Raw genomic sequence first — 115,343 nt, 5'->3', positions numbered from 1 at the left:
TAGGAAATCCCCGACAGTGGGGGTAGCGGCCCTCGATAAAGCTTCGGGATTGATAAATCCTGAAGCGCCTGATAGATAATTGCATTAGAAAAAGTGACCACCTGTAGGGACAGGTCGCGACCTGTCCGAATCATGCACCGGCAATCGTGCACCCGTATACCTGTCTGAATCGTGCACCAGTATACCTATCCGAGTCCTAGAGTAGCATACCTTTTTAAATCGGGCGCCGAATCCCCTTCTCGGGAGGTGATATTTAATCGTGCACCCAACCATTCAACCATCAACAATTTAACCATTTAACCAAATGACAATCAACCATCAGGTTAGTCTATGAAAAGGCCCGATTGGTCGAGATTGCTGTTTATTGGGGTTTGGTATTGAACTTTAAGCGCTATTTTTGTTTATTGTATGCAGGGACCAGTATTTACTGATACCTTTAAAACAGAACCTTAACCCTAAGCAAAACCTATGTTGAATTTTCTCAGATATGTGCTGGCAACCATCCTTGGCCTGTTCATATTTTTCTTTCTGGGCATCCTGATCATGGTCGGAATTATCGCGGCATCAGCCTCTAAAGGCGATGTAACGGTAGCCGAAAACTCGGTACTGGAGCTCAAACTTGACAAATCCATCGTGGAGCGCGAGCAGGAGAATCCTTTCGGGGACCTTTCCCTCGGCTTCTTCTCGATGAACAGCAGCGATGGCCTCGATCAGATCAAAGCCTCTATTCGCCGCGCCAAAACAGACGACAATGTAAAAGGCATCTTCCTGAACATGCGCTTCGTGAATGCAGGCATGGGCAAGCTGGAGGAGATTCGCGACGAACTGATCGACTTTAAGGAGTCCGGTAAGTTCATCGTGTCTTATGGCGACATGACGAACGAAAAAGCGTATTACCTGTCTTCCGTAGCTGACAAAATTTACCTGAACCCAATGGGTACGCTGGAATTCAATGGCATTAGCTCTGAGGTGTTCTTCTTCAAAGGCACGTTTGAGAAACTCGATATCGAGCCGACCATCTTCAAGGTAGGAGAGTTCAAAAGTGCGGTAGAGCCTTTCTTCCTTGACAAAATGAGCGAGGCCAACCGCGAGCAGATGACCTCTTTCCTGAACTCGATCAACGACTACCAACTGCGCAAAATCGCAGAGGCCCGTGGCAAGACGTATGAAGAGCTGAAAAAGGTATCGGACGAGGTGTTGGTGCGTGAAGCCGAAGATGCCAAAAAGCACGGTCTGGCAACCGACGTTGGTTACTTTGACGAAGCCATTGATTACATGAAAGAGCAGGTAGGTGTTGAAAGCGACAAAAAGCTGCAACTGATTAGCCTGGATAAGTATAAAAAAGTAAAGGACGCTGAAAAGAGTGGTTCCGCTAAAAACCGCATTGCTGTGATTTATGCCGAAGGCGACATTGTGGACGGCGAAGGCGACGACGATCAGATCGGCAGTACGCGCTATGCAGAAGCGATTCGCAATGCCCGTATGGATAAGAATGTGAAGGCTGTGGTGTTGCGCATCAACTCACCAGGTGGTAGCGCACTGGCATCGGACGTGATGTGGCGCGAGATTCAGGAAACCCGCAAGGTGAAGCCTGTAATCGCCTCTATGTCTGATATGGCCGCCTCTGGCGGTTACTACATGGCCATGGGTTGCGATACGATTGTGGCCCATCCTAACACCATCACAGGAAGCATCGGCGTGTTTGGTATCGTTCCGAACTTCGAAGGTTTCTTCAAAAACAAGCTGGGCATCACCGTGGACCGCGTGAGCACCGGCAATCACTCTGATCTGCCAACTGTTACCCGTGCCATGACGCCGTTTGAAAAAGACATTGTGCAGCGCGAGATCAACAAGATTTACGAAGTGTTCACACGGAAAGCAGCTGACGGCCGTGGCATGTCGCAGGACGAGCTGAAGAAATTCGCCTCTGGTCGTGTGTGGTCAGGTATAGAAGCTAAAGAGCGTAACCTGGTAGATGTGCATGGTGGCCTGGAAAAAGCCATTGAGATCGCTGCTGCCCGTGTAGGTATAGAGGACGATTACCGCATCAAAGAGCTGCCACGCCGCAAGTCTTTCTTCGAAGAGATGTTCGGTGAGGCTGGTTCGCAGGTGAGAGAGCGTGCTGTGAAGGCAGAGCTTGGTCAGTTATACCCGGTGTACAACATGTACAAGAAAGTGGAGAACATGCAGGGCATCCAGACCCGCATGCCGTACGAGTTGATCATACAGTAACAAAGCTGGCAGGTATAGTCTGCTGCTAAGGCAATATTCGAAAGCCCGCTGGTGCAAACCAGCGGGCTTTTTGTTTCAGGTCCGGGCCATTTTTTGCAAATTGCAGTGCAGCGCGAAATGAGAACCGAATGAGAACACATGATTTAAATCATTTCTTCTCTCAGAATAAATGCCCTATTTCGCACACCTAAAAACAGCATAAAAAACGATGAACGATATGATGCAGCAACTACGAGAGTCCGCTTCTTTTATACAGGACCAGACAGGCAATTTTCAACCTGAGTTCGGAATTATACTGGGCACGGGTCTGGGCGCTTTGATCAAGGAAATTGAGATAGCGTACAGCCTCAACTACGCCGATATTCCACACTTCCCCGTTTCGACGGTAGAGAGCCACACAGGCCGACTGGCTTTTGGTACGCTGGCCGGGCGTCGCGTGATTGTGATGCAGGGCCGCTTCCATTACTACGAAGGCTATACCATGAACCAGGTGGTGCACCCGGTGCGCGTTATGAAATTGCTGGGCGTTCAGAAGCTCTTCATTTCCAATGCCTGCGGCGGCCTTAACCCTGCTTTCAATACCTCCGACCTGATGGTGATCACCGACCACATCAACCTGCAGCCATCCAACCCCTTGATCGGTCCGAACTTGGACGAACTGGGACCTCGCTTCCCGGATATGAGCGAAGTGTATGACGAACAGATGGTGCGCCAGGCGATGGTCATCGCTGAGGATGCCGGCTTTACGTTGCAGGAGGGTGTTTACGCCAGTGTGCCCGGTCCCATGCTGGAGACCCTGGCCGAGTATACCTACATTGCCCGCATTGGGGCCGATGTGGTAGGTATGTCGACCGTACCGGAAGCTATCGCCGCCCGCCACATGGGCATGAAGATCTTCGGCATCTCTGTCATCACCGACATGGGTACGCCAGACCGTATCAAGAAGGTGAATCTGGCTGATATTTTGGACGCCGCCGCCATAGCCGAACCACGCATGACCCTGCTTATAAAAGAACTGGTTCGTCAGCAGTAGTTTTTTGCGCTAGAGCGAATTGCCATAAAGCAAGCAGGGGCAGCCAATCTGGCTGCCCCTGCTTGCTTTAAAAATATTTTAGATTGTTGGCTAGAGCGAACAGTGGTGCATCAGAGATGCGATGAAGCACAATTGTCAAGATCAGACTAAATCATAGCTGTTCAGGAAGCGAGGGTGCTACCACTTGAAATGCTTACTTCTCAATCACCACCGTTTTGCGGTTGTAGGAAAGGTTCGTGAAGATGCCGATACCCCCTTTCACTGAAGACACAATGCGCGAGGGTTGGGCAAAGGGATTGCCGTTAGCGCTGCGGGCATCGGAAATGGAGCTCAGGAAGTCATAGTACTGCTGCTCAATGTGGAACAGCGAAACGACCAGTGTGTCGCCCTGCTCATAGTCGTAGCCCGACCCATAGGATACACGCTGGCCATTCGTCAGCCGGTCGCTGGATACAAAGTCACGCTGAGAGGAGTTGGAGAGGCTGTCGCGGTGCACCATGTACCGGTAGAAGTTCTCGGCATCCGGATCGTCCTGGTATGAGGTGAGCAGATAGGCTTTGTTTTTTTCATTGAACTTCCATTCCACTGCCTCGATCGGAACCTGGTTCATGATCGTAGTGGTGCCTGTCACGTGCCGGCCTTTTTTGTCTTTTACTTCCAGCGTCACCACATCGCCTGGCTTCAGGTTAAGTTTCTCGTTTTTGCGGTGCGTGTAATACTTGCCGGTTTCCTTATTTTGAATAGGACTGAAAGGAAGTTTGATCGTTTTGCCATTGTGCGTTATAAACACTTCCGCATCAGGCACTAGTGGTAGCTCCGGATCGTTAAAATAGCTTACGCTCTCCAGTACCACGGCCCTGAGGGATTTGTCAGGTTCCAGGTAGCATTCTACGACCAACTGCGATTTATAAGGCGGTAGTTTCACTTCCACTTCCTGCTCCAGGTCGCAGGACGTCAGCAGAAAAAGCAGGGGCAACAGCAAGGTATAGATCGTAAAGCTCGTCTTCATCAGAACTTGAAATTATAGGTAACAGAAGGTATAACCGGGAAGAGGGACACCTGCTTGGCCCGGAAGCCGAGCGTTTCGTTGTCGTCTTCGTCCTTCACCTGTTCAAAATACACAAAGTACGGATTGCGGCGGTTGTAGGCATTGTAGGCGTTGAAGGTCAGGTCGGCCTCGCCGCGTTTTGGCTTAAGCTTGAGCACCAGGCCCAGGTCCAGGCGGTGGAAAGCAGCCAGCCGGAAGCTGTTTCGGTCGCTGTACACGGGTACCACCGTGGCGCCCTTGCCATGCACATCCTGAAAAGCAAAGCGGGCCACCGGCAGTGAGTAGGCGTTGCCGGTGCCATACACAAAAGCACCGGTCAGGTTGATGCGCTTGCTCAACTCGTGCAGCACCACCAAACTTACGTCGTGGCGGCGGTCGTAGCGGGTCGGGAAGCGGCGGCCGTCGTTGATGTCGTCGAACTGGCGGTAGCTCCACGATAAGGTATAGCCCAACCAGCCCGTCGTGCGTCCTTTTATCTTTTCGAGGTATACCTCCTTGCCGTAGCTCTCGCCTTTGCCGAACAGAAACTCTTCTTCCAGGTTGTCATTCACAAACAGATTAGCCCCGTCGCGGAAGTCAATCTGGCGGTGCATCCACTTGTAATACAGCTCGTTCGTGATCAGGTAGCGCCCCCCACCGAGGAGATGGCTAATACCTGCGGCCACCTGCTGCGAGCGCTGCGGCTTCACATAGTCGTTGGAAGGATACCAGATGTCGGTTGGCAGTGAGGCACCGGAATTGGCGACCAGGTGGATGTACTGCATCATGCTCGCATAGCTGGCTTTCAGGGAGGTTCTCTCGCTCAGGCTATACCTGGCGGAGGCCCGCGGCTCGAGAGCGCTATACGTTTTGCCACCGCTGTTAAAGGCCGATAGCCGCACACCGTAGTTAAGCGAAAGCTGGCTGCTCACCTGGAAGTCGTCGGCTACATAAGCCGCAGCCTCCATGGCTTTGTAATCATTGCCTGCCCCGAAGCTGATCCGGTCGTCGTCTGAGTCAAAGTTGAGGCGGCCGATGGTGAAATCGTGCCTGGTGGCCATGGCACCGAATTGCAAGGTATGGCCCTTGTCCAAGATCAGACTGAAGTCGGTTTTCAGGGCCAGGTCGCGGATGTCGGAACTCAGATTGAAGCTGAAGACATCGATTTTGTTGCTGACATTGTATTTGTAGCTGCTGCCCGAAAGTGTTGTGTTCACCTGAAAGCGGGGGTTGAACTTGTGCTGCCAGCGCAGGGCGCCTACCTTGTTGCCCCAGTCGAACCTGAACTGGAAGTCAGCGTCGTTGAAACCAAAGAAATCGCGCCCAAAGTATCCGCTCAGAAACAGTTCGTCCTTCTCACCCAGCTTGTAATTTGCCTTGCCATTGAGGTCGTAAAAGTAGTAGTCAGGTATACGGTTGAAGTCTTCCTTGCCCTCCTGTATGCGGTTTATCTGGCGGGTGAATACATCAAAGTAAGTGCGTCGGCCGGAGAGAACAAACGAGGACTTGTCTTTTACGATAGGGCCGTCCACGGTGAGTCGCGAGGCAATCAGGCCGATGCCACCGGTTACGCCAATGCGCTCCTTGTTGCCTTCACGCATCTTCACATCCACCACAGATGAGAGTCTGCCGCCAAACTGCGCCGGAAAGCCCCCTTTGTAAAGCTCCACACTTTCCACGGCATCCGGGTTGAACACCGAGAAGAAGCCAAACAGGTGAGAGGCGTTGTAGACCACGGCATCGTCGAGCAGCACCAAATTCTGGTCCGGTCCGCCGCCGCGCACATACAGACCCGATGCGCCCTCACCGCCCGACTGCACCCCCGGCTTGAGCTGAAGCGTTTTGATCAGGTCTACCTCGCCGAAAAGGGCCGGCAGGAGTTTTGCCTCCCGCGTGGTCAGCGTCTCGACGCTCATCTGGCTGGCATTGAGCTTCTGCTGCAGGGAATTGGCCTCAATCACGACTTCACGCAACTGGCTGTTGGCGGGTAGCAAGGCGAAGTTGATGGTCAGGTTCTGATCCGTGACCTCAATGGTGCGGGTGGCACTTTCGTAACCAATGTAAGTGGCTTGTAAGGTATGGCTGCCCTCGGGCAACTGTAGGGTGTAGAAACCGCGCGCATCCGTTACAGCACCAGTACTCAGCTCCGGAACCGATACGGTAGCCCCAATGAGTGCGTCTTCGCCACCGGTGCCCCGCACATAGCCACTGATGGTGTAGGTGCTCTGAGCAAACACATCGGAGGCAACGAGACTGAATAGGCAGAGAAAGTATACAGCAAAAGCTGGTAAGCGCATCTAACTAAATTTAAAAACTGGGGGCTTTGAAAATCAGGTACAAAGGTACACAAATAACCCGATCTGCCCCGGTAAAACGATCATTGTCAGATCATTTAAGGCGATTTTGCTTTAATGTAACAGCGGGAAAGTTAAAATGTTCCTCTAAGGTATGAGATTCTTAGGGCAGGGTCTCGTTCAGCCAGGAGGCACGCAGTTGAAGCTGCCTTTCGGTCGGGGAGGCTACCGGCTCGAGTAAGTGCAGCACCTCCCGCTTAACGGCAGTGACTTTACCAGTCAGGTTTTTGGGTTTTACAACCCCTTTAGCGTCCTTGCGCCCCACTGTGATCTCAATTTTGCTGCCCGGTTTGGCCTGCTGCAGCTCTTCGCCTATGATGTCGCGGATGTTCATCGGGGTGACTTCTTTGCCGTTGAAGGCCAGTAGCTGGTCGCCTTCCTTAAAGCCCATCTGCTTTCCGAACTCGTCCATGTCATCTGCCTCAGCCACGGTAATCTTATCGGCTTCGCGGTCGTAGCCTGGCACAAAGCCCCCGTAGGAGTTCACCAACTGCACGGACACCGGCTCATACTGCACACCCACTTTTTTGAACAGCTCATTTAGGGGTAGTCGCTCACTGCCCTCCACGTAGCGGGCAAAGAAGGTCCGCACCTCGGGGTAGGTGAGTTCGGTTATTTTGTCGAAGAGCTCGTCGTCTTTAAAGGGTTTGCCTTTGCCATAGGTTTTGGCTAAGTCCTGCATCAGGTCCACCAGCCCGTATTTGCCATCCGACAGATCGCGCAACTGTATGTCCAGCGCCATCCCGATCAGGGCACCTTTCTGGTACACGTTGCCATACTCTTTTTCATGCTCGTCCAGCACCTTGGCACTCATCTCTGTGAAAGGCAGGGTGTCGTTAAAGGCCATCGAGCTAAAAATATACTCCCGGATCTTCATCATGAACTCGTCCACAGAGATCAGGTTCTCGTGTACCTGCACATGCGAGGCAAAATATTCCGTGACGCCCTCATACAGCCACAGGTGCTTCGACATGCGGGGGTTGATGAAGTCAAAATCGTGAATCTCTTCGGACTGGATGGAAAGCGGCGTTACGATATGGAAGAACTCGTGGGCCGCTACGTCGCGCATGGTACTGTTAAAGCGCTCTTCGGGCATTTCAGGCAGATAGTAAACCGAGGAGTTGGAATGCTCGAGCGCTCCATAAGAACCTGACTTGCCCGGTCGCTGCGGCACGTAGATCAGGAACGCGTACTTGTCGACTGGCAGGGTGCCACCGAGGTAGCTGCGCTGGGCTTCGAGTATGTCGCGGATGTTATCGGCAATAGGCTTGGAGGTGACACGACCGGTAGGGGAGTAGACCGATACTAACACTTCGGTTTCGCCCAGATTGAGCACGGTCGTGTCAGGTTTGTTGTACATCAGCGGCGAGTCGGCCAGTTCCACGTAATTGGGCACGTTGTAGGTATCGGTCGTGGCGGTGCTCGAAGTGGCCTGCAGCGCCGTGGAGCCATAAAAGCCCTCAGGTTTGGTAACGGTTAACTCGTAAGGCACCTGCTTGAGGCCGTCGAAATAACCCACGAAACCGAACGCGTTGAGCAGGAAATTCTGGCCTTCTTCGATGTTGGTGCCGCCAGGTTCAAACACCACGTCCTGCCGTCGGGCTGCATCAAACGTGTCGTCCACCCAATACGTGATTTTGTCCAGGTTCTGGGCCTGGGAGATGCGCCAGCGATTGGTGTCAATGCGTTCTACAGGCAACGGCTTGCCCTGCTTGTCCAGTGCCTGAAACTCCGATACAAACTTGCCGAAGTCGGATACAGAGTAAGTGCCCGGCACGATCTTGGGCATGTTGTAAATAACCTCGCCCTGCTTGATGGCAGGTGGGCGCAGGCTAACCGGCACTTTGTCTCCTTTAACCTGCGTCAGGTCGATGGTAACAGCGTAGTGAGTTTCTGAACTCGACTGTGTGGCAACGGAAGAACAACCGAAATGCAGGCTGAGTAGCAGGAACAGGATCGTTTTGGCTAATTTCATGTATGTGCGGACGTGAGTTAACAACTAGTTAACGGTCACGGGCTGCTTTTGGATTTGTACTTGCTTTTTCTCGAGCAAAGAATCGACCGAGAGGGGGCCGGCACCGTTGAACAGGAAAAAGAAACCTGCGAAAATAAGCTCAGCAGCCGGATAGTATTGCGGAAATGACTGCCCGATGTGCACGATCACAATGGCTGCCGTGAAATTGATGATGAGCAGCAGACCGGCTATCCGGACACCCCAACCCAGCAGGAGCATCAGGCCGATCAGAAACTGGGTATAGACCGAGAGGTGGGCGGCCACCAGCGGGTAGGGCACTCCATGCGCCTGCAGAAAATCCCGGAACTCGAGCATACGCTCCCAACTGAACACATTGTCCTGCACGCCATAGATCAAAAAAATGCCCATGGCAAAACGCAGGAACACCACACCATATGCCCGGTGGCGCTTAAAGAATGTAAACGGCCCCCTGCTCATAAGCTGCATCGGCGCAAGGCAAGTCCTGTGATCTGTTTGTGTCTGAACTCAGGTATAAGCGCTGCTCTTCAGATTTTTCAACGGTGGCGCAGTCTTCTGATTTCTCTGATTCCTGCTGGGTTTGCTCAGTTATCTGCACACCGGTGAGTATCTGCACCAGGTCTGACAAAGTGGGACGAAAGTCGGCGAAGCTGAGGGCACCCGAAACAAGCGAAGCGAAGAAAACGGCGATGGCACTTTTCATTTTTTTCTTTGTGAAGCTATTTCAGTTCTATAGATGCCTTCCGGGGCGAAAGGGTTGCTTCGGCGCCCAGATATTTTTTCAAAAGCGAACAGCGGGGCTGCTATACCTGACCGGCTTCCGGAAGAAGTGCCTGCCATACCATGTACCCAAAGAGCCCGTATCTCTGTGTTTTGTCTAGCCACACCAGGCTATACCTGATCAACTGGTGTGCTGCTGAATGATCTGATTGAGCTGGTGACCAGGAACGGCTCCGGCCTGTTTCCAGACGACCTGCCCGTTTTTGAAAAGCATGAAAGTAGGCACGCCCTGTACGCGGTACTGCTGAGCGGCCGCCTGGTTTTTGTCCACGTTTATTTTGATGACCTTCAGCTTTCCTGAAAATTCTTTGGCCAACTGCTCTACCACGGGGTTCATCATTTTGCAAGGGCCGCACCAGTCAGCGTAAAAGTCTACAAGCACCGGCATGCCAGGGCTTTTTATCAGTTCAGCGAATGATTTCTTTGCCATAGTTCTCTTGTTTAACCTGTTTTTACGAAACGCAAAACTAAAGGATAAACTGCTTAAGCTGGTAAAAGGCTGCCCCCTAGAAATCTCTCAGGGCACAGCAGGTTGTTTCCCGCCACACAGGTTAGTGCTTAGCTACAACCGGCATTGGTGTCATACCTTTATCTACCAATTGGGAACTATAGACGGCATGGGAAGATTAATGTAAGTACAAGATTCTCCCGAGCAACATGACGAACCTAAAATATAAGCTGAGGCACTGGATCAGCACCCTGGCGATTGCCGCCCTTATCTTACCAGCCACCTTACCACTCGGTTCCTGCAGCAAAAGCGATGCGGCTATACCTGAAGATGTGGCGGAGCGCGAGCTGCTCGTATCGTCCGAGAAAGTGGGCACCCTGTCCGCTGCCACGCTCAAACAATTGGCCGTAGCTTATGCCGGCAGCTTCCAAAGCCAGATTAAGTACGATGTGGCGATTTACAAAGTGAGTTACCGCACCACTTTCCAGGGCCGTGAAACCGAGGCTTCCGGCTTAGTCGCGCTGCCGATGAATTTGACTGCGGCGGCTCCGGTGCTGAGCGTGCAGCATGGCACCATCTTCAAGCACGACGAAGCGCCCTCTGCCATGAGCGGCGGCCTGACGGGCTTTGAGGTGTTTGCCTCCGGAGGCTATATCACCCTTATACCTGACTACCTGGGTTTCGGAGCTTCTAAAAATCTGTTGCACCCTTATTACCATCAGCAGTCGTCAGGTATAGCCGTGGTAGATATGATCAAGGCAGCCAAGTCGCTGTATGCACAGGAAGGTATAGCCGACAATGGCCAATTGTTTCTGGCGGGCTACTCCGAAGGCGGCTACGTAACACTGGCTGCACAGAAGGAAATAGAAACGAACCCGGAACATGGCCTGAAAATCACCGCCTCCGGTGCAGGGGCCGGTGGCTACGACCTGACCAGCATGCTGGCTGATGTGGCGGCGGGTAAGCCCTATACCTACCCAGCCTACCTGGCGTATGTGCTGATGAGCTACAACAAAACCTACGAGTGGAATCGCCCGCTCACCGATTTTTACCAGGAGCCATATGCTACCCGACTGGCTACCATGTTTAACGGGCAATACAGCGGCAGCGCCATCAACCAGCAGCTAACCACCCAAACTGAACAGTTATTTGCAGCATCGTTTCTGGAAGAGCTCCGTGGCAGTGGCGAGCAGGCGCTCAAAAAAGCCCTGCAGGACAATAGCTTCAACAACTGGGTGCCGCAAAGCCCGACGCGCCTCTACCATGGCACTGCCGATGTGATTGTACCCTATGACAACTCTAGGCAAACCTATGAGCGCATGAAAGCAGCGGGTGCGCCAAGTCTGGAGCTTATACCTGTTAAGAATGGCACGCACAGCAGTAGCTTGATTCCGATGCTCACGGATTTGATTCCCTGGATGCAGTCGTTTGAGACGAATCCGTAAAGGTGGTTTCATTATAGTTTTTTTCGTCTGACCGACGGGGTATTGTTTATGGCGCGAGCGTCCACGCTCGTGTATACTATGGTGGAGCTTCTAGCCTAGTCTAAGGCATAGCAGGCATTATACCTATACCTGGCTTAGCAGTGGTCTAACTATACCTAAAGCTGCCTTATTTCATCGCTTCGCCTGTGAGGCGGGCACCTACTTTTTTCCTTGATGAAAAAAGAGAAGGCCCCTCCCCCCAGTAGGCAAAAAAATCAAGACGCTCCAAATCGAGGGCCCCCACCCCCACTCGCTGAACGCTCGAACAGTGGAGCGCCGAAAAGTGCACTTGGCTGAAGTGATCTGTTTCATTGCTCAAGGGGCAAGTTAGTCTTGCTATACCTGCCAGTGGACTGTAGCAATAACGATAAAGCTTATACATGGAATAGGTGATGGCTGAAAGTCCCCCTTTGAAGGGTAGGGGGATGACAATCGTGCACATGAAACTGCAGCCACGCCCCCTATCCCTTCGAATCGGCAGTTACGGACTCCCCGCCTTGGATAAGGAGGGGTTAGGGATGGTTGGACCCGGTACAGCAAAGCATGACCTACATCCACGAAAGTTAAACCTGGCAATTGGTAGTGGCGGAGATTCCCCTCTCGGGGTAGGAGCCCTCTATAAAGAGAGGGGCAGGGGTGTGTTATAGCGAGAGCCTGATCTCCCTTCAATCAAGATCCTTCCAGGATGACAGGTGGGGAAGCAGTAGTTGATAGTCCCCCTTGGGATCAGGGGAATAACAACCCGACAAACCCTACACCTTCGTACACTTCAGGGAATATACCATCGGGATCAGGTTTTGCAGATGCTGGATGCGCCAGTAGCCGTCGGGTCCCTGCACGGTATGGCTGAAGCAGTTGTAAGGGGAGTAGGGGAATTCGTGGAAAAGCTCCAGTTCCAGTCCCTGGTTCAGCAGTGCCGTGATCACTTCGCTCAGGCTGTGGTCCCAAGAGTATTCCTTATACCTGATAGGAGAATTGGGGTCGGCGTAGGTTCCCGTCTGCTCTTCTACAATTGGCTCTGGGGTATTGTGGTAGGGGTACTGTACTTGTGTGAAGTCATTGTCAAACATCCAAACCACCGGGTGGAATTCGGCCATGTAGAAAGTGCCGCCTGGTTTCAGGAAATGCGCGATCACCTCAGCCCAGCGGTTCAGGTCGGGTAGCCAGCCGATCACGCCGTAGGAAGTGAACACAATGTCGAACTGCCCCTGCAGGTTCTCTTTCAAATCATACACATTGGAGCACACGAAGCGGGCATTCAGACCAAGCTCCCGGTTCAACTTCTCCGCTTCCTTAATCGCTTCGTCCGACAGGTCTATACCGGTGGCTTCGGCACCTAGTCTGGCCCAGGAGAGGGTGTCCTGTCCGAAGTGGCATTGCAGATGCAGCAGGCTCTTTCCGGCAACAGGCCCCAGCTCCTCCAGTTCTATGGCGTTGAGGCTGGATTTCCCTGCCTTAAACCCAGCCACGTCATAAAAGGCAGAATCCTTGTGCACGGCTGTGCGCAGGTTCCAGGCATCTCTGTTCGCTTCAAAATATTCCTGTTCCATCCGTTCTATTTGTGAAATGTAAGATTATTTTAAAGATAAAAATACTATAAATTGCTTTATCTAAAATTTTCTATATTTACATTTAATCTTACCTATGAACAAATCAAGTTTACATGGAAATAACAGGAACCGAGGGCGGGCCTATTGACCTTGCTCAAGCAAAAGAGTGGACAGCCAACTACAGAACCAGCGGCAGAGGCAAAACCAATTCGCACCTGTTCGGGGGCGAAACTGTAAAGAAGTTACTTGAACAGGAAGGTTGTATGGCGATGCGCATCTATTATGCCCTGGACGATAACGGAGAACAGCAGTTGTTGCTGGTTGGAACAGACGCTGAAGGAAATGATATGACCGAAGGGCTGATTCTGGACTTATCCAGTCCGTGTCCGCCTGATTGTTCCGTTAACAGTAGCGAGTTGGCCGGTTAATGGAGTTCTTTATAGGACATATCTACCCCTACTTGAAGTGGGCAGCAGTATTGAGTCCTGTTCTGCCTTTTGTCATTGGTCTGTGGTTGATCAGAAAACACAAGAGCGCGAAATTCAATTTGCTCTTTCTGTTTATAACCATAGGCGTGCTGACAGAAGCGATATCGTGGATTACGGTGGTAATGGGTACTAGAAATAATCTCTGGCTAAGTCATCTCTATACTTTGTTCGGATTCAGTGTATTAGCTGGTGTTTTTTATTACAGCTTTAACAAACTCCTGCTGAAGAGAGCCATTGTTGGCGGGATGGTCGTGCTATGTTTGTTAATTTTTTATGATGCATTTACTGCGGACGGCATAATGAAAATGAACTCAGTATCAAGAATAGCAGCCAATGCGATGCTGATCATGATGGCCATCACCTACTTTTATAAGGTCGCAAACAACGCTAAAGTTGTATACCTGGACCGTGACCCCATGTTTTTGTTGAGTTGCGCCATCCTGATCTATTACGCGGGGACAAGCATGTCATATGCCATTTTTAATGAGGCACTGGCCATTTCAGACGACACAGCACGCATCTGTTTAGCCATCATCATGGTGCTGAATGTTCTTTTTTATATTAGCCATGCATTTATCTTAAGGAGAATGGCCGCATGATAGAAACATTAACCCCTCTGCTGATCATTACGCCTGTTCTGTTGGTGCTCGCCATTGGCATTATCGTGTTTGTGTTTGCCTACCAGCGGCGCATGTTGCAGCACCAGGAGCACCTGCGCGAACTGCAGGAACTGCGCCAGCGGCAGATGCTGGAGGCAGCCCTGGAAGCGCAGGAAGAAGAGCGCCGCCGTGTAGCCCGCGACCTGCACGACGAAGTAGGAGGTATGCTGGCCCTGATCCGGCTCAACATTGGCCAGGTAGAGCGCAAGTGCGCCGAAAACGAAGCGGCTGCCGAAACTGCACATCGTTCCAAAGAACTGCTCGATGAGGCCATCCAAAGCGTGCGCCGCATCTCCCACGACCTTTTGCCCGTAGTACTCGACAAAATGGGACTCGTGCAGGCAATCAACAGCCTGGCGCATTCGGTGCCTCCTGATAGTGGCCTTGAAGTGAAGTTTACCCACAACCTCGAGAATTTCCGTTTGCAGGCCAGGCAGGAGTTGCTGTTGTTCCGCATTTTGCAAGAGCTTGTGAACAACACCCTCAAGTATGCAGAAGCGAGTCTGATTACGATTAACCTGCATCGGGAAGGTGATAAACTGACCTTGAGTTACACCGACAATGGGAAGGGTTTTAACTACGACACCACGCTGGATACAGGCAGTGGAAGTAGCGGACTGGGCCTGAAAAACCTGCAGAACCGCGTAGATCTGCTCAACGGTGCCATCAATTTCTTTTCGAAGCTGGGAGCAGGCATCAAAGCCGAAATAGTTATACCTGTTGCTTATATTATCGTTATTATTTATAACTTTGGTTTGCTAACCTAAGCTTTACTACATGGAGCTGCAGCCACTTACACTTGCGATCGCGGATGATCACACCCTTTTCAGGAAGGGAGTAATCGAGATTCTGAAGAATTTCGAGGAGATTACTGTGATAAGTGACGCGGCTAATGGCGCAGAGCTACTCGAGAAAATAGAGGGCAACCTGCCTGACATCATCATGCTGGACCTCGAAATGCCTGATATGGATGGCATTGCCGTGGCCCGTTACGTGCTTAGCAAATACCGCAAAGTAAAGATCCTGATAGTGTCCATGTATGGGGAAGAAGAACTAGTGAAGAAGCTCCTCGAAGAAGGCGTGCACGGGTACCTGCTCAAGAGCGCCGACCCTGAGGAATTGCGGGAAGTGCTACAACTGCTCCGGAACGGCAAAACGCACTACCCGGTCTTCACTCCGAACTTTTTCGCGCAACGGACGCTCCGATAAAAATAAAAAAGCCGCCCTTACGAGCGGCTTTTTCTATACCTGTCAGCCTACTGCCCGGATGCGGCTCACGGTCCACACAGCCACCAGCGTTACCACACTCGCCATAATGCCCACCCAATTGAAGTGAGTGAGCGAGCCACTGGCTGTTTCCTGCACAATAAGGCCGCTTACGAAAGCTGCTATACCTGCCCCCAGCTGTTGAACTGATGAGTTGATGCTCATGAAGCTGCCACGCAACTCCGGCTCCACGCTGGACGTGACCAGCGACATGGCGGGCACAAAGCGAGCCCCAAATAAGATAAAGAAAAACGTAGACACAGTAAGTGCCAGCACCATGTCCACAGGCGGCAGATTGGTGATGAGCACAATCGGGATAATGGAGAGAATGGCAGCCCACCGGAAGATGAAGTGCTTGCCATACCTGTCGGCCAGGCGCCCCGCCCATTGGGAGGTGAAGACAGTAGCAAGTCCACCGAACAGGTAGATGTAGCTGAGGTCGCGCTCCGTAAAGCCCACATTAGCCACCATATACGGACTGATGAACGGCACCACCAGGAAGCCCGCCATAGTGAGGGTGACGGTGAGCGCCATGGCCCATTGCAGGTTGGGCTGCACCACCATCGCCTTAAGCGCACGAAACGGATTGCCGGGTTTGGCATTAGTCAGGTGTCCGCGCATGGCCGGCAGGAAACGCACGGCCACCAGCAGTATAACCACGCTCAAACCTACAAGGAGGTAAAAGGGAGCGTGCCAGCTCATCTCACTGGCCAGGTAAAGCCCGATGGGTATACCGGCTATAGAGGCCACCGAAAATGCCGCCATCACGCGACCAGTAGCCGCGCCACGGCGCTGCTCGGGTATGGCATCGCCAATAATGGCTAGTACCAGCGCCCCCAACACGCCACCAAATCCACCGGCCACCACCCTGGCCAGCAGCAGCAATCCATAGTTAGGGGCAATGGCACAACCCAGCGTGCCCACAATAAACCCTACGTAAAGTGCCAGCAGAGCATGCTTGCGGTCGAAGCGATCGATGAAGAGGGCGCTCACAAAACCGGCAATGGCTGCACTGAAGGTATAGGCAGAGACCAGCAGGCCAAACTCGCGGGGAGAGATGTTGAAAACTCGCATTAGCTGAGGCCCCAGCGGCATCATGATCACAAAGTCCATCATGTGCGTGAACTGGATCGCTGCCAGCAGAAAGATCAGCAGGCCCTCCCGAATCTGATCTTTCGGCACCAGAGCCTCTTGTGCAGGAGCGGTTATCGAAGCAGGATTATCATCCCGGAATCTATTCATAGTTTAAACATTGAAATCAAGACAGGGCGCCAATGTACAAATAATTCCATCAGCTTGGATGTGAATTTTACTGCTGCCTGCATTCTGCGTCCGCTTTAATAGTGGTGGATATGGCGTCAGCTTAAAATTCATACCATTGACTAACCAAAGAACCTTGTGTATACGTGATTCAACTAGCAATTGCTATACCTGGGCAGCGGATCTTTCAGTTTGTATCATAACCTGCACAGAGTTGCTCTCAGCGAGTAATTGCAGTAGATCGCAAGGCATGTAAACCTTGAGAGCAGTATAAATGTTTTAGGCAGGAAAGGCTGGCTGTTGTTAGGAATAGTGTATGCAGGAGGTTGATTTTCACTATCGATCGGATAGAGACAATTTGTAGAAAGCACAGGGAGACCTTGCATTACGATTTTACTACAACTCTGAAACGCAAACCGTAACAGAGAGCCAGCGCACAAAGTAGAAACCTTATGGCAAAGAAAGAGGAGGAACTGGTTTGTGAACTATGCGGCCGGGAGGTGCAATACCTCTCGCGGCACCACCTCGTACCCCGGGAGGAGGGAGGTCGCTATGGCGCCACAGCCGAACTTTGCCAGCCCTGCCACAGCACCCTGCACCTGACCTACAGCAACCGGGAACTGGCCGTGCAGTACAACTCTATACCTGCGCTGCAACAGGCCGAAGACCTACAAAAATACCTTAAGTGGGTGCGCGGCAAACGCATCGAGCGCATCTCCAACAGGCGCGGCCGCAAACGCTAAAGTATAGCAAAAGCTCATTTGCCTACCGCGCTTTCAAAGCAGCCTCGCCTTTCTCGCGAATGGCCAGCAACAGGCCGGTTTTGAACTGATGATAGCTTTATTTCAGGCCTGTTTGCAATAAGGGCTTAGCGAGTAGCAAATACTTTATAAGTGCTTTTTTCTTTATGATTCTCTGCTTCAATCTTAATAATGTTAATGCCAGTTTCACGTAATACCCAGCTTGTGACTACTTGCGGACAAGAATCTAATATTAGAATAATAAACCACAGATTTAATGGGACAATTTTTACATTAAATAGTAACATATTATATTGTAATGAAGTATAAGAGTATAGGATGCTGTTAATATATTCCTTATGCTATCTGCATTTCTTTAGTGGTATAAATGCTTTGGTTTGTTGTCTTTATATGCATGCTGTGACCGGTAAGAAATAACCATTTATTCACTCCCAATCTTTAACTCTATTATGATTATGTTCAACGTAGATAATATAGCTCCAACAGCGTCACAGTGCATGGCGCATATGAATATACAGCGCGGTAACGGTTTACTTGTAGTGTCAGGCATGTTTGAGAACAAAAGCCCACAAACCGTTTACCTCTCCTACAAATTTAAATGCATCCGTGTGTCTGCTACAGGCAGATCTGCCAACAGTCAGTCGGGCAGTTTTGTAGCTGCTCCAGACCAAATTGTGTCCTTCTCAAAAACGTCTTTGTGCATTAGACCCTCCGATAGTTACGACTTATTACTGGAGATCTATGATGGGAAACTGCTACTTGCAAGTCAGGCGCTAGCGGTTCCCCAATTATAGGGGCTAGTAGCTACCAAACTCTTAGATTAATGCTATACTAAAAATACCTATACAGCCTAGTGTTTTAGCTCTACTGGATTTAACAATATTAGAACAAGTAAATACTTTATAACGCTTGCCCCAAAGGAGAAAGTTCGACAATGAATCGTGGCCTCAAGCGCTCAGGTATAGCAGATACCCGTTTGCCTACCGTGCTTTCAAGGCAGCCTCGCCTTTCTCGCGGATGGCCAGCACCAGGTCGGTTTTGAACTGATGGAAGTTTGCCTCCAGACCGGCCGGGTAACTGTGCGGGTTTAGCAGGCGTCGGATGCTTTCGTGCAGCTTGCCGATCTCTTCTTCGCGGTGCTTCCGGATGGCTTTCAGGTCAGGCAGTTCCTGCACAAGTTCACCCTTGGCGAGTACCGGTTGTAGCAGGTCTTTGTATGGAGTGCCTTCAGGCACAGACTTGCGGCGCGTGCTGTCGAGCGGGCTGACGATAAGTACTTTCTCGGGCAGAGGTTCCGCTTCGTTGTAGATCATGTCTGCCACAAACCCGTTCTCATCGTAAAAACGACGTACTTGCTGTATACCTGGGTTGGAGGTTTTTTCAAGTTGCTCCGAGAGTTTCAAGGTATAGTTCCAATCCCCGTTCTCCTGTTTAAAAGCCGCCAACTTGTACACCCCGCCCAGGGCAGGCTGGTCGTATGCTGTCACCAACTGTGTACCGACTCCCCAAACGTTAATCCTGGCGCCCTGTTGTTTCAGGCTGTTCACAATGTTTTCGTCGAGGTCGTTGCTAGCCACAATGTTGGTATCGGTCATACCTGCTTCGTCGAGCAGCTTTCGGGCCTCAATACTGAGGTAGGTCAGGTCGCCGGAGTCCAGGCGGATGCCCTTTAGTTTAAAGCCACTCGGATACAGCTTTTTGGCTACTTCAATGGCCTGACGCACGCCTTCTAAAGTATTGTAAGTGTCCACGAGAAACACTGAGTCGTGCGGGAAGGCTTTGCCGTAGGCTTCAAAGGCGTGTGTTTCGCTCTCAAAGGCCTGCACCCAGCTGTGCGCATGCGTGCCGCTCACCGGCATGTCGAAGAGCTTGCCAGCGAGTAAATTAGAAGTGGCATCCACGCCTCCCACATATGCGGCTCTGGCAGCAGCCAGCGATCCGTCTATGCCCTGGGCACGGCGCATCCCGAATTCAATCACCTTGTCATCTTTAGCTGCCTCTTTGATGCGGGCCGCTTTAGTTGCTATGAGCGTCTGAAAGTTGACGATGGTAAGCAGGGGCGTTTCCACGAGCTGTGCCTGCAGCAAAGGTCCACGAACCCGAATCAAAGGCTCGCTTGGAAATACGACACTTCCCTCCGGTATAGCATCCACATCACAGGTAAAGCGCAGGTCACGCAGGTAGTCCAGGAAAGCCTGCTCAAACAGGGGCTCGTTTTGGCCTCCGCGCAGACTGCCCAGGTATGCCAGATCCTCTTCTGTGAATTGAAGCTGCTGCAAATACTCCACCACGTGCGCCAAACCGGCAGCTATCGTGTACCCTCCCTTAAAAGGCGGTTTGCGGAAATAGAGGTGAAAAACAGCCTCACGCTCTGCTATCCCTTCTTTCCAGTAGCCATAGGCCATGGTGAGTTGGTACAAGTCTGTCAGGAGGGAGAGGGAACTGCGGTATAGCTGCTGGAGGGTTGACATGTTGCTGTGTGTTGAAGATTTTGAAAACTACGAACGCTCAGGCAATTGGATATTCCGGATACGGTTTCTACCGACCAGTTGCGAAGAACGCCCGAATTTAAGGGATGACATTAGATTTAGCTATATTTAGCCCATGATAAAGCGACAGTTTATACCTTTTGGCGATGTAAAAGAGAAAAAAGCCATCATTGTAGACAGCATGCACCCCAACGGACTGGTGCTTTCGCACTGGCGTGGCGCCCCCACGCCGGCTGAAGTGCGCGACGACACCAGCGCTGCCATGGTGCTGCACGCCCTCCGGCTCAACCTGCCCGGTTTGGATCTGCCTTACGTCACGGCCAATCACTTCGACATCGATGGGTTTGTGGGTGTGTGGAGCCTACTCAATCCGGAGCTGGCACTGGAGAACGAAGAACTGCTGCGCCTGATGGCCCACATCGGCGACTTTCGGGAACTGGACCTGAATCACCCGCTGGCAGGAGAGGCGCTGAAGCTGGTCTGCTGGCTCAATACCCGCGAGCGCGACATGTTCTATGCCCCCTTTGCGGCCGATGAGTCTGAAGAAAAAGAAGCGAAACGCTGCGTCGACAAATTCAGGTATTTTCTGCGGGAGTTTGGCCGCGTGCTGCAGGATCCTGATTGGGAGAAGCCGGTCTGGGAAGAGGAAGTGGCAGACGTCTTGCTCGGCTACCGCGATATGTACAAGCCCGACACCAAACTGCAGCGCTATCCCGAATTAGGCCTGATCGTGATCAACACCCAGAAACCGGTACATTACTATGCCTTGTTCAGCCGCACCATCGGCTTCGATATTGTCTTGAGTTGCTACGAAGGCAACCGCTACGAGCTGGAGTACAAGTATACCACCTGGGTCGATATTGCCTCCAGACCCACGCTGCCCCGCATCAGCCTGAAACCCCTGGCAGAGCAGCTCAATGCTCTGGAAGCCTCCGGCTATACCTGGACGGCTGACAATCTTACTGAAACCGGCCCGCTGCTGCGCCTCGAAGGGAAAGACTTGTCGCGCATGGAGCGCTACGACCACCCGACCACCCGGGAAATTCATACCTCTTCTATACCTGCCGATCAACTGAAACAGCTGGTAGCAGACTACTTCCGGGAGAAGTATAAAGGTATAGCACCGAAGCGCTACTGGTCCTGGGATGAGGTGAAGGGGCTAAACAAAGAGATCGGCAAATAGCAAGATAACAGAGATTGAAAGTATAGTCCGGGCGCTAAAGCAAACAACCGGAGGATAATCTCAGATAGGTATGAGTTTCTTAATGTTCTAATGCCACCATTAGGATGAAGGGCATCTTTTGAGTAGGTATAAGCAAGCGCACGTAATTAGCATGAGGTGATGCAGGTCATTTTTATCTTCAGGATTAAGGCGCATTTTTGCTTCGTTACGTATACATAGTAAATCTTTGATATAATGCTTTTCGCAACCACCTGACAACATGAAAAAAATCCTTTGCCCAACCGACTTTTCTAAAACAGCTGCCAAAGCGCTGGAATATGCTGTGCTGATCGCCCGTCAGTCCGGAGGCCACCTCACCTTGCTCCATGTGGTACACCTGCCTATTGTCGATACCTCCGAAACTGCCTTGGTGGCCAGTGAACTGCTTGGTGAGCAAATGCGGGATGCCGAAGAGCGACTAGTGAACCTCTGCCGCGAAATAGAGGAGCGCCATGGGGCAAACCGAAGTGGTGAATTTACCTGCGACTACATACTCAAGGAAGCCCTGCTAACGGATATAACCGAGCACCTGACCAAGACTGTTGGTTATGACCTGATTGTGATGGGAACTACAGGCGGCGGTAATGCCCTCGAAGAACTGCTGATCGGAAGCAATGCCGAAGCAGTAATGGAACAAGTGAAATGTCCGGTGCTTTCTGTGCCTTCCACAGCCGCCTATCCGCGCATAGGTAAGATTGTATATGCATCAGATTATGCCGCTGACGATATAGCCACCCTGCGTGAAGTGCTAAACTTTGCAAGCTCGTTTGGAGCCAGCGTAGATGTGGTGCATGTACACAAGGAAGGCCGTTCGAACGGTGACCGAAAAAGTCGCTTTTTGCAGGAGATGGAGCAGGCGTTCCCAGGCGCTCCCATCCATTTTGAGGAAGTGGTAAGCAAGCACCGCACCGATGGGATAAAAGAATACTACGACGCATCAGGCGCCGATATGGTAGCCATCCTTCGTCGTGAAAAAGGCTTCCTGCGCGAGCTTTTCTCACAGAGTCTGGCCGAAAAAATGACCTACCAGGCCGAAGTGCCTCTGCTGGTGATTAAGGGAAAGAAATAAGCACCCGGATATCATTTAAAGCACAAGCGGCTGTTCTGTATTTCAGAGCAGCCGCTTTTTGTTGCCGTATACCTGTGCGCCACGGCAGCGCAATTTTACAAGACCAGTTTCTGGGCTTCTGGCAACGCATTGCTATACTGTAAAGCCTGGCTCTAGTATGGCGCGTAAGTTTCATCAAAAATGTAGCCCAGGTCGGCACTGCAGGTTTCGCAGTTGTAGCGGTCGAAGTTTTCAATAGCGCGGGCCAGAATCAGGTTGCGGAACTGGCCTTTGCAGGTGACGAGTACAGGGCAGTCGTGTTGCTGATGGAACGTGTCCTCTGTAGCATCCATGCAAATGTACACGCGCTTTCTCTCTACTCCTTTAAAATTATAATACTCAGGCTTTGGACGGGGCTCCCGCTTTACTGTGTCAGCAACTGCGGATGTTTCTTGTGCGCCATGCTGTTCTGCTTGTGCGCTGTCGGGTGACTGGCAGGCTGCCAGTGAGATGAGCAGGCCACACATACCTGCCAGGGTCTTTTTAAACATATGCGTGTTACGTTGAGTACAATGCTGAACCTAAAATAGGCGGAATTATTTAGGGCTGCAAGTTTTGTCGGCCCGTCTGTTGTGTTTGCGGATCGCCTCAGCCTCTGAGACAGTGATCACCTGTTCTTTGCAACGCTTCAATACGGAGCAGTCTGTGCTGAAGTGATACACTGCTGAGCCGGAGCTATCGCATAGGTATACCTGTCGCTTGGTAGCGCCGGCAGGTACAGGGGCTTTGCTGTTGTCCACGGGAGCAGGCTTTTGTTTGCGGAAATCCCAGGGCGCTATTGGGTTTGGGTCCTGCCAGAGGCCCCGCTTAAACCGACGCGCATCCGCTTCCAGGTTGGCCAGGGTTTTGTCTTTGGAGTAGGCAGTGTAGTGCCAGGCAAATCCCTCGCGCACCAGTTCCTCGTTCAGGCTGCGGCCATCAGGTAGTATGATTGTGCCCACGGTGCGGCCGTAGCGGTCTTTGTTGTGCTCGATCAGGCGCACATTTTTGCCAAAGGCCAGGTCAGAGGCAAATTGCTTGGCCCGCTGCCCGAACGCCTGGTTCTTCTCGGGCGTATCGACGCCAAGAAGCCGTACCGTGATGGTTTGCCCATTGCGCAGCAGCTCAAAGGTGTCGCCGTCTTTTACACCCACTACCCGGTCGCCAGGAACAGCGGGTGTCTCAGCTTCGGGTGAAGTTTGTGTGTTATCGCCAGGAACAGCGACTGGCTCGCCTGGGTCTTCAGATGGAGTAGCGGTGGGCTGTACGGGGTGTTCAACTGCACCGCGGCGCTGGCGGAATTCCTCCCGTGCTTTTTCATTATCCTGCTTGCAAGCAGGCGCTGCCAGCAGGCTGGCGATTACGAGGAGGTATAAGATGTACTTGTTCATGAGGCAAAGGTGCTGCTATTCTACTTTTACCACAAACAGAAGTATTTGTTTTTAGATAACAGTCACCTTTCGATTCTGCAGGGAAATGGCTAAGCTAATTGTAACTGCTCTGCTGGTTTTTCTATTGCAACCTGCTCTTGAGGTGTATCGCCGTTATGATCCTCCTGCTCCACAAAGCAGGGGAGTGTGAACATAAACGTGCTGCCTACACCTGGTGCACTTTCAACCCAAATCGCACCGCCATTGTGCTCTACAAAGTCTTTGCAGAGCGCCAGCCCCAAACCGCTGCCTTTTTCATTGGCAGTACCCCGGCTAGAGTAATTGTTGCCTCCAAAAAGCTTCTGCTGCACTTCCGGCGTCATGCCTATACCTGTGTCTCTAATAGAGATCAGCACATGGTTGTCCCGTAGTCTGGCCGAAAGCGTGACCGTGTCGCCGGCCTTGCAGAACTTGATGCCGTTAGAGATCAGGTTACGAAGCACGAGGCGGATCATTTCCTTGTCGGCACGGCCTGTCAGGCTTGGGTCGATCTTGTTTTCCAGCGCCACTTCCTTGCTGCTGGCCACTGGCAGAAGCAGGCGGATGTTCTCATCAGCCAATTCGCGCAGCGGCAGTGGCTTGGGGTCAGCCTCGAAGCCATCCATCTGCGCTCTGGCCCAGTCGAAGAGGTTGTCGAGCATCCAAAGCACGTTCTGCTGTCCTTTCACGAGGCTGTTAAAAAGTCCTTCCTGTTTATCGGCCGGTACTTTGCCCATGGCCATGACATGCAGCAGGCCTTTGAGGGCAACCAATGGGCCCCGCAAGTCGTGCGCTATTACGGAGAAGAGCTTGTCTTTGATGGTATTGAGCTGGGTGAGTTTTTCTTTCTGAATGTTGAGCTGCTCGGCCTGTTCCGTCAGGGCTTTCTGGTGCCGGTTCAGGGCCTCGTTCTTGTGCATGATCAGCTCGTTCTTCTGGGTGAGCAGCTTGTTAATGCGACTCTGGTGCTGTCGTCCTCTGAAGAACACGTAGGCAATGGCGCAAACCAACAACAGCAGTGCGATAGTGAAGTACTGCACAATGCTGCGTTGCTCCAGCTTGCGCAGATTCAATTCCTGCTCTGCACGGAGTAACAGGTTTTCCTTGTCTTTCTGGGCTGTTTCGTACTTCACGCGTTCCTGCGCTATGCGATCTGCCGCCCGTTCGTTGTGCAGGCTATCGTTATAGGCCATGTGCAGCGTCAGGTAGTGGTGGGCCATTTCATAGTTGCCCATAGCGGCATAGATGCGGTCCAGGATGGCGGCATTTTCCCTGAGCACATACTTGCCTTCATACGCTTTGGCTAGTTCCATGCTGGCCAGGGCGTTGTCGAGCGCTTTCTCGAATTTGCCGGCTTTCAGGTACGACTCGGCTTTGCCACGCAGTACATACACCTCATCATGCGGACTACCCAGATCATTGGCAATCTGGTGGGCCCTGTTAAAATGTGAAAGAGCCGTCTGGAAATCGTTTTTGCCATTATAGGCGTCCCCGATATTGATGAGCGAAATCAGGATTCCCTGTTTATCATTCAGCTTTTCCTGAATAGGGAGGGCCTCCCGGTAGTAAACGAGCGCCAGGTCATACTTTCCCTGGTCCAGGTATACACCGCCAATGTTGCTCAGGGCACTGCTCATGCGCAGGGTATCCTGCGCTGTGGTGGAAAGGGAAAGTGATTTTTTGTAGAGTGGGAGGGCCTCTTTGTGGTTGCGCTGATCGGCGTACACATTGCCGATGTTGTTGTAGCTGGCACTCAGGTCAGACGGATCGCCTAGTTTCTCACGAATGCGGAGCGCCATGTAGTAGAACTGAACGGCCTTGTCGATGTCGCCAAGCAGGTAGTGACCAGAGCCGGTTTCGTTGTAAGCCAGTGCCAGTAGTTTGTCATCGCCCGCCTGTCGTGCCATTTCAATTGCTTTGTTGCCATAGGAAATGGTGGTTTTCGGATTGATGCTGTTGTGCGCCTTGCTCAGTTCACAGTACAATTCCGCCTTTCGCGTTATGTCTTCCGTACGGTCCAATTCAGTCTTCAAGTCCTGGATGAGGACTTTTTGCTGCGGTTGCGTAAGGTTTATAAGTAGGATGAAGCGAGTCAGGAATAGTAGAAGCATAGGTACCTCTCTACAGTTTGAATTACCGTAATTGATTCATTAGCAGGGAGCAATATAAGAATTTAATGTTTAATAATACTAATCCGAAATCATGAATAAAAAGCCTCTTTGGAAAAATGCAATTTGTATGTAAGCGAAGTGCTGCTACTCTGCTCAAAAGGGTGTAAATGGACAAATTGGGTAAATGTAGTCCTATGTTATGAAAGCAAGTTTAGAGGCAAAATCAAGCCACAACACGAACAGAACTTATCCCGCCCGGCTTTTTGGTTACCACAATCTGTGTGCTGATGCGCTCCTTCAGTGCCTCCACATGTGAGATGATACCGATCGTTTTTCCAGCTGCATGCAGGTTGTCCAGCGTCGAGATGGCAGCCTCGAGTGTGTCCGGATCGAGGGTGCCAAAGCCCTCGTCGATAAAGAGCGAGTTGATCTGGGTGCGGCGACCGGCCAGATCCGAAAGTCCCAAGGCCAGGGCCAGACTCACCAGAAAACTCTCGCCTCCGGAAAGGGTGTTCATCGGGCGCACCGCTTCTGCCTGGTAGGTGTCGACGATCTGCAAAGCCAAATCCTCATCCGATGACTTCAGGATGCGGTAACGATCGTTTAGCTTGAGCAAGTGGCGGTTGGCCAGTTCCACAAGTCGGGCCAGGGTGAGCCCCTGCGCAAAGCGACTGAACTTAGACCCATCAGATGACCCGATCAGGTCGGCCAGTTGGCTCCAGCGGTGGCATACCTGCTGCTGCGTTTTCAGCTGTTCGGCCAGTGCTTTGTTCTTTTCACGCTGCAGAGCATCCTGCTCCAATAATTGATGGTGGCGCGCACGCTGCGAGATCAACTCCCGCTGCAGTGCTGTTTTCTGTTGCTGCTGTTCCTGTAGTGCTGCTATACCTTCGTCGGTCAGCTGATTCTGCTGCAGCTGCGCTAACTCCTGCTGCACGTCGCTTAAGCTTTTGCGAAGCTCAGTCAGGTACTTTTCAGTTTGTGCCTTCTGGTTGGCCAGGCGGTCGGCTTCGTCGCGGTGGAGCAGCATATGGCTCAGGGCTTCGATGGTTGCGATGCCTTTCTGCTGTAGTACGTTCAGCAGACCTTGTCGCAGCTCTTCCAGTACCGACGTGTTTTGCTGGTGCTTCTGCTGGCATTCTGACTGGCGGGCGCGGGCTTCGTGTAGCTCCTGTTGCTTCTGCAGCTGACTGCGGCGGGCCTCTTCGGCATGCCTTGCTCTTGCGCTCAGTTCCTCATTGGCCAGTCTGCGCTCTTTATCCGGGTCTTTGTCGCCAAACAAGGTATAGCGCTCGTGCTTGAGTTTCGTCAGCTGATTGTGCTCTTCTGTTAATGCCTGTTTGCGCACTTCCAGTTCTTTTAGCTTCTGGGCTTCGTTTGTATTCAGGTTCTTAACCAACTGCTGCAGTTCAATATATATTTCACGCATACCCTCCAGCGCCTGCTGTTTTTGGGTATAGGTGGCGGCTTGCTGCTCTAATGTCTGCAGGAGGCTTTGCCGCTCCCCGGCCTTGTAGCGTAAGCCGAAAGTGGCAGCAAAAGATTCGGCCGTTTCGGTATGCGCCTGCTGTTGCTCTAGCTCGTCGGCCAGACTTGCCTGCAGTTTCTGAAGCTGGCCGTGCAGCATTTTGTCAGAGGCCTGCAACTGGTTAAAGGTTGACTGGGCCTGCACCAGCGCTTCGCGGAACTGCTGCAGCTGCTGGTTTATACCTTCCAGTTCACGGCTCAGCAACCGGGCCTGAGCCAGTTGGTGTTGCAATGCCGTGGCTGCTTCTTGTTGCTGCTGCAACAGTTGCGCTAACAGATCTACGTTGTCTATACCTAGCTCTTGCGGTAATCCGGAGGCCAGCTGCTCAAAGGTATGGCGAAGTCGCTCCAGTCCCGTTTCTGTTTCCTTTTGGGCTACATGTTCCACCTGCTGCTTTTGTTCCAGGGAACTGAGCTGTACCTGTAGCTGCTGCAGGCCCTGCTCCAGTTCTTTCACCAGAGTTTGTTGCTTGTCCCGCTTCTGTACCTCTTCAGGCAAGTCGAAGGTATAGCCATCCTCAGCGAAGGGGTGGTGGGTGGAGCCGCAAAGCGGGCACGGTTCGTCCTGTGACAGGGTGTGTCGGGCCTCCTCATACTGCTGGATCTGCTGCTGCAGTTGCACCAGTTTCTGGAGGGCCAGCAAGTGTTCGGTAGCCTGGCTATACCTGCTTCTATTTTCCTGAAGTGCGGCACTGGCTTCTTCCAGTTGCTGCTTCAGCTGTGCCAGGTGGTTGTTGGATATTTGTAGCTTTTGCTGTTGCAGGGCATGCTGCTGGGCTACTTCGTGCAGACGCTCATAGCGGGCCAGCAGGGCAGGCTGCGCTTGTGCCGCCTGTTCCAGTTCCTCCATGCTTCTGTCAGAGAGTATGCCTTGCAGGGCACGGAGCTTTTCGCTTTTCTGCTGCTGCAATTGCTCATGTAGCGTCTGCTGCTTTGCCTGCTGTTCCTGCAGCGCATTTAGCTGACTGGCTTCCTGGGCCCGCTGCTGTGTCAGTTCCTGCTGCTCCTGCTGATGGCGCCGGATGCGCTGCTCCACTTCCTGCAGGTCGCGCAACGTGGCTCTGAACTCAGGCAAATGTTCTTTCAGGTCCTGTAACCTGGCGTTTTGCTCCAACCAGTTTTTTATACCTGTTGCCTCTTGCGTGAGTTCTTTCAGTTCGGTCTGTCTGGTCTGGAGTTGCGCCTGCTCCTGTTGCAATTGCTGCTCAAAGACTTTGTAGGAGTCTTTGTTTTTGGTGTAAGCATCACGTATGCTGTTAAGCTGGTGGTCCAGCCGGACGGTCTGCGTCAGGATGGGGTCCAGTTGCTGGATGGCAGCCTCTTGCTGCTGAAACGCTTTGGTGGCCTCCATAGCAATTCTTCCGGCCGCCTCGAGCTCGGTTTCAAGCGTGGGCACCCGTTTCTGCAAGGTTTGGAGCTGCTCCTGTGCTTCGATTACTTTGCTGTTGGCGCTTCGGATTTCGGCCAGTTCGCCGACAAACTGATGGGCTTGCTGGTGCTGCTCGAGTTTCACAAAGTCAGGCTGCAGCTGCTGTAGTTTCTGCTCCTGCACAGCAAGGGACTGCTGGTGCTGCTGCTGACGTGTTTGCAGTTGCGCTACCTGCTGCAGCCACTGCACCTTCGCTTGCAGTGTGGTCAGGTCTTGCTGCAAAGTGGCCTCCTGAGTTGTCAATTCCTGTATGCTTGCTTCGTAGGCCGCACGCTGCTCTTCGGGCAATAGCTGCGTGTTCTGAAGCAGTTGCTCCAGGCTTTCGTATTTCAGTCGTTCCTGCTTGGCCTTCTCAAACGCGAACTTCGAGATGTCTGAGTAGATGCCCGTGTCGGTGATCTTTTCCAGTAAACTGCTGCGCTCGGTCGGACTTGCCTTGAGAAAACGGGCAAAGTCGCCCTGCGATAGCATAACGGAACGCAGGAACTGGCTGTAGTCAAGTCCGCAAATTTCGGCTACCATGCCGGGTACTTCGCTTGGTTTCAGGTCCAGCAGTTCGTCCTTTTCGAAATCATACAGCTCCATGTGCACGGGCTGGATCTTGCCCTCTGCCTTGCCCCGGCTGCGGCGGAGGTGCCACTTCGAGCGGTATACCTTGCCACCTGCCTCAAACTCCACCTCCGCAAAGCATTCTGCCGTATGGCGGGTCATCAGCTCGAGGGGGCGCTCGTTGTTATGCCGGTGCGCCATGCCGTAAAGCCCCACCGTAATCGCATCCAGAATAGTGGTTTTGCCCGCTCCGGTCGGACCTGTAATGGCAAACAGCCCTGCATCCGCCAGTGGGCTCTGGTCGAAACGGATCTCGTGCTCACCTTTCAGCGAGTTGAGGTTCAGGAAGCGGACGGCGAGGATTTTCATGGTGCTAAAACGTGAGAATGATTACTAGTTATTTCTATTGCCTGCTACTAGCATTCTAAAAGTAGCCTGATCTTCTTGAGACATGAACACTTTTTTGGGAATGTAGATGAATTGCGACTTAGCAATATAAAGCAGCCAGTAGCTTTCTCTTTCAACAGTTTTTATGATAAGCTTTAGTGGTATCTCACTATGGAAGTTACCCTCACTCGTAGAGGTCATCATAGTTTCGTTCACAGTGAAATAGTGAGGTATAAATAAATTCTGGTTCTTTTGAGATGTCGCCCAGAAATAGAGGTAAATAATCAGAGTAGGCAGGTATACTGCGGATACGATGATGTAAGTAGTAATCAAGCTGTCTTCGCCAAATCTGTCAAGTGATGATAGGCAGAAAATAATCATAAGTATGTATAGCCACCAGAACCGACGTAATCTGTTTTCGACTATAATTCTGAAATACGCTCTAGGAGACAAATTATAGGTAGAAGTTTGAATCATAATGCAAAGTTTTCTAAATCCTGGATGACCCTTTATTAGGTATAGGAAGATAAAATTTAAACAGGGAATGCCCTTGCACGTCTAATTTTCGACCTCCTGCCGCATCAACTCCAGCAGCTCCGCGAAGGTATGGCGCAGCTCGGTGTGGTCGCTTTCCGGGAAGGCGCTTTCGCAGCGCTTCAGGAACACGTCTTTCTCGCTCAGGGTATGCAGGTCCACCTCTTCGCGCACTTCCTGCTCCAGGGTTCTTCGGGTTGTTTTGATAATGGGCGGACGGTGGATCAGCAATTGCAGTTCGTTGCTTTTCAGGTTCAGTACCTCATCCAGTTGCTGGTTCAAGTCAGGTATAGGAGTATCGAGTTCTACCTGTAGCTCGGCCCAGGCCGGCAAGGTATAGCTGCTGTTATCGTACACGGCTATCTTCTGTTTCACCTCTTCCAACCCGCCCTTAAAGCGCACCAGTTTGCGGCAGACAGGTATAGCGATCTCCTTCAAGTCAGTGAGTTTTCCAGCCTCGAAATCCAGCACATAGACTACTTTTTTATCCGCCACCTCACTGAAGCTGAGTGGAATAGGGGAGCCGGAGTAACGGATGTGGTGCGCCTTGTTGACTTGCTGCGGACGGTGCAGGTGACCGAGGGCCACATAGTCGAATTCTTTGGGGAACTGATCGGCCCCGATCTGGCCGAGGTTGCCTACATGAATTTCCTTTTCGCTGTCGGTAGCGGAACCGCCGGCAGCAAACAAATGGCCCATCGCTACGACAGGTATACCCTGCGCTTTGTATAGCTGCACGTGCGGCACAAAGGCAGCATAGTGCGCGGCTATACCTTGCTTGATGCGCTGCTCGCGTTCCTCATGACTTTCGCCGGCCACTGACAGCCGCACATCGCGGTCGCGGAGGAAAGGTACGGCGCAAACGACCAGTTCCAGTTCGCCGTTCTCGTTTCGCAATTCGATAAGTTCATCCAGCAGGTCAGCGGTGGCGCCACCTATCACTTTTATGTTGAAGCAATCGAGAAGTTCTTTGGGTGCGTTGAGCGTGGAAACCGAGTCGTGGTTACCGCCTGTGATGATAATGTGGCGACAGCAAGTGGCGCATACCCTGGTCAGGAAGGTATAGTATTGCTTGAGAGCAGTGTTTGATGGAGCACCGGTGTCGAACACGTCGCCGGCCATTAGCAGCGCGTCAATCTTTTCGGCTTCGATGGTTTGCAGGAGCCAGTCCAGGAAATGCTGATGCTCTTCTGTTCGTTCGAGGTTAACGAGTCGCTGGCCGAGGTGCCAGTCTGAAGTGTGTAGTATGCGCATGTCCCTGTTCCTTTCTCCTTTGCACCACAAGTTACATTAAGGTATACCTATACTGCAAGTTTGTGATATAATTTTTTCTGGATAAGGTATAGCAGTTTTGCTATATAAATGAAAGAAACAGAAGAGGTAGTACCTTACTCGTTGATCCAGGTCAGGGCGTCTTTCTGATTGGAGAAGTTCTTGAACAAGAAGCGGTTGATGTTCTGGGCCTCCGCGCGGGTGGCGACTGCCTCCAGGGCAAGCTTGGAGAAGAGGCTGCTTGGTAGTACTCTGGCCAGTTTCTGAAGTCGGGTCTGGGAAAGCAATTCGTAAAAACTAGTGGACATCCATTCTTTAGTCGCTGCATCCAGCGTTGTCAAGCGTTCTGCATTGGCTACTGCCCGGGTAATGCCCGTATCGCGGAGCGCTTCGTACAGTTGGGTGCCGCCCTTGATCATTTCCTCTTTGTTCACGCTTCGCAACCATTCGGCCAGTAACAAATCATTTTCCTGATCAATCTCTATCCTGTAGAAATCAGAGGAAAAAATAGTTTGGAAAGTGGGTTGTTTTAGCAGCATGACATCAGATAAATCATGTAAAGGTACGTGTAAATACTAGTTAATGATTATACTGCTTCCCCAATAACAGTTATTATTCTTTTACCGGAAGACCTGCCGACTTAAGATCCTGGTATCCACCAATGTTGTAGACATTCTTAAAACCAGTTTCTTCCATCAGTTTAGCGGCTTTTCCGCTGCGGTTTCCGCTGGCGCAGTACAGGTAGTAGGTCTTGCCCTTGTCCCAGTTCTGCATTTCTTTTTCAAACTCCCCGCTCAGGAAGTCGGCGTGCTGCGTTTTTTCGAGGTGTCCTGCTTCAAACTCAGCAGGAGTGCGCACATCAACCAGCATAACTTCTTGGTTGTCGATTTTTTCATGGTGGGCTTTGTATTCGGTGGCAGAAATGGTTTTGACGGTAGCACCACCCTGTTGTGGGCTACTGCAGCTCATCAGGCTGGCTGCCATAAGGGTCATTAAGAATAATTTCATGGGCGCAATGGGTTAACCGATGTTATTTATAACGTTAGAAAGCCGCTTTAGGTACACGGCCTATGTAAACGATTCAGATCAAAAAGTAATTATATGAAAATAATTTCATTTTACTATACAGCCTTATTGCACGGGCTTGCAGCCTTTAATGCAATCGATGATGTTGGAAATGCTGGCGTCCGTCAAAAAATAAAATACATTTTTGCCCTGCCGGCGTGTTTCCACCAGCCCTTTGTCGCGCATGTTGGTGAGGTGGTGGGAGAGTAGTGACTGTTCAATTTTCAGCACCTCCTGCAACTGGCTCACAGTGAGTTGGTCTTGTTGCTCCAGCAGGTCGATGATGCTAATGCGTACCGGGTGGGCCACACATTTGAGCACATAGGCCGTCCGTTCCAGCTTTTTCTTATCTACCCTTACTTTTAGGTCGGTCATTCAAATTCAAATAATAGGTAATTGCAATACATGATCATTTATTCATGTGTTAATTTCAATACAATCCTGAGCGCCTTTAGGTTCCGGTAGCAAAACAGAAAAGCCGGCACAGGGCCGGCTTTTCCATAGCACAAAATACAGTGTCAACTTAGTGCGCCTGCACGCCGCCCGTGTGGGCGCTTACGTCAACGCCCAGGCCTTGTGCAACACCCAGTCCGAGACCAATGTCGGCGCGGAAGAAGTGACACAGCTGACGGTTTATAATCTCTGCCCGCTTCGGTCCGTCTATACCTTGCATGGCTCCCACGATGTTGCTAATGGTGTTTTTCTTCTCTTCCGGCGTCATCAAACGGAACAGATCACCCGGTTGGGTATAGTGGTCGTTCTCGCCTTCGGCGTTGCGGTCGTACCAGTCGGCCACCACGTTGGTTCCCAAATGCTGGGCCGGCTCTTTGTAGGTCTCGTCCGCCTTTATGTTGTCAAAAGAGTTTGGGAAGTAGTTCGGCGCACTGCCGCCGTTGCCATCCACCCGCATGGCGCCGTCGCGCTGGTAGTTGTTTACAGCAAACGGACAGCGGTTCACCGGTATCTGCTCATAATTAGCCCCAATGCGGTAGCGCTGCGAATCCGGGTAGGACAGGATACGGCCCTGTAGCATGCGGTCAGGTGAGAACCCAATGCCATCCACCAGGTGTGCTGGTGCAAAAGCGGCCTGCTCTACGTGCGCAAAGTAGTTGTCCGGAATTTCGTTCAGCTCCAGTACGCCCACATCGATCAGCGGATAGTCTTTCTGCGACCATACCTTGGTCAGGTCAAACGGATTCCACTTGTAGTTTGCAGCCTCAGCTTCCGTCATGATCTGCACTTTCAGAGCCCAGCGTGGGAAATCGCCTCGGTCAATGGCCTGCACCAGGTCTCGCTGCGCCTGGTCTGGGTCCATACCTTTCATCAGAGTGGCTTCAGAGTCGGTAAAGTTCTGGATGCCCTGCAGCGTCTTGAAGTGGAATTTCACGAAGAAGCGCTCGTTGGCCTTGTTGATGAACGAGAACGTATGGCTGCCGAAACCGTGCATGTGGCGGTATGAGAGCGGCGTGCCGCGGTCGCTCATCAGGATCACCACCTGGTGCAGGCTCTCCGGGTTCAGCGACCAGAAATCCCACATCATCGTGGCGCTCTTGGTATTGGTGCGTGGGTCGCGCTTCTGGGTATGGATAAAGTCCGGGAATTTCTTCGGGTCTTTGATGAAGAAGACCGGCGTATTGTTGCCTACCAGGTCCCAGTTACCTTCTTCGGTATAAAACTTAACAGCAAAACCACGTGGGTCGCGCTCCGAATCAGCGCTGCCCTTTTCGCCACCTACTGTGGAGAATCGCAGGAACACACGGGTTTCTTTGCCGATCTCGCTGAACAGTTTGGCTTTGGTATATTTAGTGATGTCGTGTGTAACAGTAAAAGTGCCGTAAGCGCCGGTGCCTTTGGCGTGCACCACACGCTCCGGGGTACGCTCGCGGTTAAAGTGCGCCAGTTTTTCGTGCAAAATAAAGTCTTCGAGCAGGATCGGCCCGCGTGGACCAGCCGTCATGCTGTTTTCGTGCTCGTAGTAAGGCTTGCCGGAAGCTGTAGTTAGTTTGGCGGGTTGATTTTCGCTGTTCATATCCAAGGGTTTTTGAGATTGCTGTATTTGAATGCCTCAAAAGTATAGCCCCTAGCTATATAGTTCAAATCAATAAAATTTATACGATGATAGTATATGTCTATAATATGCAAGTGTTAGCCTAATCCATAGATTACGGCCAATGATGTTACCGAAATAAAGAACCACAGGAGAACGCCCTGCCAGAATGGTTTTGGACTGATGGCTTTCAATGCGCTCAGGCTAATATTGGCACCGATCAGAAAGAGGCTGAGCAGGAGTCCTTTTTTGGCCAGCATCACGATGGTGGGAGAAACTGTTTCCACGGCAGGTATAAAGGTGCTGATAACGGATGCCAGCACGAAAAGCAGAATAAAGGTCGGGATACTTAACTTCTTCTGCCCATCTTTGAACATAAGGCTGGAGACCAGTACCAGCGGCACGATCCAAAGAGCCCGGGTCAGTTTGAGCGTAGTGGCGATCTGCAGGGCTTCGTCGCCGTAGCGGCTGGCAGCGCCTACCACCGAGCTGGTATCGTGGATGGCAATGGCTGCCCAGGTGCCGAACTGTTCTTGTGACAGGTCTAGTGCATTTCCGATGGGCGGGAAAATGAAGAGCGCCACTGCATTGAGCACGAATACGATACCTAGTGCAATGGAAATCTCCTGATCATTGGCTTTGATGGCCGGTGCCACCGCCGCAATGGCGCTTCCTCCGCATATGGCCGTGCCCGACGAAACAAGGTGTGTGAGGCGGGGAGGGGTATAGAAAAGCCTGCCAAGCAAGAGGCCAACCAGCATCGTGGCGGCCAGTGACACTAAGGTATAGACTACCCCAATCAGCCCGGTTTCAGCCACCTGGTACAGGTCGATTCCGAAACCCAAGCCTACCACCGCAGCCTGCAGCAGATACTTTGAGATCTTACCTGTGTGCTCATTAAACGGATTGCCTAGCAGCAGACCAACGACCAGACCAGCCAGCAGCGCCATTGCCGAATTAAGCAGCGAGGTGAACAGAATCAGGATAACAAAGGCAATGAAGATCGTTTTCTGGAATAGGGTAGAAGAGAGCGGAAAAAGTTTGGACATGCTTCGGGTAGCGTTTGGCTGATCGCAGACAAATTTACGCGTCTTTCTACTTTAGGTATGTGACTTTTGTCGCAATTCGCCAGAATCTCTTTTTGTAAAGCGCAGAGGTGTCCCGGTCAGGCTAAAACGCTTCCCCAATCATCACATAGAAATTCACACCCTCACGTCCATACCCAATATCTGCCCGGATGTTGAGCCTTTGCTCCGGATTTAGAGCATAGCGTAAACCTGAGCCGATGGAGTACTTCAGAGTAGAGAAGCTGACGTCTTTCGGTTTGTCAAATACATCACCTATACCTGCAAAAGCTGCCATGCCGAAGCGCCAGAATAGCGGGAAGCGGTACTCCAACTGCGTGCCGGCAAAGTTATCTTCCAGAAAGCGGTTCTTGGCGTAGCCTCTCAAAATGCGGTCACCCCCGGCCATGGCCATGCGCATGACGGGTACGTTGCCGTTGTTGAGGTTGAAGCTTGTATTGTGCGCCAAAATGTGGTTGGGCTTTAGCTGGAAGTATTTCCGGAAGTCGAGGTTGAAGTTGTTGTAGCCAAAATCCCCGCCGAACGGGCTGCCAAAGCGGTAGCCAGACATTTCCAGATAAGTGCCGCTACTGGCAAAAGCCACATTGTCGCGACTGTCGAGCAGGAAAACAAGCCCCAGTCCGCTGTTCAGGCCACCCTCATAGCCCGGGATTTGTTGCGAAAGCAGCTGGCTCTCCCGATCTTCATTGATGGGGTTCAGTTGCAGGTCGTAGTAGTTCGCAATCTGGAAGTCCGGCCCCAGGAAGGTGCGGGCGCTTACTTTTTTCAAAGCAGCCAGGCGGGCACTCACATAGTCGTACTCATAGATCTCCTCGTCAGCGAGCGGTGTGTTGTTGCCAATGCCATAAAAGCGGTCGGTGTATACCCGGTGGCGCAATTCGCCGCGCAGCAGGAATTTTTCATCGCGCGTGAAAATGGCCCAGTCGAGGAGTTGGTCCGTTTGCTTGCGCAAGGTATAATCGACGATCAGGCGCATGGTGGAGAGGCGGGTGTATCCCTCGTCTTCACTATTCTTCAGTTTAAAGAACCCAAGCAAAGCCGCTCCAAATCCCAGCTTCGTATCGGGGGTATAATAGAGCACAGGTATAGGTATGAGTCCGCGCGTCTTCTCCGCTTTTGGTGGAGTAGTGGCAGGTATAGCGTCGGCCTGTTGATCCTGGGACAGCACAGGGTTGGTTGTGCCCAGCAGCAAACAGAGTCCCAGCAAGCAGCTGGCAAGTGCATGTCGTTTCATAAAACCGGAGAGGTATAAGGTGAGGGCAGGTTCTGTGTTGTAACAGGTATAAAGCAGGACTTTGCCAGTAGAAATGTAGTGAAGTTTAGGGTAATTCTGCTAGTGATGAGATGGTTTTTTTCGCCTGACTAACGGGGTGTTTTACTATGGCGCGAGCGTCCTCGCTTGTGACTGGTTTGGAGGGGCCTCTGGCCTGGGTATAGGGAGGTATAGATTCTTTGTAGCGACTGCTGTTGCAGGTATAGCTGCACCTATGCTTCATACCGCAAGTTTAGCGATAGCGCAACCTGTGGTGATACATGGGGCCCGTTTGCAAATGGCGTAGGGGCTTTTAGAGGTATAGCAATTAGTCTTTTTTCATAGCCTGCCCTGGCCGGGCGGGCCCTACTTTTTGTCTTGACACAAAAAGTAGGCAAAAAAGTCAAGACGATTTTAAACTCGCTGACCGCTCAGACACAAAATCGTCGGTTGTGCACCTGGCTCAGGTGATGTGTTTCATAGCTCAAGTGCAAGTTACTCTTGCTATGCCTGCCAATGAACTGTGAGGTGTGTAACAGAGGAAACTACAGCGCTTATACCTGTGAATTGGCAGCTGCAGGCTCCCCTCCTTAGACAAGGAGGGGTAGGGGTGGTTGGACCCGGTTTAGCAAAAGAACTACTGAAACGACAGCGCTTATACCTTGAATAGGCAGTAGCCGAATTACCCTCTGGGGGTAGGGGCCCTCTTTGAAGAGAGGGGCGGGGGGGTATAGCAACCGCTTAACCTCCCTTCAATCAGGATCCTTTCAGGATGACAGACAGAAAAGAAGGGGGCAGGGGGATGACAATCGTGCACCGCTCCTTCCCCTGTTCTTAGGGGGGCCGGGATGGGGTAATTAACTTCAACGCTAATACCTAAGAAATAGCAACGGCAGCAATTCCCCTCTCGGGAGGGGCAGGGGTGGGTTAATCGTTCTGAGAATCCTAATCCTAAAACGCCTCCCCGATCATCAGATAGATATTGAACCCTTCCTTTCCATATCCTACATCCAGCCTGGAGTTGAGTTTCTGGTCGGGGCGGATGGCATAGCGCAGGCCGGTGCCGACGGAGTATTTAAGTGTGGAGAAATTCACGTCTTTCGGTTTATCGAACACATCGCCCACGCCTGCGAAAGCAGCCGCTCCCAGGCGCCAGAACAGCGGGAAGCGGTACTCTACCTGTGAGCCGACAAAGTGGTCGTCGTGGAAGCGGTTGCGGGCGTAGCCGCGTAGCAGTTTGTCGCCGCCGGCAGTGGCCAGGCGCTGTACGGGTACGTTTCCTTCGTTAAGCCGGAGCATGGTGTTGGTGGCCAGCACGCGGTCATTGCCTAGTCCGTAGTAGCGGTTAAACTCAAAGTTGAGGTTGTTGTACCGGAAGTCGCTGCCAAACGTCTTGCCGAAGTGGTAGCCGGAGAGCTCCAGGTAAAAACCCTTGCTCGGGTAAGAGGTGCTGTTGCGGTGGTCGATCAGGAAGATGGCGCCAAGGCCCACATTGCGGCCTTTTTTGTAGCCGGGTATCTGTTGGGAGAGCAACTGACTACCCTCTTCCAGCTCTACATCATAATACTCCGTGAACTGCAGGTCAGGCCCCAGGAAGCTTCGGAATCCCACGTTTTTGAGCACCGCAATTTTAGCGCTGATCATGTCATAGTCATACAGTTCGCGGTCGTCTTTTCGGGTGTCGTTGCCAATGCCATAAAAACGGTCGGTATAGATACGGTGCCGTAACTCGCCGCGCAGCATCAGGCGTTCCTCCCGCGTAAAGATGTTCCAGCTCAGCCATTGGTCCGTTTGCTTGTTCAGGGTGTAGTCCACCACCAGGCGGGCGAGCGAGAGGCGGGTATAGGTCGTATCGGTGTAGCTGCGAAGGCGAAAGTAGCCCAACAGCGAGGCACCAAAGCCAATTCTGGTATCGGGTGTATAGTAGAGGACAGGAGCAGGTATAAGCCCCTTGACGCTGCGCATTTCCGGCTTGGGCGGGTCAATGGTTTTGTTCTCCACGGTCTGCTCCTGAGCCATCACAGGCAAAGGGTTCAAAACTGAAAGTGCTAATAGGAGGGCGGACAGGTATAGGTATAGGCGCATGCAAATTGTTGTTCTACAAAGGTTCTCAAAATATCAGGAATACATACGTAACGCAACAGTTCTCGTCTATACCAGCCAACGTCGGGCTGTCCTAAGGATGTCTATACATCGATAAAAGCCCCTTTAGGGTATGTTTGAATATTTTAACGGGTTTTTGCATGGATTTTTACTCAGAAGATGGCTATATTGTGTGTTTAAATCTAAACTAACCTATACTACACCTTCACAAATCAATGAGAAAAATCTTAACCATTGCAGCCTGCCTCGCATTGGGAGCAGCAGGCAGTGCGATGGCGCAGGAGACCTTTCCGCGCAATGGCGTGTACGACGAGCGCACCGGACTGGTCGCTCTCACCAACGCCACCATCCACACCGATTACAAAACCAAAATTGAGAACGCCACCCTCCTGATCCGCAATGGCAAGGTAGAGGCCGTGGGCACCAAAGTACAGGTACCTGCCGGCGCCGTGGTAGTTGATGCCAAGGGCAAGCACATTTACCCAGGTCTGGTGGACATGTACACCAGCTATGGCCTGCCAGAAGTAAAAGTGGAGCGCCGCAGCTGGACCTCACCGCCACAGGAGGAGTCCACCAAGCAGGGCGCCTATAACTGGAACCAGGCCATCCGCCCGGAGACCAATGCTGTGGAGCTTTTTAAAGTAGACAAAAAGCAGGCTGAGGAAATGCGCAAGCTGGGCTTCGGCACCGTGCTGGCAGTGCACCGCGACGGCATTGCCCGTGGTACGGCCACGCTGGTAACACTGGCTGACAAGCGCGAAAACGAAGTGATCCTGCTCGACAAAGCAGCTGCTGCGCTATCGTTCGAGAAGGGCTCTTCGCCACAGGATTACCCGAACTCGCTGATGGGATCTATTGCCCTGCTGCGTCAGACCTACCTGGATGCGCAGTGGAACAACATGAACCCCGGCCGTGAGCAGAACATCTCGCTGGCCGCTTTCACCGGTGCCAACAGCTATCCGCAGATCTTTGAGGCCAACAACAAACTGAATACGCTGCGTGCCGACAAAGTGGGCGACGAGTTCAAAAAGCAGTACATCATCAAAGGTGGCGGCGACGAGTACCAGATGATCAAGGAGATCAAGGCGACCAATGCCCCGATCATCGTTCCGCTCAACTTCCCGGAGGCATACAATGTAGAAGATCCGTATGATGCCCGCCGTGTGCCGCTTGACGCTATGAAGCACTGGGAAATGGCCCCGGCTAACCCGGCTGCACTGCAAAAGGCAGGTATACCGTTCGCCTTTACCACAGCCGATCTTAAAGACAAAAAAGACTTTTTGCCAAACCTGCGCAAAGCCATCGAATACGGCCTGTCAGAGGAAGAGGCCCTGAAGGCGCTAACCGCTACGCCGGCTCAGCTTTTGAAAGCCGACAAGCACGTGGGTAGCCTCGACAAGGGCAAACTGGCCAACTTCATCATCACGAGCGGCAACCTGTTTGCCGAGGACAATGTGATCCTAGAGAACTGGGTGCAGGGCAACCAATACAAAATCACCGAAGTGCCAGCCGACTACCGTGGCGTGTATACCTTGAAGATCGGACAGCAGCCAGAGAAAAAACTGCAGATTGCCGGTACGCCTGAGAAGCCGGAGCTGAAAGTAATTGGTCAGGACACCGTAACAGGCAAGATATCTGTTAGTGGCAACCTGGTAACACTCTCGTTCAACAAAGACAAGAAAAGCAAAGAAGCCATTCGTTTGAGCGGCTGGTATGCGGATAAGAATCTGCAGGGCGAAGGCCAGTTGCCGGACGCCTCGCTGGTGAAATGGTCAGCGAAGTTCTCTGAAGCCATGACTGAAAAGGCCAAAAAAGACGCGGCCAAAGAGAAAAAGGCGATTGAACTGGGCAACATGATCTATCCATTCCAGGCTTTTGGACAGACTCAACTGCCAAAGCAGGAGACGGTACTGATCAAAAACGCTACGGTATGGACAAATGAGAAAGAAGGTGTCCTGCAGAACGCGGACGTGGTGCTGAAAAATGGCAAGATCGCAAAAGTTGGCAAGAACCTGAGTGAGTCGGGCGCCCGCGTGATTGACGGAACAGGCAAGCACGTAACAGCCGGCATCATCGACGAACACTCGCACATTGCGCTGCAGGGCGTAAACGAAGGTACGCAAGCCGTAACAGCCGAAGTGCGCATGATGGACGTGGTGAACCACGAAGATCCGAACATCTACCGTCAGCTGGCCGGTGGTGTTACAACTTCGCAACTGCTGCACGGTTCTGCCAACCCGATCGGTGGTCAATCCGCTATCATCAAGCTGCGCTGGGGTAAGAGCCCGGATGAACTGTTTGTAGAGAATGCTGACGGCTTTATCAAATTCGCGCTGGGTGAGAACGTGAAGCACTCTAACCGTGCTCCGTCGCATAACGTGCGCTTCCCGCAGACCCGCATGGGCGTAGAGCAGGTATACGTAGACGCTTTCCAGCGTGCGAAGGAGTATCAGCAGACTTGGGCCAACTACAACAAAATGTCGAAGAAGCAGAAAGCCGCTGCCGGTGAGCCGCGCCGCGATATCGAACTCGAGACATTGGTAGAGATCTTGAACGGCAAGCGCCACATCACCTGCCACTCTTACGTGCAGTCTGAGATCAATATGATGATCAAAGTGGCCGACCAGATGGGCTTTAAAGTAAATACGTTTACGCACATCCTGGAAGGATACAAAGTAGCCGATAAAATGCGCGACCACGGTGCCGGCGGATCAACTTTCGCTGACTGGTGGGCTTACAAGATGGAAGTGAAAGATGCCATCCCGCAGAACGCCGGTATCATGCACCAACTGGGCGTGACCACAGCCATCAACTCCGACGACGCCGAGATGGCCCGCCGTTTGAACCAGGAAGCTGCCAAAAGTGTGAAGTACGCTGGTGTGAGCGAAGAGGACGCCCTGAAAATGGTAACCCTGAACCCAGCCAAACTGATGCACCTGGACGACCGCATGGGCAGCATCAAAGTAGGCAAAGACGCTGATGTGGTGTTGTGGAACAACCACCCGCTGTCGATCTACGCCCGCGCTGAGAAGACCTTCGTGGACGGTATCGCCTATTACGACCTGGAGCGCGACACGCAACTGCGCACTGAACTGGAGAAAGAGCGCATGCGCCTCGTGCAGAAGATGCTACAGGCCAAAACCTCTGGCGCCAGAACGCAGGCTCCTCCAAGAAGCAGAGCTTCTGTGGTACACTGCGAGGACGTAGAGCACCACGCAGAAGAGGATTACCTGGCTTACTAAATTGTTAAATTGTTAAATGGCTAAATTGCTGTTTGGGGATTGTGAAAATCGCACTGCGAACCAACAATTTAACAAGGCAGCAATCTAACAATGTAAAAGATGAAAATTCACAAAAGATATATTTCGGCCTTCGTGGCGCTTATGCTGAGTGTGCCTGCGGTTGCGCAGGTGCCGGTGCCGGCCGCGAAGCAAAGTAAGCCTGTGTTGCTCACAGGCGCTACCCTGCACGTGGGCAACGGCAAGGTGGTAGAGAATGCCGCCGTTGGTTTCGATAATGGCAAGATCACATATGCCGGTCCGCTAAGCGGCGCAAACCGCAACGGACATGAGGTGATCGACGTGGCCGGGCAGCACATTTACCCGGGTCTGATCCAGCCAAACTCACAACTGGGCTTAAGCGAGATCGAGAGCGTACGCGCTACACTAGACGCACGTGAAGTGGGACAGTTTAACCCGAATGTGCGTGCCGTGGTGGCCTATAACACCGATTCTGACATTGTGCCAACCATTCGGGCTAATGGCGTTTTGATGACGCAGGTAACACCGGTGGGCGGTACTATCTCCGGTTCGTCTTCAGTTGTGCACTTAGACGCATGGAACTGGGAGGATGCGATTGTGAAAGCGGACGGAGGTATACACCTTTCCTGGCCGAACATGATCATCAACACAGGTATGGCGCCTAACCCGCGTATGGCCAACATGGGCGAGCAGCGGGAGCAGGCCATTTCTGAAATGGGGCAGCTGCTGCGCGACGCTTCGGTGTACAAGCAGGCCAAAAACGAAAGAGAGAACCTGAAACTCTCCTCTCTGACAGGTCTGTTTGATGGCTCCAAGAAGTTATTCCTACATGCAGACTATGGCAAGGAGATCATCGAAGGCGTGAACTTTGCCAGGCAGCACGGGGTGAAGGACATCGTGGTGGTAGGTGCCCGCGACGCGGTTGCTGTTGCCGATTTCCTGAAAGCGAATAACATCGCTGTGATCTATTCTGGCGTGCATGCCCTGCCTTCCCGTTCAGATGAAGACGTGGACATGCCGTACAAGACGCCATATCTTTTGCAGCAGGCTGGTATCCCTTTCGCGCTGGACTATGACCTGAGCACACACGGCATCCGCAACCTACCTTTCATAGCCGGTACAGCCGTAGCCCATGGCCTGGACAAGGAGCAGGCACTGTCAGCCATCACTTTAAACACCGCTAAGATCTTAGGCATCGACCAGCAGGTAGGTTCTGTTGAAGTGGGTAAAGACGCGACCATCGTGGTTTCGGCCGGCGACATCCTGGACATGCGAACCAACAATGTGACGCACGCTTTCATCCAGGGTCGCAAGATCGATTTGAACGACAAGCAGAAATATCTGTACGAGAAGTTCAACGGAAAATATGAAGCTGAAAAGCCGAAGAAAACGGATGGGCCCAAAGCCCAAAACTAAGCTATTCACCTATCTCACCTTAAGCAGAAAAGCGCTGTCCTACTGGGGCAGCGCTTTTTTTGTCAGGTATAGCGGAGACTGATGGCGCGAGCGACCTCGCTCGTGACTGACTATGGTGGTGCCTCTGGCCCAGGTTAGTCTTACTATACCTGCCAGTGGTCTGTGAGAGTAACGGAACTATATCTGTGAGAGTAACGGAACTATAGAGGTTATACATACCAAACGGCAGAGGCGGAAACTCCCCTCCCTGGACTACTGAGAACGAGAGTTCGAAAGTAGCGAGCGTAGCTCTGAGGGGCAGGGGTGGTTGGGCCCGGTAGAGCAAAAAGTGAACAGAGCTACAGTGCTTTTACCAGCGAAACGGTAGTAGCGGAAATTCCCCTCTCGAGAGGGGCAGGGGTGTGTTATAGCAACTGCCTGCCTCTCTTCCACCAAGATCCTTCCAAGATGACAAGTGGGAGAGCAGTAGCCGATAGTCCCGCTTTGAAGGGGGCAAGGGGATGACAATTGAGCACCGAAAACTGAGGCGGCTACGCCTATACCTGCAAGCTGTCAGCAGCTAGTTCCTCGCCTGTGGGGGGAGGTCCACTACCAGCGCTCCTTGCTCCGCTACATCATAATACGCAATCCCCGCTTCGGTTAATTGCGGCTTCAGGCGTTGGAGGTACCAGGGAGCATTCGACGCATCGAGCACCAGTTGTTTAAACCGAAAGGGCTGTAGCGCTTCGGGCTTTATGCGGACGTTCTGTGTGAGCAGCAGGTAATCAACCTCAAAATCGGGTAGGGGCTGTACTTTAAGTGGTTTCGACACGACGAGCAGGCGCTTGCCCTGCCAAACATACAGGCTGTTGCTGTCAGGAAGCAGAGTGTGGCCAATGGCTGTGGCTGGGGCGTCTGTGAAGGTATAGGTGTCAGCCTGCTGTACGCCCTTGTGCCACAGATAGGGCTGTATATTAAAGGTATAGTTTTGTGGCGCCAATGCTTGGCTGCTGACGAGCGTCGCCTGCTGCCCTTGCAGGAAACTGAAAGCAGTAGCGTTGCGCATGTTGTAAACTACCAGGCTGCGCTGGTTTTGCTGTGCGTTAATTTCAAGAATTTCCTGTGTTGCTAACACCGCTACCACTCCAGTAGCTAAGGCAAAGTAGCGCAGTTCTTTGTAAGCGAAGAACAGAATAAATAACATGAGTAAGGTATAGAGCAGCCAGGTTTGAGTGGGGCTTATGTCGATGCCGTTGATAACAGCCTGCGGCAACTGGTTCACCAGCAGGTTAAACTCGTTCATGCACCAGGTGATGGCAAAGTGAATTTTAAATAGCACCGTGCTGAGCAAGGGCACCCAGGAGAAAAATAAGGCGGCTACACCCGAATAAAGCACAAGCGTAGCAGCAGGCACTACGAGCAGGTTCGCCAGCCAGAAGTATACCGGGAACTGGTGGAAGTAGTAAAGCCCCAGCGGGAAAGTGGCAACTTGCGCAGCCAAAGAAGCCGTGAAGAGTGCCCAGCCTTTGTCCACTAGCTTGTTGTCGAATTCCAACAGTTTGTAGAATCTGGGTTGCAGGTATACGATGCCGAGCAGCGCCAGAAAAGAGAGCTGAAATCCTACCTCTAGCAGGAAATACGGATTATACCACAGCAATGCAAAAGCAGCGATGGCAAGGGTGTTGTAAATGTTGTGCTGCCTTTTGGAAACCATTGCCACCGTGATCAAACTGAACATGAAGGCAGCTCTAAGCACAGAAGGCGAGAGGCCTGTGATGAAAGCATATAGCCAGAGTACACCCAAGATCACAGCAGCATACACTGTTCGTTGCTTGGCGGTTCGCTTTAAGCCAGCCAGCAGAAAAGCCAGTATCCCGTAGATCAACCCGACGTGCAGACCCGAGACGGCCAACACGTGCATGGTGCCGGTCTGGGCGTAGGCATCGCGTATCGAATTGTCGAGCTCGTCTTTCACTCCCAAAATCAAAGCAGAAGAGATGCCGTATTCCCGGCGCTCGTCGATTGACCCTTTCAGCAAAGCATCGAGTTGGCGACGCAGGTAGATACTGAAGGACAGCACGGGGTTAGAGGGATCGGAGTCGATTTTCTGGAACTGGTGTGCCTGCAGAAAGTGGCGGTGGTGAATCTGTTTGTTAGCCAGAAAGGCGCGGTAATCGAACTGGTTCGGATTGGAGGGAGGCGCCACAGGCAAGGGTGTACCTTTTATCAACAGCCGGTCGCCGTAGCCTAGCTCGTATTCCCTGTTGGAGTCATGCGGTATAGAGAGCTGTACCTTACCCGCTGCAGCTTGCCACTGACCGTTTACCTGTACCTGTTCTACCTGCAACACCGTGTTTTGATGACCGGGTTTCTGCACCACGTAATCATCCACCACCCCGACATAGTAAGCCGGTATACCTGACAGCTTGCCCAGGTGATTTGGATAGTGGGAATCGGTGTGTAGGTGCGTCACCCACATGCCGCCAGCTACAAAGCAAAGCAGTCCGGCTATACCTGCGAGCGTGTTACCTTCTACTGACTTTAAGCGGCGCGAAACGAGGTACAGCACCAGGTATACGGACACAAAAAAGGCAAAGAGCTCAAGGCTATACCTGAACGCTTTGCCTGTGTGCAGGTACACGAGTATACCTGCTATAAAGCTAAGGGCAATGCGGACAAAAGGGTAGGGAGCCCACCGTTTCATCAGCCCTTATACACCATTTTGTAGTGCTGTATGTCGCACTCGGTAAACATATCGCCTTCGGGTACAAAGCCGTGGCGCTTGTAGAAGTTAACGGCCGGCAACTGTGCGTTCAGGTATACCTTGCTGTCCGCATGGTCGGTCTGCACATCCTGCAGCACGGCCTGCAACAGCGCGGCACCCACCTGTCGGTTGCGGTAACTAGCTAGCACGGCAAAGCGCTCCAGCTTTATACCTTGCTCCGTCTGTCGCCAACGGGCGGCACCGCAAGGTATACCGTCGCAGGTAGCCAAATAGTGGCGGGCCGTCGACTCAAACTGGTCACGTTCCGCTTCGCGGGGAACCTGCTGCTCTTCTACAAAAACCTGTTCACGTATGCTGAACGCGGCAGACCTATCCTGCTCGCGTTCAACACGTATTACCTCAATCATCTTGTGTTATCCGATCAGCTGCTATACCTTCTTTCTGCGGCCGTTCACCGTCACAGGTGTGCCTTCCTCAGCGGCTTCGGCTTCCAAGCGGGCGGCCAGGCGCTCGTCGTCGGCTTTGGTGTAGGCATCCACGATGTCGCGTACCAGGCGGTGACGCATCACGTCCTCCGGCTGCATCTCGATGAATCCGATCCCCTTGATATCACGCAAGGTATGGAGGGCATCCATCAGGCCGGAGCGCTGGTGGCGCGGCAAGTCAATCTGCGAACGGTCACCGTTGATCATTACCTTAGAGGTAGGGCCCATACGGGTCAGGAACATCTTGATCTGCGCTGGCGTGGTGTTCTGTGCCTCATCCAGCAACACAAAGGCGTTGCTCAGGGTGCGGCCACGCATGTAAGCCAGCGGAGCGATTTCGATAATCTTGTTTTCCTGATAGTATTTGAGCTTTTCCATCGGGATCATGTCCTCGAGGGCATCATAGATCGGGCGCAGATACGGATCCACCTTCTCTTTCATGTCGCCTGGCAAAAAACCCAGGTTTTCGCCAGCTTCCACCACAGGGCGGGAGATGATGATCTTGCGCACCTCCTTGTTCTTGAGCGCGCGCACCGCCATGGCCACCGAGATATAGGTCTTACCGGTACCGGCGGGCCCCAGCGCAAACACCAGGTCATGAGTCTCCACCAGGTCCACCAGTTTTTTCTGGTTAGGCGTCTTGGCTTTGATAATGCCGCCCTTGCTGCCGTACACGATTACATCCGGCGAAGTAACGATCACTTCCTCGTCCGTAAAAGGATCAGAAGAAAGGTATCTATTTACGCTGTTATGCGTAATCTTCCCGAACTTGTGATAGTGATCGATCAGCGAAGAAAGGATTTCGTGAATTTTGGTTATCTCTGGCGTTTGCCCCTGAATTTTGATTTCGTTGCCTCTGGATATGATCTTGCTGCTCGGAAATGCGGCTGCAAGCTGTTTGATATTCTGATTCTCTGTCCCCAGAAAATCGATAAGAGAGATATTCTCTAATGTTATTACTTTCTCTACCAAATGTTTAAGCTTATATAGTACGTTGGTAATATATTCTGTAAATTAGCTAAAATTGTTACACAATGATGACAAATCTACACAAATTATAGTTCGCTCTATGGCTGTAATTACATTCACCTCCGACTTTGGTTATACCGACCATTACGTGGCTGCCGTTAAGGCCGCGATGCTGTCGCTGCAGCCACAGGCCCAGATAGTGGACATTTCACATGGCATTGAGCCGTTCAACATCCCGCAGGCGGAGTATGTGATCGGGTCCGTTTTCCGGGAATTTCCGGAAGGCACGGTGCACCTGATCGCCGTAGACACGCACGGTTGTAAACAGGGCAAATATCATGCTGCAAAATACCAGGGGCACTACTTTTTGCTGGCTGACAACGGGCTGCTTTCCCTCATCACCGAGGGGCAGGCCGAGATTGTGGTCGAACTGCAGACAGATGAAGACGTGCTGCCTTTCCCGGCCAAAGAGCTGTTGGCACCTGCCGCGCTCTTCCTGGCAAAGGGCGGTGACATTGACGTGCTGGGCGAGCGCACTACAAGCTACAAGCAGCTACTGAACCGCCAGTTGCGCCTCAACGACCACTCCGTAACAGGGCACGTCATCCACGTGGACCGCTACGGCAACCTGATCACCAACATCACCAAAGATAGCGTGGATACTATCGCCCATGGCCGTACATACACTGTGCACTTTGGTCGCGAAACGGTGGGCCGCATCCACCAGAACTATACCCAGGTAGAAGACGGCGACTGCTGCTGCCTCTACAACCACCTCGGCCAGCTCTGCATCGGCATCAACAAAGGCAACGCCTCCGAACTGCTCGGCCTCGGCTTCGACTCGCAGGTTGACGTGCGGTTTTACCCGGGAGCTTAGGTTGGGATTGAGTGAATGAGTGATTAAGTGGATGAGTGATTGGGTGAGTTAGTGATTGAATGAATGGTTTAGTGAATGAGGGATTTATTAATTGCTTAATTTTGATGGAGAGATTAAGAAGTTAATCCTGATTGAAAATCTATTTAATTATCAATCATTCAAGACTCACTAAATCACTAACTCACTCAATATGTTGATTCGCATCGTCCGCATGACCTTTCAGCCAGAAAAGACAGATGATTTTCTGGAGATTTTCCGCAATTCGAAAGACAAGATCAAGGCTTTTGAGGGCTGCAACCATGTAGAGTTGTTGCAGGACCTCAACCACCCGAATATCTACAGCACCTACAGCCTTTGGGACTCCGAGGAGCACCTCAACAACTACCGCGACTCCGAACTATTCGGTCAGGTATGGAAAGCCACCAAAGCCCTTTTTGCCGACAAGCCGCAGGCTTGGTCGCACCGGTCGGTGCAGGTATAGGCAGGTACCGGCATAGAATTAAAGGTTTGCAATCAGCAATTCCTTTACCTTTGCTACGTATACTGTTTACTTTATACCTGCTAACCGAACACTGCGAACTATGAATTACTTCGAGTTATACCATATACCTGAGAGTTTTTTGCCGGACGAGAAAGCGATCAAGCGTCGCTATTACGAGCTGAGCCGCGAGTACCACCCGGACTTCTATGCCAACGAGGACCTGGGTACCCAACAGAAGATCCTGGAGCTATCCACGCTTAACACCAACGCCTACCGCACCCTCAGTGATTCTGACCTGCGCATGCAGTATATTCTGAAGGAACACGGCCTATTGGATGAAGGTGGCAAAAATGAGATTCCCGGCGATTTTCTGATGGAGATGATGGAGATCAACGAGGAACTGATGGAGCTGGAGTTCGACTTTGATGCAGCCAAGCTGCACGAAATAGGAGAGAAGAGCACGGGCACGATGGCGCAGCTGGAAAACGACATATTGCCGGTGCTGCAGCGATACCCTGAGCTTCATGGAGTTACCAAAGAAGAGGCCCTGGAGGAGGTTAAAACCTACTATCTGAAGAAAAAATATTTGTTGCGTATTCAGGAAACTTTATCTAAGTTTGCAACCCGTTCCTGATAGTCGATCAGGTAGGATTAATGCCTTGGTGGCGGAATTGGTAGACGCGTTGGTCTCAAACACCAATGAGGTTACACTCGTGCCGGTTCGACTCCGGCCCAAGGTACAATTAAATGAAAAGGCCCTGTAGATGATGAATCTGCAGGGCCTTTTTTGTTTTCGGGGATGGTGTAGGGGACGGAATATTTTATTTTAGAACTCCATCTTTAGCGCCTATAAAAAATAAAAGATATATTTATTCTTCCTATTGATTATTGATATGCTGAAGATAATTCTCTTGACCTCAAACATTATAGCTTTAATGGCTAGTATACTTTGGATGATCTTTGATTTTGGGTATGAGCCCGTAATATCTACTCTAGTATTAATTGCTGGTCTGGTCGGATTTATCAAAACCGAGACACCAAAAGAAGAGAGAGCAAAGACAGCTCAAAATCAAAGAGGGGGGAATAATTCAAAGAATTATCAAGCAGGCAGAGATATTAAACTTTAGAGATATGTTTGAAAAACAGGGACAAAACTCTGGTGATAATTCACAGAACCTCCAAGCTGGTAGGGATATCATTTACCAAGGCCTTTCCTATTCTGAAACCAAAGAGGTTGTAAGAGAAGAAGCACAAAAAGTTTTCAAAAGTAATAGCTTGGTATTAGCGGAAGAGGCTTATAAAATAGTTATCTCTAGATCCGAAGAGCTACTCGAAAGTTTCTTAAAAAAACTAGAAGATAGAGAACCTGAGTCTATCAATTCAATGAAAGATCCAGGTATGCAGTATTCTCTTTTTAATGCACAGAAAGAGTATGCTAAGACTGGAGATAAAAGCTTAGCTGAACTTCTGGAAGATATTCTTGTCGAAAGAGCCCAAATCCCTAATAGAAACTTGCAGCAAATAGTTTTAGATGAATGCATAAGCGTTGCGCCCAAGTTAACAGCTGATCAGTTTGATGCTCTTTCTTTGATATTTATTACCAAGTATTCATTTTATAGCAATATATCTAGCCTTAAAGATTTAGTAACATACATCGAATCTAACCTAATGCCATTTATATCCGGGTTAGTCGATAACAGCTCCCGATATCAACACTTAGAATTTACAGGATGTGGATCAATAACTTTAAATACATTACCAATCGAAAATGTGTTTCTAAATAGTTATTTCGGTTTGTTCTCTAAGGGTTTCACTATTGAAGAGATCGAAAAACATAATTTGCTTACCGACGCTACTAGAGGATTGATAGTTCCTTGCATTAATTATCCCGATAAGTTTCAAGTCTATCCTGCTACTGATAAGTACTTAGAAATTATTCTTTCTATGGCAAAGGTTCCTGAGCAAGAAATAGTCAATTTGATTAGATTTAGCAGAAGCAATTTAATGAGTGGAAGCGAAGTCAAGCAGTTATTAATCAACGCCTATCCTCCATTTGAAGAGTTTATTAGTAGGTGGAATAAATCTTCTGTTAAAAACATGTCACTAACTAGCGTTGGTATTGCTATTGCTCATGCTAACATTTCTCGTAAAACAAAACTTAAGTATAATCTTGATAATTGGATAAATTAGTAGCTAAATCTCTATAGCAAAAAGAGGAAGCATAATAGCCTCCCTATTTTGTTATTAATGATCTACCTCTAAAATCGCGGAGTTCTCCTCGCAACTCGGACAATAGACAATAAAATCTATTGATTCTTGAACTCCAGATTCATCCCAATGCTGTTGTTCCTCTTTCGGTAGCTCATCATACTCAAACTTATCTCTAGGCCTTCCGCATTTCCTGCAATTATTAAACTGCATTTCAAATAGCTCATGTACGCACATTGGACGTGCTATTCTAGGCTGATAATTGTTATTCTGGTTGTTCTGCTTTTTTCTATTTCTTGATACTGGCATATTCTTATTGATTTAAGTTCTTTAGTGTTTGTCTATTCTTATTCTCAAGTCTGTCATAAAACCTTATTGTCGTCTTGTCTAGGGGGATAAGGTAAAGCGTACAGAACTCTAGGGGTACTTCTTTTATCTCATCTTGCTTTAGCCTCTGTAAACCTTCTAAAAAGTCGTAATCAGTATAGAAGTCGGTATAGAGAGCAGAGATTGATTTAGAGCAATTCCATACCCAGCATCTCAACTCAGCTTTATTCTTAGTGACGTACTTGGTGAGATAAATACCTACTTTCAATAACCTGCCCAAGTGCAACAAAGTATGAAAAGACTCCAGCAGGTATAGAGTACTTAAGCAGCAACTATAAATTCAGGGACCAAGGCAAGCACACATGCTACAGAACCCGCTAGATGTAGATCCAACCGTAGATGTCATTCTGAAAGTATGCAGCGGTATCTTCTGGTCACTGACGTACCTGCTCATCCTGCGGCGGGGCTTTGTCGACAAAACCTATGGCATGCCGGTGGTTGCGCTTTGTGCGAACCTCTCCTGGGAGTTCATCTTCTCTTTCGTGCACCCGCACAGCAAGCCGCAGCTTTACATTGATTACGCCTGGCTCGCCCTGGATGTGGGAATTCTGATCCAGTACCTGAGGTATGGAAGAAAGGAATTTCCGGAGCATCTGCCCGGCCGGCTTTTTTACCCCGCCTTTCTGCTCACCCTGCTCTTGTCCTTTCTATTTATTTTGCTGATGTCGCGGGAGTTTGACGACCTGAACGGGGTGTACGCGGCCTTCAGCCAGAACCTACTGATGTCCGTTCTCTTCATCCACCTGCTCCTGAGGCGAAACAGTCACGCCGGGCAGTCGCTCTACATTGCGCTGTGCAAGATGGTCGGCACCGTTTTTCCTTCTGTGCTGCTCTACCTCTACTTTCCCGGATCCAACTTCCTGATCCTGTTGTATGTGAGCATCTTTGTTTTCGACATGGTCTACCTGTTGCTGCTATACTTCAAGATCAGGGCGGCAGGCATCAGTCCCTGGGCCAGGGTATAAAGCATCAATTAGCCTTTGGCATAAGCGGATGTCTGTGCTATAGTAAGCAGTTGTAAGCAATTACAGTTGGGTTACCTGCAGAACTTAATGACCTCCGGCGAAGCAAAGTGAGCCTGGATTTCTGTAAAGAGCATAAGCAGGAAGTATAAATTCTTTTCTGAATCAGATTTATACCTTAAAAATGCCTTTACCTGTAATAGACAAGCTTTACGCGTTGAAAACTTCAGCTTACCTGTTCCAAAAAGCCAAAGCTCCAATATCTGATTTTTTATATATATAAAATTTATGTATTTTGTAGTACTTTTTAGGTTGCCAATAGATCTGCGGTAAAGTTTGTATGCAGATTTCCTGTCTGCCTGCATTCAAACTTAACCTGTTCTCTATGAAATACATGCTGCTCTCAGTCCTGTTCCTGTTCTTGTTTTTTATTCCGGAAATGAAGGCTCAAAGCCAGAAAGGGGAATTAAAAGGCCTTCTCCTTGATGAAGCAACCAAAGGAGCTCTCCCTTACGCCACAGTCGCCGTTTATACAGCTGCAGACACAGTCATGGTAACATACAGAATGAGTGACGAGAAAGGCAGCTTCCGTGTACCTGGTCTCCCGCTGGACCAGCAGCTCCGGGTAGTGATCACCATGATGGGCTTTAAGGTATACAGAAAAGAATTCAAGCTTACACCGGAACAGGCATCCCTCGACCTTGGTGTCATCAACATGGAGCAGTCGTCTAACCTGCTTAATGAAGTGCTGATTGTCGCCGAAATTCCCCCGGTTCTGGTCAGGAACGACACACTTGAATTTAATGCCTCCTCCTTCAAAACTCTACCCACCGCGTTAGTGGAAGACCTGTTGCGCAAATTGCCAGGTGTTACGGTCGATCAGGAGGGCAACATCATGGTGAATGGCAAGTCGGTACAGAAGATACTCGTAGATGGGAAAGAGTTCTTTGGCAGCGACCCTAAAATAGCCACACGCAACCTGCCGGCAAATGTGATCGACAAAGTACAGGTAATGAACGACCCGGAAGCACTACGCCGCGACCCGGATATGCCTTATATGGAAATTCCGCAGGTAATTAACCTGACCTTTAAAAAGGGAATTAAGAAAGGGCTTTTCGGCAAAGTTTATGGCGGTGCAGGCACAAAAGAAAGATATGAAGTGGGGGGTATTGTCAATATGTTCCGCGACACGTCGCAGGTGAGTATAATTGGGTTTTCGAATAACCTGAACAGGGCCGGCTTTGACTTTGCCGACATCAGGAGGATAGGAGGTTTTGCCCGTAGCGGCTTTAACAGTATTGGCATGAATACGAATGGAGGAATCTCGGTTAACGGGATTTCTTTTGGAGGTATGGGCCAGGGTATACAACAGTCTTCGGGTGGGGGCGCCAACTTTAATACGGTAACAAAACGGGGCACTAAAATAAACCTGCAGTACTTTTTTGGCGACAGCAGAGAAGATCTGAACCAGGTGGTTAATTCAGAGCAGTTTCTGAAAAGCGACACCCTCAACAGCCGTAGAAACAGACAGCAAATCAGCAGAAGCGAAAGCCACCGCATCGGCGGTAAGATAGAGTGGAAACTCGGCCCCCTTACTACCTTAAGTATAAATCCAAGTGTTCAATTCTCTTACCAGAACGCCAACCAAAACGTTTATACGAATACCTTCCGGAACAATGGAAACCGACTGAATGAAAGTACCAACGAAGAAAATATAAGCGGAGAGGGCATGGGCTTTGGGAACATCCTTAGTTTCGAACGCAACTTCGAAAAGAAAGGAAGGCGACTGTCACTATTCAGCAGAATGAACCAGTATGCTTTGTTACAGGACCAGATTAACGAAGCGGAAAACATTTTTTACCAGCCCGACCCAACCGCAACGCTGCTTGATCAGTTGCGAGATACCGATCAGAACGACTTCGAGGTATACAATACGCTCTCGTACACGGAGCCTCTTAACAAGGCCGTAAGCGCTACCTTCACGCTAAATTCAGAGTATTTCAACAATGACAATGTGTTAGCCACGTACCTGGCAGATCCTGAAACCGGAGAGTATGATACGATTGTGCCGGGGCTGTCGAACGGGCTCGATAGAAGCGGATGGCGAAACTACCTTACCTCAGGTCTTAGATGGAAGATTAAGGATGTAACGCTTCAGCCTGGTCTGCGCTTCACTGCATTAAACATCAACAACAGGTTTCAGATTATCCCAGACATTAAGCAGAACTACTTTTATGTATTTCCTAACCTCAATGTAGACTGGAAGCAATTTAATTTAAGCTATAATGTAAATCTGCAGGAGCCCATGGCGACCCAACTGCAACCCGTAGTGGATAATACAAACCCGCTGTTTATTTCTTATGGGAACCCATCGCTGAAGCCCACGGTAGCCAATACGCTTAGCATGAACTACAGAAAATTCGACAACAAGAAATCTATCAACTATAATGCTAACGTGTACGGCACTGTTCGTAACAATTTCATAACCAGAGCCCGAACAATTGATGAAAACGGTGTACAGACTAGTAGACCTGTTAACACAGACGGTAACTGGATGCTGAATGGAAGCGGAGGTTTGATGAAAGACTTTAAGTATGACAAGAATAAGTTTTCGATCGGAGCCAACATGCTGGTTAGCTATGATAGATCACTTGTATTGTTAAACGGTTCTCAAAGCTTCAGCCAGAGCTGGAGTTTCAGACCTAGAATGGAAGGCAGGGTGAACCTGGATGATAAGCTGGAATTGAGCCAATCCTTTGATGTGAGCCACAGACGTAGTACTTACGAAAATAATGCCTTTAATGACTTGAGCATCAGCACCCGAACCTCCAGATCGGAGATCGTGGTGCGAATGCCGAAAAGAATTGTTTGGGAAGCTACTTTCGACTACTGGTATAACTCCAACGTGGCGCCTGGCCTGCAGAACAGTTATGGCAGGCTGAACGCAGGAGTTATCTTCCTGTTCATGAAAGACGACCGTGCCCAACTTAAACTATCGGTTTATGATCTGTTAGACCAGAATATTTCAGCTAACAGGCTTATAAGAGAAAACCTGATCGAGGATTATCAGACCGAAATGTTAACGCGGCACGGCATGCTTACTTTTACCTACAACATCCGCAACTTTGGCGGCAAAGTTGGCGGTAGACAAAACTCCCTTTTCCGGTTTTAAGGTAAATAGCAATCTCCAGCTAAAACATCAAATTAAAAATCCTGCAAAATTATCTTTTGCAGGATTTTTAATTTGATGTTATAAAGGAATGAACGTGCTGCAGCTTAAACTTCCAAAAGCCTCGAGTTCTACACCCAAACCATCCCATTTAAAATTTTGAACGTACTAAGTACCTTTGATTGCAATCCGATTTCTTTATATTTAAACCCTGTTTTCACTTTGTCTGAAAAAGAGAAGTGGGACAAACAAAATCTAAACTAACACAAAACGAATGGCGACAGGACTACTCGCACTTTTGGATGATGTGGCGGCGCTGGTGAAAGTCAGTGCGGCGACCCTGGATGATGTGCCCACGCAGGTGGCAAAAACAACCGGCAAGGTGTCCGGCATCGTGATCGACGACACGGCCGTGACGCCCAAGTATGTGGTGGGCCTCGACCCGAAACGCGAACTCTCCATCATCTACCAGATCGCCAAAAAGTCACTGATCAACAAAGCAATCTTTCTGGGGCCGGCCGCGCTGGTGCTTGGTTATTTTGCGCCAGCGGTTATACCTTATCTCCTTATGCTGGGAGGCGCCTACCTGTGCTTCGAGGGCTATGAAAAAGTGCACTCCATGTTCAGCAAAAGCCACGAGCCGACCGATGAACCCACCGAGGAAATGGCAGTGATCACCCCGGAGGAGCTGGAGAAAGAGCGGGTGGGCAGTGCCGTGCGAACAGACTTTATACTTTCGGCCGAGATCATGGCCATTGCCTACGCCACGGTGGCCGGCAGCCCACTGGTGAACCAGATCGTGGTGCTGATGACGGTAGCAGTTTTCATTACCATAGCCGTGTACGGCTTTGTGGCCCTGATCGTGAAAGCCGATGACATTGGCGTGCACATGGCGCAGGACAAATTTCATCCGACCACTCAAAAGATCGGGCGCGGCATTGTGAAGTCCATGCCTACGTTCCTAGTGATACTGGGGTATGTGGGCACAGCGGCCATGCTGTGGGTGGGAGCCGAGATCATCGCACACGGCCTGCACCTTCCGCTGGAGGTGATTGAAGGTCCTTTTGCTGATATACCTGCCCTGGCCTGGTTTGTAAAAGTGCTGGTGCTGGCCCTGGGTGGTTTGCTGCTCGGCGCTATCATCGCGCAGGTGATCAACCTAGGGAAAAGGATGTTTAGCAAACCAGCTGAAAAGGTGGCCCACTAATATACCTGATGCATCAGAAACAGAAAAGGTCGCCTCGTTTCAGGCGACCTTTTCTGTTTATAGGATGTACCGTAATTCTGCTTAAGCTTTGGCAGTTTTGATGAACCCTTTCTTCTGTTGACCCTCAACTAAAATGTTCTTCTTCTTCGGCTTTTTCTTTTTATTCCACCACACCATAAAACCGGTGATCGGGAGGCTGGCGCAGATCAGGCTGATGAAGAAGGCCAGGATCTTACCCGGCATACCCCACACAATGCCCACGTGCATGTCGTAGTTCAGCATTACCAGTTGGTCTGCCAGACTGGCCTCTGAGTACCTGTCGCCCTGCACGCGGTATAGCTCCAACGTATGCTGGTCGTAGTAATATTCGTTGCGATTGTACCACGAGCCGAAATCCTGGTAAGCGGTGAGCTCTATCGCATCTTCTTCGTCTTCCAGAATCGGTGTCATGTACCAACCCTGTGCGTCCGGCTCCAGGGCCAGCGTCTTGTACCAGGCTTTGTCGAGCATCGAAACGGTATCATCGGCAAACATACCTGCCTTGGTAACATCGGAGTGCGGGTGGTGGTGTCCGGGTTTCTCTTCACCGCCTGAGGTGAGGTAGTACAAACCGTTTCCAAACCACTCAAAGCTCCAGACCAAGCCGGTTACGGCCAGCACGAAAGCCAGGACCAGACTATAAAATCCCACCACATTATGCAGATCGTAGTTCACCCGCTTAAACTTGCCGTTCCATTTGATCTTGAAGCTCTTGTCGATTCCGGACTTGTTCCACTTCTTAGGCCACCACATCACCAGCCCTGAAAACAGCAGCAGCACAAAAATCAGCGTGGCTATACCTACTACCGGGCGACCGATTTCGTAAGGCAGCCACAAGGCCCGGTGTCCGTCTATGATAAAGTGAAAGAAGTCAAATTCGCCTTTCCCCTCCGTTTGCTTCTGTAAAAACTCCCCGGTGTAGGGGTTAATGAAGATAGCTGTAAAGTCTTCCTCCCCATTGCTACCCATGTAGCCGACAGCCGCTGCGCCTTCTTTGTTGCTGTAGGTAAGGCCGGTTGGCTTTTGGCCGGGCATGTAGGCCTGGGCCGTGTCCAGCAACTGGCTGGGCGGTACAAAGGGTTTGTTTTGGGCCTCCACAAAGCGCCAGGGCTCCAGAGCGTCTTTTATATCCTGCTGAAAAACATAGATACACCCCGTGATGCTTACAATGAACACCACAATGCCAGAAGCAAGGCCCATCCAAAGATGTAGCCAGTCATTAATTCGTCTGAATGTGCTTTTGCTGCTGTTTTTACTGCTTTTCATCTTAATCGGGGTACTTAAAGAGAATTGCCCGCTCCAACAGAGGCTGTTGGAGCGGGCAGGATAATCAGGTATAAATTAAAGCTTGGAGATGCCTGCCACAAAGTTGGCCTCTACTTCAGCTCCTTTGGTTGCGGTGTTGGTTTCGGTGTCTATTCTGTATACAAAGATGCCGTCGCCTTCCGGTATGGCCATGTACACATATTTGCCGTCCTGCACGGCTGCCAGGCGGCGTCCGTTACCTGCGTGCTCAGGCAGTCCGTTGATGTACGTTACCGTTTTGCTGTTCAGGTCGATGATCGCTGTCCTCAGAGGGCCGTCCGACCATCTGGCCTGCTGGCTGTTGTCAGCTGAGTTTACTTCTGCCAGCGCTTTTCCATTGCCCAGGTATTTCAGGTGCGCAATGTTTTTGCCGCCGGTTACCTGCTCTACATCAAAGAAATAACTCTGATCGAAGATCGTCTCGCCGCTCTTGATGCGCAGAATGCCTCCTTTGTTGGTAGTTTGGCTGTAGCCGTTCGCCGGGTTGGAGTGCGACAGGGCGTACACATCGCCGCGCTCGTCTTTGATCAGGCCTGACTTGGTGTTGAAACCGCCGATCGGGCCGGTGCGGTTATCCTCGATCACTTTCTGGAATTCCAGTCCCGGGTAAGAATATACTGCTATCTGGGCCTTGTCCGTGTGCGGTGTTGCAAACGTGTTTGGGTCGCTGATGTAGTAGCTCAGGTATAGGTGGTTGCCGCTGATGGTCATGCCGGAATAAGACGGAGCCGACAGGTTGGTGATATCAGACACGCGGTGCTGTTTGGTGCTGCTCACCGATACGGTTCCACTGTTGATGGTATGGAACTTCACCATGTCAGAAGTTGAGGCCATTTCGAGGGCCACCAGCTTGCTGTCATCAGCCTTCACGATGTCAGAAAGGCTGTTTGGGAAAGAAACGTTGCCAACCTGCTTCAGCTCGCCCGTCTCGGTTTTAGAGATGCCTACCACGTTCACGTCATCCAGACCACCGATGCTGTATATGGTATTGTCGATCTGTGTGAAGTCAAAGTAACCGGGCTGCTCTATTCCTTTTCCTTTGGCTGACAGGCTACCGCTCATCACATCGCGGAATGGAACGGTGTAGTACGTAAAGCCGCCATCGCTCCCCTGAATGGCGAGTGACACCACAAAAGAGCTGTCAGCGTCTGGTGTCGGGTTGTCTTCTTTGCTGTCACAGGAGGTAAACAGTAGGGCTGAGCAGAGGCTCAGGACAGGTAATGCCAGCTTGCTGGTGTGTTTCATTGAGAACATATGAGTTGCTTGAATTTAATTTATAGTTAAAGAACGTATCGAAATTTCAGGTAAAAGGCGCGGCCGGGCTTCTGCAGATAGTATTTATCGTAAAGCATGGCGTCAGTCAGGTTTCTGCACTCTATCGCGAAGTTGTACTTGCCCTCGCGGAAACCGGCGGAAAGCTCCAGGTTATGCGAAGACTGTGTGGGGATCACTTTCTTAGTATCCCGGGAGCCCAGCTCTGCCCAACTCAGGAAGTACTGCTCCACATAGTTGTAATAGTAGTTGAGGTTCCAGACAGACTCCGGCAGAACTACATTGCGGAAGGTAAGGCCGGCATTCGCGTTACCGAACATGTAAGGGATGTTGGGCAGTCGGAAGCCTTTCTGGAAGTTGCGCTGATAGCCGGAGTTGGTGTAGGACTCATTGTAAATGACATCAGCCTGATCGGTAATATCCTGGAAGGTGAAGTTCCCGCCCAGCCGCAGCATGTCGCGCCATTGGTACTTCAGGCTGCCTTCCACGCCCAGCGTTCGCGTTTGGCTCAGGTTGTCGTAGTAGGTCTCCGGAGTGGCAACCCTTACCACCTGGTAAATAAGGTCTTCTGCATCCCGGTAAATGAAACTGCTCTCCAGGTTAAACTGGTGGTCGTTGCCTAGCTTGAAACCATAAGCTGCCCCGGCATTGAAGTTGTTGCTCTGTTCCGGTCCCAGGTCGGGGTTTGGCAAGATAAAGAGGCCGTCTCCAAAGACTTCGGTGGCCCAGGGCATGCGGTTAGTGCGCTCGTAGGAGGCCTTCAGCTGCAGGTCCGGGAGCAGGAAATAGGTAGTCGCCAGGCCGTAGCCAAAATTATTCTTACTGGTCTCCAGCGCTTCAATGCGTTGTGTTTCGAGTGCAAAGTCGTACTCTTTGCTTGTTTTAGCGTGCAGGAGATAGAACTTGCTGAAAAGCGTGGTGCTCCATCTTTCAGTAGGGTCAAACTTATAGGCAAGTCCCAGCACCTGCTTGTTGAGTGACCTCGGAAACTGATTCTCGATCCGGTCCGGGTTCTCGGCATCGAAGGTCTCACGGCGAAAAAACGACAGGGCATAGTTAAACGCCAACGAGTGCATCGGACTAAGGACGTAGCCAGCATTCAGCTGGCTGTTGAAATCGTTGTCGTCGAAGGTGGTATAGGTGCGCCTCAGTTCCCCGTTATTGGAGCCCGGCGTGTAAGTGGCCTCGCCCAGCCAGTTGTATGTCACGCCACGCAGGGTATCGATTACCTCGCTTTTGGTGATGTTGTAGGCGCTGTACAGGCTGACGTTCAGGCCTTCGAGTAAGAAGTTGTCTTTGCTATACCTGAGGGTAGGCACCACGGACTGGCTGTTTCGGATAATGCCGCCATACACACTGTTCATGGTCGCGCCCGTCTGCACCTGCTTGTCGTTGCCAGAGGCGATTACCCCAAAAAGCAGATTGTCAGCATACTTTTTATTTACCCAGCCTGTTTCCAGCTTTACTGTAGCGGAGCGGTAGCGGTCATGGAAGCGCTCCACCTCAGTTGTGTCGATGATGTTGCTGCCTTCTTTAATCGGAACCAGTACCCGGTAGTTGTTATCAGAGTAGTTGTAGTTTACATTGCCCCGGAAGGTATAGCCGTTAGCCGGATTAGTATAGGCACCGTTCAGCGACAGGCGGTGCGTGTTAAAAGAACCGATGGAGTAGGAGGCGTCCAGGAAATTGGCTTTGCGGTTGGTGATGATGTTCACGGCGCCACCCAGTGCATCGGTGCCCAGCCATACCGGTACCACACCTTTGTATACCTCAATCCGGTCGATGGTGTTGACAGGTATGTCGCTCATCTGAAGCGAAGAACCGAAGTTGTCCATCGGGATGCCGTCGAGGAAGAATTTTACCTGATCGCCCGAAAAACCGTTGAGGGTGAAGCTCAGGTTAGAGCCCAGGCCGCCTTCTTCCATTACCCGCACCCCCGACACCCTGTTCAGCACTTCTTTGGCGTCAGACGTGCTGTTTTGCAATTCTCTGGTAGAGATGGCGGTCACTGCATAAGGCTGCTCGTTTACCTCACGGGTAGCTGACTTGCCTATGATCTCGACGCCCTTCATCTCAAAAGACTTTTCGCGCAGGCTTACGTTTACCTCCAGCTTTTGGGAAGCCTTGAGGCTGATGCTCCTTTGCTCCGTTTCGAAGCCGATAAAGCTGAGCAGCAAGGTATAGTCGCCCGGGGTAAGGCCCGTCAACTCGAAATGCCCTGCAGCATCGGTCACGGTGCCGCGCTTTGCCTCCTGCAACACCACGCTTACACCAGTCAGGGCCTCGCCTGAAGCTGTCTGCACTTTCCCTACCACACTGGCTCTATCTGCCTCCTGGGCCCAGGCCGTATAATCCAGGCACATGAGTGCCAGCATGCTTACAAACGACCCGATGACTTTGATGAACTGCTGCAATGCCTGATGCTATTTAGAATCATTTTAAATTAAGGCAAAGCTATGACAGAAATCTTAACAGTCAAAATTATTTAGACCAATTCTAAATGAACGGCCTGAAAGCATAACTAAATTTTAGGTAAGCAAAGCTTCGGCATTTAGCTTCGTTCTATTGTGTAGTGGTTGGCGACTTCCGTTACTAGCTTCAGGATGTTCTTGAGCACGGGGCTGTTATCGCTTCTCCGCCAGGTTACATAGAGGTTCGTTCTGTAGGGCAGCGTAATGAAGCGCACGTTGGGCAAGGCGCTGAACGAGTAAGAGTAGGGCAGAATCGTAACGCCCAGTCCTTTGGACACCAGGCCCAGCACCATGCCTCCGAAGTCGGTTTCGATGCGCACGTCCGGCGTGATGCGGTAATCCTCGAAGATCTGGCGAAGGCCTGCGGTATAATAGGTTGTTTGCGCCAAGTTCGATAAGATGAACTTGTCATTTTCCAGGTCATGCATACCTGTGAAGTTCGCTTCGGTGAGGCGGTGGCTTTGCGGCACGACAAGCGCATAAGGCTCCGAGTAAAGGAACTCCGACTGCAGGGCGGGATTTTCGGCAGGGTCGCGCCGGAAGGCCATGTCCATCTGGTAGTTGAGCAGCAGCTGCTCAAAGCTAATGTCGGTCGGCTCCACCAGGTCCACTTTGAGTTCGGGCAGGGCTTTGGAAATGCTGGTAATCAGGTCGGGCATGAAGCCATAGGCGATAGAACCCGGATAGCCGATCCGGACGGTGCCGAATGCTCCCTCATGTATTTTGCGCGCCTGCAGGTGCACCCGGTTTATCTCATCGAGCAGCGGCGTCCACTGGTCCCGCAGAAAGGCACCCGCTTCAGTCAGCTTCACACTCCGCTTGTTTCGCTCGAAAAGCAGCACGCCCAGTTCATTTTCCAGCGCTTTGATCTGCCGGCTAAGGGCAGACTGTGTGATGAACATACGCTCGGCCGTGTTCCAGAAGTGCAGCTCCCGGGCCAGTGCCAGGAAATACTTGATCTGCTGTAGCTCCATCGCTGTGATTCGTTTTTTGCATTAGTCAAGCGAATAAAAGCATTTCCAAGCCCATTTACACCTGTTTACTTTGCAATTATCAATTAATGTGAATTAAACTATGGCTATACTACGCAAATACATGGGAGAGGCTGTCGGTTGGGGAGGTGCCTTTTTTTCGCTTGCGGCCTTTAGCCTGAACTGCATGGGGCTCACGCATGGGCAGTCGGTGGAGTACCTGGGTATGAACATCGTCGGGTGTTTGCTCCTGATCTTTTACGGCCTGACCAAGAAAGCGCATGCCAGCTATGTGCTGAACACGATATTTCTGCTTGTCGCCGTCATCGCGCTGGTCAGAGCTTACTTTCTGCAGGTATAGACTGGCTTCTTTAAAGCCAGAACTACCCATGCTCCCCGGAGCACACGATCCCTGCAGCTGAAAAGCTGCAGGGATTTTTTATGCCGATAGAATAACGTCTGGTAGCCCGCCCGCCCTGCCTTCTGCCTCTGATGAACTCCTTTGGTTATTAGTGTTGTGTATTGATTAACAATGGTTTATAAGCGTAAAATAAAGGTATGGTAACCTGATTTTTTTTCAATCCTGAGGCAACCCTTTTAAGAGTTAGTCCGTGATGGGAGCGCAAATTCTGGAACAGTGAGCAAAACAGAAGGCAAAGTATTGGACGTGCTGCTCGGCCAGTGTCTGAAACAGGACCGCGGGGCGCAGAGAGAGCTGTACCGGCTCTTCTTCGGCTACGCTATGAGTGTTTGTATCCGCTACTCTCAGAACGCAGAAGAAGCGAAAGATGTGCTGAACGACGGGTTTATGAAAGTGTTTACCAGGCTAAAGCAGTATCATCCGCCCAAGCCATTCAAAGGCTGGGTACGGCGGATCATGATCAACACGGCGCTGGACAATTACCGACACAACCTGAAGAACTATCACCTGCAGGACATTGACAAAGCAGAGCCGGCGACTGATCCTTTTGATGTGGAACAGCAGCTTAATTACGAATACCTGATCTCACTGGTGCAACAGCTGTCGCCCGCCTACCGGGCTGTATTCAACCTGTATGCGATAGACGGCTATACCCACGAAGAGATAGCAGAGATGCTGGGTATAGCAGTTGGCACGTCGAAATCGAACCTGGCCAAAGCGAGGGCAAATTTGCGGGAGGCATTACAAAGTAGCAAAATCGATGAGCACAAACAATATGTCTGACGAGGAGCTGGACCGCCTGTTCAGGAAATCAGCCGAGCAGTACGACCCTCCCTTTGATGAAGGGGCGTGGAAGGCGATGGAGCGAAAACTGGACGGGCCGCAGAGCGGATGGGCAGGTGTAAAACGTTTGCTGCCTGTCGTGCTACTGGCCTTGTTGGTGACGGTGGGCACCGTTTGGAAGTTCATAGACCGTGATACTCCATTTATGGAAACCGCTGATATACCTGCAGAACAAGCATCGGAGCGGGAGCCAGGGAGCCCTGCTATACCTGATCAAGGCAAGAATATGGAGTCTACTGCCTTACCGGGATCTGATTCACCTGTTGCGCCTTACGCGGCTGTGCAGTCAGGTTCTGGTGCAGTAGCCCACCTCGCAGATAAACCTATGCAGCACCACAGTGCTATACCTGAGCGCATGGCTGGTCCTATACCTGCCAGCAGGGGTGCAGCTATAGAAGAGCCACTGCAAACAGTCGCGACCCTGATGCCACTGACTCAACCGGAGCCACCCCGGTCTGCTGTCGGTATAAGCCTGCAGGAAGTTGAAAAGCCTATACCTGTTGCGACCCCTGTGCCGGTTGATAGTGACCAGTCTAGGGAGGGGAAGGAGCGAATTTTTCTGCGGCGTGTCAGGGTGTCGCTCGTTGTAGCCCCAGATATCACCACCGTGCGCTTCAGGGATCCGGATGCGGTGAGCGCCAATGCGGGTGTGCTGTTCAGTGTGCCCATCACCAGGAGGCTAAGTCTGGTGTCGGGTGCGGTGTGGGCAAACAAACTGTACAAGGCCACGCCCGCAGACTACCAGCCCTCCCCGGACTACTGGGACGGCAAGCGCCACCCGGATGTGATCTCGGCGCAATGCAGGGTGCTCGATATACCCGTGAACGTGCAGTACCAGGTACTGGGCTGGGGCCGGAACGCGCTCACCGTGCAGGCGGGGCTATCCAGCTACCTGATGCTTAATGAAGAATATACCTATACCTACCACTACAGTGGCAGAGAGCCTTACAGCAAAACCCAGGAGTTCTCGAATCAGAACAAACATTGGTTCGGGGTTCAGAATTTGGCTGTCGGGTATGCGCGCCAACTGTCTCCCGCCATCACGATCGGAGCCGAGCCTTTTGTCAAGATACCGCTAGCAACTATTGGCGAAGGGCGCGTGAAACTCACCAGTGCGGGCGTGTTTTTTACGGCCAGCTATACCATTAGATAACACCGTCAAATTTTTGAGGGAATCTAACGCACCACGATATGACACAGCTGCGGCTGCGTCAGGAAGAACCTCTATGCTTTTACTTTTTGAATCACTTCACTTTAATTTTTAATGAAGATGAAAACCTATCGAATCAATTTTGGAATACTGCTTGGCGCACTGCTGAGCCTGTCGTTTGTGCTAACCGGCTGTGACGACGACGATGACACTACTGTTATACCTGACGCTGAGATCGTGACCCTCAACGAGGTGGCACTGACCGGTGCTGCCGAGGCACCGCCTGTCAATACACAAGCGACAGGCACTTTCCGGGGTACTTATAACATGGACACCAAAGTGATCAACTACACGGTTACTTTCCAGAATATCTCTCCCACTGCCATGCACTTTCACAAGGGCGCAGTAGGTGTATCCGGACCGATCACGGTGCCAATTAATCCTGGCTCTGACCCTTACTCAAGCGATAACCCTTACATAAGTCCACTGGTAAGCTCCACTCCTCCACTCACAGATGCGCAGGAGGCAGAGCTGCTGGCAGGCGAATGGTACATCAACATTCACAGCAGCCAGTATCCTAATGGCGAGCTGAGAGGCCAGATTACCAGGTAGGCCAATGGTATAGGTGTCGGGCTGTACTGCTCACTGGCAGCCTGGCGCCTATTCCGCCTTCCCTGACGGTACAACTACTTAAATTGACTTTTTTTTATTCAGTTTTGACAGTTTTTTGTTAAATTTAAAGAAATTAAGACCAGCGGCTTTTTTGTCATATGGAAAACCGCAAATCAGTAAGAGGCTTTTCTATATGATTGAGATCCAAGATAATCTGCTCAAAGACTTGGAAGCTGTAAAGCAAATCCCCATTGTACCCAACATGCTTGAAACTGTCTGTCAGCTGACGGGCATGGGCTTTTCCGCCGTCGCTCGCGTAACCGAGGACAGGTGGCTTGCCTGCAGCGTACTTGACCAGGTGCAGTTTGGGTTAAAAGAAGGCGGCGAGTTGGAGATTGCGACAACCCTTTGCAACGAGATCAGAGATCATCGGCAGCCCATCGTGATCGACAATGTAGCGGAAGACCCGATTTACAAGGAGCATCATACTCCCAGGATCTATGGCCTCAAAAGCTATATTTCTGTTCCCATCATCCTCAAAGATGGTACTTTTTTCGGAACGCTCTGCGCCATAGACCCAAAGCCTGCGAAGGTTAACAACCCCGAGGTGATCAGCACTTTTAAGATGTTTGCAGATCTGCTGGCCTTCCATTTACAAAGTATGAGTATACTGGAGCGAAGCTACCAGGCAAACCTGGACTTACAGCGCAAAAACAGTGTGCTGCGTAACGCCAATTTTGATCTGGATAGCTTTGTGTATACCGCTTCACACGATCTGAAGTCTCCGATCGCCAACATCGAAGGCCTCATTTCTATTCTCTCAGATGCTGTTTTGAAGGAGGAACTGGACCGGGAGGAGATCAAGCAGATCACCAGTATGATGAAAGTGTCGCTCAACCGCTTCTCGACTACGATCAGAGATCTGACCACCATCGTGGAGATTGAGAAAACTGAGGAAGCCGACGAGCCGGTGACCCTCGATCTGTTCGAGATCGTGGAATCTGTGAAGGAGGACCTGCAAAACCTGATCACGGAGTCCGATGCCCAGATACAGGTTGTGGCGACAGACAGCCGTTTGGCAGGCTTTGCGCTAAAAAATATCAAAAGCATTATCAATAACCTGATCAGCAACGCCATCAAATACCGCTCACCTGACAGAGCGCCTCTCATAACTATCAGGCTGGAGAAACGTGACGGCAGATCATACCTGTCGGTACAAGACAACGGGCTAGGCATTCCGTCCAGTAAGAAGGACGGTATCTTCACCATGTTCAAACGCTTTCACGACCACGTGGAGGGCAGCGGCATTGGGCTCTACATTGTCAAAAGAATGGTGGATAATGTGCAGGGAGAAATCAAGGTAGAAAGTGTTTTGCACGAGGGCACCACCTTTACGATCATTTTTGGGTAAGTCCGTTCAGGACTTTAGCACACGAAAGCTTAAAAAAGACAGGGGCCTGGATGAAAATCCAGGCCCCTGTCTTTTGTTTCGGAGTTAAGCTCGGCTAGCTGCCTAGGTTCGGCAGAATCACTTTGTCGATTACATGCACCACACCGTTGGTGGCCTGCACGTCCAGCAAAGAAGGAATCAGGTTGGCAACTCTGCCCTGTGTGTCGGTGAGGGTAAGGTTGCTGGTGTTCACGGAGAACGTGTCGCCGTTTACGGTACCCACTGCGCCTGAGCTCAGGTCAGATGAATACACGCGACCTTCTACAACATGGTATAGCAGTATTTGTCTGAGCACATCGTCTGGCACTGCGTCCAGACTGGCAAAACCAAGCTCACCCAAAGCAGCTTCGAAGGCTTGGTTTGTTGGAGCAAACACTGTGTAGGGGCCACCAGTGGCCAGTGTTTCGGCCAGACCGGCTTTTATAACTGCCTGCACCAGAATCGAAAACTCAGGATCGAAGCTGAGAGCCAGCTCTACCAGGTTTTGGGTTGGTGGCATCAGCACCTTGTCGATCACATGAATCACGCCATTCAGCGCACGGGCATCGGCCAGTATCACATTGGCATCATTTACCTGAACACCGCCATTTAAAGAGACTTTTACAGCAGCACCATTGAGTGTAGGCACGTAGCCAGCCGTTAGGTCAGTAGAATATACCTTTCCTTCAATGGCGTGGTAAAGCAGTATTTCCTTCAAATTAGGCACATTACCGATGTTGTTCGGATAGAGTCCCAGTTCGGCAAAGGCCTCGTCTGAAGGCGCAAAAAGTGTCAGTTCATTTTTAGCAACAGTGGAAGTAAGTCCTGTTTTCGCCAGGGCAACTAACAGTGTGCTAAAGGTAGGCCTACGCTCGTTTTTTTTGCGGGCGTTCGCGTTCGCAGGCGCTTTGCCCTTCATCATTTCAGTTGATTGCAGTACCGTCAGTATATCTTCTGAAGAGGAGAGAAGATCGGTCTCTGGTTGGGCATCGTCTTGTTTGTCGCACGCTGAAAAGACGAAGAGCATTGCCAGCAGGAAAGCCAGTGATCCCAGCTTATTCCTGAAAAAGGAGAATGTTGACATTTTTTTCATGTTTTGATTTTTTTAAGTGAGCGTTATATTATTTACTGAACTCAACCAGTAGTTTTGTCGAATGTTTTTAGAAGCAGGGAAAATTTTTTTAAAAATTATTGGGCTATGATTTTGATTGACAGTAACATAGGTTGTGTTTAGGCGGTTGCTTCTGCAGCGGTATGCCAAAAACGCGACGAGCTGCCCATTTTTGAGCAGCTCGTCGCATTTCTTTAAATGGGGCTCTTTTGCAGCCCCTTGTGTATTTAAGTTTAGCAGCCTTTGCGCAAATTGTCAGCATATGCGTCTGGCAGCTCGGAGTCCTCAATTGCTCTGGCGGCTTTCTCGAAGTCGTAGGCGAAGCGGATGAACTCCACTGCTATGCTGTCTTTGTTCAGCACCGAGCTGTGCTCATCAATCGTCAGCATGACATAGCCGCCCCGGTTGTTGGCATCCTTGGGCTTGCCTACCGAACCAATGTTGATAGCATGACGGAAGTGGGGCTGGTCGCCCTCGCCGCTGTTGAGAATGCGATGGTAGGGCTTGTGCGTGTGTCCGAAGCACATAATATCGGCGTCCGCGTCTTTCATGATGCGCAACAGGCTTTTTTCGTCGCGGTCCTCAAACAGGTACTCGTTGAGCTTACGCGGGCTGCCATGCACCAGCAACAGGTTCAGCTTGTCATCATTCAGTTGAAACTCCACTTTGATGTGCGCCGGCAGGGTGCGCAGGTAACGGCGCTGCTCAGCTTTAATGATCTTATTTGTGAAGGCGATGGAGACGGTGCCATTGGCTTTCTCCGCTTCCGTTTTGTAGGCACAGCCGCAGTCGTCGCTCTCCCTGCCTATGCCAAAATCGTAATTGCCCGCTATGGTCGGGATGTTGCGCCTGCGGATCTCGTCAATCACCTCATTTGGCCAGATGTTATACCCAACCAGGTCGCCGAGGCAGTATATAAAGTCAGGCTTGCGGGCATCTACATCCGCAAAAAACGCCTCCAAAGCAGGCAAATTGGCATGTATATCACTGAAAAGGGCTATGCGGGTCATAATTGTTGAGATTATAAGTGTTGCTGCCAGCCAAGCAGCGGAATCATTCGCATGCTTTTTAGAGCCAGCCTGTTAACGTAAGCAGGTTTTATGATTGCAATATTACGATTAAAGATTCGATCACACAACGGTCTGGTATTACCGATTTGTTAACGATGAAAGCAAGTTCGCTGTTAGTATAATAAGTGCAGCTTAGCTTCGCTCCACCACGATATACCTGGCTGAGAAGCCGTTTTGCTTGTAAAGTAACTGAAGTGCGGTGATCAGGGAGGCTATACCTGTCGCTTTGGTTTGCTGCCCGCCAAGTGGGCGGAGGTAGTTCTGAAATCCGCTGCCTGGCACACGCATCACCACGCGTCGGGCGTCGGACTCCTGTACTTCAGTCAGCGCTTTGGCGAGCATGACCTGGCGCATGTAGGGGAGGGCAGACTTCATGCTGCGGTAATCCGAAAAGGCATAGAGACGGCAATAGGAGTTGAGTTTAACAGAGTTCACGCGTCAAAAATAGCGCATAAACCTTTACCAGCACATCATGTCCAGCAGGTTGATCTTATTTGTGTAGGGCTCCAGGGCACGCTTGGAAGCCAGCCCCCTGATCAGCCCGACAATGTGAGACTCAGGGTTACTCCATACCTCCGCGAAGAAATCACCCATGTCGTACAACTGAATGCGGTAGCCGCGCCGGCCCCGTTCAGCCAGAAAGGTCCCATGAGCCCAAATCATCTCCAGTCTACCGGCCAGTGTGTGGGTGTTAAAAAAGCTCAGACCCGGACTGTGGTAAGGGTATTGGGGTGTAGATGCTTTATTAATCACTGCAGGACTCTTCAGGGTTATCGTAATCCCAGTACACCTCAATGGTGGCTGGCTTATCCAGATAGGCGGGTATAGGCGTGTAGATGATCAGCTCCCAACCGGCTTTAAGCATATCTTCCCGATGCAAACGCCGCGCCTGCCACATCAACCGCTCGTGTATCTCCTGCCCAATTGGGCGATGGCTCCCCACATACGGACTGCCCTCCTCAAATTTGAATGTGGTTGTATGCATAAACTACAATTTTTACGGGTATACCTTATACTACGTAAGTTGTTATGATTTGAGGCACAGATTCTTGAATAATTATCTGAGTAGGGCAGGGTATGGGTATTGTTGGAAACAGGTGCTAGTAGAACTGTCAGTCATTGGCGGTATTTACTTTCTCGAACAGCATAAAGTGCTGGATCGGCAAGAAATCCTCCTGACGCTGGAGGCGAAAGCCGTTTGCCTCCAGTTCTTTTTTGATCTGCTCCTTAGTCATCTTGTGCAGTTCTTTGATCCGGACATCGGGATCCTCGGCCTTGTACTCAAGCAGCAGGAGTTTGCCGTCCGGCTTTAAGGCCGTGTGTATCGACTTGAGAATCTCTTTTGGATAGGCCAGCTCATGGTATACGTCCACCATCAGGGCAATGTCGATCGCTTGGGCTGGCAGGTTCACCTGCAGACTGTCGCTCTTGACGACGGTTACATGAGTAGCCCCTTCTTTATCCCGGCGAGACTCGAGTGTCTTGATGAACCGATCCTGCACTTCTACCGCGTATACCTTGCCTTTTGGCACCCTGGGTGCTATCTGGAAGGTATAGAAACCCGTGCCTGCTCCAATGTCGGCGACTACCGTGTTCGGTTGCAGGTTCATGTTCTCTATTGTACGGGTGGAGTTTTCTTCCTCCTGCCGGGTGTCGCGATCCAGCCAGTTGCCACCGGTAGCCGTCATAATGGCGGCGATCTCCCGGCCCATGTATACCTTGCCAGTGCCTCCTGACGAAGGCCTTTTGTAGGTATAGCCCTCCTGCGTGCTGGTAGCTGGCTGTTGGGCCTGGCAGGCGTGGCATCCGCTCAGGCACATGGTAGTTAGCAGTGCGAGTAGTAAAGCGGAGCCGGAAAATCTGGGGCGTTTTGTCATACCGTGTATTTCTCTAAGCGCTGGGTCAGGTCGTCTATTAACTGCTCGGTCCATTTTTCAGCCACCAGTTCGTAGTCCGCATTATCCCAGCTTTGCAGGTAGTCCTTCTCCAACCATGCGTTATCCTGGTTCGGGCCGATGGTGTAAAAGGTGCGGTCTAATTTGAAAAGCAAGTCCTTGGTCAGGTCAAAGTTATCGGCCCCCACCCGCTGAAAGCCCTCTAATCGTAACCTTAAACCCATTTGGTTCACATTCCCCTTGTCCAGGCTGATCTCTGTTGTGGCATCGGAGCCTGGTTCACGCGTCCAGGTGTCTACTAGTTTCTCGAGTTTAAAGTCATGGAAAAGCGGAATAACGTCCGCCAGGTGTTGATGGATGTGCTGTGCCAGCTCGGGCAGAACAGATTCGTAGAGCTTACGTAAAGCTTGCTTGTCTTTAATTGGGGTATCTTGCATGGTAAAAGGGTATTCTGTTCCTTCTATACGAGCAGGCCCTTATTTTTGTCGCCCCGTCGGAAGGATACTTTATAAACGTCTGCAGGTGGCATTTCAGGTATAGTAAGCAGCCTCTAAATTGCTTAGTGGGGCCTTTGGCCTATTTTTTGTATCTTGTGCTGAAATTTATCATTCACTTTAATATTCTATGAAAGAACAGATCATATCGGCCGGTAAGGTATCCGGCGTTGTGGCCCTGTTGGCGCTGGCAAGCTGTACATCGGTGCAGACGCCGCAGACACAGGACACACAGGCTGCCACCGAGCAACAGCAGCAAGCTGAAACCAATGTGCTCCTGCAGGAGTGGAGCGGCCCATACCAGGGTGTTCCTGCCTTCGATAAAATGAACCTGGCCGACCTGAAGCCAGCGATGGAAAAAGCCATGGCGATCAACCTGGCCGAGATCGAGGCGATTGCCAACAATCCGCAGCCTGCCACCTTCGAGAATACCATCGAGGAGATGGAAAGAGCCGGAGAGGAACTGAACCGTGTGTTCACGTATTACGGCATCTGGGGCAGCAACATGTCTACGCCGGAGTTCCGCGAGATCCAAAAGGAAATGGCTCCGAAGATCTCTGAGTTCAGCTCGAAGATCTCTCAGAACGAGAAGCTTTTCCAGCGCATCAAAACCGTGTACGAGAACTCGCAGAAGAACCCACTGCCAGCTGACCAGCAGCGTGTGGTGGACCTCATCTACAAGAACTTCGCCATGGAAGGTGCTGACCTGAGCCCTGAAAAAAAGAAGCGCTACGCAGAGATCAACAAAGAACTTTCTTCGCTGTACACCGCCTTTGGCAACAACATCCTGGCCGACGAGGAGAAGTATGTGGTGTACTTCACCAAAGACCAGCTGAGCGGTTTGCCGGAGTCGTTTGTGAAAGCCGCTGCCAAAGCTGCCGCCGACCGTGGTAAGCCGGGCCAGTATGCCGTAACCAACACCCGTTCTTCTATGGACCAGTTCCTGACTTACTCGGATGAGCGCGGCTTGCGTGAGCAGGTATGGAAGAACTACTATTCTCGCGGCGACAACAACGATGCCAACGATAACAAGCAGAACATCGTCAATATCCTGAAACTGCGCAAAGAGCGTGTAGGGTTGATGGGTTACGATAACTATGCTGAGTGGCGCCTGCAGGACCGCATGGCTAAAACGCCAGAGGCTGCGATGGAGCTGATGATGGCCGTATGGCCTGCCGCAACTGCCCGTGCCCGCGAAGAGGTGGCCGACATGCAGAAACTGGCGAACGCCACGAGCAAAACCAAGATTACGATCGAGCCATGGGACTATCGCTACTACGCCGAGAAAGTGCGTAAAGACAAGTACGACCTCGACTCTGACGAAGTGAAGCAGTATCTGGAACTGGGCAACCTGACCCAGGCCATGTTCTTCACGGCAGGCGAACTGTTCAACTTCGACTTTAAGCCGGTACCGGAAGGATCTGTGCCTGTATTCCACGAAGATGTGAAAGTATGGGAAGTAACCGACAAGACTTCAGGCGAGCACATCGGTCTGTGGTACCTCGATCCATTTGCACGTCAGGGCAAGCGCTCTGGTGCATGGGCTACTACATACCGCGCCCACACGACTTTCGATGGCAAAAAGAACGTGCTGTCGTCTAACAACTCCAACTTCGTGAAGCCTGCGCCGGGCGAGCCTGTGCTGGTATCGTGGGACGACGCGACCACCTTCTTCCACGAGTTCGGTCACGCGCTGCACTTCCTGGCCTCTAACGTAAAATATCCTACGCTGAACAGCGGCGTACGTGACTACACCGAGTTCCAGTCGCAGTTGCTGGAGCGCTGGTTGTCTACCGACAAAGTGATCAACCAGTTCCTGAAGCACTACAAGACGGGTGAGCCGATGCCGAAAGAGTTGGTGGCCAAGATTGAGAAGGCTGCCACTTTCAACCAGGGTTTTGAAACAACAGAGTTCCTGGCTTCAGCTTTAATGGACATGCATTTCCACCTCGCCGACCCGAACAACATGGACCCGGACAAGTTTGAGAAAGAAACCCTTGCTAAACTAGGTATGCCGAAAGAGATCGTGATGCGTCACCGCTCACCACACTTCGGGCACGTGTTCTCCGGCGAGGGCTATGCCACTGCTTACTATGGTTACATGTGGGCTGACGTGCTTACCTCTGACGCCTCTGAGGCTTTCACTGAAGCGCCAGGTGGATTCTATGACAAGGACGTTGCCGCCAAACTGGTGAAGTACCTGTTTGCACCGCGCAACTCCATGGATCCGGCAGAAGCCTACCGTATGTTCCGTGGACGTGACGCCAAAATCGACGCGCTGATGCGTGACCGTGGCTTCCCGGTACCGAACAACCAGGGTAAAAAGTAAATGCCTGTCTCACATAATAAAACAGAAAAGCCGCTGACATCAGCGGCTTTTCTGTTTTATACCTATCATGCTTAAGCAGGCTGGTTGGATATACTGCTGTTCCAGATGTCCTTGTGCAGCTTCCATCGGTTGTCGTCCTTTTTCCAGACAACGAGGTATTTGCCATGGTCTACCTCCTGGTCTCCTTCTGCATACAATTTATAAGTGCCTGCCTCTATGGCTACCTCTATGTACTGCTCTAAGTCGAAGGTGTTGAGTTTAAGCCGTTTCAAGCCCATGTCTCTGGCTCCCTGCCAGAATTCTTAAATGGCTTTTTTGCCTTGCAGCATATCAAAACCGGTTGGGAGAAGCATGGCCTCTTTTGTGTACAGATCCGCAAGACCCGTGGTCTTGCCCAGTTCAAAATGAGATTCGAACTGCCGGTTAGCATTTTTGATCTCTTCCTGGATGTTTGTGCTGGTTGTTTCCATAGTTGTGTGGTTTATATATGTGGTTAGAAAATTCTATATGCTACCGCACTACACTGGCTACTTACACAGTGGCAACCTGCGACAATGACGTTACTTCTCTTCTTTCGGCTAAAGTGTATCCAGCGGGGTTCTCTATGCAATTGTATACGGGCTGCTTAAATAGTTATATTTAACCTGATTGTCATTATGAGAAATGTTTAGTGAGTAGCTTTTTTTAGTAGGTATATAGGATGTAGATGTTAGCCTTTTGATTATCAAACTATTGTATGATTGGGTATAGCTTTTTGAATTAGTCGGTAGGAGGGTAACCTGAACGCACTGGAGGCGATGCCGAAAAATAATTTAAAAATTACCTCTTCATTACAACCTTTCAGGAAATACTTCGTAAGCTTTGAGTTAACAAGTACATGGGTGCTGAGTAGGAGGAGAAAAACTGTCCTATTTTGCCCAGACCTTCAGAATACCGATTGCCTGTTTTATGGATGAATTCTCTCTTTTTAGCAGCAAGCTTCAAACTTGCGATTTAATTGTATTGACAGAAGCGGACGAGATCCGTACCTATTGTCGTTTTTATGCCAATGGTCTTTACCAGGACCGAATGTTTATTTCGGATGTCTCTGTGAAAGAAAACCTGACGCAACTCAGCAGTGAGGAAGACGTGATCGATTGGAACGGTGTACAAAACCTTCGGAAAAAGTATTGCGAAACTTTTCGCTCCGAAGGTATAAACTCTGAGCCGTCTGCAGAGGCTGTCTAGCAAATCTTACTAAGCGGTTTTAATAAAATATCTGTTCGGGGCGGGCTGTCTGGCACGTTGCCAGGATAGGTATGGCCTGTAAAAAGCGAAGGCTCCTTTGAGGGGAGCCCTGCTTCTTCAAAGGATTGCCTGAAAGGCAACCTTCAACTTTTAGCCGGTGCAAAGATAGGGAGAATTATATCTGTAATTGGTGCAGTTGGGCAAAAAAAATATTCTTTTTGAACTATCTTGTAAAGATATTATTCAATATAGTTTTAATGACAGAATGTGGTTGATTATTAGGTTAGATGATCACCTCGAAAATATAACAGAAAGAGGGAGCCTAAGCTCCCTCTTTCTGTTTCTCGAAACGAGATTATAGTAAACGCTTCTTACTTGTCGCTTTGGTAGCCAGCAAGCTTGATCATCTTATTGTAGTTACCTAGTAGTAAGAAAGAAGGTGCCCACTGTCCAACGAACAAAGCTTCCTCGTCTTTCTTCATAATCTTCAGTGTCGCTGATACGGCCATTGAGCCCAGTGCAGCCCATAAAAATACATCAGATGGGATGCGGGAGGTATAGTCTTCAATGGCTGCAGCTACCGGTCCTTCTTTATGCTGTGGATTCATTCTGTCAGCTTTGTTTTTCAAATCCTGTGCGTCTCTTTTAAGATCTTGTGTGTCCATAGTTCATATTTTGTTTAGATGGTACAATACCATACAGAACGAAATAGAATTATGATTGTTTGCAAAAATTGAAAAATATGGGGTATGCGTGGCCTCACGAGGTCATTGCGCGCTATATTATTGCAACAATATATGTAAATTGGCAGCCTGAAACTGAGGGGAACCCTCAGGGTGTCCTCTATAAAGGATCGAACCCACTAGACAGCCTATATTTTGGAGCTTTCCGCACTTCTTGAACCACTGGCCGGCACGCCCCAAACCACCCTGGCATTAGCAGTGCTGCTGCTGCCATTACTGGTTTTTGTGCTGCTGTACCCGGCTGGTAAAAAGCTGCCCCGGCAGGGTGACTGGGTGGGAATTGGCGCCACTGGTTTAGCTTTCGCACTCTCGATCTACCTCTTCACCCAAACCTGGAACGCGGAGGTGTCCCATAGCCGAACCGTCTGGTTTAGTCTGCCGGGCGGTTACATAACCAATTTTACAGCAGGTATACTGCTCGATAACCTCACAGTGCTGATGCTGGTCATTGTCACCTTCATCTCCCTACTGGTGCAGCTCTTTTCGGTGGGATACATGTACGGCGACAAAGGGTATAGCCGCTACTTTGCCTACCTCAGTCTCTTTACTTTCAGCATGCTGGGTATTGTGCTGGTTGATAACCTGCTGCTGCTCTTTATGTTCTGGGAGCTGGTGGGGTTCTCATCTTACCTGCTCATCGGCTTTTGGTATGAGCGTCCTGCTGCCATTGCGGCCAGCAAAAAAGCTTTCCTGGTCAACAGGGTTGGCGATATCGGGTTACTGCTTGGTCTGTTTGCTTTTTATACCTATTTCCGGACGTTTGACCTGGAGACGCTGCGCGCGCTGATGGGGGCGGGGGAGTGGCTGAACGGCAGTTTTGTGACAAGCTATACCTTGCAGGGGCAGCTATGGTCGGTAGAGTTGAGTCCGCTGTTTCTGACGCTGGCCGGGCTTGGCCTGTTCATGGGTTGCGTGGGTAAGTCGGCGCAGTTCCCGCTGCAGGTATGGCTGCCCGATGCCATGCAGGGCCCGACCCCGGTTTCCTCGCTCATACACGCGGCTACCATGGTCGCGGCTGGCGTATACCTGGTGGCGCGCTGCTATACTTTCTTTACAGTTGACGCCCTTACCGTCATTGCCATCGTCGGCGCCATCACGGCACTGTTCGGCGCCCTTGCAGCACTCACGCAATACGACATCAAAGCCGTGCTGGCCTTTTCTACGATATCACAGCTCGGCTACATGGTAATGGGCATGGGGACCGGCGCGCATGATGCCTCGCTCTTTCACCTCACTACACACGCTTTCTTTAAGGCGGCCCTTTTCCTGAATGCTGGTATCATCATCCACGCCATGCACCGCGGCTTGCATCATGCGCACCTGCCTGCTGATGTTGATCCGCAGGATATCCGCAACATGGGTGGCCTGCGCAAAGCCATGCCGTTTACCTTCTATACCTACCTGCTGGCTGCGGCGGCATTGGTCGGTTTGCCCTTGTTTTCAGGCTTCCTTTCCAAAGATGCCATTCTTTCGGGCAGTTGGGCCTGGGCGCAGACAATGAGCCAGGCCCATGGAAACAGCCTGTACTATGTAGTGCCGATCCTTGGGTTTACAGTCGTGCTGCTGACAGCTTATTACATGGGCCGTCATTTGTGGTTCATGTTCTTCGGCTCGTTCCGGCTACCTTTTGATGCGCGGACGCTGCGACTCTCAGTAGGTCAGGAGATAGAGCGGGTAATGCTTGTACCTGTGCAGCTACTGGCAGTGTTGTCGCTGGGCATTTTCTTCTCGCTCAATCCGCTGTCCTTTTCTGGAAGCTGGGTGATGCAGGGAATCAGCCTCAACCAACTTTTACCGGAAGGTACTTTTCTTGCCAGCAGGCTGATCGAAGCCGTAACGTTGCAGGATGCCGCTAACGGCACGGCGCACTTAGTGATTGGACTCCTTTCGGCTTTGCTGGGAATAGCAGGTATAGCCCTGGCCATCGGAAGGTATAAAGGCAAAAGCAGCGAAGCACTGCTGCAGGAGCAGCCACGGGGTACGTTGGCACGGCTCACTTACCATCATTACTATTTGGATGCCGCCTACAACAGGATGTTTGTACGGCCGGTGCTGTGGATGTCCCGCATGCTCTACCGCCTCGATAAACGTGTGATTGACTATACCTTAGATTATGCGAGCAAGTGGCTGGTGGTGTTTTCCAAGATCGTAAAGTGGTTTGACAAATGGGTGGTCGATGGCAGTGTGTGGCTGATCGGAGCGATGGCTAAAGTGCTGGGTCGTTTCGGGCGTGGGCTTCAAAACGGCAAGGTGCAGTCCTACTACGCCTATTCCCTTTTCGGATTTATTCTGATAATACTATACATCATGCTGAATTGATGTTAATTTCGCGATCAGTTTGCTGATTTGAAGCTGTGCATAGTAGATGTGAGGATTTGAAAATTTGCAGATTTATAGATGCCGGATGGAAGTGACTGCAGAGTGAATCTCAATGCGTGCTCAGCAGGAAGAGTATCTCCAACTGAGCCCAAAGGAGCAGGTTTAGAGTAGCCAAATTCCTCCCGATGGCTCAACTATGAGAGTTTCCGAAGCGGGGATGGAAGACGGAAGATTTGCAGCAGTGCTTATCGATTTTGTGTAGGGTCAGACTTTTACTCGTGCAGGTGCGCGGCAACTTGGTCGTGCTACTTGACATGATACTTGTGTCGTAAAATAGTGTCGTAACATATTGATGAATTATACTCTTTCCAGCCTTATTTTTCTTCCCCTGCTGACAGCGCTTGTGGTTTTGCTCATGCCTACGCGCATGGTGCGGGGTATAAAAGCAGTAACGCTGGGTGGCACGCTATTGCAACTGGTTGTGGCCGTGTGGCTATACCTGGGCTTCGATGGCGCTGCGATGGCGAACGGACAGACAGGCTATCAGTTTGTGGAGAAGCTCGATTGGATCGGTTTCTCGCTGGGCAGTCTGGGGCGTTTCCAGATCGAGTATTTTGTGGGTGTGGATGGCGTGAGCATCAGCATGGTGCTGCTGACAGGTATAGTAGGCGTGATCGGCGTCATATCGTCCTGGAACATCACTAAAAATGTAAAGGGCTACTTCTCGCTCTACCTGCTGCTCATGACGAGTGTGATGGGCTGTTTCCTGGCGCTGGACTTCTTCCTCTTCTACCTCTTCTTCGAGTTTATGCTCCTGCCGATGTACTTTCTCATCGGGATGTGGGGTGGTCCGAAACGCGAGTATGCCGCGCTTAAGTTCTTTATCTATACCCTGATCGGCTCGCTCTTTATCCTGATCGTGATGATCGGGCTCTATACCTCTGTGATCGATCCAGAGGCAACGGCACAGCAGATGGGGTTGATCGGGCAGCACGTGCCGGCTAGTCTGGATTTGATCCGGCAGGTGCAGCAAATGCTGCAACAGGGCACGATCGCTGAGGCCGACATGGTACGAACCTTCAGCATACCTGCCATGATGGAGCCTTCCAATTTTATACCGGGCAGTCTGCTCCACGTTTTCTCAGGTGTTAGCCTGTTTGATCTTCCATTGCGTTTTGTGGCCTTCCTATTGGTGCTAGCTGGCTTCCTGATCAAAGTGCCATCGGTGCCGGTGCATACCTGGCTTCCTGATGCGCACGTGGAGGCACCGACGCCTATTTCTGTTTTGTTGGCGGCTATCCTGCTGAAAGTGGGCGGTTATGGTCTTATCCGGATTGTATACCCGGTTTTCCCGGATGCAGGCGCTTACTTCTCCACTTTTGTCGGTGGACTGGGTGTGCTATCCATCATTTATGGCGCCCTCTGTGCGCTGGCCATGAACGATCTTAAAAAGCTGATCGCTTACTCTTCGGTGTCACACATGGGCTTTGTGCTGCTGGGACTGGCCTCGCTGACGAATGAAGGGGTGAATGGCGCTATTTACATGATGTTCAGCCACGGTTTGATCTCGGCTATGCTCTTCCTGGTGGTAGGTGTGATTTACGATAGAGCACACGACCGCATGATCCTCAATTTCCGGGGACTCGCCAAACGCATGCCGGCTTATACCGCTTTCGTCGTTGTCGCCTTCTTTGCATCGCTTGGTTTGCCGGGCTTCTCGGGCTTTATTGCCGAGTTGCTGGTGCTGCTGGGTAGTTTCAGTGCACCGGAGGCGACGGGTATGCTGCCGCGCTGGATGGCTATTGTGGCTGTGATCGGACTGTTGCTTTCAGCGGCCTATTACCTGTGGGCACTGCAGCGCATGTTCTTCGGCAAATACTGGATCTTCCCGGAGTTAAGGCAAAAGGCTATTATTCACGATCTCACCAAACGCGAGTACCTGATGCTGGTACCGCTGGCCGTGCTGGCGTTCGTATTCGGTATCTTCCCACACCTGCTGCTCGACAAAACAGGCATGACGGTGACAGGCTTTACCGAACTGGTGCTAAGAAACGGACAGGAGCAGCTCAACATCCTGCAAGCGATTTTACATAGATAATACAAGCCCTGATACTACAAGCTTCATCAGGGACACTACTATACCTTAACTGACACGTGGAAAAACAGGCAGCACAACTCACCCAGACCATCGACAGCATTTTAGCTGGAGCAGGGTCGCTGCTGCCCGAACTGCTGCTGGCCCTCTTCTTCCTGCTGCTAGTTACCCTCGACCTCTTCAAGTCCAAAACAGTAAAGCGGCTGCTGCCCTGGGTGACGCTCACCGGGCTGTTTTCGGTACTGGTGCTGCTGGTGCTGGACAGGCATGTGGCTGAGGTACAGTTCCTGAACCTGTTGCGCTCCGACGGCATTGCACGGTACGCAGGCATACTCTTCAGCCTGACGGGCATCTTTACCATCCTGCTCTCCCTGCAAAACCCGAAAATAGAAAAGCGCAAGCAGGGCGAAGGCCGTGGCGAGTACTATGCCCTGATCCTGATGCTCGTGCTGGGACTCAACCTGATGGCCAAATCGGTGAACCTGCTGATGGTTTTCCTGGCGATAGAGCTGGTCTCCATTGCCTCCTATATCCTGACGCTTACCCTGAAAGAAGAAAAAAGAGCTGTGGAGGCCGGCCTGAAATACGTGCTCTACGGTACACTGTCGGCAGGAGTAATGCTCTACGGTATGTCCTTTTTCTACGGCCTGACCGGCTCGCTGGACTATACCCTGGTTTCGTTCTGGCGCAGTCTGCTCGATGCCAGTCCGCTGATGGTGACGGTAGCGGCTATCCTGGTGTTCGCTGGGTTCTTATTCAAAATATCGGCAGCTCCATTTCACTTCTGGACGCCGGACGTTTACCAGGGAGCACCCATGCCCATCGTAGCGCTTTTCTCGACAGGTCCTAAGATAGCGGGCATCATTGTGATCATGCGCTTTGTGGCTGCCTTCGCTGACCCAACCATCGCCAGTGCCTTCTCCGATGTGCAGCTTTTCCTGGGTATAGCTGCCCTGGCTACCTTGGCAGTGGGCAATTTCACAGCACTCTGGCAGCGTACGCCGCGTCGTCTGATGGCTTTCTCGTCGGTATCACATGCCGGTTTTCTGCTGATGGCGCTGCTGGCTTTTGGCAGTGACTATACCGTGAGCGTGTTCTTTTACATGACGGTGCTTGTTTTCATGAATTTCGGCATGTTTCTGTTCCTGCAGATGGCTGAGGAAGACTGGCAGGTGCGCACGCTCGAGGATTTTCAGGGCATGGGTCCCCGCATTCCGTTTGCCGGCGTTTTAGCGCTACTCTTTCTGCTCTCATTAACGGGGCTGCCGCCGCTGGCCGGCTTCATGGGCAAGCTGCTGGTCTTTAGCAACGTGTGGGAGGCCTATACCGCTACCGGACAGCCGATGCTGCTGGCTTTGCTCGTGGTGGGCATCCTACTCACGGGGGTGGCTTTGTTCTACTATATCAAAATACCGTATTACCTTTTCCTGAAAAGGAATCAAACTGACAAAAATTTAGTTATTTCACTGTCAAATAAGCTGCTGCTGGTTTTTTTCGCCCTGCCGCTGCTGGTCTTCTTTTTTAAACCTGACCTGCTGCTGCACTGGATAGAGAAACTGCTGGCCTAGATACTTTTACAACCCTATGAGCGATTCCATTAAGCACGAATGCGGTATAGCCCTGATCAGGCTCCGAAAACCAATCGAGTATTACGTTGAAAAGTATGGCACTCCGATGTACGGTGTCAACAAGCTATACCTGCTGATGCAAAAGCAGCACAACCGCGGCCAGGACGGGGCAGGGGTAGCCAGTATCAAGATTGATGCCGGTCCTGGTATGGAGTATATCAACCGCTTCCGTTCAGTAAAGACCCGCGCCATCGACAGTATTTTCGGCAAGATTGGCAAGGAGTTTAAAAAGCTGAAGGAAGAGCAGCCTGAGAAAGTACTTGACACGAACTGGGTATGGGAGAACCTCCCTTTTCTGGGCGATGTATACCTGGGCCACCTGCGCTACGGTACGCACGGCATCAACAGCGTAGACAACTGCCACCCGATGGTGCGTGAAAACAACTGGCGCAGCCGCAGTCTGGCTGTGGCTGGTAACTTCAACATGACTAACGTGGATGAGCAGTTCCAGAAACTCATCGAGTTGGGCCAGCACCCGAAGCAAAAGTCTGACACCATTACGGTGCTCGAAAAGATCGGCCACTTCCTGGATGAAGAGAACCAGATGCTGTTCGAGTCTTACAAAGACGACTACTCCAACAAAGAAATCACGCTCCTGATTGAAGATAACCTGAGCCTGCAGCGTGTACTCAAGCGTGCCTGCAAGGACTTTGACGGCGGCTATGCCATGGCAGGTTTGACCGGCTACGGCGCTTCTTTTGTAGTGCGCGACCCGAACGGCATTCGCCCGGCCTACTATTACATGGATGACGAGGTGGTGGTAATTGCCTCCGAAAAACCGGCTATCAAGACTGCCTTCGATATTGAGTATAGCGAGATCCGTGAGATCACGCCGGGCCATGCCCTGATCGTGGACAAGGCCGGCAACGCCGATCTGAAAGAGATCATGCCGCAGCTCGAGAAAAAATCCTGCAGTTTTGAGCGCATCTACTTCTCCCGTGGCAACGACCCGGAGATCTATGAAGAGCGCAAGAACATGGGCCGCCGCCTGTGCCCGCAGATTTTGGAGGCCATCGACTACGACCTGAAAAACACGGTATTCTCTTATATTCCGAACACAGCGGAGTCATCGTGGCTCGGCATGATGAAGGGGATTGAAGACTACCTGCGCGCCTACCGCAAGCAAGCCATCCTGAACCAGGAGCTGAACGAAGAGCAACTTGACGAGATTTTACAGTTCAAGCCGCGTGCCGAGAAGCTGGTGATCAAAGACGTGAAACTGCGTACCTTCATCACTGACAACGACAGCCGCGACGACCTGGTAACGCACGTGTACGACACGACCTACGAGGTTGTGAAGAAGGGCATCGACACCCTGGTAGTGCTCGACGACTCCATTGTGCGCGGCACGACGCTGGAGAAAAGTATCATCCGCATGTTGGACAAATTGGAGCCGAAGAAGATCATCATCGTTTCGTGCGCACCGCAGATCCGCTACCCGGATTGCTATGGCATCGATATGTCGCGCGTGAAGGAATTTGTGGCTTTCCGTGCCATGCTGGCTTTGCTGAAAGACCGTGGCCTGTACTACAAAGTAGACGAGGTATACGACAAGATACAGGCCGCACAGGGTACATCAGCCATCATGGAGACCAATTACGTGAAAGAGCTCTTTGACCTGTTCACGCATGATGAGATTTCCACAAAAGTATCAGAGATCGTGAAAGCCCCAGAAGTGAACGCGGAGGTACAGGTAATCTACCAGCGCATCGAGGACCTGCACCTGGCCTGCCCGAACCACAGTGGCGACTGGTACTTTACCGGTAACTACCCAACTCCGGGCGGTACCCGTGTCGTGAACCGCGCTTTTATGAACTTCGTAGAAAACAAGGCCGTACGCGCCTACTAGTAGAGATTCATTTTAATTTTTAAAGGCCTGTTCTGTTAAAGGACAGGCCTTTTTTGTTAGCCACAACTGTCTGAGAGAGGTATAGCCCAGTCGTAGCCTGAGCCTTTTTCCGAACAAATCTGGATTTCTCTGCTTTTAACCAAACCTGGTCCTGGTCGTTAACCAAGTTCAGGAAGCAAAGAGGTATAGATGACGCATAAAACAGGTTTTTGGCAGAAGACAATAGAGATACTGAAAGATTCTTACAGAAATTTTCTGCGGGACGAGCCCATTGTGTACAGCGCGGCCATTGCTTTTTTTACCATTTTCTCATTGCCCGCCATCCTGATCGTACTCACCTTGGCCGGCTCCATGTTCTTCTCAGAAGAGACGGTGCGGGCTGAGATCGTCAAGCAAATGGAGGAGTTGATGAGCAAGGAGGTAGGAAGCCAGGTAAGCGATCTGCTGGACAACGTGACGCAAATTCCGATCGGTTTCTGGAGTATCCTGATTGGGCTGGGCTTTTTGCTGCTGATGAGCCTGGTATTTGATGCCGCCTTGATGGTCTTCAGTGATCAGCTGTACGAGCTGCTGGAGGAGCACCTGACTTCGGCCATCAAACTGATCAAGACTGCTTTTTCTATTCTGGTCGTGCTGACCTTTTTCACGGCCATCCATAAAATCTTGCCCGATGCCAAAGTGCAGTGGCGGGACGCGTTGGCTGGAGGGATCATTACCTCCATTCTGTTTCTGATCGGCAAGGAGCTAATCAACTACATCTTGGGCAGTGTGAAAGTAGTGGGGTTCTATGCTGCGGCGGGATCTTTTGTCGTGGTACTGCTATGGGTGTTCTACTCATCTGTCATCCTAATGCTGGGGGCCGAAGTAACCAAAGCCTATGCCAACAACCACGGTCGCAAAGTGGAACCTTCAGAAATTGCGGAGAGGTTTGAAAAGGTGAACGGGGACAAGGTGTAACTACTTGGTAAGGTCTGCTATCGCCATCACAGCAAAAGCAACCGTGCCGCCATACACTGCAAATTTGGTGATGGGGGATGCATTGGAAAGAAAGGCAGTATGCTGGTTGTATTTGATGATGCCCATGAGCGTAAGGGACAGGTATAGGAATAGGGCCAATGGGATGATGTTGAAGAGGATTTCGAAGATGTCACTTGCCATGGGTACGCCTGAATTTTGATGGGTATAGTGCAAATATAGGTATAAATGGCAGGCTGCCGTATCTTTGCCTGGAACAAAAGATCAATCATAGCTTCCTATACCTCCATGGCCTTTATCAAAATCTGCAAAGCCTTTCACGACCTGACTCCTGACGAACTATATGACATGCTGCGGCTTCGGAGCGAAGTGTTCGTAGTAGAGCAAAACTGTGTGTTCCCAGACATGGACGACAAGGACCAGCTGTGCCATCATGTCCTTTTCTACAACGAGGACCGGATATTAGTCGCCACCTCCAGACTGGTGCCGGCAGGGGTGGCTTACTCGGATATGATGTCGATTGGGCGCATTGTGACGAGCCAGTTGGTGCGTGGCACGGGGGTAGGGAAGGAACTGGTAGAGATGTCGATTGAGGAATGCTACCGGCTATTTGGAAAAGGAGCAATCCGGATCGGAGCGCAACTGTATGCCAAGAAGTTTTACGAACGCTTCGGGTTTGAACAGTCCAGCGAAGTATACGACGAAGACGGCATCGACCATATCAAGATGGTGAAGCAGGTATAGCAAGTAGTTGAAATATAGCGTTTTTTTATTATCTTGTTTCATAATCCCGAGGCGCTATGAAAACAAGGATTGTATATCGGTATGTCTTGCTGCTCGTACTGGTCTGTGGGCTGTACGCCTGCACAATAGAAGAGGACGACTACATCAGCAAATACTGCCCCGGATCCTGCACGGAGGTAAGCGGCAGGGTGCTACACGGCAATGGGCAGCCCATCAAAAACATGCAATTGCTTGCGACCTGGAAAGACATGCATTACCTGAGTGGTGGCACCATCCGGAAAAAGGCTGTGGCCTATACCGACGACAACGGCAACTATACCTTGCGTTTTCTGCTTCGCGATGCTGAAATGGCGGATGGATACATAGAAGTAGCACCGCAAGGAAGGGCTTGCGGTCAGGTGGATTGTCAACGCTATACCTTGTCCTGGGATGAACTGAAACGCGACACGACCTTCACACACAATTTTGTGATCAATTAAAGTGCCCATCCCGCTGACTATACCTGTCTAAACCGCCAAATCCTATGTTCCACCCGCTGTACCGTCATCTTTTGGTCATTGCTTTGCTGGTATGCTTTTCCGCTGCGGCACAGGCACAGCGTGTTCACCGTTTCGGGCTGCAGGTCGGAGCTGCATCTCCAATCGGCGATTTCAAGAAAGACCGCTTTGAGGATGACTACCCGCCAATGGCCAGAAGAGGGGTGAACGTGCAAGGAACCTACCGGGTGGATGTAAAGCCGTATCTGGCAGTGGGCGCCTCGGCAGGATTTCGTTTTCACCGCTTTGATATGGATGCCTTTGCAGCACCCGACGATGCACTGGCACTACGCCGGGAAGCGACCGGCTGGAAAAGTACCCATACGCTGGCCGACCTATACCTGCAAACTCCCCCCGGTACCTTGTTTGGTTATGTAAAAGGCTCCTTGGGGGGAGCTCACAACCAATCACCGGAGGTGCAGGTTGACACACCCTACGGACCCATCCGCCGCAGCTCAGACACGGCACTGGCACTTGCTTACGGGATAGCCAGCGGGTTTGCCATACAGGATGGTCGCTTTCTCCTTAGCCTGGACATCGGTCTGCTCGCTACGCAGCCTGCCTTTGAGGTAACCAATGCACAGGGTGTCAGAAGCACTTTGAAGCAACCCATGCACACGATCAACTCCACGCTGGGACTGAGCTATACCTTGTAAAAAGCCGCCAAACAAAAGGCCCGAGCAGCTTCGCCCGGGCCTTTTGTTTGAATATAGAAAGCTGCGTTCTGAGGATAGTTGGCTGCTTAAATCACCATCACTAGTTTTGCGAATGCATCGAACAGTTGCAGCAGTCTGGTTGTAAGTGCCACTTTCTGCTCCTCTGCCGACTCCTCTTAATCTACGGTAGTTTGTGCAGCTGGTGTGTTTGCGCTTGCCAGGCTGGCGGCTGGTTTAGTTAGATGGCAGGTCACTTCCTGATCGTGATGAACTGCAGCGCATGAGGTTTGCAAAGTCGCCCTGCTGTTGCCACGCGACAGGCTTATAAAGAGAAGTCCTCCTAACAAGATCAGTCCTGTTTTTTTCATAGCGGTGCGGGGTTTATTTGCGCAAAATAGCCAGGGCCTCTCCGGAAAGCTCTACCTGAGCCTGCTCAGACAATGTGTACTGCAGTTCAGGTATGGCCACATTAAGTAAGGTCAGGTGGCTGCGGTTGCGGATGTTCAGGTTTGCCTGCTGGATATTATTGTCCGGATGAATAAGCAACTTCGAGTCACTTTCAGGGCTGGTGCCTGTTACGGCCTGCAGGTGCTGTAGCTCATTACCGAGCAGTTGCACCAGCACCCCATTGTCAAGTTCCAGCCTGAGGCTATCCTGCTTAAATCCATACAGCGACGTGTTCAGGTAACTAGCTGTGTTCAGGCGCTGGATGTTGGTCACCTGCTTGCCATTCAGGGCATGCATCGCGTTGGCGCGCAGGGTATGCAGCATGGGAGTCTTGATGATGAGGTGCGGTGCGCCCCAGCCTCGCACACCTTTTTGCCTGTCATTGGTCGTCACATCGATCTGCAGCGTTTTGTTTTCCTGGTTGATCTGCACCACTTCTTCATTTCCTTTGTACAGGTATACGGCATGTTGCTCGCCGGGCTCAATCAACACTTTGAGCATATCGCCGGCATTCACCTCCACTTCATCAAAGCCATTGAAGTCCATGGCGATGTAGTTTTTGTAGGGATCCTGGTATGACTTGGTGTTGTATTCGGCTTTCAGGGCAATGTTGTAGGTTGCCAGTGCACTGACAAGCATCACTAAAGCGAAGACTAATAGTTTATTGCTGGTTTTCATGGTTTCTGCTCGATTTCTGGTTCGTAATTTTCTGATTTGTATGCTTCGTAGCGCTTCTGTATCTCTTCCAGGTCTATTTCTAGCAAAGAGATATTTTTGAAAAACGCTGGCAGGTCCTGCTGCAGAAAGCGCTCTTTGCGCTGCGCCTTCACCTTCTTCACGGCGTCCGGCATCACAAAAAAACCAAGGCCGCGCTTGTTGTAGATCACCTCCTGGTTCTGGAGCTGCTCGTAGGTGCGCATCACCGTATTGGGGTTCACCTGAAAGGTCACCGCCAGGTCGCGCACCGAAGGGATCTTTTCTTCTGCTGCCCACTTGCCCAACAGAATCTGGTCGCTGACGTGCGCCGCAATCTGCAGGTAAATGGGTTCGTTTTCTTTAAATTCCATGGTATTTCCTCCCCGCTAAACTTGTTTCTCTTTGATCTTAAAATAAGCCACTACCCAACTCACAAGCGCCAGCACAACCAGCAGCAACAGGACAAGCGGCTCATTTCCTTCGTAGGCACCCACTTCAAAACGCTTATCATTTTCCATAAAATAGGCCGCTGAGAAAGGACCGGCCGATGCCAGGTCGCGACCGAGCATGGCCTGCAAAACCTGCTTGTTTAGGTTGTAAAGCAGCAGGATGCCCAGAAAACCCGCAAAAGCCGTCTTGATGAAATGGTGCTTGTTGAAGTAAGCCGAACCCACTAGCATCAGGGCGTTGAACAGTGCATAAAAGGTCAGCAGTATGTGCAGAGGCGGCTCAGAAGTAAGAATATTAATTACTTCATGTTCTGGCCCCACGCGCGGGTCGATGCTGAGCAGGATATAGATGATCAAATAAAAGGAAGGTATAAATAGCAGCAGGTATATTGGGAATGAGTACAGCCAGCCGACCAGGTATTTCTCCAACTGAGAAGCCGGCAGGGTCAGGAAAGCGATGGCCTTCTTTTTGTCGCCCAGTTGCGCAAATACGGTGCTCGAAAACACCATGCCTGCACCCATCAGAAAGAACAGGAAGAAGATGGACTGCTCGGTAGCTGGCATTGGGCTTACAGCCATATAACTGGCGGTGCCCATAATCAGGAACATGGCGCCAAGCAGCACAGCCAGTGACATCAGGTAAGTTTTGTAGTGCTCCACGGTATGCTTGCGAAATAGCAGCGCAAAGCGGCTCAGGTTAAAGTGATTGCTCATAGTGAGGTCTTTGAAGAATTTCGGTTACAGATGTGTTACCACTGGTAATGGCATTGAAGAGCAGTTCCATGTCGACTTTGCTGTAGTTGCCCATCAGGTTCGGTAGGATGGCCTGCTTGCCGCGCAGCGCATCTTCGGCGTAGATGGCCTGGTGAGCTTCAGATTCAGGTATAGTGGTGAAGGTAAGCCGTTCGCTGATGGCATCGAGCGACTCGTTCAGCACGATCTCCCGGTCATGCACTACCACCAGCGTATCAATTAGGCTGTCGAGGTCGCGCACCTGGTGGGTGGAGATGATGATGCGTCTGAACTGTACTTTAGAGGGTATATCCAGGCTATTGGTTGGCTCGTCCATAATCAGCACACTGGTATTGGTGGCCAGACCAAAGGCGATGATGGCTTTCTTCTGCTGCCCAAACGACATTTTGCTGAACACGGCATGTTCTGGCACCTCAAACTCGGAAAGGTAACGGTAAAAGGCATCCTGGTCGAAGAAGGGATAGAAGGGCGCTGTGTTCGCTACAAACTGTTTGGCTGTGAGCGACGGCATGTAGATTTCTTCCGGAATGAAATAGAGATTCGCGAGCATAGCCGGCTGGCGTTTGTGCGAGGCAAAACCGTTTACCCGGCAACTGCCCTCCATCGGAGAAACCAGCCCGACCATGTTCTTGAGCAGCGTGGATTTGCCCGCGCCGTTTTTGCCGAGAAGTCCATAAATATGGCCCTCCCGCAGCGTGAGATTCAGGTTTCGGAACAGCAGCGACTTGCGGCTATACCCAAAACTGAGGTTTTTGATCTCTATCATTTACGTTTGTTTTAGTGTATTAGTTATATAGTACACTACAAATGTAGATATAGTTTTATCAATACCAAATTATTTTTAAAAAATATTTAATGAACGGTATATAAGCAAAGAATCAGGGGTGTAGAATCAACTTTACCTGTGGTTTTAAATAAAATTGGGAATCTACTTAGGAAATAAAAAAAGAGGGGAAAAGGGGGGCGGTCTGCTAATCAGGTATAGCTATACCTGAAAAGAGGGATGGTTAGAAATGGCAAGGTATACCTGTTCTGCGTCCTGCTTTTCGAATATCTTCTGAGACGCTCCGAAGTCAAGCACAAGCTTGGCGGTTTGCTGTTCGGTTTCTGGTTTAAAATATGCATAGCACAGTTTGCCGATATCCAGCAGGAAGACAGCACGCATCGCGCCATTGCCGAGCTGTATACTTACAAAGCTGCTGTTATCGTGCTGCATGGCTATACCTTGGTTCTGCTCAGGTATACGTTAGTTTCGGAACTTCTGCGTGATCATTAAACCATGGTCCTCGCTTTGCAATACGGCAATACCTACCCGCCCGAAACGCAAGTGCAGGATGTTGGCCCGATGGCCCGGCGACTCCATCAGCCCTTCGTGAGCGATGTGGAGGGTGGGGGCCAGGGCCAGGTTTTCGCCGGCAGCCCTGAACGGTATATTGGCAGCCCGTATTCTGTCTGCAGCGCTGGCTCCCTCCGGCGAGACATGCGAAAAATAGCCGCGCGTAAACATATCGGCCGCGTGGCGGCGGGCAACAGACGTGAGGGCCGTGTCTGCCTGCAAAGGCTGCAGTCCTTTGGCTATGCGCTCCTCGTTCAAAAGCTCGAGCATGCGCGCCTCCAGCGCCGGTTGTGGCTGGTAGTCATCGGTGGTGAAGGGCAGCTCAATGTACTCATCCGTCTTCGTCGCAATGGTGAGTTCGTTAAGGGTGCGCTCTGCCACGCGGTCAAATACGGATGTCAGTTCATCTTCTGCCAAATGGGTATAGTCACCAAATCGGCCTGCCAGGTTGCTGCCCTGCACATAGCTTCGAACGTGTTCCGGAAGTGGAAGCAACAGCAGCAGAACGGATATGATCGCGATGGTGATGACGCCACTGATCATTCCCGGCACGGTGCCAAGCGCTTTGTTCACGGGGTGGTCGTGCAGTTCATCTGAAAACAGATCCAGAATGAGCGAGCCGATGAACTGAATGAGCATGCTGGAAAGCACCGCAATGACAAAAAAGGAGATGGGCGGAATCCAGTACACATTCCAGTCGGTGGCGCGGCTGAGCCAGTCGGCGAGTGAAGGATAGAGCCGAAAGCTCAGCAGCAGGGAGCCCACCCAGCGCACCAGATCCAGTACACTAAAGGCAAAACCACGACGCCAGCCCATGTAGGCACTGAGGAGCACAATCAGGGTGAGAAGGATATCAAGGGCGTTCATTCCAAATATTTATTTAAAAATAGTACGGACCGATGGCTCCCAAAGATAGAAGCGGTAGCTGGTCCTGCCTTATCCGTTGGCGACAATTAATAAGGTATGGTGCGACTCTTTCCAAGCTTTCTGCGTAGACGAAGAAGTCCCAAAAAAGACATCATCAGCTAACTAAGTTACAAAATACGTATGAATATTACCGTATACCCTGGCAGTCCCTACCCGCTGGGCGCCACCTGGGATGGCGAAGGCGTGAACTTTGCCCTGTACGCCGACAACGCTACTGGCGTAGAACTGTGCCTCTTTAACACGACTGAAGATGAGAGTGAGTCGGTGAAAATCAAGATGACCGAACGCACCCATCAGGTATGGCACGCGTATCTGCCCGAAATCAGGCCCGGCCAACTGTACGGCTACCGTGTATACGGACCCTACGAACCGTCCAACGGACACCGTTTCAATCCGAACAAGCTCCTGATCGACCCTTACGCCAAAGCCATTTCGGGCACGATCAACTGGCATGATTCCCTCTTCGGCTACGAAGTAGGCAGTTCTGAAGAAGACCTAAAGATGAGCACGCTCGACAGCGCTCCGTTTATACCTTACAGCGTGGTGGTAGATCCAAATTACGATTGGGAGGGAGACAAATCCCCTAAAATACCCTACCACAAGTCCATCATCTACGAAGCGCACGTCAAAGGCCTGACCAAGCTGCATCCGGACATCCCGGAGGAAATCCGCGGTACGTATGCGGCCATCGCGCATCCGGTTACCATCCAGTACCTGCAGGAATTGGGGATCACGGCGATCGAACTGATGCCGGTACACCACTTCATCACCGACCGGCACCTGGCCGACAACGGTCTGACGAACTACTGGGGCTATAATTCCATTGGTTTTTTTGCGCCGGATGTGCGTTACTCCAGCAACGGTACGCTGGGGGAGCAGGTGACAGAGTTTAAGGACATGGTGAAGGCCCTGCACAAGGCAGGTATAGAGGTGATTCTGGATGTGGTGTACAACCACACCGGCGAGGGCAACCACATGGGGCCAACGCTGTCGTTCCGGGGCGTAGACAACTCATCTTACTACCGCATGGTAGAGGAAGACAAGCGCTTTTACATGGACTACACGGGTACGGGCAACACCCTCAACGCCATGATGCCGCCGGTGCTGCGCCTGATCATGGACAGCCTGCGCTACTGGATTCTGGAGATGCACGTGGACGGCTTCCGTTTTGACCTGGCCGCCACACTCGCCCGCGAACTGCACGAAGTAGACCGCCTGGGCTCCTTCTTCGACATCATCCACCAGGACCCGGTTATATCACAGGTAAAACTGATTGCCGAGCCCTGGGACATTGGGGAAGGCGGCTACCTGGTGGGCAAGTTTCCGCCGGGCTGGGCCGAGTGGAACGGCAAGTACCGCGACTGCATACGCGACTACTGGCGCGGAGAGGGAGGCAACCTGGGCGAGTTTGCCGAGCGCTTCACGGGCAGTTCCGATTTGTATCGGGATGACTGGCGACGTCCAACGGCCAGTATTAACTTCATCACGGCCCATGACGGCTTCACGCTCAACGACCTGGTGTCTTACAACGAAAAGCACAACGAGGCCAACGGCGAAAACAACAATGACGGGGAGAGCCACAATCGCTCCTGGAACTGCGGGGTCGAAGGTCCAACCGAAGAGAAAAAGATCATTGAGCTGCGCAACAGGCAAAAGCGCAATTTCCTTACCACGCTGTTTCTCTCGCAGGGGGTACCCATGCTGGTGGCCGGCGACGAGATAAGCCGATCGCAGCAGGGTAATAACAACGCCTACTGTCAGGACAACGAAATATCCTGGATCAACTGGCTTACCGCCGATAAGGAACTGCTTGCCTTCACTCAAAAACTAATTGAGATGCGCCGCAACCATCCGGTGTTCTGTCGCCGTCGCTGGTTTCAGGGGAGGCCAATCAAAGGAGTGGGCGTAGAAGATATCGCCTGGTTTCAGCCGGACGGATCGGAGATGACAGAAGAGCGCTGGAACCACGATCAGGCCAAGTCGCTGGGGGTGTTTCTGAACGGACGTGGTCTGCATTCGGTTGGCCCAAAAGGCGAGCAGATTATTGACGATAGCTTTTATGTGATCTTCAACGCCTACCACGAAGACGTGGACTACACCATACCTGAAGCCAGGTACGGCACGCAGTGGACCAAAATACTGGACACGCACCACAGTGAGATCAAAGATGACGGACCTACCGTGGAAGCCGGTGAGACTATACGAATAGAGAGTCGCTCTATTGTGCTGCTGCATCATCCGGTAGGGAAACTGGTGAATGTATAATATTAACTAAAGCGAAAGAACCATGGACGTAAATATCAAACACGATAAGGAATACCAGCAGTTTACCGCGAGTATGGGCGAAGAAGATGCTGAACTGGCCTATGCCACTCCCTCAGAGGAAGTAATGGATTTTACGCACACCTTCGTGCCTGAGTCGGCGCGGGGCAAGGGCATCGCAAACAAGTTGATAGAGGAAGGGCTGTGCTATGCAGAGGAGAACGGGAAGAAAGTGATCGCTACCTGTCCGGTAGTGAAGAAATTTATCGACAGAAACTCGAACTATCAGAAGCTGTTACAGGAATAGCCTGTACGAGTTGAAGATTAGGTATAGCCAGACTGGTAAGGGTCTGGCTATACCTTTTTTGTGTCAGGACTTGTAGCGTGCTATGTAGGCAATGGACGAGAGCACGAGTGGGTGCTTGGCCTGCATCTTCTCTATGAGTTGCTCCATCACCAGGTAGTCACTCACCGCTGTGCTGATTTCGCCACAGAGCAGCAGGTACTTATACCTGATCACGCTGATGTAGCACTTGTCATCGTTGTGAAGCATGAAGTTGCAGATGTTCAGGTATAGCTCCTGAGCTGCCTTATCGCTTAACTCGATGTTTAAGGTATCTTTTATTGCTTTTCTGGCGCTTTTTATTTGCATAATAGTAGGAGGAGAGATGCAAGGAGGCATGCTGAGGTTGAGGCCGGCTAAGCAGCCGGATGACGCACGAGCAAGGTTTACCGGATGGAAGTTCCGGTAGAAGCGCTTGCCAGGAGTTGGCGGGCAAAGCGAACGGTAAGGTATAAATAATAGTAATAGCTGCGCTAGCCGGGGCGCCAGGGGCTAGCGCAGCTATCCTGTTACTGCTTCACCAGCTGAATTTCAGCGTGAAGGCGTATTTCATCGCTCACCACCACACTGCCGGCTTCGGTTACCGCATCCCAGGTGAGGCCAAACTCTTTTCGCTTGATCTTGCCCTCTACGCTAAAGCCGGCTTTGGTTTGTCCGTATGGGTCCACCACGGTGCCGTGATATTCCACATCCAGCGTTACGGGGCGTGTGGTGCCGCGTATCGTAAGATCTCCCTGCAGCTTTTCAAATCCCGGTTTCAGCTCGTCGTAGTTTTTCCCTTCAAACCGAACCTGCCCGTGGTTATCGGCATCAAAGAAGTCGGCGGATTTCAGGTGCGTATCACGTTGCTCGTTGTTGGTGCTGATCGAGTCGACATCGGCCGTGAATACAATGCTTCTGGTGTTGTGGAAATCTTCTCCATCAGTCTCCACCTCGACATTGAATTTCTCGAAATAGCCGGTCACGGTAGTGATCATGAGGTGCTTTACTTTGAACTGCACTTCGCTGTGCGTGGGGTCTACGATCCATTTAGTTGTTGCCATAGGTATAAGTGTTTAAGCTGATCGATGTATACAGTACTGTTGGTGCCTTTAGCATACTGCTTACCTGGTAATATGGTTATAATCTGATAGTTATTTACTCATCGCCCCTCCGGCATGTTGGGTTCAGAACCTGCCCTGAAGGTGGCCACGGCCTTCTTCTGGTGGAAGAGCGTGAGCACATCGCCCGCGATCCGATAGGAGTCGGCCTTTTCGAGCACGGCCATCAGCAGGTTTTCCTGCTCAATGATCGGGCACATGGCCCGGGTGGTACCCAGGTTCGTGAGCTGCAACGAACCATTATTCAGACTATACCTGCCCATCAGCCGGTTGCAGCCAGTGTAGCCTCTCAACTCGTTGTCATCCGCCTCGAAGCGAATGTAGGCGGTGCTGGTTTCCGGATTGTCCTCGAACTGCTGATCCTGCAGCGAGAGTAGTATCCAGTAAGAATTTTGCAGTTCTGTGTCTCCCTCAACGCCGTACTGCCTGTTTTTCTCACTCAGGTTACAGGCGCTCAGGCATACAAACAGCAGCAGTAGCCAGCTGGCATATAAAATGTTTTTCATGATATCTCTATTAAAAGGCTTGCCCTATACCTGAACATAGCTCATGTATGGAATTGCATACGCATACGCCCGGAATAAGGTAGCTTGGTGTGTTAAAGCAGGAAGTCCACCGGGCAGGTGGACTTCGCTTTAGGTGTTATTTCTGATAGCCGCGAACTCCGGGACCATAATTAGTAATCGGGGAGTTGGCCGAATAGTCAGGCCCTGAAGGGTAGCCATAGCCACGCGGGCTGCGACTAGGGGAGTCATCGTGGCCTCGTTCGCGGTAACGGCTTGACTCATAATGATCATCGCGCCCTCTACGATCCTGGTTGCGATGGTCGTAATTGCTACCATAGTGGCGGCCGTAGTCATTGTCGCTGCTGCTACGGCTGTGCTCTCCACGGTCGTAGTAGCGGTCGTCCAGGCTTTCCGGGTCTTCAATGCTTCGGCGGCCGTCCTGCTTGCCGTGCGCGTAGTTGTAGCGCTCATCCTTGCCGTACTGGTCGAAGCGGCGCCCGTGTCCGGTCTGGCGGTAGCTGTTCTCCTGGCGTGCGTAGCGACGGTTGGCATGGTCTACATCGCTTTCTCTGCGCCAGTCGGTGTCACGGTCACGCTCATAGCCACCCTGGCGCTGATAATTCATGTAAGGGTTCGGATCGCCGTACCGGTAATGGTCGGTTTGTGTGCTGCCGCTGCCTGAGCCATGGCTGCCTCTTTCACGGTTGCTGTATGAACTGCCGCTGCCCCATTCGTTCTGGTGCATTTGCCCCTGGGTATGGCGGTCATCCTGGTTGCGCCAGCTGCTGGCTCCGTAGCCGCCTCCCGACCCCGAACTAGATCCGCCGTAGTTGCGGCCCTGGCTGCTGACGTCGCGGTACTCGTAGCCTTGATCCGGCATACCGTAGTAATTGCCCCTGCTCTCGTAGCGGCTTTGGTAGTTCGATAGGTTATCGTTGTCACCGGAGCGGTGGCCACGGTTTCGATTGTCGCTGTCGTAAGTTCTTTCTTTGTATCTCATAGTTTTATCTGTTTTTAGATTGATGAACCTTAAGCCTTATAAACGAGCTTTGGGCCGCAGTGTTTACATAGCATGTGCCTGGCGGTACAGCAAGTCCACCCGATCCTGTAGTCAGGCAACAGCTTCCGCAAGGAGGTTGGCAGGTATATGAAAGGCCAGGTGATAGCCACCCTCGTGTCAGGCCTCATAAGTTTGAAAGGTCAGCCTGCTGTACCCAGCCTGTACGCTGAATGCGCGATCGTTTTCTGACAATAATGTTAAACCTAGCAGTTGCGTATAAAATGCCTTTAACTCTTCAAGCTGATTGCTGTGCAGCACAAGTGCGGTTATTTTCATTTGGCCGATTCATAAGGTAACCATAGTATAAGGTATACGAAGGCAAAAATGACTTGGGCTGTACTTATAACAAAACGGTGCTCATGTGGTTGATATTCAGATAATAATCACGGTTTTAGGTGATTTCATCAACTCTTCGGTATTGGTTTCGTTAAATACTATCTGAAAATCTATCAAAAAAAGCAGCAAGTCATGAAGAACAAGGAAAGCATGAAAGGCAATGGCCAGGACAAGTCCAAATACGCTAAAGCCGATAAATCCCGCAATGCCAGCAAAGGCACCACCCTCACTACCCGACAAGGGCACCCTGTTACAGACAACCAGAACATCAGAACAGTAGGCAGCCGTGGTCCGGCGACCATGGAGAACTACCACTTCATAGAAAAAATGTCGCACTTTGACCGTGAACGCGTGCCGGAGCGTGTGGTACACGCCCGTGGTGCCGGTGCTCACGGCGTGTTCCAGGCTTACGGCACAGTAGGTAATGACCCGATTGAGAAATATACCCGCGCCAAGGTGTTTAAAAAGGGGAAGGAAACACCCACTTTCGTGCGTTTCTCTACTGTAGGTCATCCGTCGGGGTCACCTGAGACCCTGCGCGACCCGCGTGGCTTTGCCGTAAAAATGTATACCGAAGACGGCAATTGGGATTTGGTAGGCAACAACCTGAAGATCTTCTTCATTCGCGATGCCATGAAGTTTCCGGATCTGATCCACTCGCAGAAGCCGGACCCGGTGACCAATATCCAGAGCGCTGAGCGCATTTTCGATTTCTTTTCGGGCACGCCGGAAGCCACTCACATGGTCACTTTTCTGTACTCGCCCTGGGGTATACCTGCCAACTACCGCCAGATGCAGGGCTCTGGGGTAAACACTTATAAGTGGGTGAACGAAAACGGTGAGGCCGTGCTGGTGAAGTATCACTGGGAGCCGCTGCAGGGTATCCGCAACCTGACGCAGAAAGAGGCGCAGGAGGTACAGGGCAAGAATTTCAACCATGCCACGCAGGACCTGTACGAAGCGATTGAACGCGGAGACTTTCCGCAGTGGGAACTCAATGTGCAGATCATGAGCGATGACGACCACCCGGAACTGGACTTTGATCCGCTGGATGATACCAAGCTCTGGCCACAAGACCAGTTCCCATGGCACCCAATAGGCAAGATGACCCTGAACCGAAACCCGGTGGATTACTTTAACGAGGTAGAGCTAGCGGCCTTCGGAACCGGTGTGCTGGTAGACGGGTTGGACTTCTCAGACGATAAGATGCTGCAGGGCCGTACCTTCTCTTACTCTGATACGCAACGTTACCGCATAGGCGCCAACTACCTGCAGTTGCCGATCAACGCACCGAAGGTTCACGTGGCTACCAACCAGCGTGGCGGCCAGATGGCCTACGACACCGACTTTGCCGAAGGTCAGAATATCCACGTGAACTACGAGCCTTCTATATTGGGTGGACTGAGCGAAGCGCCGAAGCCAGCTCAGGAGTATACCCCGCGTTACGAAGCCAACCTGGTGCGCCAGCCGATCGAGCGGGCCAATCCGTTTAAACAGGCTGGGGATACTTTCCGCAACTTTGAGGAATGGGAGCGCGAGGAGCTGATCAACAACCTGGGCAACGACCTGGCCAAATGCGACCCCCGTATTCAGGAAAGAATGCTGGACCACTTCACGCAGGCCGACGAAGACTATGGCCGCCTGGTGCGTGAGCGTATAGAGCAGGTGATGCAGAAGATGAAGAAAATGGACGAAGGCATGGATGGCCCGATGGGCAACGTGACCGGAGAAGAAGGTGTGGAAGACGCGAAGCAGAAGTCGCACAAAGCCAAGCCTTATTAAGCTGTAATTTGTTTAGGTACGGAAAGGCCGCTTCTGATTGGGAGTGGCCTTTTTTTGTCTGTTTGCTTTACCTCACCTCGTCCCTTATTTGAAGGCAGGGTCGTTTCATTCTGAATAGAAGGGGCCCGCATCACTCCTGTCATTCTGTAAAGAAACTTGTTTGAAATGGAGGGCCCCTACCCCCGGGAGGTTAAGCTTATGCTACTTGCGGGGGTAGGGGCCCTCTATACCAGGATCCTTTCAGGATGACAAAAAAGCAGAGTGCAACAATGCTGGCTTTGAAGGGAGCATAGGATGACAATCGTACACAACAAATTCCCTCTTGTCTTTGGGTTAGGGGTCTCTATAGAACGAGTTGTGGAGTAAGAATTCCTTTTCTCAAGACGAGAGCGAGGGCACTGTCTCAGGATAGCAGTGCTTGAGTTAATTAGTACCTACTTCTCACATCTCCCGATTTTTAGTTAATTTTGCAGCACTGTGAGAAAGCAAAAGAAGAAGACAAATTTCGAGATACTCGAAAATATACGAATAGAAGAGATGGTGGCCGAAGGCAAATGCCTGGCCCGTCACGACAACATGGTGGTATTTGTGGGTGGTGTGGCTCCCGGCGACGTGGTAGACCTGCGCGTCACCCGCAAAAAGAAGAGCTTTATGGAGGCGGAAGCCATCAACTTCCATGCTTACTCCGATGTGCGCGTGCAGCCTTTCTGTGAGCATTTCGGTACCTGCGGTGGTTGCAAGTGGCAGCACATCGGCTACGATACGCAACTGTTTTACAAACAGAAGCAGGTACAGGATAACCTGGAGCGCATCGGCAAGGTGGCGCTTCCGCCTTTCGATCCGATTCTGGGTTCTGCCAAAGACAGATTCTACCGAAACAAGCTGGAGTTTACTTTCTCCAACTACGGTTGGCTGACAAACGAGCAGATCAAGTCAGGAGAGGAGCACGAGCGACGGGCACTGGGCTTCCACATGCCGGGCCGCTTCGACAAGATTCTCGACATTCAGAACTGCTACCTGCAGCCGGAACCTTCCAACAGCATCCGGCTGGCGGTGCGCGACTACGCCCGTGCCAACAACCTGGTGTTTTTTGATAAGCTCCGCATGACGGGCTGGTTACGCAACCTGATCATCCGGACTGCCAACACAGGCGAGCTGATGGTGATTGTGCAGGTATACTACGACGATCAGGAAGCCATAACAGGTATAATGGACCATCTGGCGACTACTTTTCCAGAGATCACTTCCCTCCACTACATCGTGAATGGCAAAGGCAATGAGACTTTTCATGACTTGCCGGTGATATGTTACAAAGGCCTGCCTTACATACACGAGGAAATGGAAGGTATACGCTTCCGGGTGGGGCCAAAGTCTTTCTACCAAACCAATGCCGATCAAGCTTACGAACTCTATAAACTGACCCGCGAGTTTGCCGGCCTGACCGGAAACGAACTGGTATACGACCTCTATACCGGAGCAGGCACCATCGCCAACTTTGTGGCCCGCCAGTGCCGCGAAGTAATAGGTATAGAGTATGTTCCAAGCGCCATCGAAGACGCGAAGATCAACTCGCAGATCAACGACATCACGAACACAACCTTCTATGCCGGTGACATGAAAGACATCCTGTCGGATGAACTTATTGAGCGCCACGGCAGACCGGATGTGGTGATCACCGACCCGCCGCGCGCCGGCATGGACGAGAAGGTGGTGGCCAAGCTTTTGCAGGTGCACGCAAACCGCATCGTGTATGTGAGCTGCAACCCCGCCACGCAGGCGCGCGATCTGGAATTGCTTTCTGAGAAGTATGATGTAACCCGTGTGCAGCCGGTGGACATGTTCCCACAGACGCACCACGTTGAAAATATTGTTCTGTTAACAGCTAAATAAAAGCGTATGCAAAACGATCCTGAATTGAACGGTAAATACCTCGGCACCATCTCCAGAGACTTTGTGGTAGTAGCCGAGACCCTGCGTGAGGCATCGTACCAGGTGCGCAAGCGCGATATTTCCAAATACCCGATATTCGTCTTCGCCCGCACGGAGGTGCCTATCGGTTCACTCTTTCTGGCCAAGGAAGAACTGGCGCTGGAGTGGCACATCCATGCCTCTTACCTCGAAGATTTTATCAAGCATAAACTCGTAGACGAAGAAAGAGTAGCGGACTTCGCTGCGGCCTACAAAGACCCGGACGAATTTTGTTGCCTTTTTGTAGTGGACGGCGAGAACTTCACCAATTTCGTGTTTATACCTTATCCGGAGGATTAGCGCTATTGACAATAGACGACTTGATGAAAAAACGATCGCCCATTACCGATTGAAGCAAAACAAAAAGAGAAGCACTTGTGCTTCTCTTTTTGTTTATCCATACAGGAAAAAATCTTGACTCAATCTAAGAGCAATGCGCTTAAAAGTGCTGCCAGCCCTGTGCCTGCAATGGGAAGGACTGTCCGTGCTTGTTTGCCAGGTTAATGCCCTCGCTCTTGTCGGTGATCTTGCCGATGATGCTGATGTCTGGGTGGTTTTTTACCTTGTCGTAGTCAGATAATGGCACCGTGAACAGGAGCTCGTAGTCTTCACCGCCGTTGAGAATGCAAGTGATCGGGTCGAGCTTGAATTCCATGGCAGCTTCCAGCGTTTGTTCATCTACAGGCAGATTGTCTTTATAGATGGTAGCTCCTACACCGGACTGCGCACAGATATGGAAAAGCTCGGAGGCCAGTCCGTCCGATACATCGATCATGGAAGTTGGTTTGATGTCGCGCTCCTTCATGTCGTGGATCACGTCCATACGGGCCTCAGGGCGTAGCTGACGGCCTACGATGTACTGCTTTTCCTCTAGTTGGGGTTGCATTTCCGGGTCTGCCATAAAAGCCTGCTTCTCGCGCTCCAGAATCTGAAGTCCGAGATAGGCGGCGCCCAGGTCGCCGGTCACGCAGATCAGGTCGTTTTCTTTGGCACCATTGCGCAGTACCGCTTCGCCTTTGGCCACTTCGCCGATCGCTGTAATGCTGATCACCAGCCCGGTGCGGGAAGAGGTGGTGTCGCCGCCCACCAGGTCCACGTTGTAGTTTTCGCAGGCCAGGCGCATCCCTTCGTACAGTTCCTCCACGGCCTCCACGGTATACTTAGCACCCAGTGCAATGTTCACCGTAATCTGAGTTGGTTTGGCAAACATTGCTGCAATATCCGACACGTTCACCGCCACCGCTTTGTAGCCCAGGTGCTTCAGCGGACAGAAGGTCAGGTCGAAGTGCACACCCTCCAGTAGCATATCGCTCGTTACCACAATCTGTTTTTCACCCGGCTCCAGAATGGCTGCATCGTCACCGATTCCTTTGATGGTGGAAGGCTGCGTGAGTTCAATCTTTTCATTCAGGCGCTTGATCAGGCCAAACTCACCTAATTCGCTTAGTGGGGTATAGTTACTCATTTTGTTTCTGCTTTATACCTGCAAAGGTACGCATTTTATAAGGTATAGGAGTAATCTGCCCATGGCGGAATTCCTAAACAAAATTTAGCGCAGAAGTAGTAGTTTTGCATCTGATGCCTGCACAGTGCGGGATCTGTTAACTTGTCTGCGATGTGGGCAAGGTATAAGCTGATTTGAAAAAGATGAAAAATAAGGTAGTGCTCGTTACGGGCGGCACATCAGGTATAGGCAAGGCGCTGGTGTTTGCGTTTGGCAAGGCAGGAGCGAAGGTGGCCTACTCCGGCCGTAACCAACAGAACCTCGACCAAACTGCTCAGGAACTAACCGCGGCAGGTATAGATAATCTGGCCATCAACGCCGATGTGAGCGTGGAGGCAGACTGCGAGCGTATGGTCGCTGAGACGGTCGCTAAGTTTGGAAAGTTGGATGTTCTCATCAACAATGCGGGTATATCGATGCGTGCGCTTTTCGAAGATCTGGACCTCGACGTGCTGCGCAAGGTGATGGACATTAACTTCTGGGGTACGGTGTACAGCACCAAGTTCGCACTGCCCTACATCCAAGCAGCAAAAGGTTCTATTATTGGTATTTCCTCTATCGCAGGTTACCGCGGGCTTCCTGCTCGCACCGGCTATTCAGCGTCTAAGTTTGCGATGCACGGCTTCCTGGAAACGCTGCGTACTGAATTGCTGCATTCAGGCGTACATGTGCTGATCGCCTGCCCGGGCTTCACAGCTTCCAACATCCGCAACACCGCCCTGGCCGCTGACGGGCAACAGCAAGGCGAAACCCCACGCGACGAGCAAAAGATGATGAGTGCCGAGGAAGTAGCCGACCGCATCCTGCAAGCCACCATCAAGCGCAAGCGAGATTTGGTAATGACGACGCAGGGTAAAATGGCGGTATGGGTCAACAAACTCTTTCCGAGTCTGGCCGACAAGCTGGTTTACAATGTGATGGCGAAAGAGAAGGACTCACCATTGAAGAAATAGCTTGTTCTGACAGAGGATTCTTTAAAAGAGGTCTTCCAATAAGTTTAGAAATGTAAAAGAGAAGCTTTTGGGCTTCTCTTTTTGTTGATATCGATTACGGACATTGTTTGTCAAATAGTCCTTATATCATTTAAACAAAGCTACGGAAGCTCCAGTAGGTTGTGTTTTCGCACGTAGGCTTTCTCGCCCTTCCACCGGATCTCATACCAGATATCCTGTTCGCCTGTGATAGGAACCTTATGTCCTTGCGAGACGGTGGCCAGCCAGGTAGCGCCAGCCGAAGGTGCTGACATAATCGCCACCTGATCGTTACGGATAATGCCAGCATCACCCAGGTTGAGGAAGTTGATGTAGTACAGAATGAAGAGCAGGTATAGCACAAAACCTGCTTTAAATGTCTGGCTGAACCGATGCCCTTTGCGCCAGCTCACAAACATGACCGTCACGGTCACTACAGCTACCAACAGCATCAGTTCCAAAATGCGCATGTAGTGTTTGCTGAACTGGGTTTTGAAGAACTGCAGGTCGTTGTACTCGTAGCCGCTGAGGCGGTGCGTCTGCCCGAGCTCCTCCATCTTTTTTAGCACTGAACGGCTGGGCTGCTTTTTATAAAAGAGGTGCAGGTAATACATGGCCCCGGTATAGTCGCGCGCGCTCTCCTTAATATAGGCCATCTTGAGGAGCATCTGTGGCGTGTATACCTGCTGGTGCTGCAGCAGCGAATCGTAGAGCGTGAAGGCCTCGGTATACTGCAGGCTGTTGAAAAGGGAATCGGCTTGCAAAAGGGCTTTATTATCTGTCTGACTATAAACTGGTTCGGTGTTTAGCGCCAAAAAAAGGAGCAAAAAACCAGAGAATTTGAACCAAAGATTTTGCATTTAAACAGATAGCTATTACTTTTGCAACGCAATTAAGGGAAACGTCCCTGAGAATGCAAGTTAGTAAAAGATTCTGTAGCTCAGCTGGTAGAGCAATACACTTTTAATGTATGGGTCCTGGGTTCGAATCCCAGCGGGATCACAAATACAAGCGCTTTGTTTCGGCAAAGCGTTTTTTTACCTAGTAACACATAGTGCCGATTCTGTAGCTCAGCTGGTAGAGCAATACACTTTTAATGTATGGGTCCTGGGTTCGAATCCCAGCGGGATCACACCACTCAAAACGAGTGAAATGAAAAAAGGCTGTTTACGCAACGTAGACAGCCTTTTTTGTTTTTGCTTAATAGTTTTTCACTAACGAATTCGTGTTTTGTTAGTGAAGATTTGCTCTCATTTAGTGAATCATTTTTTTGCTGTTAGTGGCATAATTATAAAAACCCATCACATTCAGCCATGATGATGTGAATCCCACTGAATAGAAGGATTTTAGAGAGTAGAGTGCCATATTTTGCGATTCACTAACATTCACTAAACCCAATTTTTAGCTAATGTTCACTAACATTCACTAACAGCACTAAGGTTTAGTTTTTATCTCACATAGACTTTTTGAATTTCGTCAATTCGAGTCGTGTAGCATGGTGACTTAAAGTCACTTTTGAGCATCCAAGTGTTATCAACTCCTTGGGTAGCTATCCTGACCTTGCTTCTGCCGAATCTATCCGTTAAGCCATCTATCACACCCATAAGCCGTGCATGCTTATCCCTGTCCACCGTATCCAACAGGTCAAGCTGCACTTGGTTATCAGGTACAATCTCAGACACAATCACACCTGACTTCTTATACCAGTACCCATCACGATAGATTTCTTTCAAAGCGATGCTTGCATAGTGGATTAGTTCGATGTCAGAGTTGGAGGCAACAGGCATGCAGATGGTTTTACTGTTGTAGTACTGTCTATCGTTTTCAGAATAGCGATTCGTGGTCACAAACACAGTTATCAAGTTAGCACAGCTCTTCTGCTGGCGTTAAAACTTATCTTCACACTTTGATGGAACTTAGTATATGATTTGGCATACTAAAAACACAAAATGATATCAACTGTAACATCTTAATATTAGCTTTGAATAAATATAATAGCATATGATTTTAGGGTTTATCATCACACAAGAGAAGGTATTAACTGCATTTATTGGTGCAACTGCTGCTTTATTACTTAAACATTTTTATGATGAATTTAAAGAGAGGATAAGATTGAGAGAAATAAGAAAGATGATTTATCTGGACTTAGTACAGCAGCGAAGTGTAGCTGAATCTAAGCTTGAACATTGTCAATACCTTAAAGGCAAATTAGAAAGTGGAGATGACAATGAATTCGAACTAAAACAGTGGGACTTATTTAGCTTAACAGTTTTTAAGTCACATCAAATTAGGGATTACTATAAGACCTTTACTAATTCTCTTTATCTAAAAATGTCACAGATATATTTAGTTATTGAACAACATAAGACAACACATTTCAAAGATGCGATAACAGCCTATATTAATGATGGTAAAAACGCAAGCGATAAGAGGTTTCTAATTCATAACCTCACTACCTATTCCCAATCATTGGAGTACACTATTAGAAATATCCGTATTTTTCTTGAAGAGTATAGAGACGAGTATTTTTAGGGAAAAATTGATAGGCGCACATAGGTAGCTTTATGTCCTATGTTCAAAGTAATTAGTATAGAATCAACATATAAGAATTTCTAACCTAATCCCACAGACCCAAGCTTTCAAACCTCAGGGTTTCCCGTTTGCACCGTGGGCAGTGCCATTGTTCTTTTTCGTCCAGATAATCGTCCGTGGCTAAACCTGGAATTTTCTCAACATCATTTTCTTCTACACCCTCTTTATAGAACTTCACCTTCCTACGGCATTGTGGACACTTAGAGAAGCTTTTGCTCATGTCTCTGCCAACCACTATACCACACGAATCGCAGTATGCTGGCTCTGTTCTGGTACCTGTTTCATAGAAACGGAAACCTATTGCCTGATAGATTTCATCAGACTCTACTCCACATTGGCACACTGCTTTGATGATGTTACCCATTCAGTTTAAATCAAAGTGAACTCAATACTTCTGGTACATTTTTTTGGTAAACATACTTCACTATACAGCGGATTGTCATATGCCAATGGTAGCTGTCAGCCTATCAAAAGCAATTGAAGTTTTAAATAGGTAGATTCTGAAATCATCGTCAATAGAATAAGGTTCTAATTCGTCATCTAAATACCGTGGTGAATATACGAATCTGTATACCCTCACTTTTTTATTCGTGTTGGAGTCTATTTCGCTGAGTACTTCTATTTTTGTATGGTCAGAAGCTATTTCCAAATTCTCAATAAACTCAGACAGATGCTCAGCCCTTTCATTGATTTCTCCCATGTGCAATACATCGTCTAAGAAGATATCTGGACTATGGAAGAAGGCAACATCACCCTCAGTATAACCTTCTTCATGGTTGTTTATATACATTACAGCGTTAGGTGAAGTAATAGCCATTTGGATGGTGTTGTTCTCTATCTCCTTTCTTAACGCATCTATGATTGTGTCTATAATTTCTAATTTCATGCTTTTTTTACTAATGCATTTACTCTGCTAAAAACAATGTAAAGGTATTTACTGAATGTAAAATACTATATCGGTTAAATATAAATTCCCCCAAAATTCTGACTTGTTGTTTCAGATATACTCTCACTATATACATCTCCCGTCTGAACAATACACAAAAAGGGGCAGTAAATTAAGATAACCGCTGCCCCTTTTCTATGGAATGGTGTATTAGACTACACTTATTATACACCAGAAAGTGAATTTGTTTTAAAAAAGTGGTTATAAATGGTGCAAATATTCTATTATATAAGATAATCTGCACCACTTTTGACCACGCACTTGCTAAAACAGGCATTCTTCCACAACAGGCACCACCGAGTGTGTTCTGGTAATCAGTTCAGATTTTTGAATCCTACCCGTAATCGTGTAGTTCGAACCGTTTCGACTTCTTTCGAAGGTGTACAAAATACCCAAACTGTTGTTGATGTAGTTTCTGCCACTGGTGTCAAACCCTACTACCCTAATCATCTGTTTTAACTGCACACCAGTATAGGTGTGGTTCACTTTTATCTGCTTTTCCAGATGTTCCAATCTTCTGTATTCCACCAGAACTTTGTCTGACACCTGTTTTCCAGCTTTTATATCCGCTTTAGCCAGGAAGTAGGTGACCCTTTGCTGGTATCGCTCAAAAGGTGCTTTTGATTTCAACAGTTCAACTCTCTGGCTAATGTCATTATCAGTAAAATGTTTTGATAAGAAGTAATATCTGCTCTCCACTTCCCTCGTCACGTTATCAGTTGCATTATAAAAAACGTGGTTTCCAGAAAGAATGCTGTTTACAACCCTGTCTCTTCTTTCTTTTAACTCCTTGGTGTTGTTCCTGCTTACCTTTTTCAACTTCTTTGACTTGGCTTCGTCAACAGCCACAGCACCCTTATTTATCTCGGTGAAGTGGAATTGGCTCAGGTAGTGTTTCAGCACCCTTACGTTGCTTCTGGTGTTGTGGCACAGTGTCTGGTAGTTCTCATACAGCAACCTGAAGCTGTCGGTGATGTAGTTGCCATCGCAGTCTTCGAACACCAGGTCATACCCCTTCACTATGCAATCCGCTTCCAGGAAGTCAAAATCTATGATTCTGGTGCTGTTCTTCTCCCTTGCCTTTGCCAGCATCTGCTTTTCGATTTCGATGCGGTCGAGAAGTTCAGAGATATCACTGATTCTTAACGCACCCATCTTGTTCGAATGTATGATTCTGACAAATGGACTGTTCGTCCTGAACCTTGCCGTGAACTGGATGTAATCAATCAGGTCGGTTCGTCTTCCAAATGTGATTACAACCTCTCTATCGCAGTCCGTAATATTAACGCCTGCCTGTATCACACAAGTTGTTAAAAGTACGTCATAGCCTCTTAAACTGCTGTTTTCTACTATACCCTTGTATTCATCCCTATCCTTCTTATCCCTGCTGATGTAAGCCACCGCATAGCCCTCACCAGTCAGATAGGTAAAGAGGCTGTCCAGCACGGTTTTATCATTCTGGTAGAACACATTCAGCTTGCCTTGCTCGATACCGCTGATAAAGTAGTCCTTATCGGTAACACCATCTTCCAGTTCCACTATCTGATACTCGTAGTCGAAGCGGTTCTTTTTCTCAAAGCTTAAATGGTTATCACTACTGTAGTAACCATCCAGTGTCAGCATGCTGCCCGATAGATAAATGATGTACTCGTACCTGTTCAGTTGGCGTTGTATCTCCTGTATGGTCTTGTGTTTATAGCCGTAATCCGAGACCAGCGAGTGCGCCTCGTCTATCACCAGCATCTTTGAACTTCTGTCCTGAATCTTAGATATGCTATTGTAACAGCATGCCAACACGTTCGCTTTCACCTGTTCTGCGCTCAACGCCTTGCTACCCGTGATGCCTATGATATCAAACTGCTGTTCCACCATAGCAGTGGTTGGCATCAGAATATCGGTTTTTAGATTGAGTTCATTTGCCAGTTGCTTTATCAGCGTTGTCTTGCCAGCACCCGTTGGTGCGTCAACGAAGATGATGCGCTTAGCCAATAACTCTTCTTTGATGAACTCTTTCTGTTCGGTGAGATAATCGTTTATTTGATAGTGGTTGGCTTTATCAGAGTTCGCTAACTGGAAACCTTTAAAGTAGTGTTGCCAGTTATAGGCGAGTTTTTCGGGTATGGTGTGAGCGTTGTATTCGTTTGTAAACCTTTCGTCTACAAATACCATCAGTTCTGCAAGACACTCCTGGAAGGTTACACCCCATTTCTTCAGTTTACATATCTCCATCAGAAAGCGGTTCCTTTTGCCATCCGTCCAGCTAACATTGTTTAGTAGTAACTGGTCAACAAAGCCATAGAAAATGGTTTTGATACTACTGGTGTTCACAATACTGTAGTCTATCGTGTCCAACCCCTCGTAGCTTGTGGTATTTACACTGATAACGTGTCGATACTTATCCGTAAGTTGTTTGGTGGATACAAATCTTGCCTCACCATTATAGTAAGCATCAGGGTCATGGCTAAAGAAACATAGCCTTGTACAGTCAATGCATTGCATGTCAGCTATAAGGTCGAACCTCTCCTTAAAGTATAGTTCGAAGCATCTGTAAATCAGCACATGCTGCTCTTCCTGGCTGTCGACACAGACAAAAAGCTTAATGCCTTTTCCGCTCGGAGACCTGAACACCAGCATGGACGCTTCCCACTCTTTCAGTTCATCCAACGCTCTGGCTGTTTCCTCAGCGGTCAGCTTGTCGAAATCGAACCCTATGATTTGGGTGTATTTCTTTTCAGCCGCTATTGACCTTCTGTCTTTAAAATTAGCCGATACTGTAAAGCTTGGGAGTGATTTCTTGATGAATTCATGCTCTAACTTTGTGTGGGTCTGGATATAAGCCACCTTATCCTTAATGTCCTCTACTCCATGTACACTGCCACCGTTTCTGACCACATCATAAACTTCTTTAATGGTGAAGGAATGTGTTCTTCGGTAATAAGGGTTCGGGTTAAGGTAACTTAAACCATCGTTAAAATTCTTGTAAATGCTTATCTGTCTTTCCTCATATGTTTTGTTTTTGTAGTCTGTTGCACCATTGGGTATCATTTATTAGTTATTGTTTTTTCGACAGCTTTCGTGGTTAGCTGCTCAACCATCTGCTCCACAGAAAAGCTGTGTTGTATCATGGCAATGACATCGTTGAAGCTTATGTTGATGCCTGTGTTCTCCCTGAGAGCGTTTTTTAAACTGCTCAGGTAGCAGTAATTTACTGGTAGTACCTTCATTGTCTTCTCGGCTCTTTTCGTGTTGTTCATTTCATTAGGTTAGTTTTTTAGTGTAGCTATGCTACACTTTTATATATCACAAAGAGCAGGCTTCGTCCAGAAGTTTTTATGTCGTTTATTCCAGCGATGGGCTTTATATGATGTTGTGCTAAGATGTGCGGTCAGGAGAATTCTGCAACCAGTCTATCCACCTTACCAGACCTGATACTCATCAATTTCTCTATGATACCATCAATGTTGCAGGTACTGTGGGAGCAGAACAAGCTGTTGGGTAACTGGTGTCTCACTTTATCCGCTATCGCAACAGGCGTTTTGAAATCGGCTTTCAAAGACTCATATTGGGGGTGGCAGTACATCTCTATCAGTTCATTGACCGAGAAACTGTCACTGTTGCTCAGATAGTCAGTAAGTGCGCTGTGGTTCTCAAACACCACAGAGTAAGCACTACTGTCCAGGTAGAGTTTGATGTTCAATTTATCCAGTGACAGGTGACTATAATCATTCCTTAGCAGCATCCTGCCTACTGCGTTGCCAATTCTGTTAAACTGTATTAGATACTTCTTGTAGCGATACATCAGGCTGATGAAGTCATTCACGCTGTTTATCAAAACTATCTTCTTCAGCGCAGCTTCTGCTTTCCTAAGCTGCGTTACTTTGTCTTTTAATATTTGTGCTTCTATGCTCATTCTATTGTGGTTTAAATTCGAGCATTATAGATATGACAAAATCAAAAGTTTAAAATATTTTCAGGTCTCTATCAGACTCAACGAGTAGTAAATCTGCCTGAAGAAAGGTAAGTATGCTTGTAGACAGGTATATTGATAAATGGAAGAGTGGTCAAAAGTGGTGCAATAATTTTTTATATAAGATAATCTGCACCATTTTTGACCACTTTCAAAGGAGAAAGGGATTGACCAGGTGTAGCCGAAAAAACTTATCCCAAAACTTAAACTTATCCTTTTCTGTGTGTATAAAGTAGCAGTTAAAGGAAAAAATCATGTTAAAAAATCTAAGGAAAATAAAGAAAGAGCGAAGTGGATATAGGCACAGCTTCGCCATATACTATACAGTAACTGCGATAGATGAAAAAAGCGAGTGGAACTACCGTTGTCATGACCCGAAGCCGATATACGATAACCAGCTATCGCTTATCAAGAGATACAGAAGGTGTGGTAACAACACAAGGTTTGTATTTGCTGTCTATGAAAAGCCTGGTGACGGTATATTCAATCTGAATGACAAGAAGGAACTGCATGTCTATTATGACCACTGCTTTGGGGCGGTATACGCCACCCTGTACTATAATAAAGATATCTACGAAATCAGGAAAGAGAAGCTGAACAGCCTTCTTGACAATGAACAAATGGAGCCAGTAGATAATACATTGACAATTGAGGATATAACGTGTGAAGTCGTATCAGTACATTCGAATCAGGGAATAGCAGCATAACTATAGTAACAGCAACAACAAACAAAAAGGAACAATGAGCAGTCTATTCACTCACTGTTCCTTTTCATTTTTTTACTGATACTATTCATCACTGAGTACACTGTTAATCATTCTAATCCGCTGGTGAATGGCACAAAATCGTAAGACAGAGTAGTTTGTAGTTTTGAGAAAAGCATTAATAGCTTTCGTAGGCGATTATGCTCTATGCTTTCTTAAAAAGCTTATAAAAGGTTAAGAAAATCTTTTTTTCAGAACACATGCTGCAAATGTACTAAATAGCTTATTGATTAACTGTGTAATAAATATTAGTCCGTTCTTAATATCCCATTAATTTAATCTTTAGGGACTAAACAGCACTATGAGCTGTAGTTATGGAGTTTTTCCTTATATTGTATAAAATTTATATTATAGAAACAGCCTGGTAGTATACAAAGAAATAAGCCAATAAGTAATTGTCATTAAGCGAAAAACTGCTGTATTAGGATAATTGTTGGTATTCCCATGACTTAGCACTTTCAAATAGTGCGGCTGATATATTTAGCTATAAAATCGAATATGAAAATTGAGACATTACCATCCTATAACGAAGTTGTTACATCTCTCCGCAAAAAGAAGCGCATAAAACATTTACTTTTTGGCAATGGCTTTAGCATGGCGTATGACCCAAAAATATTTTCTTATAATGCATTAAGTACATTTATTGACGATTCACAAAATGAACTTTTAATAAAACTGTTTTCCATTATTAACACTAAGAATTTCGAGTTGATAATGCAGCAGCTTGATAATTTTGCTGAGATTGCCAAAGCCTTCAGCAATGATGTGCAATTAGTGAATAAAATAGAAGAAGCCAGCACAACCCTAAAAAACAGTTTAATTGAAGCAGTTAAAGCGCTTCACCCAGAGCATGTTTTTATTGTTCCAGAGGAAAAAAGCCAGTGTTGCCATAGTTATCTAAACGACTTTCTTTCAAATGAAGGCAAAGTTTTTTCTACCAACTACGATTTGCTTCCATATTGGGTATTAATGAGAAATGACTCTAAGATTGCTATTGATGGCTTCGGCAGAGAATTGGAAAACCATGAAGGGATTATCAAAGGTGAAGATGCTATATTTTCCGAACTGCGTTGGGGTAAGCATAAAGAAAAACAGAATGTTTTCTATTTACATGGTGCTTTACCAATATTTGATACAGGGATAGACATTGTTAAAGAGGAATACGATTCTCAGCATTACTTATTACAAAAGATTCACGAGCGTATAGAAAGCAAAGAATATCCAATATTTGTTACTGCTGGTAGTGCTAATGAAAAGCTAAACCATATAATGCATAATAGATATTTGTCTTTTTGTTATGATGAGCTTTGCAAAATCGAAGGTTCATTAGTGACATTCGGATTTAATTTTGGTGAGTATGATTCGCATGTTATAGATGCAATCAACAAAGCAGCGCATATGGGAAAGCGTGCAGGAGGCAAGTTGCATAGTGTTTATATTGGGGTCTTTACCGATGAAAACTTAGAATATATAGAAAAAATTAAGAGTAAATTTATGTGTAAAGTCAATCTATACAATGCAAGAACTGCTAAGATTTGGCAATAAATCAATATATAACATTATATATTACACTTCAATTAAAAACTACTGCTACTGCCTTATTTAAAAGATTGGCACAAATTCTTAACGGTCTATAATATGTAACAAAAGCAATACAACCCGCTACAAAATAGCGGGTTGTATTGAAAAATCACGAAATGAATCATGCAGCTTTATGTTGTTGTTTCTTGAGTAGTACTTACTAATAATACTTCATCAATTTCCTTCATTAGCCTACCCGTTTCGGTCAGGGCTACAATAATCTTTTGATAGTGCAGGATATCTTCGAATGATAGTTCTCGTCCTTTTCTATCTTTTAACCACTTCTGCGCAGGTTGATAGCCACCAATGTAGAATTCCCATGCGGTCTGTGGCACATCAGCAAAGTATTGGGTGTCGTTGATGTACACGTTGCCGTTTTCGTACTTAGGTTTATCTACCACATTATTACCATTTTCTGGATAGCTTGTGATATAGTTTTCTACATCTGCGCTTTCTAACAGATGTGTCTGGCGCAGTTTGCCACCCAATTCCACCAGTGACCAGAACTCTTCGGTGTTGGTTGGATATGGCACACGAGGGAAGTCAATCTTTAGAAACTCTTTATATTTTTCTCTGTATGATGGGCTATGTAGCACTGCGTAGATGTAATCCAGGATGTCAATCGGAGCAAAAGTACCTGATGTAACTTCTTTTTCTGGTGTGAACTTTAGACCTATTGTATTAGCTATTTGCAGGACTATTTTATTGCTTAAATTAGGTTGGCGTTTTGGGTAAAGACCTATTGTTGTCTGGTCAATGTTTTCAGGATATACATATAATGGAAAATTAATGCCCCCACCTCTATAAAAAATATTCATATCTGTTGGCATATTACTGATGAAGATAAGATTCCATTGCATATTGCCAACTACTTGTCCTTGCCTTCCGACTACCAGTCCTACATTATCACCATGAAGATAGTTTTTCATTAATCCCCTTCGAGAATCACCTCTTACTATTATTTGATTTATTTTACTTAATGGATAGTATGTAAAACGGCTGTCAAATTGACGATAACTTACTTTTATTATATCATTTGGGTCATAATTTTCAAACAAGGCTTTCTTTTCATCTACTTTCCAATCAGGTGTTTCTTTGAAATTATATTTTTTATAAATGTCAACCGATGCTAACTCATTGATATCACTCAACATTGTTTTTACATCATCGGTAGAAAAGAAATCCTTAACCAGGAGATTATCCTTCCTGAATTTGATGCCATTACCAGTCTGGATGAACATTTCGCTAAGACTAAAGCCTCTTTCAAATTCACTTTCAATATTTCCTTCATATGTTTTAGGAACAAAAAAGTAGTGAGGCTCGGAAGGGTTTAGAACAGTCCATGGTATGGTATTTATCTTTTCGTTTACTAATTGCTCATATTTGAAGTTTCTTTTTCCAAATTGCTCATGGAATAGAACTTCTGGTTCTTTGAGAGTACTATTACTCTTTGTTTTTATAAAGAAACAGATAGATACACCTTGTTGGATATCAAACACATTCTCATCTTTACTCCCATCTGGTGCAGTTTCTTTTCTTTTTGCGCTTCCATGTAAATCATAGATATAAATTTTGTCAAATGTCGAAAGCAATGATTTTCTCATAACTCTTTGAGTAATACCATCAATGTAAGAGTTGTTGGTAATCATGGCTATCAAGCCTTCTCCTGTTTTAGAAACAAGATACTGACCGTACCTTATGAATTTAATGTAATCATCTGAGAGAGAATTATAGTTCTGTTCATTTAGAGGCTGTTTTGATTTTATTTAGTTAGTTTGTTAAGCATGATGTGAATCATGGCCACTTTTATCATTGTCTCAGACGATTTGGTGGAGTACTCA

Annotated in this window: 105 protein-coding genes, 3 tRNA genes and 1 pseudogene; 48 read left to right on the top strand and 61 right to left on the bottom strand. The window is 49.9% G+C overall.

Annotated features, from left to right (window positions below):
* The first annotated feature begins 468 nt into the window (after positions 1-468).
* Entirely contained in the window at positions 469-2,232 is a 1,764-nt protein-coding gene (sppA, locus tag C8E01_RS03540) for a signal peptide peptidase SppA (protein WP_116541986.1), read from the top strand.
* Between the two features lie 217 nt (positions 2,233-2,449).
* Positions 2,450-3,265 (top strand): purine-nucleoside phosphorylase, encoded by an 816-nt coding sequence (locus C8E01_RS03535; protein ID WP_207774869.1) that lies wholly within the window; start codon positions 2,450-2,452, stop codon positions 3,263-3,265.
* Between the two features lie 193 nt (positions 3,266-3,458).
* Here the strand turns inward: C8E01_RS03535 and C8E01_RS03530 are convergent, their stop codons facing one another.
* From C8E01_RS03530 to trxA, 6 genes are all read right to left on the bottom strand, one after another.
* Positions 3,459-4,274, bottom strand: coding sequence for a DUF4249 domain-containing protein (locus C8E01_RS03530; RefSeq protein ID WP_116541984.1), 816 nt, complete (start codon positions 4,272-4,274; stop codon positions 3,459-3,461).
* Complete coding sequence (locus tag C8E01_RS03525; protein WP_116541983.1) at positions 4,274-6,589, bottom strand: TonB-dependent receptor; 2,316 nt, start codon at positions 6,587-6,589, stop codon at positions 4,274-4,276. Before C8E01_RS03525 ends, C8E01_RS03530 begins: the two co-directional genes overlap by 1 nt.
* Positions 6,590-6,749: 160 nt before the next feature.
* Entirely contained in the window at positions 6,750-8,621 is a 1,872-nt protein-coding gene (locus C8E01_RS03520; RefSeq protein WP_116541982.1) for a M61 family metallopeptidase, read from the bottom strand.
* Between the two features lie 24 nt (positions 8,622-8,645).
* Positions 8,646-9,098 carry a DoxX family protein gene (locus C8E01_RS03515; protein ID WP_116541981.1) on the bottom strand — a complete coding sequence of 151 codons (453 nt, stop codon included), beginning with the start codon at positions 9,096-9,098 and terminating at the stop codon, positions 8,646-8,648.
* Positions 9,070-9,342, bottom strand: coding sequence for a hypothetical protein (locus C8E01_RS03510; RefSeq protein WP_116541980.1), 273 nt, complete (start codon positions 9,340-9,342; stop codon positions 9,070-9,072). The genes C8E01_RS03515 and C8E01_RS03510 overlap by 29 nt, the downstream gene beginning before the upstream one ends.
* Positions 9,343-9,540: 198 nt before the next feature.
* Entirely contained in the window at positions 9,541-9,849 is a 309-nt protein-coding gene (trxA, locus tag C8E01_RS03505) for a thioredoxin (RefSeq protein ID WP_116541979.1), read from the bottom strand.
* A gap of 227 nt (positions 9,850-10,076) precedes the next feature.
* Between trxA and C8E01_RS03500 the strand changes: the two genes are divergently transcribed.
* Positions 10,077-11,312: a lipase family protein gene (locus C8E01_RS03500; RefSeq protein ID WP_116541978.1), complete on the top strand. Its 1,236-nt coding sequence runs from the start codon at positions 10,077-10,079 to the stop codon at positions 11,310-11,312.
* A gap of 791 nt (positions 11,313-12,103) precedes the next feature.
* On the opposite strand, the gene C8E01_RS03490 is transcribed toward C8E01_RS03500, so the two are convergent.
* Positions 12,104-12,901: a class I SAM-dependent methyltransferase gene (locus tag C8E01_RS03490; RefSeq protein ID WP_116541976.1), complete on the bottom strand. Its 798-nt coding sequence runs from the start codon at positions 12,899-12,901 to the stop codon at positions 12,104-12,106.
* 113 nt (positions 12,902-13,014) lie between these two features.
* On the opposite strand from C8E01_RS03490, the gene C8E01_RS03485 reads away from it, so the two are divergent.
* The 4 genes from C8E01_RS03485 to C8E01_RS03470 are packed head-to-tail and all read left to right on the top strand — an operon-like array spanning position 13,015 to position 15,257.
* On the top strand, positions 13,015-13,329 hold the full coding sequence (locus tag C8E01_RS03485) for a hypothetical protein (protein WP_116541975.1): 315 nt from the start codon (positions 13,015-13,017) through the stop codon (positions 13,327-13,329).
* Positions 13,329-13,988: a hypothetical protein gene (locus C8E01_RS03480; protein ID WP_116541974.1), complete on the top strand. Its 660-nt coding sequence runs from the start codon at positions 13,329-13,331 to the stop codon at positions 13,986-13,988. Before C8E01_RS03485 ends, C8E01_RS03480 begins: the two co-directional genes overlap by 1 nt.
* Positions 13,985-14,815, top strand: a complete 831-nt coding sequence (locus C8E01_RS03475) for a sensor histidine kinase (protein WP_116541973.1) — start codon at positions 13,985-13,987, stop codon at positions 14,813-14,815. The genes C8E01_RS03480 and C8E01_RS03475 overlap by 4 nt, the downstream gene beginning before the upstream one ends.
* Positions 14,816-14,825: 10 nt before the next feature.
* Entirely contained in the window at positions 14,826-15,257 is a 432-nt protein-coding gene (locus tag C8E01_RS03470) for a response regulator (RefSeq protein WP_116541972.1), read from the top strand.
* Positions 15,258-15,299: 42 nt separating this feature from the next.
* On the opposite strand, the gene C8E01_RS03465 is transcribed toward C8E01_RS03470, so the two are convergent.
* Entirely contained in the window at positions 15,300-16,556 is a 1,257-nt protein-coding gene (locus tag C8E01_RS03465; protein WP_116541971.1) for an MFS transporter, read from the bottom strand.
* A gap of 470 nt (positions 16,557-17,026) precedes the next feature.
* Between C8E01_RS03465 and C8E01_RS03460 the strand changes: the two genes are divergently transcribed.
* Together C8E01_RS03460 and csgH are read left to right on the top strand one after the other, a co-directional pair.
* Complete coding sequence (locus tag C8E01_RS03460; RefSeq protein WP_116541970.1) at positions 17,027-17,317, top strand: HNH endonuclease family protein; 291 nt, start codon at positions 17,027-17,029, stop codon at positions 17,315-17,317.
* A 467-nt stretch (positions 17,318-17,784) separates the two neighbouring features.
* On the top strand, positions 17,785-18,129 hold the full coding sequence (gene csgH / locus C8E01_RS22130; protein ID WP_116541969.1) for a curli-like amyloid fiber formation chaperone CsgH: 345 nt from the start codon (positions 17,785-17,787) through the stop codon (positions 18,127-18,129).
* A gap of 186 nt (positions 18,130-18,315) precedes the next feature.
* Here the strand turns inward: csgH and C8E01_RS03450 are convergent, their stop codons facing one another.
* Positions 18,316-19,806, bottom strand: a complete 1,491-nt coding sequence (locus tag C8E01_RS03450; protein WP_116541968.1) for a nicotinate phosphoribosyltransferase — start codon at positions 19,804-19,806, stop codon at positions 18,316-18,318.
* 133 nt (positions 19,807-19,939) lie between these two features.
* On the opposite strand from C8E01_RS03450, the gene C8E01_RS03445 reads away from it, so the two are divergent.
* Together C8E01_RS03445 and C8E01_RS03440 are read left to right on the top strand one after the other, a co-directional pair.
* The gene (locus tag C8E01_RS03445) at positions 19,940-21,007 is read left to right on the top strand and encodes a DUF6687 family protein (RefSeq protein WP_116541967.1); all 1,068 of its coding nucleotides are present in this window, start codon (positions 19,940-19,942) and stop codon (positions 21,005-21,007) included.
* Positions 21,008-21,266: 259 nt separating this feature from the next.
* Positions 21,267-22,115, top strand: a complete 849-nt coding sequence (locus C8E01_RS03440) for a universal stress protein (RefSeq protein ID WP_116541966.1) — start codon at positions 21,267-21,269, stop codon at positions 22,113-22,115.
* A 152-nt stretch (positions 22,116-22,267) separates the two neighbouring features.
* Here the strand turns inward: C8E01_RS03440 and C8E01_RS03435 are convergent, their stop codons facing one another.
* The 13 genes from C8E01_RS03435 to C8E01_RS03375 form a co-directional block, all read right to left on the bottom strand.
* Positions 22,268-22,645: a hypothetical protein gene (locus C8E01_RS03435; RefSeq protein ID WP_116541965.1), complete on the bottom strand. Its 378-nt coding sequence runs from the start codon at positions 22,643-22,645 to the stop codon at positions 22,268-22,270.
* A 45-nt stretch (positions 22,646-22,690) separates the two neighbouring features.
* Complete coding sequence (locus C8E01_RS03430; RefSeq protein ID WP_116541964.1) at positions 22,691-23,524, bottom strand: thermonuclease family protein; 834 nt, start codon at positions 23,522-23,524, stop codon at positions 22,691-22,693.
* 89 nt (positions 23,525-23,613) lie between these two features.
* Positions 23,614-25,653 (bottom strand): tetratricopeptide repeat-containing sensor histidine kinase, encoded by a 2,040-nt coding sequence (locus C8E01_RS03425; protein WP_116541963.1) that lies wholly within the window; start codon positions 25,651-25,653, stop codon positions 23,614-23,616.
* Positions 25,654-25,876: 223 nt separating this feature from the next.
* Positions 25,877-29,527 carry an AAA family ATPase gene (locus C8E01_RS03420; RefSeq protein ID WP_116541962.1) on the bottom strand — a complete coding sequence of 1,217 codons (3,651 nt, stop codon included), beginning with the start codon at positions 29,525-29,527 and terminating at the stop codon, positions 25,877-25,879.
* Between the two features lie 24 nt (positions 29,528-29,551).
* On the bottom strand, positions 29,552-29,746 hold the full coding sequence (locus C8E01_RS22120; RefSeq protein WP_394342101.1) for a YcxB family protein: 195 nt from the start codon (positions 29,744-29,746) through the stop codon (positions 29,552-29,554).
* Positions 29,747-30,103: 357 nt separating this feature from the next.
* On the bottom strand, positions 30,104-31,333 hold the full coding sequence (locus tag C8E01_RS03410; RefSeq protein WP_116541960.1) for an exonuclease SbcCD subunit D C-terminal domain-containing protein: 1,230 nt from the start codon (positions 31,331-31,333) through the stop codon (positions 30,104-30,106).
* A gap of 134 nt (positions 31,334-31,467) precedes the next feature.
* Positions 31,468-31,890, bottom strand: a complete 423-nt coding sequence (locus C8E01_RS03405) for a hypothetical protein (RefSeq protein WP_116541959.1) — start codon at positions 31,888-31,890, stop codon at positions 31,468-31,470.
* Between the two features lie 73 nt (positions 31,891-31,963).
* A complete protein-coding gene (locus tag C8E01_RS03400) occupies positions 31,964-32,359 on the bottom strand; it encodes a rhodanese-like domain-containing protein (protein ID WP_243409408.1) in 396 nt (131 codons plus the stop codon).
* A gap of 123 nt (positions 32,360-32,482) precedes the next feature.
* Entirely contained in the window at positions 32,483-32,791 is a 309-nt protein-coding gene (locus tag C8E01_RS03395) for an ArsR/SmtB family transcription factor (RefSeq protein WP_116541958.1), read from the bottom strand.
* A gap of 148 nt (positions 32,792-32,939) precedes the next feature.
* Positions 32,940-34,445 (bottom strand): catalase, encoded by a 1,506-nt coding sequence (locus C8E01_RS03390; RefSeq protein WP_116541957.1) that lies wholly within the window; start codon positions 34,443-34,445, stop codon positions 32,940-32,942.
* 116 nt (positions 34,446-34,561) lie between these two features.
* On the bottom strand, positions 34,562-35,512 hold the full coding sequence (locus C8E01_RS03385; protein ID WP_116541956.1) for a YeiH family protein: 951 nt from the start codon (positions 35,510-35,512) through the stop codon (positions 34,562-34,564).
* 121 nt (positions 35,513-35,633) lie between these two features.
* The gene (locus C8E01_RS03380; protein WP_243409407.1) at positions 35,634-36,782 is read right to left on the bottom strand and encodes a BamA/TamA family outer membrane protein; all 1,149 of its coding nucleotides are present in this window, start codon (positions 36,780-36,782) and stop codon (positions 35,634-35,636) included.
* A 969-nt stretch (positions 36,783-37,751) separates the two neighbouring features.
* Entirely contained in the window at positions 37,752-38,885 is a 1,134-nt protein-coding gene (locus C8E01_RS03375) for a BamA/TamA family outer membrane protein (RefSeq protein ID WP_116541955.1), read from the bottom strand.
* Positions 38,886-39,118: 233 nt separating this feature from the next.
* On the opposite strand from C8E01_RS03375, the gene C8E01_RS03370 reads away from it, so the two are divergent.
* Together C8E01_RS03370 and C8E01_RS03365 are read left to right on the top strand one after the other, a co-directional pair.
* A complete protein-coding gene (locus C8E01_RS03370; RefSeq protein WP_116541954.1) occupies positions 39,119-42,145 on the top strand; it encodes an amidohydrolase family protein in 3,027 nt (1,008 codons plus the stop codon).
* Between the two features lie 99 nt (positions 42,146-42,244).
* Entirely contained in the window at positions 42,245-43,579 is a 1,335-nt protein-coding gene (locus C8E01_RS03365; RefSeq protein ID WP_116541953.1) for an amidohydrolase family protein, read from the top strand.
* A gap of 559 nt (positions 43,580-44,138) precedes the next feature.
* Here C8E01_RS03365 and C8E01_RS03360 read toward each other — a convergent pair.
* Genes C8E01_RS03360 through C8E01_RS03350 form a run of 3 tightly spaced genes read right to left on the bottom strand, consistent with a single transcriptional unit; the run spans position 44,139 to position 47,740 of the window.
* Positions 44,139-46,262, bottom strand: coding sequence for a ComEC/Rec2 family competence protein (locus tag C8E01_RS03360; protein WP_165820552.1), 2,124 nt, complete (start codon positions 46,260-46,262; stop codon positions 44,139-44,141).
* Positions 46,262-46,690, bottom strand: a complete 429-nt coding sequence (locus tag C8E01_RS03355) for a GNAT family N-acetyltransferase (RefSeq protein WP_116541952.1) — start codon at positions 46,688-46,690, stop codon at positions 46,262-46,264. The genes C8E01_RS03360 and C8E01_RS03355 overlap by 1 nt, the downstream gene beginning before the upstream one ends.
* A gap of 21 nt (positions 46,691-46,711) precedes the next feature.
* Positions 46,712-47,740: a PhoH family protein gene (locus C8E01_RS03350; protein ID WP_116541951.1), complete on the bottom strand. Its 1,029-nt coding sequence runs from the start codon at positions 47,738-47,740 to the stop codon at positions 46,712-46,714.
* A gap of 97 nt (positions 47,741-47,837) precedes the next feature.
* Between C8E01_RS03350 and C8E01_RS03345 the strand changes: the two genes are divergently transcribed.
* The 9 genes from C8E01_RS03345 (at position 47,838) to C8E01_RS03290 (ending at position 57,028) form a co-directional block, all read left to right on the top strand.
* Complete coding sequence (locus C8E01_RS03345) at positions 47,838-48,614, top strand: SAM hydrolase/SAM-dependent halogenase family protein (protein ID WP_116541950.1); 777 nt, start codon at positions 47,838-47,840, stop codon at positions 48,612-48,614.
* 190 nt (positions 48,615-48,804) lie between these two features.
* Positions 48,805-49,095 carry a putative quinol monooxygenase gene (locus C8E01_RS03340; RefSeq protein ID WP_116541949.1) on the top strand — a complete coding sequence of 97 codons (291 nt, stop codon included), beginning with the start codon at positions 48,805-48,807 and terminating at the stop codon, positions 49,093-49,095.
* Positions 49,096-49,195: 100 nt separating this feature from the next.
* Positions 49,196-49,729: a Fe-S protein assembly co-chaperone HscB gene (hscB, locus tag C8E01_RS03335; protein ID WP_116541948.1), complete on the top strand. Its 534-nt coding sequence runs from the start codon at positions 49,196-49,198 to the stop codon at positions 49,727-49,729.
* A 22-nt stretch (positions 49,730-49,751) separates the two neighbouring features.
* Positions 49,752-49,835, top strand: a tRNA-Leu gene (locus tag C8E01_RS03330).
* Between the two features lie 195 nt (positions 49,836-50,030).
* On the top strand, positions 50,031-50,222 hold the full coding sequence (locus tag C8E01_RS03325; protein WP_116542295.1) for a hypothetical protein: 192 nt from the start codon (positions 50,031-50,033) through the stop codon (positions 50,220-50,222).
* A 4-nt stretch (positions 50,223-50,226) separates the two neighbouring features.
* On the top strand, positions 50,227-51,285 hold the full coding sequence (locus C8E01_RS03320; protein ID WP_116541947.1) for an LPO_1073/Vpar_1526 family protein: 1,059 nt from the start codon (positions 50,227-50,229) through the stop codon (positions 51,283-51,285).
* A gap of 707 nt (positions 51,286-51,992) precedes the next feature.
* Positions 51,993-52,655: a transmembrane-type terpene cyclase gene (locus C8E01_RS03305; RefSeq protein WP_116541944.1), complete on the top strand. Its 663-nt coding sequence runs from the start codon at positions 51,993-51,995 to the stop codon at positions 52,653-52,655.
* A gap of 382 nt (positions 52,656-53,037) precedes the next feature.
* Positions 53,038-55,824, top strand: coding sequence for an outer membrane beta-barrel protein (locus C8E01_RS03295; RefSeq protein ID WP_165820551.1), 2,787 nt, complete (start codon positions 53,038-53,040; stop codon positions 55,822-55,824).
* Between the two features lie 271 nt (positions 55,825-56,095).
* Positions 56,096-57,028, top strand: coding sequence for a DUF808 domain-containing protein (locus tag C8E01_RS03290; protein ID WP_116541941.1), 933 nt, complete (start codon positions 56,096-56,098; stop codon positions 57,026-57,028).
* 81 nt (positions 57,029-57,109) lie between these two features.
* Here the strand turns inward: C8E01_RS03290 and C8E01_RS03285 are convergent, their stop codons facing one another.
* The 4 genes from C8E01_RS03285 to C8E01_RS03270 form a co-directional block, all read right to left on the bottom strand.
* Positions 57,110-58,333 (bottom strand): PepSY-associated TM helix domain-containing protein, encoded by a 1,224-nt coding sequence (locus C8E01_RS03285; RefSeq protein WP_116541940.1) that lies wholly within the window; start codon positions 58,331-58,333, stop codon positions 57,110-57,112.
* A 75-nt stretch (positions 58,334-58,408) separates the two neighbouring features.
* Positions 58,409-59,626 carry a DUF4374 domain-containing protein gene (locus C8E01_RS03280; RefSeq protein ID WP_116541939.1) on the bottom strand — a complete coding sequence of 406 codons (1,218 nt, stop codon included), beginning with the start codon at positions 59,624-59,626 and terminating at the stop codon, positions 58,409-58,411.
* Positions 59,627-59,652: 26 nt separating this feature from the next.
* Positions 59,653-62,058: a TonB-dependent receptor gene (locus C8E01_RS03275; protein ID WP_116541938.1), complete on the bottom strand. Its 2,406-nt coding sequence runs from the start codon at positions 62,056-62,058 to the stop codon at positions 59,653-59,655.
* A gap of 137 nt (positions 62,059-62,195) precedes the next feature.
* Positions 62,196-63,089, bottom strand: coding sequence for a LysR family transcriptional regulator (locus C8E01_RS03270; RefSeq protein ID WP_116541937.1), 894 nt, complete (start codon positions 63,087-63,089; stop codon positions 62,196-62,198).
* A gap of 100 nt (positions 63,090-63,189) precedes the next feature.
* Between C8E01_RS03270 and C8E01_RS03265 the strand changes: the two genes are divergently transcribed.
* From C8E01_RS03265 to C8E01_RS03245, 5 genes are all read left to right on the top strand, one after another.
* On the top strand, positions 63,190-63,447 hold the full coding sequence (locus C8E01_RS03265) for a CBU_0592 family membrane protein (protein ID WP_116541936.1): 258 nt from the start codon (positions 63,190-63,192) through the stop codon (positions 63,445-63,447).
* A gap of 276 nt (positions 63,448-63,723) precedes the next feature.
* Complete coding sequence (locus C8E01_RS03260) at positions 63,724-64,290, top strand: RNA polymerase sigma factor (protein ID WP_116541935.1); 567 nt, start codon at positions 63,724-63,726, stop codon at positions 64,288-64,290.
* Entirely contained in the window at positions 64,268-65,503 is a 1,236-nt protein-coding gene (locus C8E01_RS03255) for a hypothetical protein (RefSeq protein ID WP_133242710.1), read from the top strand. Before C8E01_RS03260 ends, C8E01_RS03255 begins: the two co-directional genes overlap by 23 nt.
* A 117-nt stretch (positions 65,504-65,620) precedes the next feature.
* Positions 65,621-66,112, top strand: coding sequence for a CHRD domain-containing protein (locus C8E01_RS03250; protein WP_165820550.1), 492 nt, complete (start codon positions 65,621-65,623; stop codon positions 66,110-66,112).
* Between the two features lie 193 nt (positions 66,113-66,305).
* Positions 66,306-67,523 (top strand): sensor histidine kinase, encoded by a 1,218-nt coding sequence (locus tag C8E01_RS03245; RefSeq protein ID WP_116541932.1) that lies wholly within the window; start codon positions 66,306-66,308, stop codon positions 67,521-67,523.
* 94 nt (positions 67,524-67,617) lie between these two features.
* Here the strand turns inward: C8E01_RS03245 and C8E01_RS03240 are convergent, their stop codons facing one another.
* The 7 genes from C8E01_RS03240 to C8E01_RS03210 form a co-directional block, all read right to left on the bottom strand.
* Positions 67,618-68,634: a fasciclin domain-containing protein gene (locus C8E01_RS03240; protein WP_116541931.1), complete on the bottom strand. Its 1,017-nt coding sequence runs from the start codon at positions 68,632-68,634 to the stop codon at positions 67,618-67,620.
* Positions 68,635-68,885: 251 nt separating this feature from the next.
* Entirely contained in the window at positions 68,886-69,662 is a 777-nt protein-coding gene (locus C8E01_RS03235) for a metallophosphoesterase family protein (RefSeq protein ID WP_116541930.1), read from the bottom strand.
* Positions 69,663-69,854: 192 nt separating this feature from the next.
* On the bottom strand, positions 69,855-70,157 hold the full coding sequence (locus C8E01_RS03230; RefSeq protein ID WP_116541929.1) for a hypothetical protein: 303 nt from the start codon (positions 70,155-70,157) through the stop codon (positions 69,855-69,857).
* 24 nt (positions 70,158-70,181) lie between these two features.
* Entirely contained in the window at positions 70,182-70,475 is a 294-nt protein-coding gene (locus C8E01_RS03225; protein WP_116541928.1) for a hypothetical protein, read from the bottom strand.
* Positions 70,468-70,707 carry a hypothetical protein gene (locus tag C8E01_RS03220; protein WP_116541927.1) on the bottom strand — a complete coding sequence of 80 codons (240 nt, stop codon included), beginning with the start codon at positions 70,705-70,707 and terminating at the stop codon, positions 70,468-70,470. The genes C8E01_RS03225 and C8E01_RS03220 overlap by 8 nt, the downstream gene beginning before the upstream one ends.
* A gap of 127 nt (positions 70,708-70,834) precedes the next feature.
* Positions 70,835-71,599 (bottom strand): class I SAM-dependent methyltransferase, encoded by a 765-nt coding sequence (locus C8E01_RS03215; RefSeq protein ID WP_116541926.1) that lies wholly within the window; start codon positions 71,597-71,599, stop codon positions 70,835-70,837.
* The gene (locus C8E01_RS03210; protein ID WP_116541925.1) at positions 71,596-72,054 is read right to left on the bottom strand and encodes a hypothetical protein; all 459 of its coding nucleotides are present in this window, start codon (positions 72,052-72,054) and stop codon (positions 71,596-71,598) included. Before C8E01_RS03210 ends, C8E01_RS03215 begins: the two co-directional genes overlap by 4 nt.
* A 187-nt stretch (positions 72,055-72,241) precedes the next feature.
* On the opposite strand from C8E01_RS03210, the gene C8E01_RS03205 reads away from it, so the two are divergent.
* Entirely contained in the window at positions 72,242-74,440 is a 2,199-nt protein-coding gene (locus C8E01_RS03205; RefSeq protein WP_116541924.1) for a M3 family metallopeptidase, read from the top strand.
* Between the two features lie 71 nt (positions 74,441-74,511).
* Here the strand turns inward: C8E01_RS03205 and C8E01_RS03200 are convergent, their stop codons facing one another.
* Both C8E01_RS03200 and C8E01_RS21585 read right to left on the bottom strand, forming a co-directional pair.
* Positions 74,512-74,712 (bottom strand): DUF4440 domain-containing protein, encoded by a 201-nt coding sequence (locus tag C8E01_RS03200; RefSeq protein ID WP_165820549.1) that lies wholly within the window; start codon positions 74,710-74,712, stop codon positions 74,512-74,514.
* A gap of 30 nt (positions 74,713-74,742) precedes the next feature.
* Entirely contained in the window at positions 74,743-74,910 is a 168-nt protein-coding gene (locus tag C8E01_RS21585; RefSeq protein ID WP_165820548.1) for a Cif family virulence factor, read from the bottom strand.
* 478 nt (positions 74,911-75,388) lie between these two features.
* Here C8E01_RS21585 and C8E01_RS03195 point away from each other — a divergent pair, with 478 nt between their 5' ends.
* A complete protein-coding gene (locus C8E01_RS03195; protein WP_133242709.1) occupies positions 75,389-75,667 on the top strand; it encodes a hypothetical protein in 279 nt (92 codons plus the stop codon).
* Between the two features lie 371 nt (positions 75,668-76,038).
* On the opposite strand, the gene C8E01_RS03190 is transcribed toward C8E01_RS03195, so the two are convergent.
* Positions 76,039-76,332 (bottom strand): hypothetical protein, encoded by a 294-nt coding sequence (locus C8E01_RS03190; protein WP_116541921.1) that lies wholly within the window; start codon positions 76,330-76,332, stop codon positions 76,039-76,041.
* 213 nt (positions 76,333-76,545) lie between these two features.
* On the opposite strand from C8E01_RS03190, the gene nuoL reads away from it, so the two are divergent.
* From nuoL to C8E01_RS03165, 5 genes are all read left to right on the top strand, one after another.
* Entirely contained in the window at positions 76,546-78,729 is a 2,184-nt protein-coding gene (gene nuoL, locus C8E01_RS03185) for an NADH-quinone oxidoreductase subunit L (RefSeq protein WP_116541920.1), read from the top strand.
* 352 nt (positions 78,730-79,081) lie between these two features.
* A complete protein-coding gene (locus tag C8E01_RS03180) occupies positions 79,082-80,827 on the top strand; it encodes a complex I subunit 4 family protein (RefSeq protein ID WP_116541919.1) in 1,746 nt (581 codons plus the stop codon).
* 56 nt (positions 80,828-80,883) lie between these two features.
* Positions 80,884-82,392, top strand: a complete 1,509-nt coding sequence (locus C8E01_RS03175) for an NADH-quinone oxidoreductase subunit N (protein WP_116541918.1) — start codon at positions 80,884-80,886, stop codon at positions 82,390-82,392.
* Between the two features lie 16 nt (positions 82,393-82,408).
* The gene (locus C8E01_RS03170; protein WP_116541917.1) at positions 82,409-84,301 is read left to right on the top strand and encodes an amidophosphoribosyltransferase; all 1,893 of its coding nucleotides are present in this window, start codon (positions 82,409-82,411) and stop codon (positions 84,299-84,301) included.
* Between the two features lie 189 nt (positions 84,302-84,490).
* Positions 84,491-85,258, top strand: a complete 768-nt coding sequence (locus C8E01_RS03165; RefSeq protein ID WP_116541916.1) for a YihY/virulence factor BrkB family protein — start codon at positions 84,491-84,493, stop codon at positions 85,256-85,258.
* Here C8E01_RS03165 and C8E01_RS03160 read toward each other — a convergent pair whose 3' ends face one another.
* Positions 85,259-85,459 carry a hypothetical protein gene (locus C8E01_RS03160; RefSeq protein ID WP_116541915.1) on the bottom strand — a complete coding sequence of 67 codons (201 nt, stop codon included), beginning with the start codon at positions 85,457-85,459 and terminating at the stop codon, positions 85,259-85,261.
* Positions 85,460-85,564: 105 nt separating this feature from the next.
* On the opposite strand from C8E01_RS03160, the gene C8E01_RS03155 reads away from it, so the two are divergent.
* Genes C8E01_RS03155 through C8E01_RS03145 form a run of 3 tightly spaced genes read left to right on the top strand, consistent with a single transcriptional unit; the run spans position 85,565 to position 87,212 of the window.
* Positions 85,565-86,020, top strand: coding sequence for a GNAT family N-acetyltransferase (locus tag C8E01_RS03155; RefSeq protein WP_116542294.1), 456 nt, complete (start codon positions 85,565-85,567; stop codon positions 86,018-86,020).
* A gap of 56 nt (positions 86,021-86,076) precedes the next feature.
* Positions 86,077-86,499: a carboxypeptidase-like regulatory domain-containing protein gene (locus C8E01_RS03150; protein ID WP_116541914.1), complete on the top strand. Its 423-nt coding sequence runs from the start codon at positions 86,077-86,079 to the stop codon at positions 86,497-86,499.
* Positions 86,500-86,543: 44 nt separating this feature from the next.
* On the top strand, positions 86,544-87,212 hold the full coding sequence (locus tag C8E01_RS03145) for an outer membrane beta-barrel protein (RefSeq protein ID WP_116541913.1): 669 nt from the start codon (positions 86,544-86,546) through the stop codon (positions 87,210-87,212).
* 176 nt (positions 87,213-87,388) lie between these two features.
* Here the strand turns inward: C8E01_RS03145 and C8E01_RS21430 are convergent, their stop codons facing one another.
* From C8E01_RS21430 to C8E01_RS03115, 7 genes are all read right to left on the bottom strand, one after another.
* On the bottom strand, positions 87,389-87,580 hold the full coding sequence (locus tag C8E01_RS21430) for a hypothetical protein (RefSeq protein WP_133242708.1): 192 nt from the start codon (positions 87,578-87,580) through the stop codon (positions 87,389-87,391).
* 13 nt (positions 87,581-87,593) lie between these two features.
* Positions 87,594-88,337 carry a hypothetical protein gene (locus tag C8E01_RS03140; protein ID WP_133242707.1) on the bottom strand — a complete coding sequence of 248 codons (744 nt, stop codon included), beginning with the start codon at positions 88,335-88,337 and terminating at the stop codon, positions 87,594-87,596.
* Positions 88,334-88,726 (bottom strand): GntR family transcriptional regulator, encoded by a 393-nt coding sequence (locus C8E01_RS03135; RefSeq protein ID WP_116541911.1) that lies wholly within the window; start codon positions 88,724-88,726, stop codon positions 88,334-88,336. Before C8E01_RS03135 ends, C8E01_RS03140 begins: the two co-directional genes overlap by 4 nt.
* 15 nt (positions 88,727-88,741) lie before the next feature.
* Complete coding sequence (locus C8E01_RS03130) at positions 88,742-89,518, bottom strand: hypothetical protein (RefSeq protein WP_116541910.1); 777 nt, start codon at positions 89,516-89,518, stop codon at positions 88,742-88,744.
* Positions 89,502-90,323: an ABC transporter ATP-binding protein gene (locus C8E01_RS03125; RefSeq protein WP_116541909.1), complete on the bottom strand. Its 822-nt coding sequence runs from the start codon at positions 90,321-90,323 to the stop codon at positions 89,502-89,504. Before C8E01_RS03125 ends, C8E01_RS03130 begins: the two co-directional genes overlap by 17 nt.
* Before the next feature lie 219 nt (positions 90,324-90,542).
* Positions 90,543-90,773 (bottom strand): hypothetical protein, encoded by a 231-nt coding sequence (locus tag C8E01_RS03120; protein ID WP_116541908.1) that lies wholly within the window; start codon positions 90,771-90,773, stop codon positions 90,543-90,545.
* 30 nt (positions 90,774-90,803) lie between these two features.
* Positions 90,804-91,760: a CvpA family protein gene (locus C8E01_RS03115; protein WP_116541907.1), complete on the bottom strand. Its 957-nt coding sequence runs from the start codon at positions 91,758-91,760 to the stop codon at positions 90,804-90,806.
* 180 nt (positions 91,761-91,940) lie between these two features.
* Between C8E01_RS03115 and glgX the strand changes: the two genes are divergently transcribed.
* Together glgX and C8E01_RS03105 are read left to right on the top strand one after the other, a co-directional pair.
* Positions 91,941-94,085, top strand: coding sequence for a glycogen debranching protein GlgX (glgX, locus tag C8E01_RS03110; RefSeq protein WP_116541906.1), 2,145 nt, complete (start codon positions 91,941-91,943; stop codon positions 94,083-94,085).
* A 22-nt stretch (positions 94,086-94,107) separates the two neighbouring features.
* Positions 94,108-94,389: a GNAT family N-acetyltransferase gene (locus C8E01_RS03105; RefSeq protein ID WP_116541905.1), complete on the top strand. Its 282-nt coding sequence runs from the start codon at positions 94,108-94,110 to the stop codon at positions 94,387-94,389.
* 63 nt (positions 94,390-94,452) lie between these two features.
* Here the strand turns inward: C8E01_RS03105 and C8E01_RS03100 are convergent, their stop codons facing one another.
* The 4 genes from C8E01_RS03100 to C8E01_RS03085 form a co-directional block, all read right to left on the bottom strand.
* On the bottom strand, positions 94,453-94,734 hold the full coding sequence (locus C8E01_RS03100; protein WP_116541904.1) for a hypothetical protein: 282 nt from the start codon (positions 94,732-94,734) through the stop codon (positions 94,453-94,455).
* Positions 94,735-94,934: 200 nt separating this feature from the next.
* Complete coding sequence (locus C8E01_RS03095) at positions 94,935-95,468, bottom strand: YceI family protein (protein ID WP_116541903.1); 534 nt, start codon at positions 95,466-95,468, stop codon at positions 94,935-94,937.
* Positions 95,469-95,566: 98 nt separating this feature from the next.
* Complete coding sequence (locus tag C8E01_RS03090) at positions 95,567-96,031, bottom strand: META domain-containing protein (RefSeq protein ID WP_116541902.1); 465 nt, start codon at positions 96,029-96,031, stop codon at positions 95,567-95,569.
* A 136-nt stretch (positions 96,032-96,167) separates the two neighbouring features.
* The gene (locus C8E01_RS03085) at positions 96,168-97,031 is read right to left on the bottom strand and encodes a hypothetical protein (RefSeq protein ID WP_243409406.1); all 864 of its coding nucleotides are present in this window, start codon (positions 97,029-97,031) and stop codon (positions 96,168-96,170) included.
* Between the two features lie 528 nt (positions 97,032-97,559).
* Here C8E01_RS03085 and C8E01_RS03080 point away from each other — a divergent pair.
* The 3 genes from C8E01_RS03080 (at position 97,560) to C8E01_RS03070 (ending at position 101,477) form a co-directional block, all read left to right on the top strand.
* Positions 97,560-99,209 carry a catalase gene (locus tag C8E01_RS03080; protein WP_116541901.1) on the top strand — a complete coding sequence of 550 codons (1,650 nt, stop codon included), beginning with the start codon at positions 97,560-97,562 and terminating at the stop codon, positions 99,207-99,209.
* 477 nt (positions 99,210-99,686) lie between these two features.
* On the top strand, positions 99,687-101,099 hold the full coding sequence (rlmD, locus tag C8E01_RS03075; RefSeq protein WP_116541900.1) for a 23S rRNA (uracil(1939)-C(5))-methyltransferase RlmD: 1,413 nt from the start codon (positions 99,687-99,689) through the stop codon (positions 101,097-101,099).
* A gap of 6 nt (positions 101,100-101,105) precedes the next feature.
* The gene (locus C8E01_RS03070) at positions 101,106-101,477 is read left to right on the top strand and encodes a hypothetical protein (RefSeq protein WP_116541899.1); all 372 of its coding nucleotides are present in this window, start codon (positions 101,106-101,108) and stop codon (positions 101,475-101,477) included.
* A gap of 139 nt (positions 101,478-101,616) precedes the next feature.
* Here the strand turns inward: C8E01_RS03070 and thiL are convergent, their stop codons facing one another.
* On the bottom strand, positions 101,617-102,642 hold the full coding sequence (thiL, locus tag C8E01_RS03065; protein ID WP_116541898.1) for a thiamine-phosphate kinase: 1,026 nt from the start codon (positions 102,640-102,642) through the stop codon (positions 101,617-101,619).
* A 182-nt stretch (positions 102,643-102,824) separates the two neighbouring features.
* On the opposite strand from thiL, the gene C8E01_RS03060 reads away from it, so the two are divergent.
* The gene (locus C8E01_RS03060; RefSeq protein ID WP_116541897.1) at positions 102,825-103,634 is read left to right on the top strand and encodes an SDR family oxidoreductase; all 810 of its coding nucleotides are present in this window, start codon (positions 102,825-102,827) and stop codon (positions 103,632-103,634) included.
* Between the two features lie 140 nt (positions 103,635-103,774).
* On the opposite strand, the gene C8E01_RS03055 is transcribed toward C8E01_RS03060, so the two are convergent.
* On the bottom strand, positions 103,775-104,416 hold the full coding sequence (locus C8E01_RS03055) for an SH3 domain-containing protein (RefSeq protein WP_243409405.1): 642 nt from the start codon (positions 104,414-104,416) through the stop codon (positions 103,775-103,777).
* 165 nt (positions 104,417-104,581) lie between these two features.
* Here C8E01_RS03055 and C8E01_RS03050 point away from each other — a divergent pair.
* Together C8E01_RS03050 and C8E01_RS03045 are read left to right on the top strand one after the other, a co-directional pair.
* A tRNA-Lys gene (locus C8E01_RS03050) sits at positions 104,582-104,654 on the top strand.
* Between the two features lie 57 nt (positions 104,655-104,711).
* Positions 104,712-104,784: transfer RNA gene (locus C8E01_RS03045), tRNA-Lys, on the top strand.
* Positions 104,785-105,100: 316 nt separating this feature from the next.
* On the opposite strand, the gene C8E01_RS22035 is transcribed toward C8E01_RS03045, so the two are convergent.
* Positions 105,101-105,256: a DUF4113 domain-containing protein gene (locus tag C8E01_RS22035; protein ID WP_262509636.1), complete on the bottom strand. Its 156-nt coding sequence runs from the start codon at positions 105,254-105,256 to the stop codon at positions 105,101-105,103.
* Positions 105,257-105,304: 48 nt separating this feature from the next.
* Positions 105,305-105,526 (bottom strand): annotated as a pseudogene (locus tag C8E01_RS22030) (DinB/UmuC family translesion DNA polymerase); the annotation flags it as partial.
* A 127-nt stretch (positions 105,527-105,653) separates the two neighbouring features.
* Between C8E01_RS22030 and C8E01_RS03035 the strand changes: the two are divergent.
* Entirely contained in the window at positions 105,654-106,184 is a 531-nt protein-coding gene (locus C8E01_RS03035) for a hypothetical protein (protein ID WP_116541894.1), read from the top strand.
* A gap of 85 nt (positions 106,185-106,269) precedes the next feature.
* Here the strand turns inward: C8E01_RS03035 and C8E01_RS03030 are convergent, their stop codons facing one another.
* The 5 genes from C8E01_RS03030 to C8E01_RS03010 form a co-directional block, all read right to left on the bottom strand.
* Positions 106,270-106,608 carry a hypothetical protein gene (locus tag C8E01_RS03030; protein ID WP_116541893.1) on the bottom strand — a complete coding sequence of 113 codons (339 nt, stop codon included), beginning with the start codon at positions 106,606-106,608 and terminating at the stop codon, positions 106,270-106,272.
* A gap of 75 nt (positions 106,609-106,683) precedes the next feature.
* Positions 106,684-107,130, bottom strand: a complete 447-nt coding sequence (locus tag C8E01_RS03025; protein WP_116541892.1) for a hypothetical protein — start codon at positions 107,128-107,130, stop codon at positions 106,684-106,686.
* A gap of 324 nt (positions 107,131-107,454) precedes the next feature.
* Positions 107,455-110,235, bottom strand: a complete 2,781-nt coding sequence (locus C8E01_RS03020; RefSeq protein WP_116541891.1) for a BT4734/BF3469 family protein — start codon at positions 110,233-110,235, stop codon at positions 107,455-107,457.
* Positions 110,232-110,444 carry a hypothetical protein gene (locus C8E01_RS03015; RefSeq protein ID WP_116541890.1) on the bottom strand — a complete coding sequence of 71 codons (213 nt, stop codon included), beginning with the start codon at positions 110,442-110,444 and terminating at the stop codon, positions 110,232-110,234. Before C8E01_RS03015 ends, C8E01_RS03020 begins: the two co-directional genes overlap by 4 nt.
* A gap of 131 nt (positions 110,445-110,575) precedes the next feature.
* Positions 110,576-111,100: a hypothetical protein gene (locus C8E01_RS03010; protein WP_116541889.1), complete on the bottom strand. Its 525-nt coding sequence runs from the start codon at positions 111,098-111,100 to the stop codon at positions 110,576-110,578.
* Positions 111,101-111,411: 311 nt separating this feature from the next.
* Between C8E01_RS03010 and C8E01_RS03005 the strand changes: the two genes are divergently transcribed.
* Together C8E01_RS03005 and C8E01_RS03000 are read left to right on the top strand one after the other, a co-directional pair.
* A complete protein-coding gene (locus tag C8E01_RS03005) occupies positions 111,412-111,864 on the top strand; it encodes a hypothetical protein (RefSeq protein WP_116541888.1) in 453 nt (150 codons plus the stop codon).
* Between the two features lie 555 nt (positions 111,865-112,419).
* Positions 112,420-113,466, top strand: coding sequence for a DUF4917 family protein (locus tag C8E01_RS03000; RefSeq protein ID WP_116541887.1), 1,047 nt, complete (start codon positions 112,420-112,422; stop codon positions 113,464-113,466).
* 167 nt (positions 113,467-113,633) lie between these two features.
* Here the strand turns inward: C8E01_RS03000 and C8E01_RS02995 are convergent, their stop codons facing one another.
* Positions 113,634-115,151 carry a type ISP restriction/modification enzyme gene (locus C8E01_RS02995; protein ID WP_116541886.1) on the bottom strand — a complete coding sequence of 506 codons (1,518 nt, stop codon included), beginning with the start codon at positions 115,149-115,151 and terminating at the stop codon, positions 113,634-113,636.
* Positions 115,152-115,343 lie beyond the last annotated feature (192 nt).

This window comes from Pontibacter virosus (genome assembly GCF_003096355.1).
In the GTDB taxonomy this organism is placed as follows: domain Bacteria; phylum Bacteroidota; class Bacteroidia; order Cytophagales; family Hymenobacteraceae; genus Pontibacter; species Pontibacter virosus.
Note: the sequence above shows the minus strand (reverse complement) of the source record. Positions and strands in the feature narration are given on the sequence as shown.

Coding starts and splice junctions, on each gene's coding strand:
- sppA (WP_116541986.1), top strand. CDS start 469: ATGTTGAATTTTCTCAGATATGTGCTGGCAACCATCCTTGGCCTGTTC.
- C8E01_RS03535 (WP_207774869.1), top strand. CDS start 2,450: ATGATGCAGCAACTACGAGAGTCCGCTTCTTTTATACAGGACCAGACA.
- C8E01_RS03530 (WP_116541984.1), bottom strand. CDS start 4,274: ATGAAGACGAGCTTTACGATCTATACCTTGCTGTTGCCCCTGCTTTTT.
- C8E01_RS03525 (WP_116541983.1), bottom strand. CDS start 6,589: ATGCGCTTACCAGCTTTTGCTGTATACTTTCTCTGCCTATTCAGTCTC.
- C8E01_RS03520 (WP_116541982.1), bottom strand. CDS start 8,621: ATGAAATTAGCCAAAACGATCCTGTTCCTGCTACTCAGCCTGCATTTC.
- C8E01_RS03515 (WP_116541981.1), bottom strand. CDS start 9,098: ATGAGCAGGGGGCCGTTTACATTCTTTAAGCGCCACCGGGCATATGGT.
- C8E01_RS03510 (WP_116541980.1), bottom strand. CDS start 9,342: ATGAAAAGTGCCATCGCCGTTTTCTTCGCTTCGCTTGTTTCGGGTGCC.
- trxA (WP_116541979.1), bottom strand. CDS start 9,849: ATGGCAAAGAAATCATTCGCTGAACTGATAAAAAGCCCTGGCATGCCG.
- C8E01_RS03500 (WP_116541978.1), top strand. CDS start 10,077: ATGACGAACCTAAAATATAAGCTGAGGCACTGGATCAGCACCCTGGCG.
- C8E01_RS03490 (WP_116541976.1), bottom strand. CDS start 12,901: ATGGAACAGGAATATTTTGAAGCGAACAGAGATGCCTGGAACCTGCGC.
- C8E01_RS03485 (WP_116541975.1), top strand. CDS start 13,015: ATGGAAATAACAGGAACCGAGGGCGGGCCTATTGACCTTGCTCAAGCA.
- C8E01_RS03480 (WP_116541974.1), top strand. CDS start 13,329: ATGGAGTTCTTTATAGGACATATCTACCCCTACTTGAAGTGGGCAGCA.
- C8E01_RS03475 (WP_116541973.1), top strand. CDS start 13,985: ATGATAGAAACATTAACCCCTCTGCTGATCATTACGCCTGTTCTGTTG.
- C8E01_RS03470 (WP_116541972.1), top strand. CDS start 14,826: ATGGAGCTGCAGCCACTTACACTTGCGATCGCGGATGATCACACCCTT.
- C8E01_RS03465 (WP_116541971.1), bottom strand. CDS start 16,556: ATGAATAGATTCCGGGATGATAATCCTGCTTCGATAACCGCTCCTGCA.
- C8E01_RS03460 (WP_116541970.1), top strand. CDS start 17,027: ATGGCAAAGAAAGAGGAGGAACTGGTTTGTGAACTATGCGGCCGGGAG.
- csgH (WP_116541969.1), top strand. CDS start 17,785: ATGATTATGTTCAACGTAGATAATATAGCTCCAACAGCGTCACAGTGC.
- C8E01_RS03450 (WP_116541968.1), bottom strand. CDS start 19,806: ATGTCAACCCTCCAGCAGCTATACCGCAGTTCCCTCTCCCTCCTGACA.
- C8E01_RS03445 (WP_116541967.1), top strand. CDS start 19,940: ATGATAAAGCGACAGTTTATACCTTTTGGCGATGTAAAAGAGAAAAAA.
- C8E01_RS03440 (WP_116541966.1), top strand. CDS start 21,267: ATGAAAAAAATCCTTTGCCCAACCGACTTTTCTAAAACAGCTGCCAAA.
- C8E01_RS03435 (WP_116541965.1), bottom strand. CDS start 22,645: ATGTTTAAAAAGACCCTGGCAGGTATGTGTGGCCTGCTCATCTCACTG.
- C8E01_RS03430 (WP_116541964.1), bottom strand. CDS start 23,524: ATGAACAAGTACATCTTATACCTCCTCGTAATCGCCAGCCTGCTGGCA.
- C8E01_RS03425 (WP_116541963.1), bottom strand. CDS start 25,653: ATGCTTCTACTATTCCTGACTCGCTTCATCCTACTTATAAACCTTACG.
- C8E01_RS03420 (WP_116541962.1), bottom strand. CDS start 29,527: ATGAAAATCCTCGCCGTCCGCTTCCTGAACCTCAACTCGCTGAAAGGT.
- C8E01_RS22120 (WP_394342101.1), bottom strand. CDS start 29,746: ATGACCTCTACGAGTGAGGGTAACTTCCATAGTGAGATACCACTAAAG.
- C8E01_RS03410 (WP_116541960.1), bottom strand. CDS start 31,333: ATGCGCATACTACACACTTCAGACTGGCACCTCGGCCAGCGACTCGTT.
- C8E01_RS03405 (WP_116541959.1), bottom strand. CDS start 31,890: ATGCTGCTAAAACAACCCACTTTCCAAACTATTTTTTCCTCTGATTTC.
- C8E01_RS03400 (WP_243409408.1), bottom strand. CDS start 32,359: ATGAAATTATTCTTAATGACCCTTATGGCAGCCAGCCTGATGAGCTGC.
- C8E01_RS03395 (WP_116541958.1), bottom strand. CDS start 32,791: ATGACCGACCTAAAAGTAAGGGTAGATAAGAAAAAGCTGGAACGGACG.
- C8E01_RS03390 (WP_116541957.1), bottom strand. CDS start 34,445: ATGAACAGCGAAAATCAACCCGCCAAACTAACTACAGCTTCCGGCAAG.
- C8E01_RS03385 (WP_116541956.1), bottom strand. CDS start 35,512: ATGTCCAAACTTTTTCCGCTCTCTTCTACCCTATTCCAGAAAACGATC.
- C8E01_RS03380 (WP_243409407.1), bottom strand. CDS start 36,782: ATGAAACGACATGCACTTGCCAGCTGCTTGCTGGGACTCTGTTTGCTG.
- C8E01_RS03375 (WP_116541955.1), bottom strand. CDS start 38,885: ATGCGCCTATACCTATACCTGTCCGCCCTCCTATTAGCACTTTCAGTT.
- C8E01_RS03370 (WP_116541954.1), top strand. CDS start 39,119: ATGAGAAAAATCTTAACCATTGCAGCCTGCCTCGCATTGGGAGCAGCA.
- C8E01_RS03365 (WP_116541953.1), top strand. CDS start 42,245: ATGAAAATTCACAAAAGATATATTTCGGCCTTCGTGGCGCTTATGCTG.
- C8E01_RS03360 (WP_165820552.1), bottom strand. CDS start 46,262: ATGAAACGGTGGGCTCCCTACCCTTTTGTCCGCATTGCCCTTAGCTTT.
- C8E01_RS03355 (WP_116541952.1), bottom strand. CDS start 46,690: ATGATTGAGGTAATACGTGTTGAACGCGAGCAGGATAGGTCTGCCGCG.
- C8E01_RS03345 (WP_116541950.1), top strand. CDS start 47,838: ATGGCTGTAATTACATTCACCTCCGACTTTGGTTATACCGACCATTAC.
- C8E01_RS03340 (WP_116541949.1), top strand. CDS start 48,805: ATGTTGATTCGCATCGTCCGCATGACCTTTCAGCCAGAAAAGACAGAT.
- hscB (WP_116541948.1), top strand. CDS start 49,196: ATGAATTACTTCGAGTTATACCATATACCTGAGAGTTTTTTGCCGGAC.
- C8E01_RS03325 (WP_116542295.1), top strand. CDS start 50,031: ATGGCTAGTATACTTTGGATGATCTTTGATTTTGGGTATGAGCCCGTA.
- C8E01_RS03320 (WP_116541947.1), top strand. CDS start 50,227: ATGTTTGAAAAACAGGGACAAAACTCTGGTGATAATTCACAGAACCTC.
- C8E01_RS03305 (WP_116541944.1), top strand. CDS start 51,993: ATGCTACAGAACCCGCTAGATGTAGATCCAACCGTAGATGTCATTCTG.
- C8E01_RS03295 (WP_165820551.1), top strand. CDS start 53,038: ATGAAATACATGCTGCTCTCAGTCCTGTTCCTGTTCTTGTTTTTTATT.
- C8E01_RS03290 (WP_116541941.1), top strand. CDS start 56,096: ATGGCGACAGGACTACTCGCACTTTTGGATGATGTGGCGGCGCTGGTG.
- C8E01_RS03285 (WP_116541940.1), bottom strand. CDS start 58,333: ATGAAAAGCAGTAAAAACAGCAGCAAAAGCACATTCAGACGAATTAAT.
- C8E01_RS03280 (WP_116541939.1), bottom strand. CDS start 59,626: ATGTTCTCAATGAAACACACCAGCAAGCTGGCATTACCTGTCCTGAGC.
- C8E01_RS03270 (WP_116541937.1), bottom strand. CDS start 63,089: ATGGAGCTACAGCAGATCAAGTATTTCCTGGCACTGGCCCGGGAGCTG.
- C8E01_RS03265 (WP_116541936.1), top strand. CDS start 63,190: ATGGCTATACTACGCAAATACATGGGAGAGGCTGTCGGTTGGGGAGGT.
- C8E01_RS03255 (WP_133242710.1), top strand. CDS start 64,268: ATGAGCACAAACAATATGTCTGACGAGGAGCTGGACCGCCTGTTCAGG.
- C8E01_RS03250 (WP_165820550.1), top strand. CDS start 65,621: ATGAAAACCTATCGAATCAATTTTGGAATACTGCTTGGCGCACTGCTG.
- C8E01_RS03245 (WP_116541932.1), top strand. CDS start 66,306: ATGATTGAGATCCAAGATAATCTGCTCAAAGACTTGGAAGCTGTAAAG.
- C8E01_RS03240 (WP_116541931.1), bottom strand. CDS start 68,634: ATGAAAAAAATGTCAACATTCTCCTTTTTCAGGAATAAGCTGGGATCA.
- C8E01_RS03235 (WP_116541930.1), bottom strand. CDS start 69,662: ATGACCCGCATAGCCCTTTTCAGTGATATACATGCCAATTTGCCTGCT.
- C8E01_RS03220 (WP_116541927.1), bottom strand. CDS start 70,707: ATGCATACAACCACATTCAAATTTGAGGAGGGCAGTCCGTATGTGGGG.
- C8E01_RS03215 (WP_116541926.1), bottom strand. CDS start 71,599: ATGACAAAACGCCCCAGATTTTCCGGCTCCGCTTTACTACTCGCACTG.
- C8E01_RS03210 (WP_116541925.1), bottom strand. CDS start 72,054: ATGCAAGATACCCCAATTAAAGACAAGCAAGCTTTACGTAAGCTCTAC.
- C8E01_RS03205 (WP_116541924.1), top strand. CDS start 72,242: ATGAAAGAACAGATCATATCGGCCGGTAAGGTATCCGGCGTTGTGGCC.
- C8E01_RS21585 (WP_165820548.1), bottom strand. CDS start 74,910: ATGGAAACAACCAGCACAAACATCCAGGAAGAGATCAAAAATGCTAAC.
- C8E01_RS03195 (WP_133242709.1), top strand. CDS start 75,389: ATGGATGAATTCTCTCTTTTTAGCAGCAAGCTTCAAACTTGCGATTTA.
- C8E01_RS03190 (WP_116541921.1), bottom strand. CDS start 76,332: ATGGACACACAAGATCTTAAAAGAGACGCACAGGATTTGAAAAACAAA.
- C8E01_RS03180 (WP_116541919.1), top strand. CDS start 79,082: ATGAATTATACTCTTTCCAGCCTTATTTTTCTTCCCCTGCTGACAGCG.
- C8E01_RS03170 (WP_116541917.1), top strand. CDS start 82,409: ATGAGCGATTCCATTAAGCACGAATGCGGTATAGCCCTGATCAGGCTC.
- C8E01_RS03165 (WP_116541916.1), top strand. CDS start 84,491: ATGACGCATAAAACAGGTTTTTGGCAGAAGACAATAGAGATACTGAAA.
- C8E01_RS03160 (WP_116541915.1), bottom strand. CDS start 85,459: ATGGCAAGTGACATCTTCGAAATCCTCTTCAACATCATCCCATTGGCC.
- C8E01_RS03155 (WP_116542294.1), top strand. CDS start 85,565: ATGGCCTTTATCAAAATCTGCAAAGCCTTTCACGACCTGACTCCTGAC.
- C8E01_RS03150 (WP_116541914.1), top strand. CDS start 86,077: ATGAAAACAAGGATTGTATATCGGTATGTCTTGCTGCTCGTACTGGTC.
- C8E01_RS03145 (WP_116541913.1), top strand. CDS start 86,544: ATGTTCCACCCGCTGTACCGTCATCTTTTGGTCATTGCTTTGCTGGTA.
- C8E01_RS21430 (WP_133242708.1), bottom strand. CDS start 87,580: ATGAAAAAAACAGGACTGATCTTGTTAGGAGGACTTCTCTTTATAAGC.
- C8E01_RS03140 (WP_133242707.1), bottom strand. CDS start 88,337: ATGAAAACCAGCAATAAACTATTAGTCTTCGCTTTAGTGATGCTTGTC.
- C8E01_RS03135 (WP_116541911.1), bottom strand. CDS start 88,726: ATGGAATTTAAAGAAAACGAACCCATTTACCTGCAGATTGCGGCGCAC.
- C8E01_RS03130 (WP_116541910.1), bottom strand. CDS start 89,518: ATGAGCAATCACTTTAACCTGAGCCGCTTTGCGCTGCTATTTCGCAAG.
- C8E01_RS03125 (WP_116541909.1), bottom strand. CDS start 90,323: ATGATAGAGATCAAAAACCTCAGTTTTGGGTATAGCCGCAAGTCGCTG.
- C8E01_RS03120 (WP_116541908.1), bottom strand. CDS start 90,773: ATGCAGCACGATAACAGCAGCTTTGTAAGTATACAGCTCGGCAATGGC.
- C8E01_RS03115 (WP_116541907.1), bottom strand. CDS start 91,760: ATGAACGCCCTTGATATCCTTCTCACCCTGATTGTGCTCCTCAGTGCC.
- glgX (WP_116541906.1), top strand. CDS start 91,941: ATGAATATTACCGTATACCCTGGCAGTCCCTACCCGCTGGGCGCCACC.
- C8E01_RS03105 (WP_116541905.1), top strand. CDS start 94,108: ATGGACGTAAATATCAAACACGATAAGGAATACCAGCAGTTTACCGCG.
- C8E01_RS03100 (WP_116541904.1), bottom strand. CDS start 94,734: ATGCAAATAAAAAGCGCCAGAAAAGCAATAAAAGATACCTTAAACATC.
- C8E01_RS03095 (WP_116541903.1), bottom strand. CDS start 95,468: ATGGCAACAACTAAATGGATCGTAGACCCCACGCACAGCGAAGTGCAG.
- C8E01_RS03090 (WP_116541902.1), bottom strand. CDS start 96,031: ATGAAAAACATTTTATATGCCAGCTGGCTACTGCTGCTGTTTGTATGC.
- C8E01_RS03085 (WP_243409406.1), bottom strand. CDS start 97,031: ATGAGATACAAAGAAAGAACTTACGACAGCGACAATCGAAACCGTGGC.
- C8E01_RS03080 (WP_116541901.1), top strand. CDS start 97,560: ATGAAGAACAAGGAAAGCATGAAAGGCAATGGCCAGGACAAGTCCAAA.
- C8E01_RS03070 (WP_116541899.1), top strand. CDS start 101,106: ATGCAAAACGATCCTGAATTGAACGGTAAATACCTCGGCACCATCTCC.
- thiL (WP_116541898.1), bottom strand. CDS start 102,642: ATGAGTAACTATACCCCACTAAGCGAATTAGGTGAGTTTGGCCTGATC.
- C8E01_RS03060 (WP_116541897.1), top strand. CDS start 102,825: ATGAAAAATAAGGTAGTGCTCGTTACGGGCGGCACATCAGGTATAGGC.
- C8E01_RS22035 (WP_262509636.1), bottom strand. CDS start 105,256: ATGGGTGTGATAGATGGCTTAACGGATAGATTCGGCAGAAGCAAGGTC.
- C8E01_RS03035 (WP_116541894.1), top strand. CDS start 105,654: ATGATTTTAGGGTTTATCATCACACAAGAGAAGGTATTAACTGCATTT.
- C8E01_RS03030 (WP_116541893.1), bottom strand. CDS start 106,608: ATGGGTAACATCATCAAAGCAGTGTGCCAATGTGGAGTAGAGTCTGAT.
- C8E01_RS03025 (WP_116541892.1), bottom strand. CDS start 107,130: ATGAAATTAGAAATTATAGACACAATCATAGATGCGTTAAGAAAGGAG.
- C8E01_RS03020 (WP_116541891.1), bottom strand. CDS start 110,235: ATGATACCCAATGGTGCAACAGACTACAAAAACAAAACATATGAGGAA.
- C8E01_RS03015 (WP_116541890.1), bottom strand. CDS start 110,444: ATGAACAACACGAAAAGAGCCGAGAAGACAATGAAGGTACTACCAGTA.
- C8E01_RS03010 (WP_116541889.1), bottom strand. CDS start 111,100: ATGAGCATAGAAGCACAAATATTAAAAGACAAAGTAACGCAGCTTAGG.
- C8E01_RS03005 (WP_116541888.1), top strand. CDS start 111,412: ATGTTAAAAAATCTAAGGAAAATAAAGAAAGAGCGAAGTGGATATAGG.
- C8E01_RS03000 (WP_116541887.1), top strand. CDS start 112,420: ATGAAAATTGAGACATTACCATCCTATAACGAAGTTGTTACATCTCTC.
- C8E01_RS02995 (WP_116541886.1), bottom strand. CDS start 115,151: ATGATTACCAACAACTCTTACATTGATGGTATTACTCAAAGAGTTATG.